The organism is Chitinophaga sp. CCNWYY40 (assembly GCF_037483205.1).
Lineage (GTDB): Bacteria > Bacteroidota > Bacteroidia > Chitinophagales > Chitinophagaceae > Chitinophaga > Chitinophaga ginsengisegetis.
Map to the genome: position 1 here is coordinate 1326443 of NZ_JBBHLF010000001.1, position 115343 is coordinate 1441785.

A 115343-nucleotide genomic window follows, 5' to 3' on the forward strand; every position below is an offset into this window, starting at 1 on the left:
TGATATGGCTAAAAAATGCTTCTTCTTCCACGGATCTCAAAACATCCGGTGAAACATGATGCAATGCCGCTATTTTACCATGCACATCAGCGGGCGGCAAAACGCCCCATTGCTCTATGGTTAGTGGATACTCGGACTCACTAAAGTATAAAATGCCGGCTGTTTTATCGGTTAGCTGTTTTAACAAAGCAATGTTTTCCATGGAATGAAATTAGAAATTATCTCTGCATATTTTTATCATGAGGGCAATGATAATAATACGTTAATAATAAAGGTATGCCGCGATGGTAAAGGGGCTCTGCAATAAAGTATACAAGTTGACAGTAATAATTATGGAAAGTAAAGATGTTTGCATCTGTTATGGTATATTGGGATCTGATTGCCTGTTTTTCCGGGAAGCCCTCCGGTGATTTCTAAATTAATACTAACGAAATGAAATACATCTTCTCATTACTTGCAAGTGGTATACTACTTATGTCCGGGAACGCCCGCGGACAGACGGCAACATTGAATGTAAACACATTGGAGGCCGTAAGTGTACAAATGTCAATTGAAAAAAACGGCGTAAAGGTTATCAAAGACTCTTCTGTAAAAGACGCTGACGAGCCTACTTTTGCAAAATTGAAAAACAGCGATTTCAGGAACGGAACGATCACAGTAAAAGTGCTCAGCAAACTTTTGAAAGACGCCTCGAAGACTTCGCGTGGCTTTATTGGCATTGCCTTTAGAATTAACCCGGAAAATAGTAAGTTTGAAGCTATCTACATACGGCCCACTAACGGACGAGCAGAGGATCAGTTAAGGAGGAATCACGCCATACAGTATTTTTCCTATCCCAATTACGCCTTTGATCGCCTTCGTGAAGAATCGCCAGGCGTTTATGAGTCATATGCCGACATGGGCCTCAATGAATGGATCACCATGAAAATAGTGGTAAAAGAAAACCAGGCGAAGCTTTTTCTGAATGGAAACAAACAACCATCTCTCATTGTCAGCGACCTGAAACATGGACCTGATGCATCGGGTGGTATTGGTTTATGGGTGGATGTGGGCACAGAGGGATACTTTAAAGACCTCAAAATTGTTAAAGAATAAAGGGCAACACAGTTGCTTTATTGATCTTGTAGTATTCACCGTTTAAAAAGGTTCTCAGTATAAACAGCTCACTCTTCCGGATTGAGTGAGCCACCTGAGAAAACCGAAAAGAAATCCTTTTTATATACCTCGCCGAGGGGGATCTCAAATTCGCTGAGGTAAATATTGCGGTGATCAAAGGAATCTATATATTTTGTATTCACTACATAGGACTTGCTGACCCGCAGGAAAAGGTGCTGGGGCAGCTTCTGGTGAATGGTTTTTAAATTCATGGCAGTAATAAGCTTCTGGTTACCAACATACATGACCACATAATCCTTCAGCCCCTCTATAAACCTGATATCGGCAAAATTGACCCTATGGAATTTCCGCTCTGACTTAATCAGTAAGAAAGCAACTGTATTGGACTCAATAATACTCTTTTCGGTATCATCTGAAAGCAATTTTCTATATACCTCCGCTTTATTGATTGCTTTCTCCAACCTCGACTTTTCTATGGGTTTAAGGAGGTAGTCGATGGCATCCAGCTCGTAACTCTTTAATGCGTATTGCGGATAAGCGGTTGTAAAAATGGTAAGCGTTTGCCTGGGCAGTTGTGCGGCAAACTGTAATCCCGTTACCATCGGCATTTCAATATCGAGAAAAATAAGATCTACATCATTTTCCTTTAAGAAGTCCAGGGCAGTGAGAGCATTGGTGAACTTTCCCAATATCTCCAGCCGGGATACTTCTTTGATCAATGTCTGCATTTGTTCTCTTGCCAGTGGCTCATCATCTACAATGATACAGTTCATAACGGTATTGTTAGTTTTACATTATACTCATTTTCTGAAGAAGTAATTTCAAGATCACAATTATCGCCATATAAAAGTTCAAGCCGTCTTTTTATGTTTGCTAAGCCTAATCCACTGTTTTTTTCATCGGAGGGTATATATCCGGGGTCTGTCGAATTAACACATTGGAAGTAAAGTTTATCATCGCTAACGGTTATGCTTATCCTGATGTAGGATTCCGCCCCGCTTATGTTTACACTGTGCTTTATAGCATTTTCAACAAAGGTAGTGAAAAGGTTAGGTGGTAAAAAGATACGATTCAGGGCTGAAGCAGCCGTATGATTTTCGATACTGACCGACAGGTTATCTCTTCTGATTTTTTCCAGATCAAGGAAATTGGACAGGAAATTGATCTCGGACCTCAGCAGTGTTTTTTCTTCATTGTTCTCATAAAGCTGGTAGCGAAGAAATTCGGATAGTTTCATAATAACAATATCGGCTTTCTCCGGATCGCTGCGCATAAGCACCCTGATTCCATTGAGCATGTTAAACAGGAAATGCGGATTGATCTGGTTCCGCAATTCGTTTAGTTCCATAGTCAGGGTGATATTCCTTAACTCCGTAATTCTTTCATTGTCCCTCATCCATCGCTGGAACAGCTTGATCATAGTAGTGACCAGGATAATCGGTGTTAAGAGGATTGTTCCTTCATAGAATCCCATTTTACCGGCAGGGACAGACAGGTTCGCCGGCAATTGCGCATACGAGGAAAACATATTTAATAATACGAACATCAGTACCATAAACACCAATACCAGTAAAACCAGGAGTGCCAGGTAGCTTATGTACCAACCCTTGAAGAAAAACCTGGGCACCAGTACATTCATGTTGATGTAGCACATTGTTATCAGCGCTCCATACACGCAGAGCAACCTGAAATACCTGTAGGTCCCGGAGTATTGTAAAACCGGGGTGGTATTGTAAATGATAGCCAGAGATCCAAGTAACAACACCGCATGACGTAAAAACTTGTACCGGTCGTCAACGATCAGCTGTATAATCTTCCTTTCCTTTAACTCCGGGTGTTCGTGTTTCATGATATTCCAGGGTTTCTTAAACCTGCACAAAGATAAAACGATATATCCGGCAGTTACCGGATATTATACAAACCACCCCTATTCTTATACCAAATTCCGGCGCGAAAGGATTTAATATAAAATGTAACCGGCTTGGTATAAAAAAGGAAAACTGCTATGGTATTAATCCTTTCTTTGTTCCACTTCGCCAACAATAATTTTTCCCCTGATCTATAATTAAAAGTATAAAATAAAGAAGATGGATGTTTTGAAAAATGCAGTACCATTAGTATTAGGTTTGCTGACTTTATCGGCAGAAAGTTTTTCACAGACGCGGGACAGTATTCCCGGCGCTGCTAAGGAAAGCGTGAATATATCCAAACGGGTAGTGGCCTATGCGGCCGATAAATTCACTGTTATACGTCCCTTCAATATAGAATTTACCCATGTTGCTCCGTATAACTTTTCTTCGGAAAGAGGAGGGAAGTCGTTGCCGGATAGTAAGGTTAACAGTTTCTCGCAGGCTAAAGTGAGCGCCAATATCAACTTTATAAAAAGAAAAAACTGGCTATTGGGTGCTACTGTGGGCTACAGGTATACCACTGCGGAAGCCGGTTTAGTACCCTCTGTTGGAGGAACAGTCAAAAATGTTGACGGCGATTTTCATTATCTTTTTTCATCTGTCAACTTTACTTTTTTTTCAACTTTGTTTAATAAACGCACCATCTATACTTCCAGTATTTTGGTAGATGGAAGTGAGAAGTATCTTGAAAGGGTGAAAGGAATGGCCACAGGTACCATGATCCTGAAAGCCAATCAACGTACAAAAATGACTGCCGGCATACTCATTAGTATTGATCCGAGTGCCCAAAGTCCCATCATACCAACTTTCTCCTATGAGCATAAATTCAGTAATGGGCTGATCGCAGATGTTGTTCTCCCAAGAAGTGTTTACCTGAGAAAACCCGTATTCACCAATGGCAGGGTATCATTGGGGGCAGAGATGGATCGAACCTCCTTTTACCTGTACAATATAGATGGCACCTCTCAAAAGTATGAATACAGGCAGTTGGATATCAACTCCGGGTTAACTTACGAACATCTCATTGTAAAATATTTTGTGTTCACGGCAAAAACAGGGATGAGGATAATCCCATCCGGCAGGATCTTCCGTAAAGAAGATTCATTCGGCTCACCGGTATTCAAAACCACCCCGGATCCAACTTTTTATTTTAACGTGGGCGTATCATTCAATCCTTTTTCCCTGATAGGGAAGAAGAAATAATATGCATTTATGGTAAATGTTTTCAAAACAGATGTTCAGTCAGCAGATGTAACCAAAGAGATCATCAATGATCTCTTGCAGATGTATCCATGCCTGAGGATAACTTTTGATCTGGAAGATGAAGACAAGATCATGAGGGTGGAAGGATCTTTCTTTAAGACAGCTGATATTATCAGCTGTCTTAAAGAAAACGGTCATTGCTGTATTTATTTACCTATGGATGTTGGTAAATAGATTCATTCGTACAAATACGTTCTCCGGTACTCACTCGGCGTTTGCTGTTTTACTTCTTTGAATTGTTTACTGAAGTGTGCCCAGCTTTTATAACCACTTTCATAACAGATATCCAGTATCGGCTGTGTAGTGGCAGTAAGCAGTTTACAGGCATGACTGATACGCAGATCTCTCAGGAAATCGAAATAGGTTTTTTTGATATTTTTTTTGAAGAACCTGCAAAAGTTGGGCACGCTCATGTTTGCAATAGCAGCCACTTCCTCAAGGGTCACTTTTTCGAGATAGTGTTTAAAAGAGAAATCAATAATTTTCTCGATGACGGGGTTGAGCACATTGCCTGTATCGGTGAAATCTTCTGCCAGTATTTTATATTGGGTTGAATGACCTATTCTATGCAGGCATTGCAGTAAAAGGATCAGTTTATCAAAGCCTTTTTCATGGTGTATCTGCTGCATGCTTTCCGACACCTCCTTTTTAAGGGCGTGTTCCAGCTGGATGCCGTTGTTCTTTTGCAACAGGGATTGTATGGTTTTCATTTCCGCCATTTGCAGCAGCCCATCTCCCCAGCAATCCCGGGTGAAGTGTATAACCAGGGCGGCTCCCTTCATTTTAGGATGACTTTTTCTGAACCAATGCGGAAGATTACCAGCCATAAAGAATACATCGTTCACCGTGTAGTCGCTTACATAATCGCCGATCATGGCCGTTCCATTACCTTTTAATATCAGGATCAATTCGTATTCAGGATGCTTATGCCAGTTGGTTTCAAATTGCGGCGTTTCATAAATACGGCAGGCGAAGCTTTGACTGGAATCATTAGTGATTTTCTGAAGAATCGTTTTCATGCAGACTTAAGATAACCCATCTTATCATATAAATGGATAAATTTATCAAATTATTGATAAGATAGCATATTTTCTTTCAAAAATAACGGTTGCCAGCCCTTTAAATTCCCGTCATATTTGCGTTATTAAAACACGGATATGAAAATAATTACAGGAAAGAAAGAATTTTTTGCAGGCATTGATGCCATTAAATTTGAAGGACCACGTACCGATAATCCTTTAGCTTACCGCTGGTATGATGAGAACAAAGTAGTGGCCGGCAAACCAATGAAAGAATGGTTGCGCTTCGCTGTTGCTTACTGGCACTCCTTTAACGGAACCGGCGCCGATCCCTTTGGCGAAGCAACACACATCTTTGAATGGGATAAGAACGCAGATCCTGTTGCCCGCGCAAAAGACAAAGCGGATGCCGCTTTTGAACTGATTACCAAACTCAATCTTCCTTATTACTGCTTCCATGATGTTGATGTGGTTGACTACACAAACGACATCGCGGAAAATGAAAAGCGCCTGCAAACGCTTACGCAGTACCTGAAACAGAAACAGGAGGAGAGTGGCGTTAAGTTATTATGGGGTACCGCCAACCTGTTCAGTCACCGCCGTTATATGAATGGCGCGGCCACCAATCCTGACTTCCACGTATTGAGCCATGCAGCAGCCCAGGTAAAAGCGGCGCTCGATGCCACGATTGCACTTGGTGGAGAGAACTATGTTTTCTGGGGCGGCCGTGAAGGATATATGAGCCTGTTAAATACAGATATGAAGCGGGAAAAGGAACACCTGGCCAGGTTCCTGCAGGCATCAAGGGATTATGCCCGCAAAAATGGCTTTACCGGTACATTCTTTATTGAACCCAAGCCCTGCGAGCCTACCAAACACCAATATGATTATGATGCAGAAACGGTGATCGGGTTCCTTCGTCAGTACGACCTGCTGAACGACTTTAAACTTAACCTCGAAGTGAACCACGCAACACTGGCTGGCCATACTTTCCAGCATGAGCTGCAGGTAGCCATAGACGCCGGTTTGCTCGGAAGCATGGACGCCAACAGGGGCGACTACCAGAATGGCTGGGATACCGACCAGTTCCCCACCAACCTCAACGAGCTTACTGAGGCCATGTTGATTATCCTCGAAGGCGGTGGCTTTAAAGGCGGCGGTATCAACTTCGATGCGAAGATCAGGAGAAACTCTACCGATCCTGCGGATATTTTCTACGCTCATATCGGTGGGGTGGACAGCTTTGCCCGCGCCCTGATCACTGCGGATGAAATCCTGGAGAAAAGCGACTACCGCAAAATCCGCCAGGAACGTTATGCCTCTTTCAGCGTTGATACAGCAAAAGCCTTTGAATCAGGAAAAGCCGGCCTGGAAGAACTGCGCGCTTTTGCTATCGCCCAGGGAGAACCGGCGGTAAGAAGCGGCAGACAGGAGTACCTGGAAAATATCATCAATAATTACCTGTAAGGCGTTTTTATAAAAAAACATTCCTGACTCCGCCGGTACTTAACCGGCGGAGTTTTTTTTGTAAGAAATGAGTGGCAGACTGCCGGATAAAACATTTTTACCCTTCATTTCAACATTTGTACCCGCCGGTTGGAGGAACGCGGAATTATCTTACCGCTACAAAAAACCACGTTTACGAAATGTTACTAAAACCGATTGTCTTTGTCATTTTATTTTTTAGCCTGACGATGCAAAACGGGCTGGCCCAGCAAAGAGGCCCTGGCAGGAAGCCGCCCGTTGAAACAGATTCCACACATTTTTATTCGGCAGTGAATACCTATATCAATCCTGTTCTGCCAGGAGATCATCCCGATCCAACCCTGCTGAAGGTGGGAAAGGACTTCTATCACTGTGGCTCTTCTTTTCATTTCAATCCCTACCTGCCCATTTATCATTCCAAAGACCTGGTACATTGGAAAGTGATCAGCCGTGTATTGCCGCCGGCAAATACAGGTATGGTGGCAGACCGCCCCGGTGCCGGCGTATGGCAGGGCGCCATCACGTATTTTTATGGCTCCTATTGGATCTATTTTTCTTCCGGCGGACAATGGTTTTCCAAAGCAGCTGCGCCACAGGGTCCGTGGACAGCCCCGGTGCGGGTAAAGGATAATCCTCAGACCGGACCACTCGGCTACGATAACTCCATTTTTGTAGATGACGACGGAAAGCCATACATGGTAATTAAAAATGGCCAGAAAGTAAACCGCTTGCAGGCGCTTGGGCAGGACGGCCAGCTCACGGATTCAGTGATCAACCTGGATTGGATGAATGCAAACCTGCAATACAGCTGGGCAGAAGGCCCCGTAATGTGTAAACGCAATGGATATTACTACTACTTCCCGGCCGGCGACGTATCCGGTGGTCAGTATGTTTTGCGGGCAACAGCCCTCACGGCCGATTCCACTAAATGGGAACGGCTGGGCAATTTTTTCAAACCAAGCCCTGACCCGCACAATACTTTTGCCCGTCCCAATCATATTTCAGCACCCGTTCAACTGGCGGATGGTACCTGGTGGACGATCGGGCAGAGCTATCAGAAAAGAGATCAGGATGATTGGTCTGGTATGGGACGACAAACTTCTTTATACCAGGTACTATGGGAGGGCGACCGTCCCTGGGGAGCGCCACCGGTTAGCGGCCCGGTAGTTAAGCCCGCACTGGATAACGACAACACTCCCTGGCGCAGTGTACGTACTGATCATTTTGATACAGACAGCCTCGGAGCCTGGTGGCATTTCCTCACAAAACCTGCAGCAGCACAGTATTCCCTGGCGCACCGGAAAGGTTGGATCCGTTTATCTCCCGACAGCGGGAGAACCCACCTCCTGCAAAAGGAAACAGATCATTTCTATTCAGCCGTTACCCGTCTCGACGCCGATGCGCCGGCAGCAAATGGCGGCATTTACCTTACCAATGGCAACCAAACTGTATATGCCCGCCTTTACTATACGCAGGGGAGAATTGTTTTTCAGTTGAACTCCGCGTTGCGGGAGCTACCTTATAATAAAGGAGGAAACGTTTGGCTTAAACTGGAAAGGTGGGAACATCAGCTGAGTGGCTTTTTCAGTACGGATGGTAAAAACTGGACGTCAGTGGGCGCGCCTCTCAGTGCCGTGGCTTTGGATAAAGCCCAGCCCAATTTTAACAGTTGGGTAGGTACCAGTATTGGTTTGTTTGCGGAACATGGCCCGGTTGATTTCGATTTTTTTGTTTGCAAAGATGGATTTTCCGCCTTGCCTGCCATTGGAAGCAGCAATCAATATGGTACACATAAAGTAAAGAGAGGGGATGATTGGGTAGTCACTAATTTTTCGACGCACGGTGGCTGGCTGATGATATCAGGAGTAGATTTCGGTACCGCCGGAGAAGCCCGGGCAATTGAGATAATGGCTGCTGCTACTAAAAGTGGTGAACTGAAAGTGTTGGTTGACGACCTGGAGAACGGTAAACAAATTGCCGGCGTTCCGGTTAAACCCGGCCAACTTTCCGGACGGACTCTTTTGCGGAATAAAGATCTTTCTGGTCAGCATGACCTCTTTATCAGGTTCCCGGCAGGCGCCTCACAGGAGATATTTATTAAGAGTATCCGCTTGTTAAGAACGGGGAAAAAATAATCCGGATTTTAAGGACCGTACTGGTTGCTAACCAGCATCTGTACGTTATTTAGACATTATTGCCATCCTTTTGGAGATTCGTACCATTCATATAAACAGGGCTATTGTAGATTCGTCTGTTGTTTTTTGTTTCAGCTCCACCTGAACGGCTACAACGATACCGTTATGAAAAATTGTCAATTTAACACTAAATGATTACTTATGAAATTTGAATGTCCCCCGGGGTACCACGTCCCGTTATAATCATTTTCAGTTCCAACACTTAATGGGTAGCATCCGATAAATCACTTTAGGGGTCCTGCTTTTTATCACATTTCATTGTTCCCGCCGGGTATGCCGGTGTGATAGTTCTGTATTGGCTGTCAGAACCCCTTATTGCCCTAACATTAAATATTTTGAATTCCATGTTTAAAATGATTCTTTCTCCAAAGTCATGGAAATGGCTTGTTGTGACAGCAGTAATGCTGTCCGCTACACTCCCCTGGTCTTCCTTACAGGCTCAGGATACACGGGTGGTACAGGGAGTGGTGCTGGATGAAAAAAAGACGCCCATCCCCGGTACAACGGTACAGATAAAAGAAACAAAAATCAGTACCAGCACAGGTAATGATGGGAAATTTCTCCTGCGCGTTCCTGCCGATAAACACGTGCTTATTTTCAGTTTTATAGGAAAAACACCGCAGGAAGTAAACATCCGTAACCAGTCAAATATTTCGGTCACCATGAAAGACAATGTTTTTGGTCTGGAAGATGTGGTGATCGTAGGTTATGGCCGGCAGAAAAAGGAGAGCGTTGTAGCCGCCGTTTCACAAACCAATGGTAAAACGTTGGAACGGGCCGGTGGCGTGTCGAATATCGGCGCTGCACTCACCGGAAATGTACCCGGTCTTATTACGGCCCAAAGCACCGGCTTACCCGGCGAAGAAGATCCTCAACTGATCATCCGCGGACTTAGCACCTGGAATAACAGTAATCCTTTAATACTGGTAGACGGTGTGGAGCGGCCAATGTCCAGTGTCGATATCGGATCTGTAGAAACCGTAACGGTTTTAAAAGATGCTTCGGCTACGGCGGTATTTGGTTCGCGGGGCGCCAACGGTGTTATCCTCATCACTACTAAAAGAGGAAAGCTGGGCAAAGCTTCTATCCGTGCTACCATAAATAATATTGTGAAAGCGCCTTCTAAATTGCCCGGAAAGGCAGATTCGTACGACGCTTTGCGTACTGTTAATGAGGCCATAGAATACGAACTCGCATTAAAGCCTGAAAGCTGGAACAACTTTTACCCACAGGCTATTTTGGATAAATACCGGAACCCGGCCAACCTGGAAGAGGCCGAGCGTTATCCTAATGTGGACTGGGCAAAAACCTTATTCAAGGATTATGCAACCTCACAAAATGCAAACCTGAACATCAGCGGAGGAACCCGTTTTGTAAAATATTTCACCAGTGCAGATTTTCTGCATGAAGCCGATCTTTTTAAAATATACGATAACAGGCGTGGGTATAAACCCGGTTTCGGTTTTACAAGATTAAATGTCCGTTCCAACCTGGATTTTCAATTGACATCCTCTACACTCTTTAAAGTAAATCTCTCCGGATCATATGGCGTGCGGAAAAGTCCGTGGGGATTTTCGGGTAATCAGTATGGCTCCTGGATCGACGCTTATACTACGGCGCCGGATGTATTCCTGCCGGTATATGCGGATGGCTCCTGGGGCTACTATGCGCCAAATGAAGGACGCGCAGAAAACTCGGCAAGGAGCCTCGCAGTGGGTGGTATTCAATACCAGACCACTACACGCATCACTACCGACTTCACGGTGGAACAGAACCTGGATAAGCTCGTGGACGGATTGAAATTCAATGCCACTGTTTCAATGGATAATACTTTCGTTGAAAGCGACAGGGGGGTGAATGACCTTTACCACGATGTACAACGCAAATGGATAGACCCCGCCACTGGAAATGTATATTACAAGAGCGCTTTCGATGGCGTAACCAATTTCGATTTCCAGGAAGGCATCAAGTGGTCGCCGGCAGCAGGCGCCGTTACGGATAATCAACGGAGGTTGTTTTATCAGCTGCAGTTAAATTATGCAAAGACGATTGCAGATGACCATAATGTAACCGCCATGGGACTGCTGAACCGCAATGTTACGGCCAGTGGCAGCATGATTCCCTCGTACCGCGAAGATTGGGTATTCCGTGCTACCTACAACTACAAGAATAAATACACGATCGAATATAACGGCGCCTATAACGGTTCGGAAAAGTTTGCACCTGATTACCGGTTTGCCTTCTTTTCTTCAGGTGGTGTGAACTGGATCTTATCCAATGAGCATTTCATGGAAAACGTAAAATTCCTGGACCTGTTGAAGTTCCGCGCCTCATACGGACAAACAGGTTTCGATAACGTGGCGGGCCGTTTCTTATACCTGACCGAGTGGGCTTATGGCGGGCAGGCGCGGCTGGGTACCACTGGCGAAGGAGCTGAGCAAAGTCCGTTCAACTGGTACCGCGAATCTACCGTAGGTAATCCAAATGTGCAATGGGAGCAGGCAGAGAAAATTAACGTGGGAGCCGATTTTGAATTATTCAAAGGTTTCATAAAAGGTAAGGTGGATTTCTTTGAAGATAAGCGCTCCAAAATATTGCTTGCCAACAGGTCGTCTGTTCCGTCTTACTACGGCACCACTCCTCCGGTGGCTAATCTTGGCCGCGTAACGTCGCGGGGATATGAGCTGGAACTGCACTTCAGCTATCCCATCAGGAAACAACTCCGGCTTTGGTCTGACCTGAACATGACCCATACCAAAAATAAAATCATCGAAGCCGACAACCCCGAACTACTGCCGGCTTATCAGAAATCAGAAGGTATGCAGATTGGCCAGGCGTATTCTTATGTCAGCCAGGGCTACTACAACACATGGGACGAGCTTTATGGCAGCACCATGCACAATACCAACGACAACCAGAAACTACCGGGCAACTATTACATCGTTGATTACAACGGCGATGGCGTGATTGACGCAAGGGACAACATCCCCTATGGGCATAGCGGATGGCCCACAAATACCTACAACGCCACCTTTGGCGTGGACTGGAAAGGGCTGAGTGCTTTTGTACAATTCTACGGCGTGAATAACGTAACCCGCCAGGTGGTATTCAACAGTTTGGGTTCCCAGGGACACACGGTTTATAACGAAGGCAGTTACTGGTCGAAGAATAATACCAACGGAGATGTACCGATGCCACGCTGGCTGTCCACGCCCGCAGGTTATTACCGCGGTACCCAATATATGTATGATGGTTCCTATCTGCGGTTAAAGAACGCTGAAATCGCCTACACAATCGATAAAGGATTTATAAAACGGGCGGGTCTTGAATCACTGAGAATATATCTTAACGGCAATAACCTGGCGGCATGGAGCAAGATGCCGGACGACCGCGAATCAAATTTCGCAGGTACCGGCTGGGCATCGCAGGGAGCTTATCCTACAGTGAAGCGTTATAATCTCGGGGCCAATTTTACTTTCTAAACATAATCTTTATGAATAAGTATACAAAGATGCTGCTTGCATTTGCCGGGATAGTGATGGTACTTGGCCTGGCATCCTGCAAGAAGTTCCTGGATAAGGAACCACAATCTATCGTGTCTGAAGAAAATGCATTTAAAACCTTTATCAGTTTTCAGGGCTTTACCGAAGAACTCTATCATTGCATACCGGATTTTACCAATGCTTACTGGACAAATTCCTGGAACTGGGGAGAAGATGAAATTCAATCTACCGCACGCGATTTTCACTTTATAGTAAAAATAGACAATGGCGATTTCTGGGGCTGGCAATCGCAGTTCGACGGCTGGCAGGCCGGTTGGATGGACCGGAATAATACCAGTACCAACGACGACCGCTTTGCAAAGTCGATGTGGAAACTGGGATGGTACGGTATCCGGAAAGCCAATATGGGCCTGGCAAATATTGATAAACTAACAGATGCCACCCAGGAAGAGAAAGACCTGATTAAAGGACAATTGCTGTTTTTCAGGGGATGGTTTCATTTTATGTTCATCCAGTATTTCGGTGGTTTACCTTACATCGACCAGGTACTTCCCGGCGATCAGAAGCTGACCTTACCACGTCTCAAATACAGCGAGTGTGCAGATAAAGCCGCGGCCGACTTCAGAGAGGCGGCAAACCTGCTGCCTGTAAACTGGGATAATACTACCGCAGGAAAAAGAACGCTGGGGAAAAATCAGCTGCGTATTAATAAGATTATGGCGCTGGGTTACCTGGGTAAAAACTATTTGTGGGCGGGTAGTCCGTTGATGAACTATGTATCCACCGGCAGCAAAACATATAACCCGGAATATTGCAAAAAAGCGGCCACCGCATTTGGTGAATTGTTGCAGCTGTGCGAGTCGGGAGATGCGCCTTATAAGCTGGTAGAATTCTCCAAGTACTATACTAATTTCTACAGCACCGGCCAGAACTGGTTAATGCCCGGCGGTACGGAAGCTATTTTCCGTAGTCCTTATTATGGCGCACATGGTTCTACCTATGGTACCGCCAAACAATACGGCCCGGCTTTGATCACAGAAGAAGCCATCACCTTCGTTCCTACGGCTAATTATGTTGATTATTACGGCATGGCTAACGGCTTGCCTATTAAAGATATTACACAGGCGGATCCGGAATCAGGGTACGACCCGGCTTACCCATGGAGAGGCAGGGACCCGCGTTTCTACAACGATATTGTTTTCGACGGGGTTAAATGTGTGCAGGGCGCCACTACCGACGAAGGAAACCGTTATGCAAATCTGCATACCGGTGGAACTTACCGCGACGTCAGCAGCGGCAGTCGTTCCGGTTACCTGCTTTATAAGTTTATTCCGATAACTGCTAACCGCTTTGATAATGGCTGGACTTACGACAAGGCGCTTAACATTCACCTGCCTTATATGCGTTTGGCAGATATATACATCATGTATGCAGAAGCAGCCGCGCAGGGCTACGGCTCCGCCACCGGCAAAGCCGGTAACTATGCTAAAACAGCAGTAGACGCCATTAATGTGATCCGCGACCGGGCCGGTGTTGGACGTGTGGCTGCCCGCTTCACTGCTTCCCTGGATGGCTTCATGAGCGAAGTACGCCGCGAACGTGCGGTGGAACTGTCTTTCGAAGGCCATCGTTTCAATGACCTGAGAAGATGGATGTTGCTGATCCAAAGTCCTTACACACTGAAAAAATCTGTGGAGTTTGACCGGTCACCATCGTTCAGTACTGCAGATCCAAAGAACAACCGGGTACTCAATTTACGTGAGGCCGTGATCCTGGAGCGCAGGTATACCGAAAAACATTACTGGCTGCCGTTAAAAAATTCGGATGCCAATATGTACCTGGAATTCCCACAGAACCCGGGTTGGTAAAACGTGCAACCCTTACATGTATCGTTTACTGTTAATTTCAAAAATTCATGAATCAGATAAAAGCATTAATAGTATCTGCGGCGCTGATAAGCGGGACACCGGTTTTACAGGCGCAGGATACCACGGCAAAAACTATCTCCAATATGCCTGACGAGCGGGTACAGGTGGCATTCCGGAAGGTGGATAGAAAAGACCTGCCAGGAGGCGTTTCCGCGGTAGATGTGGCATCACAACTGAAGTTAAACTATATGACCAGCAGCCTGGAAAATATGGACGGCTGGGTAAATGGTTTTAATGGAAATAGTATGTGGGGCATGGGGAGCTATCTGCTCGTCATTGATGGCGTACCCCGTGAAGCAGGAAATGTAATGCCCACAGAAATTGAACAGATCTCTTTTCTCAAAGGAGTGAATGCCGTAGCGCTTTATGGCAGCAGGGCTGCAAAAGGAGTGGTGTACATTACTACTAAAAGAGGGAACCCGGGCAATCAGCGGATCGACATACGGGCAAATGCCGGCGTAAATGTTCCCAAAGCCTATCCCCATTACCTGGGATCAGCAGAGTACATGACGCTTTACAATGAAGCGCGCCGCAACGACGGACTGGCCGAGCTTTATAGCCCCGAAACGATTTATAATTATGCCGCAGGTAAAAATCCATACAGGTATCCTAATGTGGATTATTACTCCGACAAATATCTTAAAAACGCTTTTGGCAGATATGATGTAACAGCAGAAATTTCCGGGGGAAATGATAAGGCGCGGTATTACACCAATATCGGTTACCAGACCAACGGTTCGTTGCTCAACTTTGGCGAAGCGGTGGACAATGGAAAATCCGATCGCCTCAATTTGCGTGGTAATGTGGATGTTAATCTCAACCAGTATATTTCCTGTAATGTGGATGCCTCCGCCATTTTCTATACCGGCAGGGGTGTAAATACCAATTACTGGGAAAGCGCGGCTACCTTGCGTCCGCATCGTTTTGCCCCGCTCATTCCTTTGGATATGATCGAAACAACGGATGAAGCTTCCAATGTATTTGTGAAGAACAGTAACCATATTATTGATGGGAAATATTTGCTGGGTGGAACGCAGCTGGATCAAACTAATCCGTTTGCCGCCATCTATGCAGGTGGAAACAACCGCTATATCAGCAGGCAATTCCAGTTCAACACAGGCGTGAACGCAGACCTGAGAAATTTACTGAAAGGGCTTTCCTTCCGGTCTACCTTTGCTGTTGACTATAACACTTCCTATAACCTGGCATTCAATAATACTTATGCCGTATATGCACCCACCTGGAACAACTATTCCGGCGTGGATCTGATCAGCAGTCTCACGCAATACGGGCAGGATGCTACTTCCGGCGTACAGAATGTAAGCAACAGCTGGTACCGCCAAACTATTGCAGCTTCCGGGCAGTTCAACTATGTGAACACTATCGGCAACAGGCATCATCTTTCCGCAGTATTATTGGTGAATGGCTTTCAGCAATCTGAATCCGCTGTGTACCACCGTGTCAGCAACGCCAATCTCGGGTTACAGCTGGGCTACAACCTGAGTCGTACTTACTATATTGATTTCAGCGGAGCCGTAGTCCATAGCGCGAAGCTGCCGGAAGGCAACCGCACCGCTTTTTCACCCACCGTGTCGCTGGGCTGGCGGTTGAGTAACGAACCGTTTATGCGTGGTGTGCGGGGAGTGGATGATCTGCGTTTGACCGCTTCCGCCGGTGTGCTGCATACTGATCTGGATATTGACAATTACTATTTATACCAGGGTGTTTATACCAACACACAGGGAAGCTGGTTTGGCTGGAAGGATGGTACCGGTGTACAAGCCACAGAATCCAGGCGGGGAGCCAATCCTGATATGCGTTTTCCGAAAAGGGAAGAGATCAGTATCGGTTTGGAGGGTTCTTTCTTTCATAACTTAATAAAACTGGATGGTAATTTCTTCCTCAACAAAATTACCGGTAATATCATCCAGCCCAATGTGTTGTTTCCTTCTTATTTCACCACCGGATGGCCGGTATCTTCTTTCATCCCCTATATAAATTATAATGATGATAAACGGATGGGGGTTGATTTCAATCTCAGTCTGAATAAGAAACTATCTGCCATCAATTATTCCATCGGGTTGGTAGGAACTTATTATAAAACAACCGCGACAAAACGCGCGGAAACTTATGAAGACAATTACCAATACAGACAAGGCAGGCCTTTGGATGCGATATGGGGGCTGCAACACCAGGGCTTCTTCCAGGATGCAGATGATATTAAAAATTCTCCCTCCCAAACTTTTGGCCAGGTAAAACCGGGTGATATCAAGTATAAAGATCAGAATGGAGATGGAGTGATTGATACACGCGATGAAGTGTACCTGGGCCGTGGGGGCTGGTTTGGCTCACCGCTTACCTTAGGCGTAAACGTGAGTGTGAAATGGAAACAGTTCTCCTTCTTTGCGCTGGGCCAGGGCCGCTTCGGTTCCTACGGCATGAAGAACAGCTCCTGGTTCTGGGTAGATGGAGAAGACAAATATTCCGAAGTGGTAAGAGACCGCTGGACGCCGGAAACAGCCGGGTCAGCGAAATACCCGCGCCTGACCACTTTCAACAGCGACAACAATTTCCGTAACTCGGATTTCTGGCTGTACAAGGCTAACCGTATCGACCTGGCTAAAGTGCAGATCTCTTATGATATGAGCGATCTGATTGGCAATAAAAAAATAGTGAAGGAAATGGGTGTGTACGTGAGTGGCTTCAATTTACTGACGCTTTCTGCCGAACGTAAATTGATGGAGATGAACATCGGCAGTGCACCTCAAACCCGCTTATATAACCTGGGAGTAAAAGCTATGTTCTAATCTAAATCAAGTTTCCACTTTATGAAAAGATATACCATCATGCTGCTGGCGTCCGTTCTTTTGCTGACCAGCTGCAAGGATCTGCTGACACCGGAAATTGAAAATAACCCGGAGCTGAATCCGGGAAATTATAATCCCAATGATGCAGGGCTTCCGTTTGGCGTGCTGCTCAACGGTTATAACCGTATCCCTACAAATTCATGGTCGTTCAATGATGTAGCTACCGACGATGCCGTAACCAATGATCAGAACAATACATTCCTGAAAATGGCAAACGGACAATGGACCGCCAATAATAATCCGCTTAACCAGTGGACCAACGCTTATGCCGCTATTCAGTATCTTAATATCACGCTGCGGGATGTTGACACCGTGAAATGGGCGGCTGATCCTGCCGTGAGCAAATTGTTTGCTATGCGGGTAAAAGGGGAAGCACATGGCTTACGTGCCCTTTTCTATTATCACCTGCTGCAGGCGCACGCCGGCATGTCTGAAAGTGGTGCTGTACTTGGCGTACCCATTAATCTTGAAGTGCAGGGGCCAAATGCTGATTTCAACAAGCCCAGAAGCAATTTTGACGCATGTATGAAGCAGATTTACAGTGACCTTGCCCAGGCCGATCAGCTGCTTCCAACAGATTACGAAAACATTGCCAGTGCTGCGCTTATTCCCGCAAAGTATGGTACTGTAACGAAGGAACAATATGACCGCGCCTTTGGTTCCGCTTTCCGTGGATTTCTCACAGGCCGTATTGCGAAGGCCATCCGGTCGAAAGCGGCATTACTGGCTGCCAGCCCGGCTTTCAGCGGTGAGGGCAACTCCACCACCTGGGCAGACGCGGCAAACTACGCCGGTGAAGTAATTGCCCTGAAAGGCGGGCTGGGGGCTTTATCTGCAAATGGTCTTAACTGGTATTCCAATGCTTCAGAAATTGCCGGATTAGCCGATGGGGCAAATCCTTCCGAAATACTCTGGAGAAATAACTACGGCGACAACCGTGATCTGGAGCAGGCTAATTTCCCACCGAGCTTATTTGGCAATGGCCGCATCAATCCAACACAAAACCTGGTAGATGCTTTCCCAATGGCGAACGGGCTTCCGATTACGGATGCCGCCAGCGGTTATGATCCTGCCAATCCCTATGTGGGCCGCGATCCCCGGCTGCGTATGTTTATCTTGGTTAACGGCGGCACCGCTGGCCCGAATAATACAGTGATCAACACTGCGGCAGATGGGCCCACCAATGATGCGCTGAATAAAGTAGAAACTTCTACCCGGACCGGCTACTACCTGCGCAAGTTGTTGCGCCAGGATGTTAACCTGAATCCTAACTCTGCGAACAATCAACGGCATTACAAACCACATATCCGGTATACCGAAATTTTTCTCAACTACGCAGAAGCTGCCAATGAAGCCTGGGGGCCAACAGGCACCGGCGCCTTCGGATTCTCCGCTTATGATGTTATCAAAGCGATCCGTAACAGGGCCGGGGTAGGAACTACTAACGGAGACGCCTATCTCGAAGAAATGAGAGGCAGCAAGGAGCAAATGAGGACGCTGATCAGGAATGAACGGCGAATAGAACTGTGCTTTGAAGGCTTTCGCTTCTGGGACCTTCGCCGTTGGAAGGCGCCTCTTGGCGAAACTGCCAAAGGTGTGAGTATACGCAATAATAATTACGCCTTTATTAACGTGGAAAACCGGCAGTTCCAGCCGTTCATGATCTATGGTCCCATCCCGTATGGGGAGATCCTCAAGTTTGGATCTTTGGAACAGAACAAAGGCTGGCGCTAACAGGATGCTCCTGATACTTAAATAATTTTTCTTTGATTTTTGAAATTAACAAAGATGAAAAAGTTCTTAATACCCATCATGCTGCTCTTTGTTTCAGCAGCATGCAACAAAGAGGTAGTATTCCCGGATTATGAATACCAGACGGTGTATTTCGCTTACCAGTACCCGGTGCGAACGATTACTTTCGGGGAAGATGTGTTCAGTACAGAACTGGACAACCAGGGCAAATGTAAGATCATGGCCACAACCGGCGGTGTTTACTACAGCAAAAAGGACCTGCATGTTGGCATTGCGGTAGATAATTCCCTGTTGGGAAACGGGTTGCTGTTTGGCGCCGGTAAAGACGAAATCTTACCCATGCCCGCCAGCTACTATTCACTGGCAGCAAACGAAATTGTTATCCCGGAAGGCGGCCTCGCAGGAGGAGTAGAGGTACAGCTGACAGATGCTTTTTTTAATGATCCCAAATCGATCAGGAATACCTATGTGATCCCGCTGCGTATCACCAACAAATCAGGTGCGGACTCCATCTTGAGCGGAAAAGACTTTATCCTTTACGCTATCAAATATGTGAACACCTGGCACGGAAACTATCTGCGCAGGGGAAAAGATGTGGTGTCCGGAAGCGTAAATCAAACGATCGTAAGGCATAAAGAATATGTTGAATCGGATGAGGTAAATATGCTGAACACCAGATCCCGGAAGGAACTGGAATTCCCGGTAGTCTATAAAGACAAAGACGGCGTTAATATTTACTGTACCCTGCTGCTTACGTTCGACGACAGTGGTAAATGTACCATCTCCGCTGCCAACGGGAGTTTCACGGCTACCGGAAGCGGCCAGTTTGTAAAAAAAGGAGAGAAGAACAGCTGGGGTAGCAAAGACCGTGATGCGCTTTATCTCAATTACCAGGTAACCTTACCGGGTATGCAGGTGGCTACCACAGATACTTTGGTATCAAGGGACCGGGCTGTAACAATGGAAACATTTACGCCGGTAAGTAAATAATTATTCTGTCCGATACAATTAAAGTAATTAATATGAATCAACTTCATAAAATAGCCGCCAGCTTTATTACGTTTGTTGTCATTACGTCCTGCAGTAAATATAAAGCGCTCGACTTCAACGTGGATAAGCCTGAAAGCATCGCTGCCCAGGAAGATATTGACGCTTACCCTGCGTTGAAAAGCTACATTAACCGCGTGGCGCAGCCTGGGTTTAAGTTAGGCGTGGCACTTGGTTTACAGGATTATCTCGATAAAGGAGTGATGTACCGTCTGGCCAACAGGAACTTCGATGAAATTGTTTTGGGTTATGAAATGAAACATGGCGCCGTAGTGCAGGCCGATGGCAGTTTAAACCTAGTGAAAGTAAAATCACTGCTTCAAACTGCCGCCGAATCAGGGATGCAGGTATACGGTCATACCCTGATGTGGCATGCCAATCAGAATGCCAGCTATCTGAAGGGATTGCTCAGTCCTTTGCTGGTAACGTCTCCGGCTTATCAGAACGACTTAAACCTTGCAGGGCTGAAAGACAAAAGCCTTGCCGGCTGGACCCTGGCAAATCCCGGAGCCGGTATTTCGGTAGCAGATGGCGAAGGTATGGGTACCGGAAACAAAGCCATTAAGCTGGTATCAAAAGGAGGCTCGTCGGCAGCTACAGACTTACAGTTAATCACTCCGCGTGTTGCAATAAACAAAACACATAAGTATGAAGTAGTGATGTATATAAAGTCAGATGTGCCCGGCGAAGGAAGGATCTCTTTTGAAGGATTGAATAATAATACGCCTTCGGTAGACTGGACCAAATCAGGTACGCCCACAGCCACCTTTACCACGGGGATTTCATGGAAAGAGATCCGCTTTACGATAGATGATTTCTCAGGTGATAATATTAAACTGCATTTCGACCTCGGATACAAAGCCGGCGTAACTTATTACATCGATGTAAACAATTTGTATGTATACGATACGCAAGGCGCACCGGTAGTGAACAACCTCGTTGCCAATGGTGATTTTGAATCCGGAAGCGGCTGGGGAGGCTGGGGTGGCAGCTCCTCCCGTGGCGTAACTACCGATGGCATGGGTGTTGGCAACAAAGGCAAAGCCTTTTATGTAACCAATCCCGCAAAAGCTGCCAATTACTGGGATGTGCAAACCAGCTATGACTTTGCAGCCCCGCTGGATAACGGGGAAACTTATGAATTGAGCTTTTGGGTAAAAGGAACCGCCGAAGGAATAATCCGCCCGGAGCTGCAGAGCGCCAACTATTCCTCCAATGGATATGGCCAGGTGACGGTTACTACCGAATGGAAGCAGGTGAGTGTTGCCACTACGGCTACTGCTGCCGACAGAACACGACTGGTTTTCAGCTATGGTGAATTTGCCGGTACTGTTTACATCGATGATGTGGTACTGAAAAACGCCAAAGCTACAGGCGGCACTACCACCATCGTGGAAAAAACCGCAGCAGAAAAAAAGTACATCCTCACAGCCGCACTTGATAAATGGATGAATGGCATGGTAGAAGCGGGAAAATCCACCGTGAAAGCATGGGATGTTGTAAATGAACCAATGGATGATAATAACCCTTATGAGTTAAAGACAGCTGCTGGCCGGCCGAATATAGCGGCGGATGAATTTTTCTGGCAGGATTACCTGGGCAAGGACTATGCCGTAACCGCGTTCAAAATGGCCAGGCAATATGGCAACGCCACGGATATCCATTTTATCAATGACTACAATCTTGAATACAGCCTCGACAAATGCCGTGGCCTGATTGCATATGTGAACTACATAGAAAGCAAAGGCGCCAAAGTAGATGGTATTGGTACACAAATGCATATCAGCACCACTACCAGTAAGGAAAATATAGCCGAAATGTTTAAGCTGCTGGCTGCTACAGGTAAACTGATAAAAGTATCTGAACTGGATCTTGGCGTAGGCGTAAAAACAACGGAGGCTACTGCTGAACATTATAAAGCACAGGCAGACATGTACAAGTACGTAATTGATAAATATTTTGAACTCATTCCTGCTAAGCAACGCTATGGCATTACCATCTGGAGCCCTTTAGACAGCCGGGCGAATTCCTCCTGGCGGCCAGGTGAGCCAATAGGGCTTTGGACAGAGGCTTTTGTACGGAAGCTCTCCTACGCCGCAGTGGCGAAGGCGCTTGAGGCAAACGCAAAATAACAGCAAAACCCTATAGTATTTTTGATAACAAGTCCCCGGCTTACATAGCCGGGGACTTGTTTTATTCACCGGTATCGCCTTTTTTAACCCGTGCTATAAATTCAGATGGGAGCATGTTGTATTTATTCTTAAACGACTTGGCGAAATAGTTAGGCGTGGAAAATCCCACCTGGTAAGCGATTTCGGCAATAGTCATGTCGCTTTTTTGCATCAGGGTCATCGCTTTTTCGAGCCGGTAGGAACGGATGTATTCAACAGGTGTTTGGCCGGTCAGTTCCAGCAATTTATTGTATAAGGAGCTCCGGCTCATTCCTACTTCTTTACTAAGGCTCTCCACGGAGAGCTGCGAGTCGGTCAGCTTCTCTTCAAGGTGGCAAACGATTTTGTTTAGTAGTTTCTCGTCTGTCGACTCTTTCTGTACTTCAGGGGCGTGTATTTTTATTTGTTTGGTATAGGTATTTTTTAAGGTATGGTTCAAATGCAGCAGGTTCCGGATCTTCGCGTGGAGTATCTCAAAATTAAACGGTTTAATGAGGTAATCGTTGGCGCCGGTTTCCAGTCCTGATATCTGTTGCGCTTCATTGGTAAGTGCGGTAAGCAATATTACCGGTATGTGGCTGGTTCTTTTGTCTGATTTCAGTTTTTGCAGCAGGCTGATACCATCCATTTGCGGCATGGTAATATCGCTGACAATCAGATGCGGATGCAGCGCCAGTGCCTTTTGCCAGCCATCTTTTCCATTGATGGCTTCTATTACCTTGTAGCTGTTGCGGAGGTTATCTTTAAGATAGAATCTGAAGTCTTCATTATCTTCCACCAGTAAAATGGTGGACATCTCTGAGAAACTTTGCACCGCTGGAGATACACCGGATAACTCCTGTTGCTCCGGTATTCCGGGCTGCGTTTCTTCCGGATGGGATGAAGGAGGAACGTGTTGTTCAGCTATTTTTAACGGAAGTTGTATAAAGAATGCCGCACCTTGCCCGGATTCGCTTTCCACTTCAATGTTGCCTCCATGCATTTTTACAAACTCCTTTGTAATGGACAATCCTATACCTGTGCCCTGGTTAAGAATGGCAGAACTGGTGTTGGTTTGGAAGAAGTGGTCGAATACCTTCTCTCTTTTATCTTTGGGGATACCGATACCGGTATCTTTCACCGTGATGAGCACCCATTGCAGACCAGGATCAGCGGGCTTTTCCAGCAGTTGTAATTCAACCGTTACCGCATCTTCTTCCAGGGTAAATTTGAATGCGTTTGAAAGTAGATTAAAGAGAATACGTTCCATTTTATCGTGGTCGAAGAAAGCATACAGGGATTTTGGACCGCTGGTGAAGGTGAAGCGGATCTTTTTCCTTTCGGCAAAATCGCTGAAGGAATCAGTCACTTCCTTTATGAATGTTACGAGTTCTCCTTTGGTCAGTTGCAGCTTTAGTTCGTGTTCTTCCATCTTCCTGAAATCCAGCAGTTGATTAACGAGGTTGAGCAGCCGCCTGGAATTCCGTTTGATCATGTTCAGTTTTTCAAGCCTGTTCCCGGTTTTTTCATCGGTAATTAGCTGTTCCACCGGTCCCAGGATCAATGAAATAGGGGTTCTGAAATCATGACTGAGATTAGTGAGGAATTTAATTTTCATCCGGTCCAGCTCACGAACACGCTTTATCTCCTGTTTCTCCTGTTCTGCCAGGAACTTCTTCCTGATCCTGGTAATGCCACGGTACCGGCTATACAACAGCAGTGCGCAGATAACGGATAAATAAAACAGGTAAGCATAAATGGTTCGCCAGAAAGGCGGCCGTACATAGATCTTTATCGTAGTATCCTTTGTATTCCATACGCCGTCGTTATTACTTGCTTTTACATGAAAGATATACTCCCCCGGATCGAGGTTCGTGTAAGAAGCAGTGTTGATGGTGCCGGTATAGTTCCAGTCTTTATCAAATCCTTCCAGTTTGTAAGCGTAGTAATTTTTCCTGGGGATGGTATAATTCAGTGCTACGAAGCTGAGCGCAAAATTCTGTTTGTATTCAAGCCTGATCTCACTGGCAACAGAAATGTGATCTTTAATAGGACTGTCTTCCCCAGGGATCACTGATTTATTGGATACTTTTAAGTCCGTGAGGAGGATAACAGGTACATTCCTGTTAACCGTTAAGCCGGAGGGGGTAAAATAATTAAAGCCCTCGAGTCCGCCGAACATAACATCTCCGTCAGACAGCCGTAACCCGGATGTATGTACGAAATTATTATTTTGCACCCCATTGTAATGGGTATAGTTCCGGAATTCTTTTGTGGCGAAATTAAAGCTGCTGATGCCGGTGTTAGTACTCAGCCAGAGGATACCGGCTTTATCTTCAATGATCTGGTAGATGGTGGTGTTCTGAAGCCCGTCTTTTTCCCCGTAGTTGATAAACCGCCCGGTGGTTTTGTCGAAAAGGCTCAGCCCTCCGCCATAGGTGCCCACCCACATATTCCCGCGGCTGTCGCGTAATATCACCTGTACTTTATCGCCCGACAGCTGGCTGTTGCCTTGGGTATAGATATTCCATTTGCCGGTAGCGGGTTGATACACGCCAACGCCGCCACCGTGTGAGCCAATCCAGATATTTCCTGCTGCATCTTCTTCAATGGTTCTGATGTATCCATTAAAGGGGAGCTTTTTTTCTTCCGGTATGCCGGGTCCCGGGTGCGGACTAAACCTGGCAACCACTTCTTCATTTCTTAATATATTCACTCCTTCGCCATTGGTGCCTACCCAAACATTACCTTTACTATCTTCCTTTATACAAAAAACATCACTGGCATTCAGGTTATCACGGCCGGTTCCTTTTACCAGGTGCTTATAATTGCGGCCGTTGGAGATAAGCAGGCCATGAGCATAAGTGCCGATGTATAGTTTTTTGTTCCGTGTATACTGAAGCGCCATGATAGACACGTTATTGTTTGCCGGCAGCGGAATATTAACCGGCTGGGCTTTCCCGGTAGCACGGTTGAATTCGAACAAACCTCCGCCGTCGGTGCCAATCAGGATTTCTTCTGCGCTCTTTTCTGCAAAAGCACTTACTATCGACGATTTGCGGTCGGATGTATGAAAGATAGTACCGGGTTTGAAATTGAAGAGGTTCAGGTTTTTATCGTATTTATCGATACCGCCGCGAAAGGTGCCAATCCAGTAAATTCCCTGCCTGTCGATATAAGTGCACCTTATAGCCTGACTGGTAAGACTGTAAATATTTCCATTATCCGGAAGATAGCGATCAACGGCTTTTGTCCGGGTATTCAGCACGATCAGTCCTTCCTGTGTGCCAATCCACAGCTGGCCATCATCGTCGGGCTCAATACAGTTCACCTGCACATTGTTGATGAAAGCATTCCCGGTTGATGGAGTGTAGGGAGTAAACCCGGAGCCATCGGGTTGCATAACGCATAGCCCAGTGGAGGTGCCTACCCAGATCTGGCCGCTTTTATCGGCTGCAATAGCATTTACGTCATTGTCCAGGGGACTGAACTTCGCAGTATTAAATATCAGCTTTAAGCTGCCTGTTGACGGGGAATACCGGTAGAGGCCAATCGTGGTACCAATCCAGATTTGTTGTTTACTATCGGCCAAAACACAGCCGAGCGTTTTGGTGGCTTCCTGGCTGTCTTTCCCCGTATTAAGTTTAACCCTGGAAATATGACGGGTGGCAGGGTCGAGCAGGAACAGGTTTTCGAACTGCGCTATCCACACCCTGCCTGACGTATCACTGCAGAGGTCTATGATAACCGCATTCGGGGGAAGTTCGGGGCTGTTGGCGTTTACAGGAAAGTGGATAAAAGCGTCCTTTTTGCGGTCGTACAGGCTAAGACCGCCATCACTGGTACCTATCCAGAGGTTACCGTTTTTGTCTTCGTGGAGCGCCAATACCTCGTTTGCCCTCAGGCTGGAAGAATCACCGGGATTGTGCCGGTAGACGGTAAAGTTGGTACCGTCAAATTTGTTCAGACCATCGTCGGTAGCAAACCACATAAGGCCGTAGTGGTCTTTGATGATGCAGTTCACCGCATTGGACACTAATCCGTCTTTTGCGGCCAGTGAGGTGAAATTTATCTCCTTTGTTTGAGCCCGACTTATCTGCACCAGGAATAGTAACAAACAGAGAAACGTGAATTTATATTTAGACATATTTGGCAGTCGTTAAAAACAAGATGTTGGTTGAACTTTTCGTACATGGAACTTTTGCCGGAACTATTTCATCTCCCAATTTAAGTATTGTAAAGCAATCTTAAAAGTGTTCCTGGTGTTATATATGCGTTGTCCTTATCCCTTAAGTGTTTCTTCCACTAAAAATGATTGTCTGTAAGACAATTGTGCTATCAATTTCAACAAATGAGCTATTGGCGGAAGGGTAGTCCGGGTATTTTTGTTTTGCTGAATGTAACGTAAGTGACGAAATGTCTAGTGTGGACAAAACGGCAGAAGATGATAGTATAATTCTTTGAAGATGCTTAAAGATCTAACCACGAACGGTTTGAAAAAATTCCTCGTTATGGCCCTCTTGTTTATTGGTACTTCTCTTCAGGCGCAGCAGTCTGATAATGGAGATGGTACCTTTACAAATCCGATCATTTGGGCTGATTTTCCGGACAATGATGTTATCCGTGTTGGAGACACTTATTACATGGTAACCACCACCATGTATTTTTTCCCGGGTGTTCCTGTTCTTAAATCAACGGATCTGGTGAACTGGGAGTATGCTTCCAATGCGGTGCAGCAGTTTAAACAACATCCTTTCTATGATTTAAATGGCGGTAACCGGTATGGGAAAGGCCAGTGGGCCAGTAGTATCCGTTATCACAATGGAAAATTCCACATCCTTTTTCTTACCCTGAATGAAGGCGGCTTTTTATGTACTGCCACAAAAGCCGAAGGCCCCTGGGAAATACGAAAGCTGGCCAGGCCGTATTATGATGCAGGGCTCTTTTTTGATGACGATGGGCGCACCTATGTGGCGCATGGCTATTCTAAGATATCGGTAACAGAAGTGGATGCCAATCTCGCTCCAATAGGCAGGGATAGCGTTGTATTTGACAAAGTGCAACGGCCCGGGCTGGAGGGAGCGCATGTTTACAAGATAAACGGGTACTACTACATTTACGCCACTTATGGCGGTGGAGATGGTTACCAGTGCTGCCTGCGGTCAAAAAACATTTATGGTCCCTATGAAGAGAAGATTGTATTGAAAGATGATATGAACCTTCATGGCAGGGGTGTTCACCAGGGGGCATTGATTGAAACGCAGCAAGGAGAATGGTGGAGCGTCATTTTCCAGGACAGGGGAGGCGTAGGAAGAGTGCCCACGCTGCAGCCGGTTCAGTGGATAGATGGCTGGCCAATGGTAGGGAAAGATGGCAGGGCAGTAGTTACCCACGCCAAACCCAATACAGGTATAGTTTCACCGGTACATGTGCTCCCCACCAGCGACGAATTTAATACGAACATGTTAGCCATTCAGTGGGCCTGGAATCATAATCCGGACGACAGTGCCTGGTCGCTCACTAAACGCAAAGGTTACCTGCGGCTCACTACCAGCGGTATTGCCGGAGATCTTCCCCAGGCAAGAAATTCTTTAACGCAACGGATGTTTGGCCCGTTTTCCGATGCCACCACGGAGTTGGATGTGAGCCACATGCAGGTGGGAGATATGGCGGGTCTCGCTGTATTGCAGATTCCTTATGCCTCAATAGGGGTTACGGCTGCGGAAGGTGCAAAGTTTATTGTAATGAAGCATGCCGGGAAAACCATTGATAGCGTTGCTTTAGGGAAAAGGAATAAGATCTTCTTTAAAGCATCAGTAAACACAATCAAGGACCAGGCTCATTTTTATTATAGTTTTGATAACCGCGCATTTATTCCGGTCGGGGACACGCTGAACATGAAATTTGACCTGAAGATGTTTACGGGAAACAGGTTTGTGCTGTTTAATTATGCCACCGTCCGGCCAGGTGGTTATGTTGATTTTAACTGGTTCCGGATGAATACCCGTCAGGGTCCGCCCAATCTCTTTAAAGCTTCTTCATTGGTTCAGGCAGAGATGTATGATGATATCCATCTTGCGCGTGTAGCTGCCAGCAAGGATTTGAGTCATCCCGGCGATCAGGATATCACCCATTTAACCGATGGCGCGTGGATCAGGTTTAACCAGGTGGATTTTGAGAATGGGTATCAATATCTCCTGTTGCGGGTGGCTCCCGGGCAGGGGCGGGTTGTGGTGTATGCTGATAAAGATACATTGAACCCCTATGCGTCTGTAACGCTGCCTGCTGCGTTGACTAAGGAATACACCACCATCAGCATCCCTGTTAAAAAACTCACGGGAAAACATCAGCTGACATTTAAGTTTACCGGTGGAGTAACAGGTGTTAACTGGTTTTCTTTTACCAATGAGATCTCCGGAAGAAAAGAGCATGCAGGTTTATAAGCTACTTATTATTCATCTAAACCAAAGAATATGTATAGAATATCGTTCAAGTACCTGTTGTCAGCGGGCGTTGTTTTTTATATGGCTGCCTGTAGCCCGCCCAATGCCGGACGCGCGGTCACTGAAGGAACTGCCGGTAAATATGCATCCCAGCCGCTGGTGTCTCATATCTATACTGCCGATCCTTCTGCCCATTATTTTAACGGCAAAATATTTATCTATCCATCTCACGATACTGCTACCAAAACCGTGGAAAATGATAATGGCGATCATTTCAGGATGGCCGACTATCATATCCTTTCTATGGATTCCATCGGGGGGAAGGTAACAGATCATGGTGTTGCCTTGCGGGTGGAAGATGTGCCCTGGGCTTCACAACAGCTGTGGGCGCCGGATGCAGCTTTTTCACAGGGTACTTACTATCTCTATTTCCCTGCAAAAGATAAACAGGGGCTTTTTAAAATAGGGGTGGCTACTTCTCCGCAACCAGAGGGGCCATTTACAGCAGAAAAAGATCCGGTTAAAGGCACCTACAGTATTGATCCGAGTGTATTCAGGGATGATGATGGCTCGTTTTATTTATACTTCGGAGGTATCTGGGGCGGGCAGTTGCAAAACTGGAACAACAACCGGTACGATTCTTCCGCGAAACTGCGCGATAAAAATGAGGTAGCCATTCTTCCGCGTGTGGCAAAGCTTTCCCCGGGAATGAAAAGCCTGGAGAGTGATCCGGTAGAAGTGAGCATAACGGATAGCAGTGGTCACCAGTTCCTGGAAAAAGACAACGACAAACGTTTTTTTGAAGCCGCCTGGATGCATAAGTACAAAGGCAAATACTATTTCTCTTACTCAACAGGCGATACCCATAATATCGTGTATGCGATCGGGGATAGTCCGTATGGGCCGTTTAAATACCAGGGGATAATACTGAAGCCTGTCGACGGCTGGACCAATCATCACTCCATTGTTCAGATCGGCGATAAATGGTATTTGTTTTACCATGATACGCAACTGTCGGGCAAAACGCATTTGAGGAATGTGAAGGTAACAGAGCTGAAGTATAACAGCGACGGTACTATTCAGCCTTTGAGTGCATTTAAGTAACCATTTAATGAAACAATTTTCATATGAAATATACCAGCTATGCCGCCATTACTCTGATCGTTATTTCGGTGAGTTTTTGCTGCTTCGCCTATCGTACACACCAGGCAGCTGTTCCTGAAACAGCGGGACTAAAAGATTACTACAAAGATTATTTTCCTATAGGCGTGGCTGTTTCGGCCCGTGCCCTGCGAACAGATGAAGCAGGTTTACTTGTCCGCCAGTTTAATAGTTTAACGGCTGAAAATGCCATGAAAATGAGCGCCATCCATCCTGAGGAGCAACGCTATAACTGGCGGGATGCCGATTCCATCGCGGCCTTTGCCCGTCGGAACGGGATGAAGTTACGCGGGCATACTTTAGTGTGGCATAAGCAGGTTGCCGATTGGATTTTTAAGGATGCCAACGGGCAACAGGTATCTAAAGACGTATTACTGCAGCGGATGAAAGATCATATCACTACGGTTGTAAAAAGATACAAAGGCACGGTGTATGCATGGGATGTTGTAAATGAGGCAATCAGTGACCATAAAGATGAGTTTTACCGGAACTCCACATGGTACCGGATCTGTGGAGAAGAGTTTATTGAGAAAGCATTTCAATGGGCGCATGAAGCCGACCCGGAGGCATTGTTGTTTTACAACGACTACAATGAAATTAACCCCGTAAAGCGGAAAAAAATAATACAGCTGCTGCAAGGTTTGATGAGCAAAGGAGTGCCGGTTCATGGTGTTGGCCTGCAAGGCCACTGGGCAATCAATGAGCCTTCAAAAGGTCAGCTGGAAAAAACATTTGAAGATTTCCTCACCCTGGGTCTGAAATTACAGATTACAGAATTCGATATCTCCGTTTATCCGAAAGAGCATGAGATGCGGGAAAGGCAACCGGAAGACAGCGCAGCCGGTTTCACTGCTGCCAAAGAACAACAGCAGATCGAGCAATTCAGGATGTGTTTTGATATTTTCCGGAAGCATAGTAATGTGTTGACCGGCGTAACATTCTGGAATATTTCTGACAGATACAGCTGGCTGGATAATTTCCCGGTACGTGGCCGGAAAGACTATCCGCTTTTATTCGACAAGGATCTGCAGCCAAAGAAAGCGTTTTGGTCTGTTGTCAGGTTTTAGCGACCGGCCTTGATTTAGTATGCGGATATTGAGCTGTGCGCATACGATACCTGCCACCCAGGCAGGGGTTTTAGCCCCTCTATTACAGGCAAACCCTGATTATACGTGGTAATAAAACGACTATGAGGCGCAGATAAGCCGTATCTGTATAGGTACGGCTTATCTACGGCTTAAATACGGCTTATATACGGGTTATCTACGGCTTATCCTATATTGGCGTATGCCTGGGCCTGGTATAGTGTATACCGTTGTTATAGGCCACATGAAAAGAAAAAGGACTGTATTCAGGAAAAAAAACGAGTACGCAGTTCAGTTGCGCAGAAGAGTATGCATATTTGCATAAACACTATTTGCCTTGACACTGGAAGCACTATACGAAACAATTCATTTACGGAAAAGGCCGGAGGATGTGGCAGCCCTGGTGCAGGATGTGCTTGGGGAACGCCTGAACGGGAAAGACGCGAAGCTACTGGGAAAGGCCGTGGCGGCGGCTTTGCGTAATACGGTATGGCAGTATACAGCTATGCTGGAGCAGTTTGCGAAAGTAGTAGGTGCGGAGAAGCAGGTGCATAAGGCTATTCAGTTATTCAAACTGGATAAACAGTTACAGGTGGGGGCTTATGATGATCCGGATGCTATAGAAGCATTTGTAGCCAATGTTAGTCCGCTGATACACAAAACACCCGGTTACAGTAATTATCAAACGGACCGGCTGAACCGGGAAGGGCGGGCGGCTGCAGGTCTTGATATTTCCAGGCGGCAGTACAATAAATTATTCCGCTCGCTACGTCATCTGGAAAAGAAACTGGGGATTCTCATCCGCGAGCGGCAGAAGAATTTCTTCCAGCGGGTAGGTAAGCATGGCTTTGCGGAGGATATTACGCGGGAAGAATTTATGGCAGATGTAAACAGCGCTTGTTTTATTGCTTATTATACGGCCCGTTGTAACCTGCGTAGCGAGTTTACCGTGAGCGGGCAGCAACGGCCTTATGATGAAATTGCCGATATGCTTTTCCAGCGTTGCCGGCAGGGGGCAAAGCATACCAACTGGTGGGCGATTGCACAGGTATATGTTAAGCCGGCGGTGTTGGAGAAACTCCGCAACGATCAGCAGGGAATCTTACTCGGCAAGTGGACCAGCCTGCTGGAGCAGGTGGCAGTTTTTTTAGGAGAACTGTGGACGCAAAATGATTTTAACCGCCAGACGATGGTGGTGCAATCGGGAAACGATTCCACCACCTGGAACAATACAGCAGGAGCCTGGAACAAGGCGAGAGACAGCTGGATCAACCTGCTTTATGGCCTGGGGATGGAGTTTGTGCTGGAGGAGATGTGCCCGGGCAAGGTGATGCGGTTAATCGCAGCCGATGTGGCGGCCTGGCATTACTTAAACGGAAACAGTGGAGATCCGGATCTGCTGGTATGGAACAAGGTTCCGCTGCCCTGGAAAGTATTGTCCGGAAAGGCAACGTGTAGGCGCAGTGAGGTGGAAGCAGCCTGCAAGGCGGCAGGACTGGATGCGGAAAAATCCGGGTGGATAGCGCCACGGCCGCATGGAGTAGTGGCTTTTAAGCCCACACCGGAGCTGGTGCATGGCGTTGCAGTTTCTAATCCCTATCTTGCAAAAATATTGAAGCAACATCAATACTTTTCGGGAAAAGATGTAAAGCCATTATTTCCCGGGCAAAATTAACGGAGTAGTTCAGTGGAAGAACTTCCGGCACGTTATCCGGATAGACGCAGGTTCGAGCCCTGCCTCCGTTACAATGGTTGTTTGGTGGAGGTTCATAAACAGGAAGAACCATGACCGGACGGCACTCATGGCTTTTCTGCTTAAGACCGTAATATTACTGCTTTCTCTCCTTCCCCGTAGCTTTCTTAATATTCAGTTCACATCATCTCTCTATGTTTGTCTACGGATATGGAAAAGCTATCAGATCACAGGTTGCTCTTATTGATTCAGAAGGGAAATCATGCTGCTTTCACTATGCTGGTCAGGCGGTACTGGGAGTGTATTTACGACTACACAAGGTCCAGGATCAAGCAGCAGGTAGATGCACAGGATATTGTACAGGATATTTTCGTCGGTTGCTGGAGTAACCGGGAAAAGTTGTATGTCGGGGAAAGTGGCCGTTTCAGCAGCTACCTTTATCAGGCAGCCAGGTATGCCATAATAGATTACTTTTCAAAACCAGGCATTACTATTTATAATGATATACTGCTGGAATCGGCCACAGACCAGCAAATGGAGAGTAATTCCGAGACGCGGCTATATATGAAGGAACTTGAACTTCACCTGCGTCAGGAAGTAGAGCAGTTACCCGATCGCCTTAAAATGCCTTACCTGCTTAGCCGGGAGGGAAATCTCAGTATGAAAGATATTGCAGGAAAATTGTCGCTTTCAGAGCAAACGGTAAAGAATAATATTACGCTTGCTCTTCGGATTCTACGCAAGCGCCTGCACGAAAATGAGCATTACCTCGGATGTATGATGATGCTGCTGGCCATGCCATCTTATACCGACTTAATAATTCCATAACATACTTTTGCGGTACCTGCATATGCTCAGGGAGATTATACTCTCTGTATGGAGCATCAACAACAGCAAAGTAATGATATAAAGGCGCTGCTGAAGCGTTACCTGGAGGGTACTGCATCTCCCGCAGAAAAAGAAAGGGTGGCTTACTGGTATAGTACGCTCAACGACCAGTCATCCGTATCCCTGTCGCCCGCGGAGCGGGATGCGCTTGGGCAAACAATCCTTCTCAACATACACCGGAAAACGATAGTCCCATCGGGACAGGTAAAAAGAAAATGGATTTCTTATGCCGCTGCGGCAGTGTTGCTGTTTGCCGGTACCGGAGGTTTTATGTATGCCAGGTACCATCGTACAGCGCCGTTGATGTTTGTTCATACGGAAGTTGGAAGTACCAGGCAGTTGGTATTACCCGATAGCAGTACCGTGGTGCTGAATGCAGGCAGTACGCTGGAGATCCCTGCCGGGTTTGGGCGTCATGAAAGAAACGTTACACTCACGGGGGAAGCCTATTTTGATATCCGGCCCGACCCGGCGCATCCTTTCAGGGTGCATCATGGAAAATTAACTACTACCGTGCTGGGAACAGCGTTTAATGTACGCGCTTACCCCGGGGATGAAAATACTAAAGTGGCCGTGGTTAGTGGCAGGGTACAGGTAGAAATAAATGGAACGGCTATACGTCGTTTTTTCCTGGAACACCACGAATCGCTTCAGTATGACATACGGGGTGGTATTGCATTGAAAGGCAGGGAAGACACCGCCCGGATAGGACAGTGGCAAAGGAAGGTCCTGGATTTTAATGGCTATACCCTGGCGGAAATGGTAGCCGAGCTGCAACGTCAATACCCTGTTGTGATACAACTAAATGCTACACCGGACGATACCACACATTACAACATCATTTTCCGTCAGGAAAAAATGGATAATATACTGAAAGTACTCACCGGTCTTACCGGTATCACTTATAAAAATGAGAAAGGGAAAATAATCATTTACAGCAAAACCTATGCAAAGTAACATGTAATCAAAAAACCGGAAGTGCTACCAACACCTCCGGTCTGCACCTGTGCCGGTTAGGGCACAGCATTTTTAACAGCTTAAGTAACATTAAAAACAGTACAAAAATGAGAAAAATTTACACTGGTTGCATCAAACCGGTCAAAACTCTTTTTTCTTTAAAAATGAGACTAGCATTTTTTTTCGCATTTCTTTCCACTTCTATGGCATCGGCCACTCACATAGAAGGGCAGACGATGGAAAAGATCCGGGTAGATATCAACGCCAGGAATCTACCGATGAAAAAGGTATTACAGATGGTAGAGCAACAATCTGCTCTCACAATCGGTTATGACCTTAGTATTATTCCTGCCGACAGTAAGATCACCTACATGGCTTCGGGCAAAACTGTAGTAACGGTATTAAAGGAGTTGTTAAGCGCTTTTCCGGTTGATATTGTAGCGGTGAATGATAAATACCTGTTGATACAATCCAATGGGCAGCAGCAGGCCGTAAGGATTACCGGCCGGATAACAGACAATACCACCGGAGAACCATTGCCGGGCGTAAGCATCAGCATTAAAGGAAGTTCTTCCGGCACACAGTCGGATGTGGATGGCCGTTTTTCACTGGGCTTTCCTGCCAATAAAGAAGAAGCAACCCTGGTAGTGTATTTCCTGGGCTTTAAAAAGAAGGAGCTGTTGCTGAAAAAAGCAAACAGCAGTGGGCTCAATATTCAGCTGGAAGAAGACAGGCTGGGGCTTGACGAAGTGGTGGTAACCGGGCAGGGTGTGGATATTGCCAAACGCCGCCTGTCGTCCAATATCGTCAGCATCGGCGCCCGCGACATTGCAGATGTACCGGTGTCACGTTTGGACCAGCTGTTGCAATCCCGCCTGCCTAATGCGCAGATAAAACTCACAGGAGGCCAGGCAGGCGCTACTTCCCTCATCCGCGCAAGAGGCGTTAATTCCGCTTTTGTAAACTCTACGCCAATAATTTATGTGGATGGGGTAAGGATGGATAACCTCAATACAGCGTCGGCGCTCGGCGGCGGAAGTACGCAGGGAGCAGCCATCAGCGCTATTGCGGATATACCTATGGATAATATTGATAAGATAGAGTACATCAATGGGGGCGCTGCAACTACGATGTACGGGTCTGACGCCGCCAATGGCGTTATCCAGATCTTTACCAAAAAAGGAGGCGCCGGCGCCGCTTCCATTAATGCGGAAACTCAAATGGGTGTGGAAACGCCAACGGCAGATTTCCTGCGTTTCAAACGCACCAAAGAATTGTTGATGCAAAATGGATTCTACCAAAAGCATCATCTTGGCATCAATGGTGGCCAGGATAAATTTGGTTACAGCTTCTCCGGTAATTATCTCAACTCCCAGGGTACAGAAATATTTAACCAGAACAGGAACCGTAAAATCGATTTCAGCACCGGGTTCCGGGCAGGATTGGGAGAGAAGGTAACGTACGAAAGTTCATTCACGTTTGTAAACAACAAGTATAAACGCAATCGCAATGGTAACCAGGGAGGCTATACAGGACTATGGTTTACAGAAAGCGGTGCTTCTGCTATTACCGGCCCTAAGTTTAATCCCGATATAGATAATCTGTCTGATGATGATTTTCAGAAGATGAAAACTTATGTACGGGAAGCAGAGCGTCTCCAGGATAATGATATTACGGTGAACAGGTTTCAAACTTCGCAGTCGTTTAAATACCGGCCGTTGAAGAACCTGGTGTTTAAGGCTACCGGTGGTATCGACTACCGGGTGCAGAAGAACCAGGTGATCACCACCAACCAGTACCTGTCATTTACTACCGGCAACCCCGTAAAAGACCAGGGAAGCATCACTAACAATGATCGTAAATACCTCGGCATAACGCTCGAACTGAACGGACAGCATGAATGGAAAACCGGGCAGTTTTCATTTGTTACAACAGCAGGAACGCAGTTCTTCCGTAACGAGGATCAGCAGATCGCTTATAATGGCGCCAACATCCGGGATGGAGCCAGGAATATTAAGGATGCTGCCTCTAAGACGAGCGACGAATTTTATCTGGAAGTAGTGAACTATGGTATTTATCTGCAGGAAAATATCGGGTTTAAAAACAAGTTGTTTATTGACCTGGGGATCCGCGGTGATGGTAATCCTGCTTTTGGCCGTAACATAGGCATACAGTATTATCCCAAAGTTGGATTTTCCTATGTACCAAGTGCGGAGCCGTGGTTTGCGGGTCTGACACAGGTGATTTCTTCTGCTAAAATTCGTGGTGGATACGGTATTGCGGGTAACCTGCCTACTGCTTTTGCCAACGAAAGAACCATTGCTTTTCAGGGTTATAACAGCGATCAGGCTGCGTTCTTTGGTCAACCAGGCAACGACAACCTGAAACCTGAAAAAACACATACGCTGGAAGCCGGAGTGGATCTGGGGTTTATAAAAGACCGTTTATTGGTTTCTGCCGGTTATTACAATGCGAAAACGCATGATGCACTCTTTTATGTGCCGCCAACGCCTTCTACCGGTCAGTCGATGTCGCAGTTATATAATGTTGGAAGGATATTGAACCGTGGATGGGAGTTGAGTATTACTGCCATCCCGGTAGAGACAAAGAATTTTTCACTGCGCCTGAATGCCTCACTGAATACGTTGTATAATAATGTTGAAAGCTCAGGCGGCGTAGCGCCCTTTAATATTAATGGTTTCAGCGCCAGAACTATACAAACGGTTGTACAGGAAGGTTTCCCGGTTGGTTTCCTGAGAGGGAACGTTGGCGTGTTCGGCCCGGATGGTGTATTGCAGTCGACTACCGCACAACAAAATCTCGGCACCACTATTCCCGACTTATTCGGAAGCCTCGGCCTGAACCTGCGGTACAAACAATTTACTTTTTTTGCTAACGGCGATTACCAGAAGGGCGCCTATGCCAATTCTTTCGACCGTCAGTTCAGGTTCAACTATGGCGCGGATAATGAAGGAATCCCTCAGGCGGAGATCGACAAGAACAAGCGTACCAACTGGCTGAATTTTACCAATATGTTTACCGAGAAAACAGACTATATCAAGATCCGGCTGATTGGCTGCACCTATACCTGGAAGCCGGCCATGTTCAACCGGGTGATTAAATCCGCAACAGTAGGTTTCTCCGCTGTAAATCCGCTGAATTTTGCCACTTCTTCATTTGATCCTGAAGCAACTATCAGCGGCAGTGCGCAGGGGCAGGGAGGCGCTACTACAGGCGGTATTTCCTATGCCACCTATTCCGCACCAAGACAATTCTTAGGCACCTTACGTTTAAACTTCTAAAAATGGCAATCATGAAAAGATATATAACCGCCATCCTGTTGTCAGGAATCGTGGCACTGGACAGCTGTTCCGTACTCAATCCGAATGTTACAGAGCCGGGTTTCCTGGCTAATCCGAACGCTGCAAGCAGCTGGGTAACCGGGTTACGCAGGCAGTTGGCATTGACGATGAACCAGGTAGTGGTGTCTTCAGAACTGGTGTCCGATAACTATTATAACAATCGCACATTAAGCAGTAAAGTATTCGATATCCCACAGATTGATTTCATTGACCTGGATGTAAACAATATGCAGGTGCATGTGCAGCGTTTGCGGGAGATGTCGGAATATGGACTGGAGAAAGTATTGCCTGCTGACCCGGCGGCTACCGCTGCTGATTCTGCAGAAGTATATTTCAGCTGTGCTTTTGCACATATACTCAGCGGGGAATTGTTTGTAGGACTTCCCGGCAGCAACACCGGTCCTGTATTATCTCCTGATGAACATTTAAGAATAGCGATCAGCCAGTTGGATAAGGCAATGGCACTCACGAAGAACATCACGGAAACCGGTGCTTATACACTGCTCAAAGCCAGGGCTTATTATGCCATGGGAGATGCGGCCAATGCTGCCAGGTTTGCCACCGCCGCTATGAGCAACAACAGCCTGCTCAGGCAGGTGAAATATGATGGGGTAAATAATGTGCCGAATGATATGCAAACGTACATTTTCTCCTCAACCAATAATGAGTTTGCGCCTTTGCCACGTTTGGATTTCCTGGACCCGAAATATTTCCATACCGGTCTTGCTGCCAATGATCAAAAGCCTGTTACCATTGTAAAAGCGGAAGAGGCATGGCTGATCCTGGCCGAAACCCTGATCGCCGCCGGGAAACTGACAGAAGGACGCAATACCCTTAAGGAATTATTAGCGCTGGTGGCCACCCGGCCGGTTGTGATGGTGGATGATAAGAAGGAAACCCGCAACGGCGGTAATCGTAAGGATTACCCGCTTACTGCCGTAAAAGTGATGTTTGACGCCAACGATTCGTTGCGCAGCAATTATGTGCTGGATCGTCAGGCTGGTAACGTGAAGGTATATACGGTTTCAGGTACGCTGGTCACCGTAAATGATCTGGATGCAGCCGTTACTGAAGATCAGTTATTGTATATACTCTACCGGTTGCGCCAGGAGATCTTTATGGCAGAGGGAAGACGTATGACAGATCTTGGAATCAGGTTCCCGGTTTCACAAACAGAGCAACTGAATAATCCCAATGTGAAATCAGAACATATAAAAGCACAGATACCCTCATTTATACCACTGAACCGGGGGATGGATGATTTTACCTACGACAAGGCAAATGGCGTGGTAACAATGAAGTATGATATGAATGCGGTGCTGGTAAAAAACAAACATGCAAAGGAAATTTTCCCTTTTATCAATTAACAAAGCAATTAAATTATATGAGAGGATTTATTTTATTCGTTAGTACGTTGCTGGTATTGGCAACGGGTGCAATGGCGCAGAAAGCGAAATATGTAGTGATGATCAGTATAGACGGGTTCCGCCCGGACTTTTATCTCGACAAATCCTGGCCGGCGCCCAATATGCAGCTGTTAAAGGAAAAAGGCGTGCATGCCACAGGCGTGAGAGGCGTTTTTCCCACTATCACCTATCCATCCCACACTACACTGATTACAGGTGTAGTTCCTGCAAAGCATGGTATTTATTACAACACGCCTTTCGAGCCGGAAGGCGCCAGCGGACGTTGGTATTCAGAATCATCCGCTATCAAAACAGAAACCCTGTGGGATGCTGTGGGGAAAGCGGGGATGATATCAGCGGCTGTTTCCTGGCCAGTATCAGTAGGGGCGCCGGTGACCTACAACATACCTGAAACATTTTCCCTGAAGAATCCTGGCGACCGCCGGGCTCCAACCAGCGAGCAATCCACGCCGAAGGGACTGTTTGAAGAGGTACAGCGATATGCCACCGGTGAGTTGCAGTCGACCGATCTGAATCTCCACTACCTGGGTATGAACGAAACACTGAGCAGGATGGCCGCTTATCTCATTGGCCGTTACAAGCCTAATCTTTTAACGGTACACCTGCCATGTACAGATGAGGTACAGCACCGGGAAGGGAGAGAAGGCATGAACGTGCCCGCGGCAGTAGCTTCGGCAGATCACGGTATCGGCACTATACTGGAAGCAATAGAGAAAGCGGGTATCGGCGATAGCACTGCTATAATTATAACAGGAGATCATGGTTTTGTGGATATCCATACTTCCCTGGCGCCGAATGTGTGGCTTGCACAGAAAGGGCTGACTGGCAGTAAAAACAATCCCGGCAGCTGGAAGGCTATGTTCCACAGTGGCGGTGGTTCAACTTTCCTTAAACTGAAAGATAAAAATGATCAGAAAACATTGCAACAGGTGAAAGACATGCTCAATGAATTACCGGCAGGTATCCGCAAACAGTTTGCAATCATTGAACAACCGGCGTTGTCAAAATCCGGTGCAGACCCGGATGCAGTTCTGGCACTTACTGCCGTGCAGGGAATTTCTTTCTCTTCCGGCATGAACGGAGAGGCGGTTAAGAAAGCCAACGGTGGCGCCCACGGCTATTTTCCTGATTTCCGGGAGATACAGACCGGCTTTATAGGGTATGGCGCAGGTCTTGAAGAAAAGGTAACTGTGCCTGTACTTGGCCTGGAAGATATAGCCCCGTTAGTAGCGAAACTATTGGGTATAACTCTTAAAGAGGCGGACGGCGTGCTTTATCCGGGTATGCTGAAGAAATAGTACAAAATATGGAGAGAAGAATTACCGGTTCTTCTCTCCGTATTTAAAGAACACAGGAAATACAACAGATAACCTCTCGATTACGCCAATGCTACCAGATAAAAAACGGTGTTAAAAGTTTATAATTATTTTATCGCCTCATAATTTTTTTTTAGATTGATTTATGAAGAAGAAACTCCTTTGCTGTTTTTTATTTCCCCTGATTATTTCCTGTAAAAAGGATAGTGCTAAAACCACATCCAATTTGCCTGAACCGGATACTGCTGTTATTGGAAATTCCTATGCGATTGTGACGGCAGCCAGTAGTATAGCGTTGGACGCTGGTTCCGTATATAGGTTGGGTTTGGCGCCTTATGCGTCTTTCTTTAAATTTGACCGGAGCGTAAAAAATGGCGACTTGTACTTCGAAGCAATTGGAGAAAGTGCAAAGCAATTCAGGCCGTTAAAGTTTTTCATTTTAAATAACGGAACGGGAAAAGTGGTTGCCATTGCCACTCCCTCCGAAGCGGAACTGGAAAAGTTTAATGAAGAATGGCAGCGGTGAGTAAATGATCTGTATGCACCGGCAGCCATCAACGGCAAAGAGCAGCAGCCTTAGATTTGTGGCGTGCCTGCCTCTTCAAAAAGGCGCATTGCAAGCAAGCCGTTTCCAACGGCACCACCCGCACGAAGCGCTGCCGCAATAAACACCGTTTCCGCGATCTCTTCGCGGGTTGCTCCCGCCTCAACAGCATTTTTGATGTGTGATTCAATGCAGTATGCGCATTGGGTTGTGAGAGCAACAGCCACGGACATCAGTTCCCGGTATTTTATGGGAATAACGCCATCCTTTCTTTCAGCAGTATGTTTAAGGTTAAAGAATGCTGCTGCTTCTTTGGAAGCTGCATTAACAAGGGTGTCAACATACGCGCGGTCTTTCGGAGATTGATATTCAGACATGTGAGCTTGATAAGGGTTTATAAAAACGGTGTACTGTGTCAACCAGGAGTTAACATAAACAAAATAGGGGAAAATGTGATAGGGTGTATGCAGCAACAATGGACTGCACAGAAAATCAATGAACATTGAAAATGGGAATAGCAAAGTGTTTCAGGGATTATGCTGTCTCCAGCTTACAAATTCTTCCAACCTTTGCCGGTTGATGACCTGGTTATTCCATAGCCAGGTATCCGGCTCGTCTATGCGGGACAAGCTTGCGTCTGACTGTACGGCCAGCCATTGCACAAATGCCGGCCGGGAATTGAAGGTGTGCACGGGTTCCAGCCAGCCGTCCCATACAGCTGCGTACACGTAATTTCCATCCGTATTCTTTTCCAGCCCCATACCACAATAATCACGATGACTGTAACAGAGCGCGCCATGCGACAGTGCTGCAGCCACCTGCTCTGCCAGTTCCAGGCCATAGGGAGTATTCCGGCTCAGTAACATTTGTTTGAGCTCCTGCAGGCGGTGGGCTTCTTCCGCTTTTTGGTCACGCGCCTCTTTATCCTTTTGCGCAGCGGCCTGCTGGTGGGAGACCGTGTTATATACAAAACTGTTACGCCCCAGGTCTATATCTATGGTGAAGGCTGCGGCATCCGTAGCCGCTGTCGACTGGTAGCTGTCCAGCAGTTTATTGATGTCGCGTTCCAGTTCCCAGAAAAAGATGTTTTTACCATCTGCTCTTTGTCCGCGCATGGTAAGGAGGAAGGAGGGGACCAGGCGACACTCCAGGCGGCCGGTGATGCATTGAGCGGCTTCCAGCTTGTTTCTCAGGGCTTCGTTGAGCTGTTCCGTGATCATAGAAAGTAGTTGTATATGGTTTACGTTGGTGTAAAAAATACGGAGAATTTTTATGGTAGCGCCTGGGCTTCTGCAATTACGATAGCGGCCAGTTCTTTTTCCAGCTTATTACGATTAGCAAGGCTGTTGGTAAGAATAACAAATCCTGAATGAAGAACAGGGAAACATTCCAGGGAACTACGTGAGCCTCCGGTGCCCCCGCCGTGTTCAAGTACCTGGTATCCTTCCGGCGTTGTATGTTTAAACCAGTTCATCCCCATACCTTCCTGGTTTGTTCCATAGGTAAGTTGATGAGAAAGGGCAATAGCAGGTGAAGCATCCGTGTTGTTGGCTTTGATAAAGCGGATAAGGTCGCGTGTCGTTGACCGCAATGCACCCATCGCAGGGAGGTAAGACATGTCCCATAATGGGACTACCTGACGGTTTTCATTATGCGGCCAGGCAATGGCGTCTGCCGGCAATGCGGCTATATCTATCCGGGTGTCCGTCATAGAATACGGTTCCAGGATATTTTTTGAAACGAGCGAAAAATAGGGCTGACCATACACGTCTTCCAGCAAGGTACCAAGCAAAGCCACCGCCATATTGGAATAGGATGATATCTTTCCGGGAAATGTGTCCATCTTCATGTTGTGCAAACCTTCATACAACAATTGCCGGGTGTAGTCATGCAGCGGATTGAGCGAGTCATACTCCGGTCGCTCCCACATATTCGGGAAGATACGGGTGATCCTTGAAGTATGGTTTGCCAGGTCTTTTACCCGGATAGGAACCCCTTTATATTCGAGATTTGGATAGGCTCCTTTCAGATACTTACGTATATCATCATCCAATCCTATTTTTTTATCCAGTACCGCCTGCCCAAGTAAAATGCCTGTAAAAGCTTTGGTGGTAGAGCCAATCTCGTAAAACGTGCTGTTGCCGGGAAGTTTGTTGTTACCTGCTTTTGTTTCACCATAGTTATAAAAACAGGTCTTGTCTTTTATAAGGATGCCCACGGAAATTCCTACCGCCCGCTTATCTTGTAAATACCGTTGCACACTTTGATCTATCAGTGAATCCAGCCTGGTGCGCAGTGGGTTATCGTTGAGGACAGATTGCGCCTGCAGGGTATTGTGCAGGAAAAGACCAGACAAAATGGCAAGTATTATTTTCATAAAAACAGGATAATATCTTGGAAAGATTAAACAGGATGTAATTGCCAGCACTAAGGAGAATGTTGTTCAGGTGTTGCAACTATTTTGAAACCAGCCTTTTCCTGATCCTGCTTAATGCTTCTGGCGTAACTCCAAGATAAGATGCCACGTAATACTGCGGTACTCTTTGAATCAGCTCTTCTCTTTCTTTTATAAGATTCAAATACCGCTCTTCGGGTTTTTCTCCCATCAACTTAGCGTTTTTTTGGGTAACACGCAAAAACTGGGCTTCTGCAATGAGCCTGCCAATGCGTTCGTACTCAGGAAACCTTTCATACAGCTTTTGCAGGCTGTTGAAATGCAGATGATACAATTCACAATCTTCCAAGGCTTCTATTCCATAATTAGCAGGATGGGACGTCAAAAAACTTTCATAATCTCCAGTAAATTGATGTTCAAAAAAGAACTCATAGACGGTCTTTTTCCCGTCAGACAAATCAAATACGATCACCGCCCCCTTCTCAATAAAGGAAACCCATTTGTTTACAGCACCCAAATCACTGATAATTTCCCCTTTCTTGTAAGACTTCACTACCAAAAGCTCAGTAAGAGACTCCCATGCCCCGGCAGAAAGGTTGGGTAAAAATTGCAAAAAATACTGATGAATATTTTCAAACATAAACTTAGCGGGCTTCAATAGACTGTTTTTTCCAGGGCACTTTCTTTATTGACCCAAATCAATGAACAGGGAGATCCTGTTGTGGAAATTTGTCCAAAATAATTTCCGCAGATAAATATAGCGAATTATGGCAGCAAAATCAATCTATTATAAGGCCACTTTATTGGCTGTGTTCCTCATTGCCTTTTTCAGCAATGTACAAGCCCAAACCCAAATTATAAACGGGAAATTAGTTGACGATGCGTCGTTCGCTCCTATCTGTGGTGCGACAATACAGATGACAAATCACCCCGGGATAAATACGTTTTCGGATTCGCTTGGACGTTTCCGGCTTATGGGAGTTCCTTTAGGCAGGCAATCTATTATCATTACGTTTGTAGGATACGACCCATTGTTTCTTTCCGATTTGTTGATCACCGCAGGGAAAGAACTTCAACTTAATAATGTGGCAATGCGTGAAAAAATTAAGATGTTGGATGAAGTGGTCATTAGTGCTCCTGACAGGAAGTCACCCAACAATGAAATGGCTGCTGTAAGCGCCCGGACGTTCAATATGGAAGAAACCAAAAGATATGCCGGCTCTTTTGGCGACCCTGCGCGGATGGCTATCAACTTTGCCGGAGTGGTATCCACCAATGACACAAGAAATGACATCATTATACGAGGTAATTCCCCAAATGCTATGCTATGGCAGTTTGAAGGTCTTAACATCCCCAATCCTAACCACTTCGGTGCGCTGAACAGTATGGGAGGTTCTGTTAGCATGCTGAACAACAACCTGATAGCCAGGTCTGATTTTATATCAGGTGCTTTCCCCGCCCAATATGGTAATGCTGTTGCGGGCGTCTTTGATTTACGGTTGCGAAATGGAAATAAAGACAAGCACGAATTTGTAGGACAGGTAGGTTTCAACGGATTTGAAGCCGGAGCAGAGGGGCCGATCGGGAAAGGTGAAAAAGCATCCTACCTCGTAAATGCCAGATATTCCACCCTTTCTGTATTCCGGCAGTTAGGGCTCAACTTTGGTACTGGCGGAGGGCAACCCGACTACTACGATGTAAATTATAAAGTAAACTCATCAGTCGGGGCAAAAGGAAACCTGAGTTTGTTCGGTATATGGGGAAGAAGTTCATTTGTGAGCCTGGGCAAAGATTATGATCCCGACGGACAGGCCTATGGAAATAGCTACTCCAATCGTTTTGCCGATTACGAAACCAACATTACAGGACTTAGTTACGAGCATCTGCTAAGCAATAAGACTACTGCGAAAATAACAGTCGGTTATAGCAGTACGAACGAATGGTTTGACAGGGATTCTATCAGTACGGTAAAACCCGATATCGCTACTCCTGACTGGCACTGGAAATTCTCCACCCAAAAATACTCTGCTGTCTTTCAGTTGAATCATAAGTTAAATGCAAGGCATAGCCTTATTGCAGGGGTTTCCAATGACTATACCGACTTTTCCATACTCAACAAACGGATCTATGCCGGCGTACACGACCTGGTAATTGCTGACCGTCAACGCGGTTTGAACCTGTTGCAGAGCTACGCTCAATGGAAATACAGGATGAACGATGTGTGGACATTTATTGCAGGGATGCACTACCAATACCTGGATATTTCCCAGAGCCAAAGCATAGAGCCAAGAATCGGGCTAAATGCTAAAATAAACAACAGACACACTTTAGGCTTAGGTTTCGGAATGCACAGCCAAATGGAAAACCTGCTAAATTACACGGTTGTAACCTCCACTCCGTCCGGCCACTTGTATACAAATGAATCTTTAGGGTTTATTAGAAGCAACCATGCTGTGTTGTCACACAACTGGAAATTAAACAATAATACAAGCCTGAAGACCGAACTTTATTACCAGTCGTTGTATGACCTCCCTGTGGAAAGTCATCCGTCTTCTTTTTCGACCATCAATCTTGGAGCAGATGCCACTCCTACATTGCGGGACAGTCTTATCAACCAGGGCAAGGGAAGAAATTTCGGTGTAGAGCTTACGCTTGAAAGGAATTTTTCAAAAGGGCTTTATTACCTGCTTACCACGTCCCTGTTTGATTTCAAATACCAGGGAAGCGATAAGGTATTGCGAAATACAGCGTTTAATATGGGGTATGTAATCAATGCCCTTGCAGGCAAGGAATGGAAGTTCAACAGGGAAAGGTATTTCAGCATTTCAATGAAGATCTCTGCCGTCGGAGGTCGCTATCTTTCACCTGTGGACATTACAGCATCTATTGCAGACGGCGAAATACAGTTTATCGAAGAAGAGGCTTTTTCATTAAGGCAATCGGCTTATTTCCGCTCGGATGTAAAGCTATCCTACCGGAAGGAATACAGAAAATCATCTTTAGAAATTTCGCTGGACCTGCAAAACGTTACCAATAACAATAATATTTTCCGACAGGATTGGAACGCCCGTACCGGACAAGTCGTAAACAATTACCAGCAGGGATTTTTCCCTGTGCCGTTTGTAAGGTTTACTTTTTAATGAAATAGAGCAGGATTCGGTTTCGTTCAAAAATCCAAAAAGCCGTCTCCATGTTTTTGCAAACATAGGAGACGGCCCCTTTTCAAATCTCCATTTGTTTTGCCGGCGCTTCAAAGAATTGAGGTATGCCCGGTACATTGACATGATATATTACATGTAGTGGGTACTTGTTCTCAGCAACCGGCAGTTGACAATTATATTTGTGAGTTTTTGTTGAGAACTCAATCCATACAGATCATGCTGGCTGCCCTTACCTTTTGTATATAATCAGATATACCATAGAAACAGCCGCTGCTGACCCTCCCTGATTACGCACTCTGATACCGAGATTGATTTTCTCCGAAGGTATCTTGTCCGATAAGTTTTCTGTTCTTTTTATAACGCTGTTAGCGAATGATTCAGTCGCTTCAATCAAGCTATTATCGATTACAGATTTATTAGTGATATTATGCCGGCACGGCTGAATGACACCTCTCATCATTTTCAGGTTTTTAATGTCATTCCATGCGGCAGCAATGGCAGCGTATACAGTTTTACACCGGTAACATCCGCAATCGCGTTACGGATGGCAGGTGCAACGCCAACAATCGGCGCTTCACCCGCTCCGGCAGAAGGAATATCCTTCCTGTTGAGGAGTACGATGTCCAGTCCGGGAATATCCCCGAACCTGGGCACCCGGTAGCTGGAAAGAGATGGATTTAAAATGCGCCCATCCTTAAAATCGACGGCTTCAAACAAAGCGCCGCCGAGTCCCTGCAGTACGCAGCCCATCACCTGGTTTTCCAGGTGCAGCGGATTCACAATGGCGCCGCATTCAAAAGCCACCACGAGCCGGAGCACCCGCAGCTGCCCGTTGGATTTATTGTAGATCACTTCCGCACAGGTTCCCACATAGGCGTTTTTTATAAATGCCCCCGCAATGCCATAACCATGGCCGGCTTCCTTTTGCCGCGTCCAGCCAAACTTAGATGCGGCTGCCTGTAACACCTGCTTTAATCGTTCATCTTTTAAATTATTAAGCCGGAATTGCAACGGATCCTGTTTTAATTGCCGGGCCAGATCGTCCATCACACTTTCTATGGAAAAGACATTGGCCGTGGCTGCAAGGCCCCGGTAAGAGCCCTGTTTCAAGGGGGTATCAGATGGATGGTATTGGATATGCCGGTGTGCTACTTCATAAGGGACTTCAATGCCCGCGCCGCCGGAGTTGTAATTATGAAACTCCCAGGAAGTCAGAAGTCCTTCGTTGCTGGCGCCTGCGGCTACTTCTATGAGTCCTCCCGGTCTGAAGTAAGCCCATTTGAATTCTTCTTCGCGGGTCCACATCACTTTTACCGGTTTACCAACAGCCCTGGAAAGGCGCGCGGCTTCAACCGCAGCTTCGCCGCTGTGTTTTCCGCCATAAGCGGAGCCGGTGTCCGGCATCATTACACGGATATTATTTTTCGGGATGGACAATATCTCCGCCAATTCTTCCTGTACACCAAAAGGCCGCTGTGTACCGGTCCATACCGTTAGCTTCTCATTTTCCCATACTGCCAGCGCTGCCCGGGGTTCCAATGGCACATGGGCAATATATTGCACTTCAAAATGTTGTTGTACCTGCACCGGGGCAGCCTGGAAGGCTTTGTCAACAGCTTCTCCGGCTTTTTCTTCCTTGTCTTGTGAATGCGTTTTCAGATAAGTGAAAATTTCCGCCCTGGAAGGCTGCGCAGTAGTTTTCCAACGGGCTTCTATCCTGGCCAGTGCATTGGCGGCTGTTTGAGGATCAGGAGCGGTTACGCCGATGAAGTTATCTTCTTTGACAACATGTACATCCGGAGAGATCTTCGCATTTTTAATATCCGCTGCGATCAGGGATGCGCCATAAGACGGCGCACGGAGTATTTTCCCGTACACCATGCCTGGCATCGTCATATCCGATACGTATTTGTGTTTTCCTGAAACAAAGCTTTTCGCATTCACCTTTGCCACCGGAGTACCGGCCACGCTCCACTTTTCGGCAGGAGTGAGCTGCACCTGGTTATTTACGGCCAGGAGGATCTTTTTCCCTTTGGTGAGGTCGCCAAAGCTTATCGTTTTGCCGGAGGCGGCGTGGATAACCTGGCCGTTTTTAGCTTCCACTGTTTGTTTGGCTACGTTCCATTGTTTAGCGGCCATGTCGGTCAATACCTCTTTTAATGAAGCGGCGGCTTTCCGCAACTGCGGCGCCATAACAGGTGTAGTGAGGCTTCCGTATGTGCCACGGTCGTAAGGGGTAAGAAGGGTATCGCCCATAATCATTTCAATGCTGTTTACGGGGACAGACAGTTCTTCCGCTACCGCCTGCGATAAAGAAGTACGGATGTTTTGTCCTACTTCTACCTTGCCGGTGTAAACAGTTACTGTTCCGTTTTCCAGGATGTGTATCCAGGCGGCGATAGCGTCGTCACCGGCGAAAGTGGTGTGCTTTGATAATGCGTTCAGATCAGAATAGGTGAGGGCTACTGCAATGCCGCCGCCCAGCAGTTTCAGAAAATTCCGCCTGTTGAGCCCTTCTACGGGAGTTTGCGCTGTGCCTGGATTTTTCATGACCTTGGGTTTTGAACGTTAAGCTTTGCTGATGGCATTTATAATTCGCGGATAAACGCAGCAGCGGCAAATATTTCCCTGCATTGCTTCTATGATCTCCTGTCTGCCGGGGTTGGGATTTTTTGCTTTTAAAGCCACTGCCGAAATGATCATGCCGGAACTGCAATAGGCGCATTGGAAAGCATCTTCATCAAGGAACGCCTGTTGTACAGGATGCAGCTGGCCATCTTTTTCCAATCCTTCTATAGTGATAACAATTTTGTTCTCTACGCTTGCTACCGGAGTAATACAGGAAGGGGTAGCGTGACCGTCTATCAGCACCTTGCATGCACCGCAGGCGCCTTCTCCACAGCCGTATTTACTACCGGTGAGGTTTAAATTTACTCTTAAGGCATCAAGAAGGCTGGTGTTAGCCGGCACGTTCAGGGTATAATCTGTGCCATTTACATTGATTTTCATAAGAGATGATTTAGTATGATGGGAAAACCATTTTTATTCTGTCACTAAACTTAATCAAAATAGAGTACTTCTGCAAGCCAATTCAATTTGTTAGCGGAAAGGATCTTACAAACTGCTGCAGGATAAGATGGTGATTGATAAATCAGGATTTCTGTAGGTATATACCAGCAAATACATAATATTTCCGGTATTTTTCATGGCTCCAGTTGCGCTTGATTGCCTGCCTGGGTTATCGCTTCAGTGGGGAAGAATAATGATGTAAAGAAGATTTTTTAACTACCAGTTCAGGAGAGAGATTGACCTGGGACACCGCCTTATTGTGGGAAATATTATCAAGTAGTATCCTGGTTGCCGTTTGTCCCATTTCCTGCAGCGGTTGTCTGATAAAAGTAAGTGGCGCATAAAAGAACTCAAAGGCTTCGGTTTCGTCAATAACAATAATAGCAATGTCTTTTGGCACTTTCAGGCGTTTTTCAATGATATAGCGCAGAGCATGTATTGCAATCATATTGGAGGCCAATAGTAAGGTGTCTACCGGCTCCTGTTGGGAGAGAAGACTGTTTACTGTTTTTTGAACTTCGGATTCCAGGTGATGTTCTCTAACAAGTCTAAGCTGTTTTTTGCCACCGGGGATTTTATGTTCCCTTAGCGCGGACAACCAACCACGGGTTCTTTCTTCAAGATGAAAATGAGTGCTTCGAAAATTGATCATGCCGATTCGTTTTCCGCCGGACTCGATAGCATGTTCTGTTGCCATGTAACCCGCCTGAAAATTATCGAGCGCAACATAACTTGATCGGAATTGAGGAAAATACCTGTCAAGTAAAACAAAGGGTACCTCTGTTTCCTTCAATTCCAACAACAGTTCTATTGCGTTCTCAGTAGGAGCCAATATCAATCCGTCCACGCCACGGTTAATCATCTCATGGACCAGTTTCCTCAACTTTATATCATTTTCATCAGAACTGCCAAACAATACCGTATAGCCATTTTTATCAGCTTCGTCTTCAATAATCCTGGCAAGAGAGGCGGAAAAGGAATTGGAAATATCGGCCACAATTAGGCCAATGGTAAAGGTTTTGCTCGTCTTTAAGCCTTTGGCGATTTGGTTAGTCCTGTAATTAAGTTCTTTAGCCACGGCTTTGATTCTTGCCGCTACCTCCTTACTGATTCTGTCTTCTTTCTGATTATTGAGCACATAAGATACCAGGGCAGTGGAAACACCCACGCGTGTGGCAATATCTTTAAGTGAGGTTCTTTTTTTCATAAAACAGTAAAGTTCAGAAAGGTAAAATACCAAAGATAAAATCTTTTCATCTTTATTTAAACGTTTAAACGATTCGCGTCATTTTTATAACGATCTGTTTAGCGGTGAACCAACAGATGTTGTGGAATTTTTCTTTGATGATTATGGAATCTGATGCCGTGCTATCTTGTTTAACGATGGATTTTATTAAAAACAAAACGGTCCTGATTGCAGGACCGTTCGTTTAACAGGCGGATAAAAAACTTAAAAATAGTCAACAGCGCTTTTCTCCATTGGTTCCTGACTCAATGCTGAACGTCATCTGATGTACCAGATATCTTAGCCTGCAAACTCATAATTTTTTCCTCTACTTTAGCTATTTTCTCGGTCAGATGTGTAAGCTTTTGCCGTTCTTTTTGAAGCTTCCCCTCATATTCTTCTGCCTCTACGGTTGCCTGCTTGGCCGAACGGGCATCTTTTTCCGATCTTTTGTTTTCGCTTATGGTGCCGCCGACAGCCTTTCTGGCAGAATTTCGACTTTTTATTTGCCAATCATGGGAGGCCTCTATTGCCTTCTCCAACCCGATGGAATCCCTGGGAATTTGCAGCAGCAATTTTTCACGCTGTTGTTTAAGGTCAGCTAAATCTTCATGTAAATCGCGTACTTGCTTTTGAATTCTGATCGAGTCTGTTTGATCCATTTTGTTCTGTGCAACGCACATTGTTGCAGGAAATACAATGGACAATACTAGCGAAGTAGTTAGTTTTTTCATTGGTTTAATTGTGGTATACATACTATATATATTGAATTTGGTCTGAAGGTCCCTACTCCGGGAAAGCCTGGAAACCTGTCTCTACATAATGCCTGGGCAATGGAGTTTCAGGTTTGTTTAATCGTTTAAACAAAATATGGGCCATTTTTGCTATATTGCATAATCAACATAAAAATGGTGCAATAAAATGCCGCGCACATGAGCTGATCGTGCTATCAGGATCTTTTTTTAATATTATCATATATATAATGGAGGGAGGGCTGATTCTTCCCTATGTGATATTTTTAAACTGGAAATACTTTTCCGCTTTTTTGTATCTTTAATGCGGGAGTAAATCGACTAAACGTATTGTTGGAACTATTACCTAATACCGAAAAGGAACTGCTGCAACAGGTGGCATCCGGGAGCGAACAGGCATTTGGAACCCTGTTCAATGCGTACCGGAAAAAACTCTACACTAATATTTACCGGCTTACCGAATCCCGGGAGACAGCTGAAGATACTGTACATGAGGTGTTTCTTAAGGTATGGCTCAACAGGGCTACCCTTGGCACTATTGACAATTTTGGCGCCTACCTGCAACGGATGGCCCGGAATTATGCAGTCAGTGGATTTCGTCGCATGGCCAAAGAAGCGCTCATTTTGTCTGAACTGAAAAAGGAGGAAGCCAACCAATCCTTCAGCGAACAGCCCGCACAACCTGAGCATCAGCTCATGAGTAAAGAGGTGCGCGATTTCATCCGGCAGGCGGTTGATAATCTCACTCCTCAGCAAAAGACAGTGTATCTGCTCAATCGTGAAGGAGGCTTGAAGACTGATGAAATTGCCCAACAGCTGGGGATATCAGTAAACACTGCCAAAAAACATTTGGCCGATGCCTTGCTTAATTTGCGCCGGTCTGTCAACGACGCTTATGGTCCTTATGCCATTGCGCTATTTGTGTTTTTCGATATTTACCGGCCCTGATGTGGCCTTATCGTGCAATGCCTTTATTCTTCCCGTATTTCTTTTAATGTTTTTGATTAATAAGTCTCTGACCAGGTAATTCCTGTTTCACATAGCAATACTTTCATCGTTGGATAGAGTCGGGACAACTCAATGATATATGTTAATTAAAAAAATATAAATCCTGTCTAATCCGAATTGCTTTTCCGTGCGTCAATAATACAGAACGGCATATCTGTGACTTATTAAATAAAACCTGTGTTATGGCAGCAGATCGATTGAGCGAATTGTTTGAACGTTATCTTGCCAGAACCGCCAACCCCGCAGAGAAAGAAGCGCTGGCGGCGCTGGCACTCGAGGCAGAAAATGAAGAAAAATTAAAAGAACTGATAAGCCGGTCATGGGAACTGACCGGTGTAGAGGAGGATATGCCCGAAGCAATGGCAGAACAGGTATTGTCGCGTATCCTGCATTATGAGGATACGCAGGTTCCTGCACGGCACGAAGTCGCGTCAGGCAGATCTGCAGGCCGTCGAATCTTCCTGCGTCGCTGGGAGCGTGCAGGAGTAGCGGCTACTATTTTCTTAATCGCAGGCATTGCCCTGTGGATGCTGGCAGTACGGCCATCCGGTTCACACCGTCATCAAAATGCTCAGCTGTCTGATCTGGCGGCGCCCAATACGGTGAAGGCGATGATCACCCTGGCAGATGGGAAGCAGATCGCGCTCGACAGTGCCGCTAAGGGGCTGTTGGCCATGCAGGGAGATGTTGAAGTGGTACGGGAAGCCAATGGAGACATCCGCTATGCGGATAGCCAGCCTGCCGGAGGGGAGGTCACCTACAATACACTTTTCAATCCAAGAGGCAGCAAGGTGGCAGTCATTACCCTGGCGGACGGTACGCGGGTGTGGTTAAACAGTGAGTCGAGCCTCCGTTTCTACAGTGCAGTAGGGAAGGACGCGCGAAGAGTTGAGTTGAGCGGTGAGGCATACTTTGAAGTTGCCAAAGATCCAGGGCATGGCTTCATTGTATCTGCTGATGGAGTGAGTACGGAAGTACTGGGTACGCATTTCAACGTGAACCGCTACAGCGATGAGTCAACCGCCCGTATTACCCTGCTGGAAGGAGCTATCAAAGTGAAGCAGGGAATTGCCACTGCAGTATTGAAACCAGGGCAGCAGGCGAATGTGACCAGTAAGATTGAAGTGTTACCGCAAGTAGATACCGATGCCGCTGTTGCCTGGAAGAATGGGTTATTTAATTTCCAGGATCAGCCCCTGTCAACCGTATTGAAGCAGGTGGCCCGCTGGTATGACATCAACATTATCTATGAAAAGCAGGTGCCTGATATCATGTTCTTTGGAGAGATAGAAAGTAATGTGAGCCTGGCGCAGATGCTCCACTTCCTCGAACGTTCGGGAGTAAGGTTTACGATGGATAGTGAAAAGAAACAACTCATCATACACTAGACAGAGAATGCCTGCCATGACCAATAAAAAAAGCCGGAAGTGGGTCGAAACACTGCCGGCGGGAACCTGGTCATGACATAATACGTAAGTCCGCGAAGACTACTTATTTATCAACCAAATCATTGCAAAAGTATGGAAAGAAACGCTTTTTCTGAAGGCTATATTTTTTATGGCCTTAACCAACCAAAACGAATGGGAGACTGGCCACACCTGGCCGCAATCCGTATTACAACCAAAGTGATGAAACGCGCTGCTTACCTTTTATTGGTGTTGGGCCTGTTGGCCGCTGCAAGAGCAAAGGGTCAAACTGTTACACTTAAGGGCAGTGATCTCTCACTCCAAAAGGTGCTGAGTGCGGTCAAATCGCAAACCGGCTTCCGTGCATCCGGTAACAAGGAAGTATTTGCTATTGCGAAACCTGTCACCATTGACGTGAAAAAAATGGCGCTGGCAGATTTTCTAGAACTCATATTCAAAAACCAACCGTTAACGTATGAGATGCTGGGTCGCAGCATTATTGTTTCCAGGAAGAATGTCGGCGTAACACCGGTTGGGCCACCGGCAATATACAAGGCTTCTGTAGAAATTCGGGGGCGGGTAATCAACGAAAGGAATGAACCTGTCCCCGGGGCTACCGTAGGAATTAAGGATGGCCCCTTTACGGTTGCTACTGACGACATCGGCGCCTTTAGCATCTTTACCGACAGGCCTGATGCCATGTTGGTCATTTCAGCCATTGGCTATCAACGCCGGGAAGTAAAGAGTAATCCTTCTCAGCCGCTGAATACAATTGTATTAAAAGTGCAGATTACTCAACTCAAAGGGGTAGTTGTTGAGCAGGTTAATACCGGTTACCAGCTGCTTTCCAAAGAAAGAGCGACAGGTGCATTCAGTAAGCCCGATATGGAAGTGGTGAAGAACCGTACCAGCACGATGGATATCATTTCGCGCCTCGACGGCCTGGTGCCTGGGTTGGTATTATCTCCCAACGGACAGTCCAACACCAGCCGCTATAATCATAGCACCACCCGCAAAAGCACGATCCGCGGTGAGTCGTCGGTTACGCTCCCCGGAGATCCGCTCTATGTGGTAAACGGGGTGATTGTGACCGATTTCAGTGCTTTGAATCCGGATGATATTGAAGATATTACCATCCTCAAGGATGCCGCTGCAGCGGCCATCTGGGGCGCGAGAGCATCTAACGGGGTAATCGTCGTAACCACTAAATCGGGAAATAAAAACAAGCGGCTGGCTGTAACCTACAGTGGCTTTATTAATTATTCCGGCAGACCCAACTACGGGAAGATCCCGATGATGAACAGCCGCCAATACATCCAGGCAGCCCGGGAAACATTCGACCCGGTAGAATATCCCTGGGCCAGCCTTACCTATGAGGTCATTGCCCCGCATGAACAGATTTTATACAATCAATATAACGGGCTTATTTCTGCAGATCAGGCCAATAAAAGTCTCGACAGCCTCGCATCTCTTAACAATACCAGTCAAATCGAAGACCTCTGGCAAAGACCGGCCTTTACAACCAACCATACCGTATCAATTGGTGGCGGCAATAATACTTACAGCTTTTACGCCTCCCTCGGTTATACGGGTGTCAATAACAACAGCCCAGGTGACCAGGACCATTCTTATAAATTAAACTTTTCCCAGCAGCTCCATGTTGGCAAGCGGATAGATATCAGCCTGACTACCTCACTGGTCAACAAGGTTAGCAGCAATAAAAACAACATTACCATTGGCAATGACTTTTTGCCCTATCAGTTGTTTAAAGATGCAGCGGGTAATCCACTTCCCATGAATTTCCTCAGCGGGTATTCAGATTCCCTGCGACGGGATTACCAGGACAGGAGCCAGATCAACCTCGATTACTATCCGCTTAGCGAAGTCGACAAAGGTAACGCAAAGCGAAACACCCTTTTTGCGAACGTAACAGCTAATATTGCCGTATCGATCTGGAAGGGACTGCGCTTCAGTGGCTCCTATGGCTATCAGACATCGCCTGGTACAAACACCAGCTATTGGGACAACAGCACGTATTCCCTCCGTCAAACTGCCCTGAGCCTAACCGAAGATGCAGGCCCCGGTGGGACGCCCATCTACCATTTTCCAAAGAATGGCGGGGTTTACATGACCGGAGAGAACAATAATCGTAACTGGACGGTGCGCAATCAACTTATCTATGAAGCAAAACCGCGTAATAACCAGGATAACCTGTTAGTGCACCTCGGCCAGGAAACACAGGAAATGAGTGCCCATTCAAATACTTCAACGTTACTCGGATATGACGAAGCTCTGGGCACTTATGCTTCCATTGATTGGGCGAGAATGCAAAACGGAATTCCGGGGACCATCACCGGTTATGGCTTTATACCTTATCAACCTTTCTTTCTATTGAAAGAAAAGTCCCGCTTTATCTCTTACTTTGGCCTTGCCAGTTATACCTTCAATCAGAAATACAGCGTGGATGCCAGTTGGCGGCAGGACTACAGCAGCCAGTTCGGTAGTGATCTGGCCAGCCAGGACAAGCCCGTTTGGAGCATCGGTGGTAAATGGCAGATCGGCAAAGAAGGTTTTATGCAGCCACTGACCTGGCTCAATGAACTCGGTTTGCGCGGCACCTATGGGATCACGGGGAACTCGCCCTACATCGGTTCCGCTTCGACTTATGATGTGCTCAGGGTAATATCAGCCGCATCCCAAACAGGGCTGATTGCAGGGGACGCTCTTACGTTGGGGCAACCCGCCAACCGCGGTCTTGCCTGGGAAAGCACCCGTACTATCAATCTGGGCATTGACTTTAGTGTGCTTAACCGCCGGCTTGGTGGTAGCATCAATGTCTATCACCGCAAAACAAGCGACATGCTCGGATCTACATCCGTTAATCCCTTTAGTGGTCAACCCTCGATCATGGGCAACCTGGGTGAGATGACCAACAGGGGCATTGAAGTATCCCTCACATCGAGCAATATTGCCACCAGGGATTTCCGGTGGACCAGCAGTCTCCAGTTTGGCTATAACCGTAACAAGCTAAACTCTTATACCAAGTTGCTTCCATTTATGAACACGGCATCTTTCAGGATGGGAGCGAGTTACCTGGTAGGGTATCCCATGAACCCGTTGTTTGCGTACCGTTTCGCTGGCCTTGATAATATGGGCGATCCGCAGATTTATACTGCTAAAAACGGTGTTACCAAGCAGCCTGGCATCGCAGAGGCTGATGATTTGGTATACATGGGAACACGTCAGGCGCCCATAAATGGAAGTATCAGTAACGTTATCGGATATAAAAACTTCAGCTTAACTGGCAATATCGTTTACAGCTTTGGCGCCAAAATGCGCGGCCCGGTCAATAGCCTGTACAGTGGCAGACTCGCCACCCGCAACAACTTTGGCGCCGCCAACTATTCAGTGCTCTTTATGGACCGCTGGAAGAAACCAGGTGATGAAGCCTTTACCAATGTACCGTCTTACGTAGCCAGTGCATCAACCAACTGGGGACGGCGTGATATTCAATATTATACAAATGGTGATATCAATGTAGTGAGCGCGTCCTATATCAAACTCCGTGACATAACGCTGAACTACAGCCTTTCTGCTGAAGTGCTTGAGATATTGAAAATACAGGCCCTTAACGTCTATCTCCAAACCAGCAATTTCCTGATTTGGACAGCCAATAAAGATGGAATAGATCCCAGCTGGCAAACCAGCACACCGTTGCACAGCTATTCGCTGGGAGTAAACCTTTCTTTCTAACAGTTAAACACAATACGATGAAAAAATCGATTCTATATATAATCATTCTCATCACATTCACCTCCTGCAAAAAGAGCTGGCTGGAAATAGTGCCTATGGGGCAGCGGGTGGCATCCAACATGAACGATTATGAGCTGCTGATGAATGATCCCGGTCTCTATTTATATGCCTCGTCCGGCGGCTGGCAGGAACCCATGTTTATGGGAGACGAAATCGCTGCTGAAGGCACCTTCTTTTTGAACCGTAGCTTCATTAAGGAAAGATTATTCCAGTGGGCCGATACCATTTATCTTACTACCAATGAGACCGGACCTGCTATCACCGTTCATAACAGTCAGATGTATAACCTCAATAAGGTTATCCTTGAAGTTATGGAGGCTGATGGAGGAACAGTGCAACAGAAAAGTATCATCCGGGCCGAAGCACTGGCAACACGTGCCTGGAGTCACTTCAACATGGTAAATTATTATTGCAGGCCATATATAGCCTCAACGGCTGGAACTGATCCCGGCTTTCCGATGATCGATAAGGCTGATATCAATACGCCGGCTTATCCCCGGGGCACCCTGCAACAATCGTATGATTTTATTATCAATGACCTGAAGGAAGCGATTAAGACCCTGCCTATCAAACGTGCCATCGCTACACGTATGAGTAAACCTGCTGCCGAAGGACTACTGGGGAAAGTATATCTTTTTATGGGCAAGCCGGCAGAGGCCCTGCCTTACCTGCAAAGTGCTCTTAACCAGGTAGCTGCAAGTGGCAGCCCGTTGCTCTACAACTTCAATGAGACACTGGCGCCTGGAGGGGCATTTCTGCCAATAGATCCGATGAATGGGCCGCGCTCTCCCGGGCAGAATCCGAGTGACATTCAGGAGGCGTTGCTATCTAAAGTCTGGAATTGCGGGCCCTACACCCAGCTGAGCAACAGTGGCTTAGTGCTGGCGCCACAAGCGGTTGCACTGTACGGTGCAAATGACCTGCGTCTGAAACTCTACACCAGCCGCAATCCTGACAATACGCCCAATGCAGCCGGCAGGCTGCGTAAGTACGGTGTACAATATGCGCGATTTGGCTTGCAGTTGCCAGAACTTTATTTACTCAGCGCTGAGTGCAAAGCACGGAACGGTGACCTGACCGGTGCTGTAGCCGATGTTGAAACCCTGCGCAAAAACAGGATGCCTGTGGCCGATGCAACAGTGCCTGCAGCTACTGCCACTAACCAGACAGCACTGGTAAAATTCATCATCGACGAACGTATCCGTGAATTTGCTATGGAAGGCTATCGCTGGTTTGATATGCGCCGCCTGTCGGTAGACCCTTTATTTACCGGCATCAGCTTTAAGCATAGCCTTTACAATGCCAATGGATCAACCACTGAATACACACTTTCATTACCTAACCGCCTTGTGTTAAAGTTTCCAAGGAACATCATGGATGCAAATCCGGATATGGCAAACAATCCTTAAAAAAAAACTAAAATAGAATAAATCATGATGACACTCAGACACGTGTTAGCAGGCAGCGCCATGCTTACACTGACCGTTGTATCCTGCACTTTGTATGCACAGCAACTTCCGTTCAAAATTGAAGGACAAATGGGCAAAGACCAGCAAGGGATGCTCTCCATCCGTTATGAGAGCATGCATACGCTTGTCCAGGACTCTGTAAAAGTTAGCAATGGCGCTTTCCAGTTCAGTGGACAACTCCAGGAACCTGCAGCCGCCTCACTCACTTTCATCCCGGAGAATAAGTCGGTCAGGGGGCAGTTCAAGGAGATTTTCCTAGATCCGGCTACCACCATTTCCATGAAAGGAGACTCTAACCTGCTGAGCACGCAGGTGAAAGGCGGTCCATCGCAAACAGATCTCGATGCGCTTTTCCTTCAATACAAGCCTTTGCAGGAAAAAGGACCTGTTTTGGAAAAGCAGTTTAAAGAATATCAGGAAGCAGGGGATGAGGAAAATATGAAGCGCGTGGGCCAGGAATTACAGGCCTTGCGGGTAAGGCGCCGCGAGATCCAGATAGCATTTGCAAAAAGTCATCTTAACAGCTTTGTAGGTTTCAGCCTCTGGGCGAGGCAGGTAGATGGCTTTATCAAAGACCCCGTTAAGCTGGAAGCAGAATTTAACACCTATTCTCCAGCCGTCCGCAATACGCCCAGTGGCAAGCGGGTGGCCGCCAGCCTTGCTATCGCGGGGAAGTTGCTTCCAGGAATACAGGCGCCGGACTTTACACTGAACGATATCAGTGGAAAGCCCGTTACACTTTCTTCCCTGAAGGGAAAAAATGTTCTGCTTTGGTTTTGGAGCCGCAATTTTATTCCTTTCGAGCCTTTTAGCTTCGCCATCAATAAAATAAGCCGGCAGTGCAAAGATGATAACCTGGTGATCGTGTCTGTGTACTGTGATAGCGACCAACAGCGGTGGTTAACCGAGGTGGAGGAAGCCAGCTTCCAAACACCCAATATCATTAACCTCATCCACCCGGTAAGATTGACAGCGGAAGCTGATACCACCACTGTGGGAAAGGCATATGACCTTTCGATGGGCATGATTCCTCACAGCTTTCTTATCGGCACCGATGGAAAGATCCTGGTGCGGGATGTCAATTTTCTTTCCGAACCAGAACTCGAGATAAAAAAAATCATAAATAAATAATCATGAAAAAAATCCTATTGACCGGTGTGGTGACCATAGCGCTTGCTCAAATCCTCAGTGCGCAGAAGCTGTATTCCTTCCTCGACAACGGTGAACCAGTTAATAAGTATCCGGCGGTAACCTGGCTTAAAGAAAGTGGCATTACCAAATTTGAGCAGGATAAGATCTATGTGATTGAGCTATGGGCAACGTGGTGCAAGCCCTGCATCAAATCCATGCCGCACATGAGTGAACTGGCCACTAAGTTTAAAGGTAAGATCACCTTTATCTCCCAGGGAGTTTGGGAAAGTGATACAGCCAAAGTGCGGCAGTTTATCACGGACCACGCTGCCTTTTTCACTAACAGCATGGTTGCCTTCGATGGAGGAAAAGATAAAGCAGACTTTGATAGAAACTGGCTGAAACCTTCCGGCACCATCGGTATACCACGCACATTCCTGATCCGCAATAATAAAATTGCATGGATCACCGATCCTTTCGTGTTGACGGACGAGCATCTGCAAATGCTCGTGGAGGGTAAACTGACAGCTGAAACAGCCAAGGCGATCGTTCAAAAAAACAAGCAATGAAAAAAATCATACTGACACTGTTGCCGGGCTTTTGCCTGGCAACAGCTTCCGCTCAGCAAGGCTGGCAGCATAAAGACCTATCGGCAGACAGCCTTTTTGGCGTCAGCACTGCCAAAACTTATGAGCTGTTGAAAGGAAAGAAAAGTAAGACTGTGCTGGTGGCAGTTATAGACTCCGGTATTGATTCCACCCATACCGACCTGAAGGCCGTTTTGTGGCAAAATCCCCGGGAGAAAAGGAACGGAAGGGATGATGATAAAAATGGGTATGCCGATGACACCTATGGATGGAGCTTCCTGGGTTCCGCCAAAGGCAATGTGCAATATGACAATTCAGAGCTGACCCGCCTGGTCCGCGAAGGCCAGCAGCAGTTTCCTGACCTGAACAACCTGCCAGCCGACACCAACGGCCTGGCCTTGTATAAAACACGGCGCCAGCTATGGCAAACACGAATGGTAAAGGCTAAACAGCAGTTAAGAGGCATTACCTATGCAAGGCAGGTGATCGACAGCATCCTGCACACCATCGGTAAACCAGAGCCCACCAGGGAAGATATCCTGGCCATACAAACCAATACGATGGAGCAATCCTCCTTAAAGTCGATGCTGCTGGCCAGAAGCAGGGAATACCCCAGCATTTCTGCCTTCCTGAGCAAAGAGATCTATGGCGCATTGGAGCACAGTAAAGCTGAAGTAAACTATACATTGAACCCGGACTACGACCCGCGCGGGATAGTGGGCGACAACATTACCGACCTTACCGAAACGCGGTACGGTACTGCTGACGCTATGGGACCCGGTGCCAGTCATGGTACACACGTAGCCGGCATCATTGGCGCGGTGCGTAATAACGGCGTTGGACTGGACGGGGTAGCCGATAATGTCCGGATCATGAGTATCAGGGCAGTACCAGACGGAGATGAGCGCGATAAGGACGTAGCGAATGCTATTCGATACGCTGTGGACAATGGCGCCCGTGTTATCAACATGAGCTTTGGAAAACATTTTTCACCGCACAAGCCCCTGGTAGACGAAGCCGTTAAATATGCCATGAAAAAAGATGTGCTCCTCGTTCATGCTGCCGGCAATGATGCCCTGGACCTTGACATTGAGGAGAACTATCCCAATCGTGTGTATGCCGACGGTAGCGGACAGGCTGCAGCGTGGCTGGAAGTGGGCGCTTCGGGTCCCAGATTAGGAGAGAGCCTGCCCGCCAGATTCTCTAATTACGGACATCACACCGTGGATGTATTCGCACCAGGCGTAGGCATTTGGTCATCTGTTCCCGGCAGTAAATATGATAATATGGACGGGACCAGTATGGCGGCGCCGGTAGTAGCTGGCATTGCCGCCCTTATCCGATCCTATTATCCTGCGTTCTCAGCTTTGGAAGTAAAGGAAATCATCATGGAATCGGTAGTAAAATACAACGGGCCCGTACTTTCCCGCAAGAATGGACTTCAAAAAATCGCTTTCAGCGAATTGTCTATTAGTGGTGGTATTGTCAATGCCGCCAGGGCAATTGAACTGGCCGCTGCCCGGGCAGCAAAGCAGTAATGGACTAATCCGGAATATTTTGTCATCAGGCGGCCCTGCACAGTACTCAGCGGGCTGCCTCAAATTCTGGTTGAAGTAGCCGGACATATTTCCAATGCCCGGATAAAAAAAGCAGCCCATCAGGAGCTGCTTTTTTTATCCGGGTTCTTCAGCGCTTATAGCGCTTTAAACAGCAACTTTGTCAAGGGTGATGCCGAAGACTGATGCTGATTTTTTGTTATTATTTTCATACTTTATTTTCTTTGTGTAAAGTTCATTTCGGGTGGCCAATGGTGTAATAAGCCCGATCACAGTTATCCTGTGAGACACATCACATTCAAATAACGTCTTTATGGAATATACCTTTCGCAAGCAGATAGAAAGAATTGTATCGCTTACTGACACAGAGTTTGAGTATGTACTTTCATTTTTTGTCAGAAAAAAATATAAAAGACATCAATTTGTAATACAAGAGGGAGACCCGGCGAATTATGAATATTTTGTGCTTTCAGGATTATTAAAATCCTATATCCTGGATGAAGGCGGAAAAATGCATATTCTGCAATTTGCGATGGAAGACTGGTGGTTATCTGATTACACAGCGTATCTGACTGGTATGCCTGCTACTACTTTTGCAGACTGTCTGGAAAACAGTGAGCTGCTGGGTATCACCAAGGAGAATAAGGATAAACTATGCAGTGAAATGCATAAGATGGAACATTTTTTCAGGGTGAAGTCCAACTACGGCTATGTTGCTTTGCAGCGCCGTATATTATCGCTGCTCTGCAATGATGCGCAGGCAAAATACAGGCAGTTGTTTGAGTTATACCCTTCCCTTTTTCAGCGTGTACCCAAAGCATTGCTGGCATCTTATATCGGCGTGTCCAGGGAAACCCTAAGCAGGCTAACAATATCTCCCGATCAGGATTGAGACGGAAGTCCGCCGTACCGCCACATCCCGCCCGGATGTGCGCTATGTCACATTTAATTAGTGAGCTGAAACATTTTATAAAGATTAGCAGCGGTCTACTTTTGTGGACTTAAGATAAAACACATATCGCTGCTAAATCATTATATCATGTTAAACTTTGAATATTTCAATCCTACCAAATTGATTTTTGGTAAAGGGCAGATAGTAAGGCTGGTAGAATTGGTTCCCGCGAAAGCCCGTGTACTACTGCTTTACGGCGGTGGCAGCATTTTCAGGAATGGTGTGTATGAGCAGGTGAAAGAAGCTCTGAAGCACCATGAGATAATTGAATTCGGCGGGGTGGAGCCCAATCCGCATTTTGAAACACTCATGAAAGCCGTGATGGTGGCGCGGGAACAACAACTGGATTTTATCCTGGCTGTAGGAGGAGGGTCCGTTATCGATGGCGCCAAGTTTGTTTCAGCCGCCATAAAATTTGAAGATGATCCGGTAAACCTGTTGCGTGGACAAATACAGATAACGGATAACGTGGTGCCGCTGGGAACCGTGCTCACTTTGCCCGCAACCGGTAGTGAGATGAATGCCGGTTCTGTGGTGACAATTGCTGCTACACAGGAAAAACTTTTTTTCGCAGGACCTGCTCTTTTCCCTCAATTTTCTATCTGTGATCCTGGCGTGGTAGCATCCCTTCCTCCAGCACAAATACAGAACGGTGTGGTGGATGCCTTTACACATGTCATGGAACAATATCTTACGTATCCCACTTCTGCTTTTTTACAGGACAGGATTTCTGAAGGCATTTTACAGACCCTGATCGAAACCGGACCTGAAGTTGTGAAATATCCCGGTGACTATGAACTGGCTGCTAACCTGATGTGGTGTTGTACAATGGCCTTAAATGGCCTTATCCAGAATGGAGTTCCCACCGATTGGGTAACTCATCTTATCGGTCACGAACTTACGGCGCTCTATGGCATTGATCATGCACGTACGCTGGCAGTGATTGGTCCCAATCTTTACCGGGTGATGTTTACAGATAAGAAAGAAAAACTGGCCCAGTATGGCCGGCGTGTTTGGGGACTTAAAGGGGATGATATCAATACCCTGGCCCAACTGGCCATCATAAAAACGATAGATTTTTTCCATGAAATGGGTGTGGATACGCAGCTTTCGGGTTATACCAGCGACTATGCAAAATCTGCGGATATCATCGTTGAACGTTTTGAACAGCGCGGGTGGATAGCCATTGGTGAAAGGCAGCATGTTACGCCTGATAAAGTGAGAGAGATTGTGGAGGCAAGTTATTAAAAACAGTTTTCTTCTATAACCAACCATTAAGAATTAAGAGAGAGATGAATATCTTTTTAACGGGTGCTAATGGTTACATCGGCAGCTCCGTAGGCAAATTATTGACAGATAAAGGACATACTATTTATGGTCTTGTCCGTGATAAGGCAAAAGCAACAGACATCAGACAACTGGGATTTATACCTGTAGTAGGCACGCTGGAAGACGATGAGCTGCTGACCAGGTATGCGGCATTAGCAGATGGGGTGATCCATGCAGCCGACTCCGAGCATTTTATGGCGGTACAAACCCTGCTGGATGCCCTGGCTGGCACGGGAAAATTGTTTATTCATACTTCCGGCTCCAGCATAGTTGCTGATGATGTACTGGGTGATGTGGAAAATCCACAGGTGTTTGAAGAAATCACATCTTACACTCCGCTGGAAGCCAGGCAGGCAGGTGTAACCATCAATGAATTGGTGCTTGAAGCAGGTGCCGGCCGGAATATCCGCAGCGTGGTAATTGTCCCTTCCATGATATATGGCGACAGCCTGGGGCTTGATGTAGAGAGTGTGCAATTGCCCTGCATCTATCGTAAATCAATTAAAACCGGCAAAGGTGTATTTATCGGGAGAGGTATCAACAGGTGGTCTAATGTGCATATTGCCGATGTAGCGGATCTGTACCTGATGGCACTGGAACGGGCACCCGCAGGTACCTGTCTGTTTGCAGAAAACGGAGAAGAATCCTACAAAGACCTGGCTGTCTATATCAGTAACGCACTTGGATTTGGCGGCGCAACCGAAAGCTGGAATGCAGCAGATGCGCTGGCGGAAGTCGGCGGACTTGCGCGTTATGGCCTGGGGTCCAATAGTCGTATCAAAGCGGTGAATGCCCGCAGGCTGGGCTGGGAACCCAAAGGAATCTCTGTGAAAGATTGGATTGCTTCCAACAAATATGCTAAGAAAACCTACAATAAGAACGCTTAATGATAAAACAATTCGTATATGGGTTGCTGTTAGCAGCCCTATTGCAATCCGGTATACAGCCCGCAGCTGCACAGTCAACCGGTAAACTGGAAGTAGCCGCCTCCTTTGACCGGGAACGTCCGGGCAATGTGGCTGTATCACCTTCGGGAAGGGTCTTTATTACAATAAGTGATGCCACAGTATCTCCCTATAAAGTGAAAGAGGTTTTGCCGGACGGCAGTGTAGCAGACTTCCCGGATACCACCTGGACCAGAAATCCGCAAGGGTATTCCTATAAGGGCATTAACGCCACTATCGGTATCCAGGTAACTGCAGACAATGTGTTATGGGTGTTGGACCTGGGGAACCGTAAAGCCATACCTGCCCAGGCGCCCAAGCTGGTTGCCTGGGATATTGAGACCAGGAAGTTGTTGCATGTATATCCAATACCCGATGCCGTGCTCAAACCCTCTTCATTTCTGCAGGATTTTGTTATTGATGAAAAGCGTCATACAGCAGTGATTGCGGATATGTCGATGGGAGGACTGATATTGCCGGCAGCACCTGCCTTTGTGGTGGTGGACCTGCAAACAGGTTACGCAAGGCGTATATTGGAAAATCATCCCAGTTTTCAGCCGGTAGATGAAGATGTGGTGATTAACGGCCATGCTGTTAGCCATATTTTTCCGGACGGCAGCGTGCTTAATCCCAGGTATCCTCTTAACCCCATCTCCATCGACCCGAAAATGGAATGGATATATTTTGGAGCGCTTGGAGGACGCAGCATTTACCGGATTGCGGCAGCAGCACTATCGAACCAGGCATTGAGTGATAGCGCGTTGTCTGGTAAGATCACCTATTATGCCCCCAAGCCAAAATCGGATGGCTTCAAGGTGGGAGATGGCGGCGTTTTATTTGTGACTGATGTCGAAAACAGTGCTGTAGTAATGGCAACGCCGGCGGGTTATTCTACTTTGGTAAAGGACACCGTACTGATCTCCTGGCCCGATGGGCTGGCCATTGCGCCAAACGGTTACCTGTACCTTGTCTCCGATCAACTTCATAAAAGACCTTTCTGGAACCAGGGAAAAGAGGAGAGTAAGCCTCCTTTCTACCTGTTGCGCATTAAGATAGATAAACCCTGATGAATACACAGGGATGTGTTATGTGAAAAATATTCTTAAAATAGAAACTCCCTGGAAAAGAGCATATTATTATCCTACCTATTGGTTTCTTTTTTTGCTACATTTATCCCGGGGAATGCAATGCAGCCATTAAACAGGGGAATCAATAATAGCTTGTCCGCTTACAACCAACCAACCAGCCCGACGACTAAACCGTTACCGCCTGTATCCTGCGCTGACTGCCGGCAACTTGTTATATTTCGGACATTTGCATAACCTTTCATTTATCCTTGTAATGCATTGAAATTTTCATATTGTCTACCACCCGGTCATACGATGAAAAGGAACTTCTACTGCTTGTAGCAGAAGGAAACGAGAAGGCTTTTGGAGAATTGATCGCCCGGCATGCCGGGCTTCTTCATGTATTTCTTCTTAAAATTACCCGCGATCCTGCCTCGGTAGAGGAGCTGATTCAGGATACTTTTCTGAGGATCTGGATGGCCCGGGAGTGGCTTGGACAGGTGAATAATTTTAAGCCCTATATGTTCACGATCAGCAGGAATCTGGCTGTAAATCTGCTACGGAAATCAGTCCGGGTCAGGTTGCAACATTCACAGTGGGCTGCAGAGACGACGTCTGAAGCAGATGAGAACCCCGACGAATGGAAATGGAAACTGTTTGATGAGGCTATAGAGCGTCTGCCTCCTCAGCAAAAGAAAGTATGGATCATGGCCCGCCGGGATGGAAAAAAATACCAGCAGATAGCCGACGAATTGGGGCTGAGCCGCGAATCGGTTAAGAAATATCTGCAGTTTGCTTCGGCGGCTATAAACCGTTACATCAGTGAACATCCTGAAATGTATGCCCTGTTCATTATCGGCCTGGCTGAATTATAAGATCCCTGCCTTTTTTTCGTGCTGTCTGAAAAAATCTGATTTTTTCTGCTCCTGCCATATCCCCTTTTTTCATTTTTTATTGTTCTACTAAGCACGAAGCCAGATGAATACCGACGATAAACAATATACGGAACTGATCAGACGATGGTTTAACGGGGAGGAATCTGAAGAAGATGCCTACACGTTGCATACCCTTCTGAAAGATAACAACCGCCTCCCGGAGCTTATTGCGGCGCTGGAAGAGGAGTATAACAACCTGTCTGCCACCGGTTATCCGGAAGAGCAGGCAAGGGGCCTGGCTGAAAAGATTGCAGGCATTAAACTTCCTGACCACGGAAGTGTGGTTAAAGGTAAGCTCCGGTTCCTGGGCAGATGGCGCGTAGCTGCGGCTTCTGTGCTCCTGGTACTGAGTGTTACGGTTTATTTCCTGGCCACACACAAAAGGAATACAGGTACGCCGGCTACTGCCGGTAATGGAACTGAGATAAAGCCCGGCATGCAGGGTGCGGTGCTGACACTTGCCGATGGCTCGCAGGTATTGCTGGATACCATTCAGAATTCTGCAATTGCCATGCAGGGCGGTGTTTCAGCGAGGGTGACTAACGGTGTGCTGGTATATGAAGGAACCGGAAACGAAATCGTTTATAATACCATTTCAACGCCTAAAGGCAGGCAATACCATCTGACCTTACCCGACGGTTCCGGTATCTGGCTGAATGCAGCCAGTTCCATCCGGTTTCCGACAAGCTTTTCCGGACCGGAACGGCAGACGGAAATTACGGGTGAGGTATATTTTGAAATAGCGGCAAGTAGTGGAAAGCCTTTTAGCGTAAATGTAAGCAATAAGGCATTGGTGCAGGTTTTAGGTACCCATTTCAATATTAACTCCTATGAAAACGAGGAGAACATTGCAGCAACGCTGCTGGAAGGAAGTATCCTTGCTTCCCCTGGCCGGAATAAATCAGCTGCGGATGTGGTGCTCCGGGCCGGTCAGCAGGCGTTGATCGCAAGGATGCCGGCAGGGAATGGGCAGACCGGAATAAAGGTGGTGAACGATGCAGATATTGAAAAGGTTATGGCCTGGAAAAATGGGCTGTTCAATTTCAACGGTGCCTCGCTTGCCGAAGTAATGAAGGAGCTGGAACGTTGGTACGACATAGAAGTGGTGTATGAACAGGGGATTCCGGAGAAAAGAATGACCGGCAAGATGACAAAGGATATTTCGCTTGATGGTTTGCTGGTTGGGCTGAAGGAGCTGGGAATCAATTGCCGCCTGGAAGGACGAAAACTGATCGTATTGCCATAATCTGAAACAATAATATAAAAAGAAAGAAGATGATGAATTAAAAGAAAGGGATCTGCTGTAAATAAAAAGCCGGAAGTGGTTCGAAGCTCTTCCGGCAAAATGTCCGGCTGATTCAAATCGAGGTCTGAACTCCATTTTCAACAACCAAACTGTGCTAATTTATGCAAAAAATTGCATTTGGTTCCAGGTTTCCTATGCCCGGACGTTTCGTTGCTACCCTGTACGGAGAGCCGCGGATGTTGGGTAACGGTCTTCCCGGGATCGCAACCAAAATCCTGTTAGTCATGAAATTGACTATTTTTCTGCTAATCGTTTCTTTTTTTGCTGTGTATGGGAAGAGTAAGGCCCAGCAGGTAACGCTTTCAGGGAAAGATATTTCTCTGCAGCATATTTTTTCCGCTGTTGAAAAGCAAACGGGCTACGTAACTATGGCCAATGAGGGAATTTTCTCAGGCAGCCGTTCCATTTCGCTGAATGTATCCGCGATGCCCCTGCGTTCACTGTTGGACCTGGTGTTGAAAGGCCAGCATATAAAATATGTTATCCAGGGCAAAACCATTTTTCTTTCCCAAAAATCTGTTCCTGATCCGGTTTCCTCTCCCGTTACTCCCACGGAGCCTGAAGCCGTACCTGTTCATGTTTACGGACGGGTATTGGATTCTATCGGTTATCCGATGGAAGGGGCTACTGTACAGATAAAAGGAAAATCTGGCGGAGTTACTACTAATAAAACAGGCTGGTTCTCACTGGAAGCACAGGAAGGCGATAAAATAATTGTTTCATTCGTGGGATATAAAAAAGTAGAGTTTGTTGCAGATGGAAAGCCGGAAGAAAAATTAATTGTATTACGGGTGATGCAGACAGGCATAAGCGAAGTGGCGATCGTTTCAACCGGATACCAACAGTTGCCGAAAGAAAGGGCTACAGGGTCTTTTACGCAAATAACCAGGGAAATGATAAACCGGAGCCCGGGGCCGGATATCCTGACCAGGCTCGAAGGTATAACCAACGGGCTCCTGTTCAACCGCACAAATGCAGAAGGTGAAAATGTAGGGGAGTTTCAGTTGGAGAGCAGGGGAAGGGCCACGATCATGTCGGAATCTTCGCCCCTGATCGTTGTCGATAATTTCCCTTTCGAAGGAAATATCCGCGACATAAACCCCAATGATGTGGAAAGCGTAACGATTCTAAAGGATGCCGCAGCGGCATCGATATGGGGAGCCCGCGCCGGAAACGGAGTGATCGTAATTACAACCAGGCAGGGAAGTTATAACCGGAAAGCCCAGGTGTCGTTTTCTGCAAATACAGCTGTTTCAGGAAAGCCGGATCTTTTTTATGACAAACGTTTTATGCCTTCGTCAATGGTTATGCAGATACAGAAAGAGAAATTTCTCCGCGGCGACTGGCAGACAGATGAAAATGGTATGATCGCTTTTTCTCCTTATGCGGAGCTACTCATTAAACAGCGTGATCACCTGATCAGTGAAGAAGCATTTCTGAAAGAGGAACAGCGGATGAAAAATACGGATATCCGCAATGATGCGCTGAAATACCTGTATCAGCAGTCGATTCAACAGCAATACGCATTAAACATTAATGGCGGAAGCAACGTTAACAAGTATTTCTTTTCTGTGGGATATGACAAGATGCGTTCCGCGATGGTGGGTGCCGATAACCAGCGGCTGACACTGAATGTGCAGAATGCGTTCAAACCAGTAAAAACACTTGAAATAAACACCCGGATAAGCTACAGCAGAACAAACGCAAATAACAACGCTTTCACAATGACAGACCTGGCGGGCAGTACTTCAGGTTTACAGCCGTATACTGCGCTTGTAGATGAGTATGGAAATCCGGCTAAAATCGAGTATCGGATCCGCACCGCTATTGCAGACAGCGCAGAAAAAAGAGGCCTGCTGCCGTGGTATTATAACCCCCTGGAAGAAATCAGGCGTGCCGACAATACCTCATCATCTTCATTCCTGAATCTGTTGGGCAACCTCCGGTACCAGGTGGTTAAAGGCGTGGATATTGATGCAACCTATCAGTATACCGAAGACAAATCATCGACCCGGTATATGTACGATAAGGAAACATACTACGTAAGAAATCTTGTCAACAACTATACCCAGCCAAACGGTGAAAGGCCGATTCCTTATGGAGGGATACTCAAACTGGGAAGCCCTGTACAACGTGTGCAGCATTCCGGAAGAATTCAGCTCAACGCGCGCAAAAGCATGGCTGAACATGAACTGGCCTTCCTGGGTGGGGCGGAAGCGAGGCAGACGATAGAAGAGAGTTTCCCGGAAACCATCCTGTATAATTATGACCCGGACCGGGGTATCGGAACATCAAGGATGGACTTTGTCAAAAATTATAAATTGTATACTTCATGGGCCAGTGCGCCAATACCCGGCGCCACAGAAAATACTTTTTATAGAATTGACCGGTACTTATCTTACTTCGCAAACTCCTCGTATACTTTCAGATCGAAGTATATTCTGAGTGGAAGTGCGAGATGGGATGGTTCCAACTTATTTGGGGTGAAAACCAACCAGAAAGGTACGCTGCTATGGTCGGCCGGAGCCAGTTGGAATCTTTCTTCGGAACCATTCTTTAAAGCCGATTGGGTGGACCAGCTCAGATTCCGCGCAACATACGGCAGCAGCGGAAACGTAAACAAGTCGGTTTCCACTTTCCCGGTGATCGATTATGCATCTGCCATAGCGCTGAATCCGGATCTGGAGCCGTATGCCGGCATTACTTCGCCGGGTAATCCATCGCTTAGATGGGAGCAGGTGAATACACTTAATCTCGGGGTTGACTGGTCGGTATTTAATGAAAGGATAAGCGGAAGCCTGGAATTCTTTACAAAAAAATCGAATGATCTTATCGGGGATGCTTTTCTTCCGCCATCCACAGGTATAAATACCGCGAACTATCAGGTATCGCAATACCGGTATAACTATGCATCGCTGCAAACAAAAGGGGTGGATCTTCAAATAACTACAAAGAACCTGGAAGGGGCTGTAAACTGGCAGACAACGTGGTTATTTAATTTCGCCGCAGATAAGGTGAAGAATTATTACAATTCCGGTACATTGAATGGTAACGCCTATGTTGGTACGCTGGGGTATCAGATTCCACTGGAAATTGGAAGATCGATATCCGGGATCTATGCTTATCCCTGGAGCGGATTGGATCCTTCAAACGGAAAGATGATTATTTATCAGGATGGTCAGAAGTCGACCGACTATGCCGGTTATATGGCCTCGCTGCGGCCGGAAGATATGGTGTATGCAGGTGTTACCAATCCGCCATACTATGGTTCCATATTAAATAATATTGAATGGAAACGGCTGCAATTGAGTGTGCTGCTTAGTTGGAAAGCAGGATATGTTTACCGCAGATCATCTTTATTTCCCGGTATGGAGTATACGGGATCGGGCTTATTTCATACCGATCTGCTTCATAAATGGAAGAAGCCCGGTGATGAGCTGGTTACCAATGTTCCCGCCGGCGGCGGTCTGAATGGATTTGATCAGAACGAATCTACCATTTATCTTTTTTCAGAGACGCTGATTTCAAAGGGGGATCATATTGCCATACAGGATATCAGTTTGAATTACTCGATTCCAACAGGGAAAAAAGCGCCTGCAGTTTTCAAGGCGGTAAGAATTTATCTGTATGTACGTAACCTGGGATTTTTGTGGAAGGCAGATCGCAATAATATCGATCCTGCTACGCCGAATGCGAGGTATCCGCAACCAATACAGTTTAATACAGGCATCCAGTTATCCATTTAACGCACAATTCAATTCCTGTTAAGCATGAAACTTTTATTAAAATATTATATAGGGTTTGTCTTTCTTCTGATGTTGGGAGGATGCAGCAACGATTTTCTTGAAGTAAAACAACTAAAAAGCCTTCAGGTTCCGCATACCATTGCCGATTTTCAGGCAATACTCGATTACAATTTTGCTCCGGGGAATACCGCCCATACTTTTGGTGCAAACGGGAGCGACGAGTTTATCATTACGGAGAAGCGGTGGAATCAACTGGCAACGGAAAGCAATGCCTACCTGCGGGATGTGTATGTGTGGTCGCAGAAAATCAACATGCTTCAGTATGAGCAAAATATGGACTGGAGCCGTTCTTATCTCTACATTTTTTATGCAAACCATGCCCTCTACGGGATTGAATCCATTCAGCCAGCACCCGATGAACAGATTGCATGGAACAATGTAAAAGGTAGCGCGCTTTTTTTCAGAGCCTTTCATTATTATAATCTTGCACAGCAATTTTCTTTTCCCTATGAAAGAAGTGACAATCCCAATGGGCTTCCACTCAGGCTGGAACCCGATGTTACGGTAAAAGTAAAGCGATCGTCTGTCCACGAAACTTACAAACAGATATTGGATGATGCACTGAAAAGTGCGGAGCTGCTTCCGGCGGAAACAAAAAGAACCAATTATATCAGGCCGGGAAAGGCTGCGGCTTATGCTCTTATTGCAAAAACGTATCTTTTGATGGAGGAATATGAAAAAGCGGCGCAATATGCAGAACGCTGTCTTTCGCTCCGCGGACAACTGATAGACTTCAATACATTAGGCGCCGATGATCCTGCCAATTTTTATGAATACGCTTTTGCCGCAGATTACGGCGCCAGCAATCCGGAAATGATCTATTATTCCGTGTCAGACAATGGTTATACTACTGCACTCAATTCCGTATTCAAAGACAGAGCTGAATTTCATCCTTCATTGCTGGCGCTGTACGAACCGGGAGATATCCGGTATAAAGTTTATTTCAGACCCTATATTGATGTTGATGGATACAGATTCCTGGTCTTTAAAGGATCATATGCTGCCTACTCTTATTTTTCCGGCCTGGCGGCCGACGAAATTTATCTGCTGAACGCCGAATGTAATGCCCGGACCAATAAGATAGACAAGGCGCTTGATGATTTGAACCTGCTGCTGAAAAACAGGATCGATCGTTCCTGGTTTTCTCCGGTAACGGAAAAAGATTCTGAAAAGCTGCTGAAGATAATCCTCCTGGAAAGACGGAAAGAAATGGTCTTTCGCGGCACAAGGTGGCAGGATCTCAGAAGACTGAATAAGGAGCCCCGGTTCGCGCAAACACTTGTGCGGGAGATTGGGGGAAATCGCTATGAATTACCGCCCAACGATCCGCGATATACATGGCCTATACCACAGTCGGAAATTGACGCCGGCGGGTTGCCGCAGAATCCCAGGTAAGGTTTTAACTGAAGAAGTGACAAGGTCCCGTTTCCGGCCCTTCCCGACTGCTGACCACGGAACGGAACGAGGCCGGTCATACCCTTATTTTGTAAGCGACCCGCGGGAATAAATAATTATCAGATCTGAAAATAGAAGAAAATGAAAAAAAAGTTAACCGGCGGATTGCTTGCTGCACTCGCACTTTCCCTGACAGCGGTCTGTCTTTTCGCGGCCCCTGTAAACAGAAACTACACCATCGAAGGCACTTTGCATCAGGTAAGGGAAAGTAAAGTGTTTCTTTTGAAACAATACCGCAGCGGGCAGGAGGCTGATAGTGCGGTACTTGTGAATGGCAGGTTCCGGTTTGAAGGAATACTGAAGGATGATATTGTTGCTGCGATGTTTACGATGCATGTCCCGGTAACGGAAGCACAGCTTGCTGAAAATCCCTTTGCTGGCATGAGCAGCCGTCATTTTTACCTGTCTCCCGGAAAGCTTGTCGTTTCCGGCAACCGTCTGGAAGACATCATGTTCGCGGGCACTGCAGAGGCTGACGATTTTATGCGCCTGGAAGGAATACTCGGGCCGATAAATGCAACCTTGTCCCGCATCGGATCGCAATATCGCCTCATCAGTGCGATGAATGGGTTTCCCGGCAAACAGGACTCGCTTGCAGCCTATTCGGTAGCATCAGAAAAACTTGCGGATAAATACCGTGAAGCCGAAAAGCTATTTATTAAAGATCATCCTGCATCATTGCTGAGTATGGCTATGTTCAGATCGATGACTGAGGTGGTGGACACCAAAGATGCTGAAGAGATGGAAGTGCTTTTGACCGGTTTGTCGCCGTTGTTGAGAAACAGGGAAGATATGCGCGCAATCAGAAAAAGATTATTGGTGCTTTCCCGGCTGGTACCGGGAAAGCCGGCATTGGAATTTAGTATGCCGGATTCAGCGGGCAATAGTGTGACGTTGTCTTCTTATCGGGGAAAATATGTACTCGTTGAGTTCTGGGCGAGTTGGTGTGGTCCCTGCAGGTCACAAACACCGTATCTGATGAAAAGTTATGAAACCTTCAAAGGCAGGAATTTCGATATTCTGGGTATTTCCCTGGATGACAACCGGCAGAAATGGCTGAAGGCCATTCATGAGGACAAGCTTCCCTGGACGCAGGTGTCGGAGCTGAAAGGGCATAGCAGCAAGATTGTATCAAAATATGCTGTTACTGGAATTCCGTTGAATTTCCTGATCGATCCAAATGGGATTATTGTAGCGACCAATCTTAGGAACGACGGGTTGTATGCAAAGTTGGCGGAACTGCTGAAGTGATATTATTACCTAATTAAATTTTGATGTGATGAAAACTATATGGTTGTACATGGTTATGATAAAATTGGCATTCCTTTTTTCCACCCTTCATGTTTTTGCGGGTGAGGGAGAGAAGTCATTTTTTATCAGTGGTAACTTTAAAAAGGTGAAACAAGGGAAGATATTTCTGCTTCAGCAAGTTTCGCTGGTGGAGCGATCCAGGAATCCGGGAGCTTATCTGCGCGACAGCGCGGTGATTGTGAATGGGGAATTCAGTTTTAAAGGCACTATAAAAAGCGATATAGTTCCCGTGTACTTCACCATGCAGACAGCGGTGAGTGAGGCGGAGCGGGCGGCGGACCCACTTGCGGGAAATCAGACGCGCTACTTCTATCTCATGGAAGGGAAACTTCATATGTCCGGCAACGATTTGGAGGATATGGTGATCTCGGGAAATGCTGAAATGGCTGCATTTATGAAGCTGGATAATAGCCTGAGACAGCAACGTACTGCATTTGGCAATGCATTCAGAAAGCAGTTGAAAGTTTCGCCGGCCGGGGAGTTTCCCGGAAAAGCTGATTCTATCGCTTTCTATGCTGCGCAGATGGATAGTCTGAAAAAGCTGCAGATAAGTATCGAGTCAGATTTTATCGTTCAGCATCCTTCGGCATTGATCAATGTCGCAATATTAAAAGGCCGGGCTGCTTTGGCAGAAACATCCGGTGCACGTGAAATCGGAAACCTGGTTGCCGCGTTGGCGCCGGAACTGAGAAACAGGGCGGATATGGTGGCAGTCAGCAACAGGATGAAAGGCCTTGCTTCACTGGTGGCTGGCAATCCTGCACTGGCTTTCAGTTTGCCTGATACGGCCGGCAATGCAGTGGCATTATCGTCGTTTCGCGGGAAATATGTGTTGATTGAATTCTGGGCAAGCTGGTGTGGACCCTGCCGTATGCAGATCCCATATCTGAAAAAGAGTTACGCAGCTTTTCAGAACAAGGGCTTTGAAATTCTCGGCGTTTCCCTGGATGAAAACAGGGAGAAATGGATGAAAGCCATCTATGATGAGCAGCTTCCCTGGACGCAGGTTTCTGATGTGAAAGGGCTGGAAAGCCCGGTTGTAGCAATGTATGGTATTACCGGCATCCCACTGAACTTCCTCCTGGATACAAACGGCGTGATCATCGCCAGGGATCTCCGTGATAATGAACTTTCGGTCAGGTTGTCGGAATTGCTTTCTTCAAAAACAGCAACGGAAGGACCGGGTGTACATTTCGATCACGCACTGTCGTGGGAACAGGTAAAGGCAAAAGCAAAAGCTGAAAACAAGTATATTTTTATGGACTGTTATGCCACCTGGTGTGCACCCTGTGTTAAAATGATCAAAGAGCTGTTTCCGAGGAAAGAAATGGGAGATTTTTTCAACGACAAATTCATTTGCGTAAAGTTGCAGCTGGACAAGACTGATAAAGATGATGATTATGTAAAAATGTGGTATAAGGACGCTCAAATGATTCATAACACATATAAACTCCCGTCAATGCCGACATTCCTTTATTTTTCGCCGGATGGGGAGCTGGTACACCGGGTTCCGGGAAGTGAAGATGCTGACCGTCTTATTGCTAAATCTACTGATGCCTTAGATCCGGAAAAACAATATTATACCCTTGTGAAAAAGTTCGGGCAGTCGGACAAAAAGAATACGGACATGATGAAGAAACTGGCTATTATGTCTCAGCAGGTTATGGAAAAAGACAATGCACTCAGGTATGCTGATATGTATGTAAATTCCCAGGACGACCTGCTTACAAAAGAAAACATACTGTTTCTGAATCGCTTTTCTTCTTCGGGTAAGCTGAAGGGTTTTGAAGTTTTTATGAATTATGGAAACAGGGTAGACGAAGTGCTGGGTGCCGGGGTTGCGAATAACAGGGTGCAGGAGGTTATTTTTAATGAAGAGGTAATGCCGTTGTTGACGAATTCCGCGGGTTCAGTTCCCGATTGGAAAGCGATTCAAACATCCGTGGCAGCGAAGTATCCTGCCCATGCTGAACCTGTAGTCGGAAAATTCAAGGCCCAATATTATATGAGCAGAAATGACTGGCCGAATTTTCAGAAAAGCGTTATGGCATACATGAAAAAGTACGGGCCCGCTTTTACGGATAAAGAAACATTTAATGTGTTTGCCCGGACTATTTTTGAGAACAGCCCTGACAGGGATTGTATTACCGCGGCACTGGGTTGGAGCAAACGTGCATTGGCTGAAGATAGCGCCAACCGGGAGTTTATGAGTATCTACGCTGGCCTCCTTCACAAGTCAGGAAAGACTAAGGAAGCGGTTGCGGTAATGGAAAAGGCGGTGGAACTGGCATCCGGCAGTGAAAAAGAAAACTATATGGTTACGCTGGGAAAGATGAAGAAGGGAGAGAAAACCTGGAAGAATTAATTTTCGTGCGGCTGTTTCGGAAGCTATATAATTATAAAAATGAAGGGTGGCCAGGATGAGCCACCCTTCTGGTTTTATGGATGTTCGACATTCATTTCTCCTGGTGTTCAAATCTTTTCTGGCAATAACACGAATCGGATCATGTTTTTGCCACTCAGATAGTGGGCCGCCGCTTTTTTCAATGAGGCCGACGTCAGTTTATCAAGATATTCACGGTAATGATTGATTTCAGCTACATCTTCACCGTTTTCATATTGTGTACTCAAATAGCTTAACCAAAAATCATTGGTGTTCAGGGCGGCTTCTGTTTGTTTGATAAAGGCCGTCTTGAACTTTTGCAGATCTTCAGCACTGGTTCCGTCTTCTACAAGTTTTTTCATAGCTTTCTCTACCAATGATACCAGGTGATCGACATTGACAGGGGCGCAACCGAAAGAAATGGTGATACCAAATCGTGAAACGGGATATTTCACCGTTGAAGTACGCACAGAGGGGCTGTACACTTCTCCGGCTTCTTCGCGGAGACTTTCCAGTAAGCGATATTGCAAAACTTCGCCCATAGCATTTAACAACAACCTGTTCATCGGCGTGAGGTTGTCCTGGCCCCCCAACATTATCCTGACAGTTGCTTTTTCTTCACTGCCTTTAAATACCTGTTTCGTGATGCGGCCGGCAGGTACCGTTGCTTTGTAATCTATTGCCTTTTGTTTACGTTGCAGGGATGGCAGCGAACCCAGGTATTTTTCCAGTAATGGCCGGATCGTTATGCTATCGATATTGCCTGTAAATATGAAGGTGAAGCCATCAGCGTCCGCGAATCGGTCGCGGTAAATTGACACTATATCAGACAGCTTTACACGATTCACCTGTGTAATCGACGGAGTGGCGCTACGCGGACTATAACCACTCATGAAATTATTGATAGTATCGCTAAACACATTGGAGGGATCGGCATAGCGGTTTATCAGTGAGGCTTTCATACTGTTGATGGCATTGGTGAACAGCTGGCTGTCGGCCCGCGGACTGGTAAATTGCAGATAGGTTAACTGCAGTGCAGTTTCCAGGTCTTTGGTGGAAGCGCTGCCAAAGATGCCCTGGGAGCGGGGACCAATGTATATGCCTGCATTGACGATTTTATCGTTGAGGATGCGTGCCAGATCAGCCGGACTAAATTTGCCGATGCCAAAACCGCTTAGCAGGCGGGCCGACAAGGTTGCAGCCAGGTAGATGGAATCAGGGTAGCGGGAGGTACCACCGGGCGCAAATGCGTTGTAGCTGATCTCATCGTTTTTAAACCGGGTAGGCTTTAGTACAACTTTGATCCCGTTACTTAAAGTAAGTTCCTCGGTTCCCATTTGTTTGTTGCGGCGGGACGAAACGATTTTTCCCGGCGTTGGGTCGTGGTCCAGTAATGATTTTACCGGAGATCCTGCCTCCTTGACTGGTTCCAGATTTTCTTCTGCCACTTCGTTCAGCCACCGGCGTACTGCTACTTCATCCGGCAGCAGGTCTTTTTGTTTGTCCGGTGCCTGAATCAGGATATCCTGATTAGTGGACCCAATATAATAGGGAATGAGCGCATTGATATCGGCAACAGTAAGAGCGCCGATATTGGCTTTTGCAAACTGGTACTCCCAATCGAGGCCCGGGCTGGCTGTACCATGTAAGAAATGAGCCTGGTATTCGGATACATAACTACGGGATGGTGTTTTGCTTGCTTCCATCCTGGCATTTTCCAGGGAGCGGAGATAGGACAGGCGAGCCAGGTCCAGTTCTGCAGGCGTAAAGCCATATTTGGTCACGCGGGTCAGTGAACGCCAGCCCTGTTGCACCGCCTGTTTTAACATTCCATCTTTGGCAGTCACATCATAGGAAAAAGCATCGAGCCCACCCATCAGCGGTTGAACGCTTGCTCTAATTGACGTGAATCCCGGATCTGGCAGGGGATTGAGTTCGTCCTGCATTCTTCTGCCAAGCATACTGTTAAACAGGGTCCGCTTCATGGAAGCAATAAAATCAGCTTCGGAGCTTATCTGCTGGCCCTTCTGTTTCACCAGGATTTGTAATTGTGTATTGGTGAGGTCCGGATCCGTTTGAGCCAAAAATTGATTTTTACCTGTCAGTGGTACCTCATAATGAGTTCGCGGAGGAGCGCCGGGAGGGGAAAGCAAATCGGCAAACATGCCCCGCACGGTCTTTTCCATTTGATCAACATCGATATCACCCACCACGATCAGCGCCTGCAAGTCCGGACGGTACCAATTGCGATGAAATTGTACCAGGTCTTTGCGGGTGAAATTCTTCAGCACCATATCAGTACCAATGGGCAACCGCTCCGCATACCGGGACTGATTAGTCACTATCGGCAAAAAGTTATTTCTCAGCCGTTCTGTCGCCCCTTTTCCAAGGCGCTTTTCTTCGACTACTACCCCGCGTTCCTTTTCAATCTCCAACGAATCCAGTGTGGCGGCATTAGCCCAATCCCGCATGACATATAAACCTGAATCAACCAGGCTGGGATCAGTGGTGGAAAGTGGCAACTCGTATACCGTTTCATCGAAGCTTGTATAGGCATTAAGGTCTGCGCCAAAACGAACGCCTGCCTTTTGCAGGTAGGTCACCAGCCGGTTACCCGGAAAGTGGCGCGTACCATTGAAGTTCATATGCTCCATAAAGTGAGCCAGCCCGCGTTCATGCTCCTGCTCAAGAATGGACCCTACCTTATTGACCAGGTACATCAGTACCTGGTTTTTCGGTTGATCATTGCGGCGAATATAGTAGGTGAAACCGTTAGGCAGCTTCCCGGTTCTAACGGCGGAGTCCAGCGGTACAGCTCCCGGCAATACGGGGTGGTCTTTGCGGTAGCGCAGGTATTTTTCATATTGAGGTTTATTGAACAGGTAACGCAGGTAACGGAGCTGTTTTGCTTCCAACTGGCCATATTCCCTGGATTTATCCGCTACCGGTGACCGGTACAGTTTCATAAGTTCCCTATAGTAACCCGGTAACGAGTAGAATAGTTTACCAGCCTGGAAGCCCTTGAGATCAGCAGTTGCTTTGAGCTGGTCCGTGTATGCTTTCACAAAGGACTCCTGTGTACTTCCCTTGAGCGCGGTCTCGTATTCAGGCTGCAGATTGCGGGAAAGCACGTCTGTAATCATCTTTTTTTCAACATCATCAGCCTCCAGTGAGCTGTATTCGGTTTGTGTGGCTGCTACCGGATCGGGAGGTCCCATCAATTCCAGGAATTTCTTTTCCAGTGCTTCGTGGCTAACATTGACGGTCACTATTTTGCCTTGCTGGTCAAAGAGCGCCAGGTAAGGGATGCCGCTGAAACGGTAGGTCTCCATCAGGTATACACCTTTGTCCAGTACCCGTCCCTGGCGCCACGTCATTTCCTCCTCCGCCAACGCTTTTTTCCATTCTTCCTCTTTGGCATCCAGTGAAATAGCCAGCACGTCGAGCCCTTTGTTTTTATATTCGTCGTAGAGCTTTTTGATCCCGGGGATGCCGGAGCGACAGGGGCCGCACCAGGAAGCCCAGAAATCTACCAGCACGTATTTGGATCCGGTCAGCGCTGCGGAGAGTTTCTTTTTCTCGCCCGTTGGGGTCACGAAATCAAAGTCCGGCGCCGGCGAACCTTGCTGTAATCTCACGGCTGCAGCAGCATAAGCTTTCACTGCGGCGTTAGATGGATTTTTTCTTAACAGGGTTGGGAGGATCTCGCCAATAAGAGCGGAATCCGTTTCAAAACTGAAGAAACTTAGCGGATAGAGTACACCGGGGTGGGTAGCGTTGGCACGGATCAGCACCGTCAGTTTTTCACTGAAAGATTGCAAGGCCTGTCGTGGATTGGTACCGTAGTCTTTTGTTCGTTGTGCGATGGCCAGATTCACCTGGTGCACAACCTGGTTATCGGTATCATTCGCAACAATGGGCATTTCCTGCTCATCAATATCCATCACCAGGTCTTTTCCCGTAGCCCAGAAAGCATATTGTCCGCCCATTCTGTCGCCCACCAGGTAAGCTCCTTCCCGTTTCAGGTGCAGGTTGGCTATGTATTGTCCGTCACTACTGATATTGGCTGAATCTATCAAAACGGGAATCTGGTTCCGTCTTTCAAAAAAATACAATTGCCGGGTGCCCGCCGGGTGTCTGACTTGTCCATGTACACTCATCTTTACCTGGGCATGTGCTAAAGGCGGGCATAGCAATGCTGTGATCCACAAAAGCTTTTTCATTTATCTGTCTGTTTTTGTTTTATCAAGTACTGAATGGTGGCTGCGAGATGTTCGTCAAAAGCTAGTCCGCCGGCCAGGATTTTGCCTTCTGGTCCAATCAGGTAACCTTGCGGCAGCCGCATAATGCCCAGGTCAAACGCTTTGGCGGTTTCACTTTTCGCACCGGTGCCGGTAATCCCATCCAGATCAATGACATTGATCCAGGAAGATTTGTGGCGAGACAAGGTTTGCGTCCAGAAATTCCAGTCCGGCGAAATGCCAACAGCATAGATTTGAAGAGTGGAAGGATTTACCTGTAGCCGGATCTGCTCTAAAGATTGCATAAACGCAGGCGTCCCGCCGGAAAGCGTTGTCCAGAAACCGAGCAGAACATATTTGCCGCGCAAAGAGGACAGGGATACCTGCTGCCCGGTGGTATCGAGCAGGTTTATATCAGGAACCATTGTTCCCGGGGCAAGGTGCCGGGCTTTTGCGATCCTGGCTGCGAACAGCTTTCCCTGGTAAGACTCACGAATGGGAGCGGTAAACCGCTCGAACGCAGTTTGTGCTTCGGGCAGTTTCAGCGCCTGGGTTTCATACCTCAAAGCAAAAAGATCGAACGCCACAAAACAATCCGGATAGCTGAGGATAAAGTTGCTGTCAGCCAGAGCGCTTTGTGTGCGCACCACCGTCATGGAATCCCTGACCAGTTGGACACCCATAGAGTCTTTGGCTTCATAATGTGCCTGGCCGGAGCGCATCAGCGCCTCGGTCAGGGATTCAAAATGCCGGTGCAGGCTGTCGAGAATCCTGAAAGATGCCTGCTCTTTGCCATTGGTAATCTTTGCTGTTTTGAGTCCTGCTTTGCCTTCGATGGTATTGACGCCCGGCGAGAGGTAAAACTCCTGTTGATCCAGTGCCATGTATTGGTCGTAGGTTATTCGTCCGTAAAGCGGATTAATAACGATAACAGCCTGAGTGGGAGAGGTGATCTTGCCGCTCAGGGTGAACCTGCCATCTTTAAAATTAACCGAGTCTTTCACCATTTCACCCCGGTTGGAATAAGTGATTCTTATCATTCCCTGTTGATCTTTTCCCAGCTCACCGCGCACTGTAAATTCGTGTTGGGCAAACAAATGATTGCTGGTACAGAGCAATACAATAGCAGCCCGGCATGCGGGCATTAGCCACTTTTTCATTATAAATCGATTTTAGATGGTTCTATGGATTATTCTCCAGCCCCGGGTTTACGACCATGATATTGGATGGAATGCGAAGCGTCAGCCTGTCGGGTTGACGCAGGGTATATGTTTGCGTGCTCCCGTTCTGCAGGTAGACGCTATGGGTAAATGTCTGATTGGGAAACAGCGGATCCACGCTGAGTCTGCGCATATCGAACCAGCGATAGCCTTCTGCCGCAAATTCACGGATGCGCTCATCGAAGATGAATTTTATCAACGCAAATTTATCTGTCGCTGTAGCAGAAGGGACGGGAGCATCTGCTTCGGGCATCCGGTGTTTCCGCAGCATTTCCATATCGCCGCAGGCGCCAGTCAGATCATCCATCCGGGCCTTGCATTCTGCACGGAGCAGGTAAAGCTCGGCAAGGGTGACACCAAACCTGGAATACATGACGCCATAGCGGCGCAGGCGGCCGGACGGGTTAGGCGACCAGTCAGGATAATCGGCTGAATAGAATAATAACCGAAGGTCTGTTGGGCCAAACAGGGCTGCTGTTTCCGGCTTGATGATAATACCCATGCCACCGGATGCGAATTGATTGCTGAAGGTTTTTGCCAGTACAGATTCCGTATAATCGTTCAGATTTACATAGGCAGAATTAGGACCATTCATGCCAATAGGAAGAAAGGATCCACCTGGCGCCAGCTCTTTGTTGTAATCGTAAAGCCTGGTTTGAATGGGAGAGGTGTTGGCGTCATCGATAGCTGTATTAAACAGCGGCAAGGCATCAACGCTTTTCCCCATGAAAAGGTATATTTTCCCCAGGATGGCTGCTGCAGCAGCGCCAGACATCCGGCTTTTGACTTTGAAACGCAGCGGCAGCACTGCGATGGCGGCGTTGAGATCAGCAATCATAAAGTCGTACACCGCCTGGACCGTGCTGCGGGAAAAAGAGTTCTGCATTACGTCCGCGGTAGTAATGATGGGAAATCCCGGATCGGTGGTTGCTGTAGAAGCCTGGTAGGGCTTTGCATAAAAATTGATGAGCTGGAAATAGATCCAGGCGCGGGTAGCTTTGGCCTCGGCCTGGATATATTGTTTTTCAAGGCTGGTTCCGCCATCCGCGTTCATCACTTCATTGATGACTTTATTACAGGTATAGAGATTGGAAAGAAAACTTCTGAGATCACTTGCTACATCTGATTCCTCATAAATCACATCATCCCATCTGAATAACCGCTGTACATAAGGGTAAGCATTGGCGTAATAATTCTCTTCCGCGGCTATTTCATCGCCCATCAGCAGTGGTACCTGCCATCCGCCTCCCTGCAAATAGTTGTAGAAATCGGGAGAATTCATCAAAAGTTCGTAGTCTGTTATTGTTGAAGCCACCTGCTTTCCTTTAGGTATCACATCCAGGAACTTGTTGCAGGAAACGGTCAATACAGCAACTGTGTAAATAAGAAGACTATATAAGAAGAATTGCTTTTTCATTTTTTTCATTTTAATCTTATCAGAATGAAATATTGGCGCCCAAATTATATGCATGGCTAAAACCGGGCAGCAGGCGGATGCCTTCGGCCAGCATATGATACTCCGGGTCAATGTTGTCTTTGTTGGCCTTCCAGAGCATATAATTGGTTGTTTGCACAAAGACCCGGGCGCTGCCGAGACGCATCGCCTGAGCAATGCGGGCTGGCATGTTCCAGGCCAGCGTGATATCCCGGAGCTTGATATAAGAGGCGCTGACCACATTCACATCTCCAAGCGCGTAATATTGGATATCGCGGCGGAAGAAACTTTCATTTTCATTGGAGACGTAGGAGGGAATTGAAGTAAACTGTTCGTCACCCGGTTTTTTCCACCTGTTTTCAAAATCAGTACGGATGTTGCCGTTGAATAATCCTTGTGCGCCCGTAAGTCTGCCGGTATAAAACGTATTGACATCCCGCCGCATCACATGACCCAGATTGAAGACAATGTTGGCGTCCAGGGAAAAAGCTCCATAGGTAAACATGTTGCTGATGCTGCCGTTGAAGGGTGGGATGACAGTGCCCATGTATTGTACATCTTCTACTGTGGCCACATTCCTGGATTTGGTTTTCGTTTTGTCGGAAAGCCAGATCATCGGGTCGCCCATATTATCAAGGCCGGCAAACCGGTAAGCCCAGAGGGACTGCATGCTATAGCCGATGATGTAGTTGGCCCTTACACGTGAAGAGGCAGAGTTGGCAAAAACCGAGGGCGGGGTATAGTCCACCAGTTTGTTCTTATTATAGCTGAAAATCAGGTTGGATTGCCATCTGAATTTTGCTGCGTTGATATTAACTGTTTTCAGGCTGAGTTCTACCCCTTTGTTTTCCATTTCTCCGATATTACCACTGATACTGATAAACCCGGTTAAAGGATTGGTGCTATAGCCGCCAAGTAAGTCGGTTGTTTTCTTTTGGTAAAGATCCACTCCAACATTGATACGTTGTTTGAGCAGGCTAAAGTCCAGGCCAATATTGGTAGTGCGGCTCATCTCCCAGGCCAGCCTGCGGTTGGCAGGCGTGATGATATTGAGAGAGGGCCCTCCGTAGCTTGGCCAGGAATCGCCCATCAGGATATCATAAGAAGAGGCGCCTCCGCTATAGGGAGAGTTACCTGTGATGCCATACGTTGCGCGTAGTGCCAGATCGCTTACCCAGGCTACATTCTCCATGAATGGCTCCCTGCCAACCCGCCATTTGCTGCCTACGCTCCATACCGGCCTGTTTTGTGTAGCCCGGTCGGTTCCAAACAGGTTGCTGTGATCCATGCGCCAGCTCATATCCAGGTTGTACTTATGGTCAAATTCATAGTTCACCAGTGTGAAATAGGAAACAATGCGCCTTACATCTTCTGTTTTATTGAAAGGCAGCTCCTGGAGCCGGCTGGCCCAGGGAATCATTGTACCCATTACTCCATTGCTAAGCATTTTATAATCCAGGGCAGAATAGGTTTGCAGTGCATTGTTGTAGCCACGTACTTTCGTACCGGTCATAATCATAGCCTGTTCCTGGATATCCTGTCCTGCCTGTACGCCCAATTGGTGATTGCCAGTTTGGTCTTTGAAACTATACACCAGCTGATTTCTTACCGTCCAGTTACGAAGTTGTTGGTTAGCGGTGCTATAGGAGCCTCCTGTGGTAGGCAGATAATACACGGGTGTTGATGCAGCTGTAGGGGCTACTGTAAACCCTAACAACTCTTTACGGAGTGCAAAACCTGCGATGTCATCATAGCTGCTGCTGCTCACCTGGTTGCGGATGTAGCCGTAATTTCCCTGGAAGCTGAGACCTTTTACAGGCAATGCAATCTCCAGGGTACCGGATACATTGATATTAACGGCTGTTGAATTGGAATTGCCCTGACTCATTTCTCCCAGTGGGTTATAGTCTAAATTAAGCCTGCTACGGGTAGCATAGTCGTTGCGCAATGAATCAGACCAGCCTTGTACATAGGGCATCGACAGGGGCTGTCCTTTGGAATCACGGAACAGCTGGTAGGGAATAAAAGAATGATCTACCTGGATGGGTCGCTTGCTGCTCACCTCATTTTGGCTTAGTGCGGTAATCAGCGTAGCCTTGATGATTTTATTGGGAGTAAATTGCTGGTTAAAGTTGATCCGGTAGGTATTGTTGCGCTCACCCGGGCGATTGCTGGTTACATTGGTATAGGCCAAAGATCCATAGAATGAATAGTTGCTGGTACCGGCAGAAAGGGAGAGGGTATGGTTGGTGGTGCTGGCATTGCGGTACCAGATGTCGCTGATCTGGCTGGCATTATTAAGTGCAGCAAGGCTATCAAGTGAGGCATTTTCCTGGGCGCTGCTGATATGTCCACGGTAACGGTCGTACATGATCTTTTCATGCGGGGTAATGACGCCATTTGACAAGGTGTTCCAGGGATAATTCACCGGGTCGAACAGTTGCCGGGCCACTCCGATATACTGGCTGCTGTTCATCATCGGCATATAATTAAAATCAGGCCGCCCCTGGATGTTAACCATCCCGCTGTAATTGAATTTTAGCCTGTTGTTTTTTGTACCCGTTTTGGTGGTGATGACAACCACGCCATTTGCAGCACGCGCCCCCCAGATGGCAGCCGCGGCTGCATCTTTGAGTACGGTTATATCGGCAATGTCATCGGGGTTTATGCTTTCGATATCGGGCACCTGTATACCGTTGACCACATACAACGGATCGGGATTGAGCTCAATGCTGGCCCTGCCGCGTATCAGGCTTTGCTGGCCGCTGGTGCCGCCGTCCCGGGTAGTATTGATTACCCGCGCTCCGGGAATCACTGTCATACCCGGTACCAGACCTTCAAGCCGGGCGATAACATTCATTGTGCCTGCCCGTTGGGAGAAAATATTCATGTCGGGTTTGGCAAAAGAGCCGGTTGCCCGTTCCCTGGACAGGGTTTGGTAGCCGGTATTTACTGTTACGGTCACTCCCTGCAGGGCAAATTCTTTTTTGCGTGCAATAATGGTGACGGATAACCTGCCGTCCAGGGCAAATTCCATCGGCTCCATATTTACTGCGGTAATGACCAGTATTGCATTGACAAACGCGCCAGGCAGGGTAAAATCACCGGACCTATCGGTTATCGTTCCATAATTGACATTTTTGATCTTGATGCTGACGCCGGGCATTGGCTCACCTGCCTCATTAATAATATTGCCATGAACGTTCTGTTGAACTTCTACAGTTTGATTGGTGGTATACTGCACTTTTTCGCGCACGAATATGGTTCGTGCGCTGGTAATTTCCCAGGCCAGATCCTGGTTGTGAAAAATTGCCTGCATGGCTTGCTGAACAGACACATTTTTCAAATCTACAGCTACCGGTTTACCTTTCTGACGTACCATTTTTACATCATACACCAGGTTATATCCGCTTTGTTTACGAACCTGTTGCAGTACATTATCCAGCTGTTCATTTTTTACCTTCATCGAAATCTGTGCCCGTGCGGACATACAGAAGAGAAGCATAGTGAATGTAAGCAGGACGGCCATGTGAATAGGCGTTCGCAATAAACTCTTTACGATAGGTAACGGATGCTCGTCACAAAATTTCCTCATAATTTTGGTTGTTGGGCATTTGAATAAATGATTCTTCCCTGTATTATCCGCATAACTTCTCAGATGCGCCCGGGACAAGCCCGGAGCGATACGCATATGGTTGGTTAACTGGATAGTCAGGGAGTGATTGTTAGTCTCCGGTTCTTCGCGTCCAGCGAATAGTTGATTTTATAAACCTCCAGGAAGTGTAATACTTCCGATAGAGGAGCGTTTCTATTGACAGAGAAATAAAATGTCTGGTCCTGCAGGGAACCTCTTATATCTACAGTAATATTATACCATCTTTCCAGCGCGCGCATGATCGTTGCTACATCTGCATCATGAAAGGCTATGTTGCCGTGGATCCAGGCAAATGTCTCTTCCATATCAGCATTTTTAACCAACCGGATTTGTGACTGCCCCTTTAGTAATAATGCCTGCTGGCCGGGCGTAAGGCGTTGTGTTTGTCCGGTGCTGATCAAATGTACTTTTACAGCGCCTTCCTCAAGGGTAGTGGCTACAGCAGGTTCGTTATCATAGGCGCTGATGTTGAAATGAGTGCCTAATACTTCCACCTCAGTATTGGCTGCTTTCACTTTAAAAGGTCTTCCGGCATCTTTGGCAACCTGGAAATACGCTTCTCCGGTTACGGTTACCATGCGGGCGCCCTGGGCAAAGGATGTCGGATAGGTGATAGACGAGGCGGCATTGAGCCACACTTTGGTGCCATCCGGCAGCGAAAGTTGATACTGACCTCCTTTGGGAGTAGTCAGCGTGTTGAGTGAAGCCTGACCAGCGCCTTCAGAAGATCCGTTTTCATAACGGATCTGTCCTCCTGCTGACTTTATCACCTTTACATTGCCTTGCTGTGTTAACTTGCCAATTGCCACGCTATCCAGCAGAATCGTAGAGCCATCGGCAAGGGTGAGCCTGGCCGTATTGCCGCCCGGAGCCACATCGCTGATAGCCATTTGATCCGTTATACGCTGGTGGCTATTCCGCCATAGGAGGAGCGAGGCCGATCCTATCAGAAGTAAGGATGCAGCGGCTGCATACATCCATTTGCGGTAGTTATTCCTGTTGAATTTAACAACGGGTGGCTGGTCTGCTATTTTTTGCTGTACCCGTTCCCATAACGGATCTGCGGAAACCTGTTCCCATATGGCCATATTATCTGTGAACCAACCGTCATCCATTATCTCTGTCATCGCCTCGCGGTTCCACGACGATGCGGCCAGCCAGTCTTCTAACCGGCGTTCGTCTTCCGTCGTCAGTTCCTGACCTGCGCATTTTTTATATAGTATGCGTAAAATTGCTCTATCGACCTGTATTGCTGGCTGCATATAATACTAAAACAACCATGTTGGCAAAACGCAACAAAAATTTATTTTTTTTTAGTAAAGACCTCAGAAATTATGTTTCCCGGATTGAATTAAAGGGAAGAGGGCCATAAACAGACCCAGTAGTTTGCGTTCGCGGAGCATATGGCGAAGCTGGGACATGGCCCTGGATTTTTCCATGCGGACATGCGCAGGGCTCATCTGAAGCTGTTGCGCGATCTCCGCAGCCGGTAGTCCATCCCTGTAAGTCCATTCCAGTATTAGTCTTTGCCGCTCAGGAAGTTTGCTCATCTCAGCAAAAATTATTTGCAGCAACTCTGCCTGCAACACCTGGGTTTCGATATAGTTATCCATTTCCTGTGGCTCGGATTGGAGAATTTTAGCCGCATTGGAAACTACTTCCTGGTGCTTGAGGATATTAAGGCATTGATTTCTGACGGTAGTATATAAGAAAGATTGTATAGCGGGGAACGCCACGAAATGGGAATGACGGTCCCAAAGCCTGGCAAAGGCGGTACTGACAACATCCTCCGCTTCTTCTGCGCTTCCGGTAATCTTCCGGGCAAAAAAGCAAAGGGGTTGATACAATAAATCGAATAATTTCCTGAATGCCTGTTGGTCGCCGGCCTGTAAAAGCCGCACCAGTTCCTCCTGTTGTAAATCTCCCCCGAACAATATTACAGATTTTAGATCTCCGCTAAAATTAATCAAAAAATGCGGCTGCATACTAACTTTTTGTGCAGGCGATGTTAATGACCATTAACATCGCCAAGGTATATGATGCTTTGTGGCTTTGATAACAGTTAGTTGAATGACAGCCTATCGAAGTTTTATTGATCAGGCATTATGTTCAATCTTTTGACGAATCGTACCAAATATCCGGTATACACTGCAACAAGTGATACGATTTTATTTTAAAACCCATAGTATCTTGATATCATTATTTATATTTGAATTCAGTATTATGAAATTGTCCGGTTATATTGCTTTGCTGAATTTACTATTCCACGTTACCATTTCTTCCTGTTATGGGCAATATTATTTTAGGCACTACCAGGTGGATGATGGGTTAGTGCATAATGCGGTAACCGCTGTAATACAGGATAGTAAAGGTTTTATATGGGTGGGAACACGTGGGGGAGTGAACCGTTTTGACGGGTACTCTTTTAAGGCCTACAAAAACAACAATGATAAATTCGGTAGCCTGGGAAATGATGTTATTAATTGTATTGCCGAGGATAAAAACAGGATGATTTGGATAGCTACCGGCAAAGGCATTTTTAAATATGACCCGTACAAAGAAGTGCTCACCGAACTGGAAACCGTCCCGAAAGAATATACCAACAACCTTGTAATAGACAATAATAATAACCTGTGGTTCCTCATTCAGTTTTCCCTATATAAATACATACAGGCAGAGAATAGGGTGGTGGACTTAAAAACAAAAGCATCCTGTATTGCACTGGATTCAAATATGAATTTATGGATGGGTGATAATGATGGTAATATCCGTATTTACAACCCCAAAACAAAGCCTGGTTCCCGGATAAGGATTGTTAATAAAAGTTTGCCTGCAAATGCCAGGTCTATCAGCAAAATATACCCTATCCGTAATAACGAACTATTAATAGGTTGTTTTAAGCAGGGTTTAAAAAGCTATCATACCAAAACCGGCATTGTCAAATCCCTATCACTGGATGCTGATAAAAATACGGACATATTTGTCCGCGATATTGCAGCAGGTAATGATGGGCAATACTGGATCGCTACCGAATCGGGAATTTACATTTACGACTTAGCCGCCAACAACAGCATAAGCCTGAGAAAACGGCCAGGCGACCCTTATGCCCTGGCAGATAATGCTGTGTATGCAGTATGCAGGGATAACCAGGGTGGTATGTGGGCCGGTACTTTTTTTGGCGGGTTAAATTATTATTCAAAAGTCAATGCGAGATTTGAAAAATATTATCCGCTGCCGGGTGCTAATGCTATTTCAGGAAATGCGGTAAGAGAGATATGCGCTGACAGCAGTGGCCACCTATGGATCGGCACGGAAGATGCCGGGATTAACAAATTGGATTTAAAAACAGGGTTATTTACAAACTATACAGCTACAGGTCAAAAGGGAAGCCTCTCTTACGCTAACATACATGGCCTGCTTTCCTGGGGGAACGGATTATTTATCGGCCCCTTTTTACAGGGCATGGAAATAATGGATATGCGTACAGGGTTGATTACAGACCGGTTTAAACTTATTGGTGATAAGAACGGACCAGTGAGTGATTTTGTAATTTCCATCTACCGGACAAAAAACAATAAACTGCTGGTGGGTACTGCATACCGTAACGCCGGACTATTTGAGTACGATACACAACACAAAACATTTAAGCGTATCAGCGAGATACCATACAACACTTATGTGTACGATATATTTGAAGACTCAGAAGGAAATATCTGGACAGGCAGCGTAAAGGAAGGCGCATTTTATTATAATCCTGCAACCGGCCTGCGCGGGAACTTACGTTTTGGTGATACCACCAGGGGAAAGACTATTAACGAATTTCCCGTGTATAATATTTTTGAAGACAGCAACCATGCTTTATGGTTTGCCACAACCGGCAGCGGGCTTATAAAACTAAGCCATGACCGGAAAACCATCAAGAGATATACAACCGCAAACGGCCTGCCGGGCAATGTATTGTACAGCATCCTGGAAGACAATTCAAAACATTTGTGGATCAGCTCGTCCAAAGGTCTTATTTGTTTTGACCTGCGTACAGAACAGGTAAAAGTGTACACACAGGCCAACGGGCTGATTACAGACCAATTCAATTACAACTCGGCTTATAAATATACCGATGGTAAAATGTACTTTGGCTCCGTTAAAGGTATGATTGGTTTTGACCCGGCTTTATTTAATCAAAAAGAGCCCAGTCCACCTACCTATATTACAGGTTTCCAGATTAATAATACAGAAGCAGCACCAGGTGGGCATAGCAGCCCCCTTTCCCAATCTATTTTATACACAGACACGGTTATATTGAAATATGACCAGAACAATTTCAGTATTGAATTTGCAGCGCTAAACTTTTCGTCCCCCGAAGCAACGCGGTATAAATACCTGATGAAAGGTATTGACCAACCCTGGACCTACCTCAATACAAATCGTAAAGCCTATTTTACCGATCTTACCCACGGCACCTATGAATTTATTGTTCAGGCTGAAAGCAACACCGGAAGCTGGACCGGCAGGGAACAGCGGCTGTTCATCAAAATTCTCCCGCCTTTTTGGAAAAGCAACCTCGCTTATATTTTATACCTGCTGCTCTTAGGTACTGTTATATTCATCACAGACCGTTTGTATCGTCAATACCTTGAACGTAAAAATCTGCGCAAGCAACAGCTGTTTGAACACGAAAAGGAAAAAGAAATTTACCAGGCCAAAATCGAATTTTTCACCAATATTACACATGAAATACAAACGCCGCTTACGCTTATAGCGGGGCCTATAGAATGGTTGAGCAAAAAATTTGATAAAGATCCGGATGTTAAGAAAAGTCTCTCGATAGCTGAAAGAAACACCCGGCGCCTGATAGAGCTGGCCAGCCAGCTACTCGACTTTAGAAAAACGGAAGCGGACCAGTTCAGCCTGAATTTTGTAAAAACAGATATCGTTGGACTCATAACCGATCTGGTAACCGGCTTTAAAGGACAGGCTGCCGGTAACAATATTGCCCTGGATATAGTATTACCGGAAAAACACTTTACGGCTTTTGTAGACAGGGAGGCGCTCATTAAAATATCTACCAACCTCATGTCAAATGCCGTTAAATACGCGGCTACCAGGGCCACTGTTAATATACATACTGTAAACGATTCCGATGAATATTTTAAGATTAGCTTTCACAACGATGGCAAAGGCATACCAGGAGAGTTTAAAGACCAGATATTTGAACCCTTTGTAAGGGGACGTGGAAATGATAAACCGGGAACCGGTATCGGGCTGGCGCTTGCCAGATCGCTCACAGAGCTGCACAACGGATCGTTGCGATTGATTTCCGGCGAAACTGATTTAGTTATATTTGAACTGCAGCTGCCCATACATCAAAAATTTGAGTTTCAATTAAGCAGTTGGAAAAAGATAAAATAGTATGACCGAAAGTATTCTTATTATTGACGATAATGAAGATATCCTGGATTTTTTATCTGTTGTTTTGGGAGATGCCTACCGGCTGCATCTTGCCACCAATGGAGAAATTGCACAAACCATTTTAGATAAAGAAATTATTCATCTCATCATATCAGATATTATGATGCCGGGAATTGACGGATTTGAGCTGTGCCGGCTAATTAAATCCAATGTTGAATACTGCCATATCCCCATCATTTTATTAACGTCTAAAAACACGTACAAGGCTCACATCGAAGGACTGGAGGTAGGAGCAGACGCCTACATACAAAAGCCATTCTCATCAGAATTGCTGCAGGTACAGATTGCCAACCTGCTTAAAAACCGCCGTAAAATAAAGGACCACTTTGCCAGTTCGCCTTTTGAGGATGTAAGGGTAATGGCGCATTCAAAAACTGATGAAGCCTTTCTAAAAAAACTGGATGAATATATCAGGGCAAATATTAAAGACTCCAATATTGATATTGATATGCTTGCCGGACACATGTTCATGAGCCGCACTACACTATATCGCAAAATCAAATCCTTATCCTCGCTATCCCCAAAAGAGCTAATTGATATCACGCGCCTTAAAACAGCCGCTAATTTAATTGCCAGGAATGAATTTTCATTTTACGAAATTTCAAAGATGATAGGTTATAGCTCGCAAAGCCTTTTCAGCCGCAACTTTCAGAAGTATTTTAAAATGTCGCCCAACGAATACTTTGATTCATTGCCAAGAGAGTAAGCAAAGCTTACTCTCTCTTTTTAATTTTTGGTTTCGTCATTAACCGCATCTTCCCATTTCGTCCACATCTCCACATTCTGGCCATAACCGTTATAACCAGGGTTTTGGCGCAGTTTTCCGTACAGGTTTGCATCGATCGCTGATTGAGGAATTGGCCAATAGATATTATGTGGTGCTATGGTATAAGATCTGCCCTTTACAGTTACTTTGTTTTTGTTGTAGTAATTGCTGTAATGCTGTATGCGTTGGTACCAATAATTGTTGTCTGAAAGGGTATTCACGTTATAGGTATTTCCCCATTCATCTGGTTTACCACTTAAAGCCAGGCTATACGACATACGGCTTAGCTCCATGTGCCGCCATTCTTCCATCCATAATTCACGGGCACGTTCGTTGGCAATGTCACCAATAGTAATGGTAGTGTATAGCTGCTGGCATTTAGCCCGTTGTCTTACAATATTAACGTCTGCCACCGCTGCGCCTATATTCCCTTTGTAGAATTCGGCTTCGGCACGAAGCAGATAGGTTTCTGCAAGACGGTAGCAGTACCAGTCGGCAGCGCCTCCTCTGTTGTTATTACTTGCAGCGTTGCCAATATGATCCGGATCATTTACAAAAACTTTGTAATGCGGCCAATCGAACCAGTTGCGTATCGTATCGCTGCACAAAAGTTTGGTACCATTATAAAGTCGAAGGTTTTTACCGAAATACAACGCATCTGAAGGATCATTATATTTCATGGAATCCATTCTTGCCCAATTGCCTACGCTACTGTTGTGTCGCAGATCCCCGGCATCATTAATCCCGTTTACATTCCAAAGGTCATGCTGCGCAAAATAGGTAGGGCTGATCATGGCAATACCGCGACCCAAAGCCGAGTTATAATCGAGGTTAGCCCGGTAAGAATTGCTTGATGAAGCGTAGCATTGCATAAATTTTCCGCCAGGAGAAACTAATGTAGAAATATTCCACATCGGCCCCCAATTCCGCATTGTACGCATTTTTATTGCGGCATCCGTATTATCGCGGTTGGGCATTGCGAGAATGGCTTCTTTATTTGTCATGATACATTTATTCACCGGGCGGTGCAGGTCCCATATCACGTTACGCGTAATATGCCAGGTGCCTTCCAGCGGGCTTTCAAACGTGCCAAATGTAGATGTCATTAATGAATAACCTGAATTATTGATTAAAGAATCGGCTTGCGCAATGGCCTTGTCCCATTGACCGGTGGCCAGGTAGCATTTGATCAGCAACTGCCGGCAGGCGCCTTTATTAATCATTCCTATGTAAGACATGCTTGACTGATCAGGCACCCATTGCACCGCATCTTCCATATTTTTGGTGATCATTGCTAAAATAGCTTCACGACTGGTGCTCTTATAGTTTTGCTTTGGAGTAGAAGGGATTTGGGTGATCAAAGGAACATTGTTAAACTGAAAGCACAGGGCGAGGTAACGAAATGATCTGTGAAAGTAGGCCCTGCCGATATATTCACGTTTTGTGGCTTCATCCAGGCCGGGAACTTTATCAATAAACGAAGTAATTGTATTGGCATATTTGATGCCATTATAAGTTTCTCCCCAGAAGAAGCTCAGCATGTTTACATCATTTGTGTACATGCCGTCTGTTGGAGTGAGGCGTGAAGCCACATCTGCGAAGATGTTTCCATCGTCTGTTTTACCGGATACCGCCATGTCTGACAACATATACTCGGTGTTAATGGGTACCGAAATATCCCTTGTTGTAATGTAACTCCAGTAGCTTCGCAGATGTTTGTCACACATTCCTATTGCAGCATCGAGCCCCGACCTGGTGGAGAATGTAGTTTCGGGCTCATAAAAAGATAAAGGATCCGGCTTAAGATATTTCTTGCTACAAGCGGCCATCGTGGCTGATACAATTACCACTAAGGAAATTTTTATTATATAGTTATTTTTCATTTGTAAATTTTTTATCTGATCTTAACCACCTGTAAGTTTATAATGTCACGTTTAATCCAAGTGTATAAATTCTCGGCGCCATGTCACCCGTTTCTATGTCCCAGTAGTTCCAGTTTTTATCCTTTTTCCATACAGCCACATTGCGAACGGTAACATATAGTTTCAGGTTTTCAATCCCTGCCCGTGAAATAAGTTTGCGCGGCATTGTATAACCAATTGTTGCATTGTCAAGCCTGATAAAAGAACGGTCGAATACCCTGTTCGGGGCTGCAACTCCGGAAGGACCTCTCGCATCCAGCCGCCCAAAGAAATCACTCGGGTTATCAGGCGTCCAGTATTTTTTTTCATATGTATTGGCATTGTACGTAACCGACGAAACACTGTTATCCTGGTTCAGGTAGGAGGTGCTTAAGCTTTTATTGCCCCAATAAGAATAGATATTAAAGGAGAAATTGAAGTTTTTATAGGTGAAATCATTTCGCAATGACCACATAGTTGGTGGGGTAGTCTGGCCGAGGAATTCTTTATCGTTGTTATTATAAACTGCCGTTGTACTTCCATCTGCGTTTTTAATATCGTCTGCCGTGTAATTATTGGCTACTTTAGGGTCCCCGGGCCGTTGGCCGTATTTGGCAGCTTCTGTGGCCTCGTTCACCTGCCATATTCCCGTTACGCGGTAGTTCCAGATGGCGCTGGCTGGTTGCCCGATAAACCATCCGTTGGATATATCATCAGATTCTTTTGAGGTCACCACATTGCCATTGGCATCTAACACATCTTCGTACCGGTAATAAAGATGTTTAATCGTGTTTTTATATTTCGAGAAACCTACTGTGGTATTCCAGCTAAAGTTGGGTGTTCTTATATTTTGTGTGTTGACTGAAATTTCAAAACCCTTGTTCAATACTTCCCCTAAATTGGTAGTGATACTGGTAAATCCTGAAAAATCGGGCAACGATTGGCTCATGATCATATTAGTTGTGGGCATGTAATAATAATCGAGCGTACCGGAGATCCGGTTATTTAAGAAGGCGAGATCCAGTCCAATATTATATGCGGTAGTTTTTTCCCATTGCAGATTGGGATTTGCCATACGGTCAATTCTTAAATAGTAATACTGGATATAATTACCGCTGGCATCTACGTATCCCTGCGTGGTGGCGCCATTAGCCAGATTGGCCAATGCTATATAAGGATTGGCAAGCGACCTGTTTCCGTTTTGTCCATAAGACAAACGCAATTTACCATTGCTCAATACATCCCATTTAAAGAATTTTTCATTACTAAAGGTCCAGGCCAAAGCTGTAGAGAAGAAGGTAGCCCGCGGATTCGAAGTGCCGAAGGCAGAATAGCCGTCACGGCGCACAGAGGCTGTTAACATATAACGGTCATCATACGAATAGAACACACGCGCAAGTATACCATCAGCAGTTTCATGAGAATCGTCCGTGTTAAAACTGCTGTTAAGCGGATCGCCGGTAGAAGTTTCATGAAATCCCAAGGCATCACTTGGCAATATATTACGTGCATTAATAGCATCACTCCAATAGCGCCTTTCTTCTGCTTCCTGAACCAGGGTTACATTTACCTTATGCTTTTGAGCAAAAGTTTTTTCCCAGCTGAGTGTATTATTCAAAGACCAGTCAAAACGTTTTGCCCAGTTCCGGTCAACACCATGATTAATGGGCAACCAGTCCGGATGCTCCGAGGATTCAAAATAACGGTTATAATACCACTGATACCTGGGAGAAACATTAAAAGAGTACTTGATATTAAAAGGCAATGTTACTTTGGCAGAAAGAATGGTATTCAGAACAGTATAGCCTCTTTCAAGTTTCATATACTGTTTATTGAAATCAAAATTATATCCTTTGCTGGCGGTCATTTCATCGCCCATAGGATGCACTTCCAGGTTTCCATCCTCGTCTCTGTAGGATGCGAAAGGACTGTTGTTAATAATCTGTGATCCCCAGTTAACCGCAATATTTCCGTCGGACCGGTCCTGGAAATTGACATTGGCGCTGATATCCAGCCAGTCGGTGACTTTGCCTTCCACTTTTAAGTTGGAGCGCACTGCCCTGTAATTATCACCCATAACCACTCCCTGGTTCGACAAATAACCTGCAGACAAATAATAGTTTATTTTATCACTGGCGCCGGATACGCTGAGGTTATAATCCTGGTTAAAACCGGTACGGAAACTATGGTCATACCAATCAAAGGTTTTACCTTTCAGATAGTTATCCAACGTTGTAAATTGAAGACCTAACCGTTTAGCCCGGATTTCGTTATCAGTTGCGTTACTTGTATTCGTTGAGTAAGCCCGCCATTCGTCAATGGTGATACCATATTTTTTCAGTGTTGCATCGGTTGGCATTTCATAGTATCCCAGTTTACCCGCTGTTGCCGTTTCTGCTATATAAGGTTCATAAGCTCCTGTTGCTGAATTGATGCCATAGGTAGCAGCCATATACCAGTCCTGGCGGTATTGCATATAACCTTCGGGGCCAAAAACCTTCCTGTTTGCCGCCATATCTGAAAGCCCGAAGTTGGTTGTCAGATTAACAGTCGGCTTCCCTTTTTTCCCTTTTTTTGTGGTGATGATAAGAACCCCGTTAGCTGATTTTGCGCCATAAATGGCAGCGGCTGATGCGTCTTTAAGGACATCAATCTGCTCAATATCATCGGGATTAATTTCAGACAATTCTCCATAGAAAATCATACCGTCCAGTATCAGCAAAGGATCATTATGCCCTCCATCCGTATAAACCGAACGCTGGCCGCGGATGCGTATGGTGCCTCCTCCTTTTGCAGAAGGGTCAAAACCTACACTCACACCGGGTGTTCCACGTATGATGTCCTGAACTGTTTTAGGATTTTCATCTGCAATCTTATTCGGACGGATAGAAGTTATTGCTCCGGTAAGATCTTTTTTCTTCATGGTACCATAACCAATAACAACTACATTGTTCAGGTCGTTGGTTGCTTGTTGCAGTATAATAGTCAGCGGTTTTCCATCCGGTATCACCTCTCTGCTGATATAACTTACGTGTGACGCTCTCAGAGGAACTCCTCTGGCAGCCTGAATGCTAAAATGACCCGATGCATCTGTTTTGGCAATCACTGTTGTTCCCTTTGCAGCAACGGTAACATCAGCGATTCCATGACCCAGGGAGTCAGTAACGCTGCCTGTTACAGTTTGATTTTGCGCATGGGTACAAACGGGAAGCAGCAAAAACAATAAGGCCCCGAATAATCCAGGCAATAGGAACATCTTACACAAAGAAGAGGCGGCCTGGCTTTTCTTTGGTTTTGTATAATTTTTCTCCATAATGATCAGTTAGTCGTTATCGCGGTGAAATTTATAATAGCTGTATTAGGTTAATATGCTTACGCCGTTAAGGCATGTAGTTCTTTGAAAGTTTTCATCCCTGGAGATACATGGAATATTCATCGGCGCGACTTTTGGAAGTCTTACCTACAGTATTTTCCAGGAAGGGGCAGATCTTTTTCTTCTTGTAGTTGTGAATTGATTGATCTACGGCTTCCTGGCCAATTCATAAGTGGACACGCCTTTTCCCTTTAGCGGAAAACTGCATAAAAAACCTTTGCCAGGCTGAATTTCAGCTTATATCGTATGCGAAGTAAAAATTCTTTTTTGATACGTTTTATTCAACTTTTTGTCGAATCATTCCAAAGTAAAGGAGATATGTAAATCAGAGGTAAACGAAAACAGATCTTCGGGTTAAGCCATTGGTGCTGGTAACCAGCACCAATGGCGGTATAAGACTCCCCGGTTATTTACCTAAAAGTGCAGTTGCGCACCACAGATAGGGGGCTTGCCCGTGAAGGTCGCCCGCATTACGTGGGCGGTCATGATAATATTGTTTATCATTCTTTTTGCCTGTACCAACACAAACTTCGGTTACATTATTACGTTCATCGATATACGAAACCATTGCCGTCCATGCTTTCCGTGCTGCCGGAGCATACTCAGCCGCATCTAGCCACCCTTGCTGAATGCCTGTAATAAATGCGTAGGTGAACATAGCTGTGCCGGATGTTTCCGGCCAGAAATCTGCTTCATCAATAAGCTGGTTCCACATTCCGCTGGGCCTTTGGTGTGCTTTCAGACTTTTCATCATGGTAAGATAACCTTCCATAATACGCGGGCGGTCTTTGTGATCTTTAGGCAGCTCACGAAGCAGATCGGGCATACCTACTGCCATCCAGCCAGCGCCTCTTGCCCAATAGTATGGAACATCCGGAGCGTGGTAGAAAAGACCGTTCGGGCGTTGCAGTTCATCCAGGTAGCGTACCATTTCTTTTGCTGCCCTATCGATGTATTTGCGGTCGCCGGTTACTTTGTAGGCTTCGTTTTGCACCACAGTAATCATATACATATCGTCGATCCACAAACGGGTTTGCCATGAATAGCCTTTCTCCGCCCAGGCTTTTTCATCCGGATTCGCGTTCTTGGGCACTTCCCACTGCGTATCGGCATAGGCTAGTCCAATTTTCTTATAACGTTCGTCTTTTGTTACCTGGTAGAGTTTCAGCGCAATGCTACCAAACATGTTGTAGTCCACATGATTCATGGGAGGCAGTAATACTTTTTCCCGGGAGAAGAAGGGTTCAAATTTATCCTGTAAAAGTTTGATAAGCTTTTGGTCTTTTGTTTTTACAGCATAGTCCAACGCGCCATTCCAGGTACAAACTTCCGCATAGTGAATGTACTTTCCTGCATAGAGTTCATGTCTGCCGTCCACGAAGTGGTAGGCCAGTCGTTTGCCCACCTCTTCGGGCGTAGATCCCTTTGGAAATTTGGTCAGAAGGTTCTGCTGGGCAAACAAAAATTGAAAAGATATAATTGCCAGCAACGATAAAAATAATTTACTCATAACGTTTTTTTTGTAGAACTTATTTATGTTTTAGTGGTTATTTCCAACACTTTGAACGATGGTCTCCATACACTGAGACCGTGCGAAGAAATAAAATATCCCTTTTAAATTTTGTTCAGTTTTTTGTCGATTTGATCCTAAAAGCAAGCGCGAGGAGGAATGGCATTGTCAGGTTGATATTTGCGGTTTGCATAGCCATAAAAAGGAGGGATCATACAGGTATCATGATATAGGCCCGCTGATAGAAGATCAGCGGTTCTTTATCATAACATAAATAGCCTGAAATTTACCTAGTGTGCTTAATGTCTGCAAGGTTCAGCCGTATCTCATTCTTTTCCGGTTGCAGGCGGAGCACCGCGCCGGTGGAAGGTTTTGAGAAGCTGCCTTTACTCGCGGATACATGGTAACTAAATGCATCAAAGCTGCCGTCTATCTGTTGCGGTGCAATGTTTGTGAATGGCAGCTTTGCGCCTGGTGCTGTTTCCAGGTCGAGGTACCAGCTGAGTGATTGATTACCTGTTAGTTTTATGGAAACGGTTTTCTCTTTAAGTATCACCTGTAAAGTTCCGCCCTGGCTGAGCGGCCACGATACCTGCACCGTTTCTTTATCCAGGTTTTTGAATAAGGGATCTCCGCCTTTTAATATTACTTCCTGTCCGTTAACCAATGCCTTTAACCGTAAGCCGGCCAGCTGTCCGGGTTTACTCCATAAATACCCGTCTACAACGGGTAATGTAAAGAACGTGCATTCATTGGAGGTAGCTACCTGTGTGGTGTAGATATCGGGAATATTTTCATTAAAGAGATGTATATCCCGGATACGGAAACTGCCGTCTTCCCATAATATATTCATCCTGTAGAAGCGGCTGTTGTACCACAATGTTTTACGGTTGCTTCCTTCCAGGTCTTTCGTAACGGAGAAGGAGGTAGGGGGTGTTACCTTGTAGTTTGCTTTGAACCATTGGCCGGATTGTTCCATAGTTTCCAGCCTGATCCTGCCTTTGTCTCTAAGGCCGGCGATCAGTGGCATCTGTATCTCAAAGCCTTTGGCCATGGCATCCCAGGTGAAAGAGTTTTCCTGTCCTGCCTGGGTGTAGTTAAAGTTCAGCGCGGGATCGTTGGTAAAAGTGTTGAAAAACCAGTTGACCCAACTTTCGCTGCCGCCTGCCTCCGGATACACTGGCTCCAGGGTGATCACGCCTTGTCTTTGTGTATTGATACCCTGGTCATACTGACGGATAGGGTCACTTCCCAGCATTCTGAAAACCGGCACGGGGATCTGGCTGGCGGCATTCTGGGCCGGCATATAGGAATTGATCTTACTTGGATAATAGGCCTGGTTCCAGTAGCCACCCCATAATGTATAGCCGTCGGTGCCATACTGGTCTTTACAATTTGCAGAAGCAACGATCCTGTATTTATCATACAGGTATTGTAAAGTATGTGCATCAATAAACCAGGAGGCAACGGACCGGGGATAATAACCAAATATGCTTTTAAAACTTTGCATATACGCATCTGCTATCTTTTCCCGTTCAGCAGGTGTATAGCCGGTGCTAAAGCCCACATCTGCGTGCCAGTCCCAGGGATAACGGCCTCTCCATTTCAGCCCGGCCTTTTCTATTAACGGTTGGGGAAGCTCCCACCAGGCGCCTATCTCAAATGAATCCCTGGGCAAGCTCCTGAGTAGTTCCTGGTAACGACGGTCCATCAGGGCATCGTACTGCAACAGGAATGTTCCTGTGAGATGATATTGCCGCATGATGTTCACCTGTTTTACCACGGTCTGGTAAAGTACATCTTCCGTGATACGTGGATCCCGTGGCTCCAGCAGGCGGATGAAATTAACGATGTTGACAATCTTCGGTTCCTGGGCGGCGGCTGTTTCAGACAGGCTGGTGAAACCTATACCTGCCAGCAGCAGCACCGCTATTGTTTTTATCCTGATCATATGTGCTATAAAGTAGTTACGCATGTTTATGGGGCTACCAACCCGGATTTTGTTCAAGTGTTTTTCCATTAGTGGTATAGAAGGCTACTTCTTTTGTTGGCAGTGGCTGTAAGTAATCTTTGGCCGGGTCGAATTTCCGGTCTTTTTCTGCAATCAGGAAACCATTTGCATCTACTTTGGATAAGTAGGAAGCATCGCTGTAAGGCGCCCGGGTGGCCCAACCGGTGCCGGTGATTTTGATACCTTTTATATCCTGGCGTAATTCGGTTTCCGCTGTTTTCCATCGACGGATATCATCATACCGGAATCCTTCCAGGGCCAGTTCTATGGTGCGTTCCCGTCTGAGTTCCATACGCATGTCCAGCTGATGAGCAGCAACAAAAGCGTTGCTCAGATGGGGCATATTCACCCTGTCCCGCAACTTGTTTACAGACAGGTTGAGATCATTATCACTGATAACGCCGTTCTTTTCAAATACCGCCTCTGCGTAGATCAGCAGTACTTCCGCATAGCGGATCAGGTGACGGTCAAAATCAAACAGGCTGGCATCCCCAAGACGACCGGAGTTATTGGCTACCGGGTCTTCGGACATATACTTGTACAGTATATATCCCGTATTAAAGTTACGCTGGGGCTTATCCGGCCAGTTGGCTACCTTGGTTACAGGGTAGAATACCCGGTTGGTTAATGTGCCGGGGATGATCATCGTCATGGTCATTCTTGGGTCCCTGTCCTGGTATTCGGAAGTGAATGTGCTGTAGCCATGAAAGACGGTGCCGGCCGCTGTGATGGGCAGCCCGTTCCTGTCGAGGTACATGTCCACCAGCTTACGCGATGGATTATAACCGTCCTGGTCATACATATAAGGTGCATCCTGCCCCAGTATGTTGCGGGCAAAGCGTCTGTCCAGTATTGACTCTTTTGAATCATCGCCAGGTTCCAGGAAAAGATAACGATAGCTTTGTGCGCCGCTGCCGGTGTACAGCGTGTAGGCGCCGCCGTTAATCACTTCACCGGAGCTGGCTATGGCTTTATCCAGGTATTTGGTAGCGCCTGCATCGCCGCGGAACTTTTCCCAGGTTCCTTCAAAAAGAGCTACCCTGGCAGATAAGGCGAGCGCAGCACCTTTGCTTATTCTGCCGATATCGGGAGCGGAGAGGTCCGGTTGCAAAGGCAAATCGTCTTTGGCTTCGTCCAGGTCTTTTAAGATCATGTCGGCTGTTTCCATACGGGTAGCACGCGGTGTAAATAATTCAGGATCGCCGGTGGACAGTACCCTGGTAATAAGCGGAATGCCACCATAGATTCTTAACAATTTCCAATAGTACCAGGCCCTGAAAAATTTTGCTTCTGCCACATACCTTTTTATTTCCGCGTCTGTAGTTCCTGCGCCTTTTTCAATAATATTATTGGCGGACCTGATATAGCCGTAGCTGTTGTTCCATTGGTCCGATGTTTCCGATGGTTGCAGGTTACCGTTGCTAACGGAATTAGGTACATTGAACGCAATATCGGACTCGGTATCTTCTTCACCGAACCTGTCCAGGCCATTATACAGATTGTTGGCGGCCAGTTTGAAGTCATTGCCCGTTTTCCAGAAAGTGGCGTCGGTAATACTGTCCTGTGATACCAGGTTAAGATTCTTGTTGCAGCTGCAGCAAATAACAGCGAACAGCAACAGGTATGTTCTATAATGAGAGAGTTCAAATTTCATGATGCGCTTCAATTAAAATTTTACATTTAAGCCCAGTGAATACACCTTGTTGAATGGATAGGTTCCTTCATTACGATATCCGTCTTCCGGGTCAAAATTCCCGCCCAAAGTGCCTTTTGAGAAGGTAAAGAGATCCTGCCCGCTGAAGTAAACGCGGGCCGATTTTATCCTGGCCCTTTTTGTAATGTTCTCAGGAATGGTGTAACCGAGTGTGATTACCTTAAACCGGAGGTAGGCTACATTCTGGAGCGTGAGGGCAGAGGCGCGGTAGTTATAGTTCTTCACATCGTCGTATCCTAAATTGCCAGGCAGGTACCTGGGGTATTTTGCATCCGGTCTTTCCGGCGACCAGGTTTTGCCATAATAATATTCCAGCGTGGGCCAGAAGAAAGTATTAGGCTGGTTAATGGCGCCTTCATAGATCACATCCCGTTTGCCAACGCCCTGGAGGAAAACCTGCACATCAAAATTTTTGTAGCCTGCACTCAGGTTCGCGGAATAGGTATACCTGGGAGTAAGATTGCCCAGATATATCATATCGCCGGCCAGGCCCTTGGTTTTGTCTCCGAAGGCGGTCAGCTTTCCATCACCATCCACATCTTTATACATTACATCGCCAAGTGAGATCCGGGAAGGAACGCCTTCCAGTTTTTTGTAATCATCCAGCTGTTTCTGGGTTTTAATAATACCATCATACACATAGCCAAAATAGGAGTAAATGGGATAGCCTTGCCTGTACTGGTTCAGCCCTTCGCCGTAATTATCTGTATTCTTCAGCTCCACCAGTTTATTCTTACTATCGCTCAGCTGCAGTGACACGCTGTACCTGAAATCATTTACCTGGTCTTTCCAGGTGATCATCATTTCAAAGCCTTTGGTATCCAGTTTACCCTGGTTGGTAGAAGGAGGCGTGGCGCCAAATGATGCAGGCACTGCTACCTTTACGAGCATGTCGTTGTTGATCTTGTTATAGTAGTCGAAGGAGAAAGAGAGCCTTGATTGCAAGATGGCTGCGTCAATACCGATGTTGCGGGTTTCTATTGTTTCCCATGTCCTGGTAGATGATGCAGGGTTGGCATTAGCACCCGGCAGGCCCGCATTGGGAGAACCTATGGGATAGTTGCCGCCAACGGAGATAAGCGGGATATAATCATATAGTCCCAGTTCTCCTATATCCTGGTTACCCATTTTACCATAGGATAATCTCAGTTTCAACAGGTCGAATACATTGATTTTTTTGATGAACTTTTCTTCAGACAGGTTGTAGGCTATTGCTGCGGAAGGAAATACGGCGCTCCACCGTTTATCCGGTGAGAATTTAGAACTTCCGTCTGCCCGCGCTGTAAAATCTACGATCAGTTTTTCCCTGAAGGTATAGCTTAACCTGCCGAAGTAGGAGGCCAGCGCCTCGTTGTTCAGGTACCCGGTAAAATTTGCATAGGCTGCCTTGGTTTTATCTGCCAGGTTCAACGTAAAGATGTCGTTACTGATAAAGTTATAACCGTTGGTAGATTGGCCTTCCCGCCTGGTTTGCTCCAGGGAGGCGCCGCCTGTAAAGTTAATGCTATGGTCCCGCGAGAGCTTCTTATTATAATCCAGGTATGCCTGGTAAAGCTTATTCAATACTTTATCATTGTTGTAATTGGCGGAGTTAGGAGTATTACGCACATCCTGCACTTCTCCTTCCCAGTTATGACGGGTAATGGTACGGTTGGTAGCACTGCCATTCTCATAATCGAGCCTTACTGCACTTTGCCCGGTGAGCTTAAGACCTGGAATGATGGTATAGTCTATTTTAATATTTGCACCAAACCTGGACATGTTGCTTAATTGGGTACCGCCTTCTTCCAGGTATTGTGCGGGGCCTTCATAACCCTGGTAGCCGTAGAACTGTCCTACTTTGTTATAAACAGGTTGGTAAGGGAACTGCCTTGTTACATTTGTCAGTGCGCTTCCCAGTAAAGTAGGTGTTACTACTGCCCGGTTATCGAAATAGGAACGGGTTTCCACAGTAAAATGATTATTGAGGCGGAAGTCATAATTGAGGCGGAGATTATAACCGTTCGATTTATTTTCTCCAAATCGTACGATGCCATTATCCCGGTTGTAACCGGCCGACAAGAGGTAGCTGTTATTTTCCCCGCCGCCGGAAACATTGATATTGTGCAGTTGTTGGGTAGCATTTTTGTAGATGACTTTATTCCAGTCTGTATACCCGTAAAAGCCGGGATAGCTGGTAACACCATAGTTCCAGCCGGTGGGGTCCGGCGGTGCATTGGCCGCAATTTTGTCAAACACTTCCTGCGGAAAGCCGTTGATACCCACATTGCGCAGGCCTTCATCCATGAACTTTGCAAACTCCATGGTATTTTGCATCTTCCTCAGATAGGTAGGCGTTTTGTAACCGATATTGGCGGTGTAAGTAATAGCAGGAGGGCCTTTTTTGCCACGTTTGGTGCTTACGATGATCACCCCGTTGGCAGCCCTTGCCCCATAAATGGCGGCCGCCGCATCTTTTAAAACAGTTACTTCTGCAATATCATTGGTATTGATCGTATTGATGTCTCCGGGGATGCCATCGATAAGCACCAGTGGGGCATTGCCGTTTACAGATGAATAGCCTCTTACCTGGAAACCGTAAGTGGTGCTGCCAGGCTGACCGCTTGCCTTCGTGATGGTGAGTCCTGGTATCGTGCCCTGTAATGCATCATAGCTGTTGTTTAGCGGCCTGCTTTCAAATACATCAGATTTTACAGTGGTGATAGCGCCTGTGATAGCTCCTTTTGTCCTGGTTCCATAACCAACCACCACTAATTCATCCAGTTTGGCATTTGAGCGGGCCAGCTTTACCTGCAATGTTGTTCGCCCGCCTGCAGGTATCTTTTGTGTCTGGAAACCTACATAAGAAATAACCAGTACGGCATCGGGGCCAGGCGCGTCCAGGGAAAAGAAACCTTTTTCGTCTGTACTGGCGCCTATGGTAGTTCCCTCCACCGCTACAGATGCGCCTATTAGCGGCTCACCGTTGGTTTCATCTGTAACGGTGCCGGTTATTCTTTGCTTTTGTTCTTTGTAATCACTGTTATTATTCCCTGGCAGATGAACAGGCCGGGCCATGATCAATACTGTTTTATTTGAAATGGAATAGCTGACCGGCTGATCGTGGAAACACTTGTCCAGCACTTCTTTCAGGTCTGCATTCTTTATGTTCAGGGTAACAGGTTTTACATTTTTTATCACCTCGTTGTTATAAAGAAAATCATAGTCCGTTTGCTTTTTGAGTTGGGCAATTACTTCTGTGAGACTGGCATTGCTGACCTTAACAGAGATTTTCTGTGCAAAGGTTTCCGCCTTTAACTGGATGACGGCTACAACTATTAAAATGGCGGTGAGCTTCATTTTTAAGTGGAAATTGAACTGGACATAAGAATGCCTCCTGAATAATAATTCAGTAAATTTTTTATACATTTGGTTGTCAGGTTTACGTTAATGTTATGATACAGCGTTAATCAGGATACCTGGCAAAATAGCCAGGGACGCTTCCGACGTTCCTGGTTTTTCCGGTGATCCAACGTGGAAATGTGTTAGTTCTGTTTTTTCAATAGCGGTTCTTTTTATTGGTTTGTAAATATTCCAGGTTTACTGGACCTGTGTTGTTACGGTCACTTTCCCGGGAAAGAGTTTAAAATGTACGTGGCCGATCCGCTCCAGGTTAGTAAGTATTTCCTGCATATTGGATGAACGTGAAAAAGTACCCCCAAATCTTTCATTGCCCGGTGGTCCACTGTATTCGATATCTACGTCATACCACCTGCTTATTATCTTCATAATGCTTTTTATATCCTGGTTATCAAACAGGAAATAACCATTCTTCCATGAAATGGCGTTCTCTGCATGTACGGACTGAATATCCAGCAGCCCGCTGGTATTTATGATCCTGGCCTGCTGGCCGGGCTTCAGCACACCGGCAGCGCCGGATGTGGTATTGGTCACCTTCACACTGCCGGTCAGCAGGGTAGTGCTGATATCAGGATCATCGGCGTAAGCTTTCACATTGAAATGAGTGCCCAATACGATAATCGTTTGTTTGCCGGTACGTACTTTAAACGGCAGATCATCCCGCCTGGCCACTTCAAAATAGGCTTCACCGTTTACCGTTACGGTCCGTTCCTTTCCATTGAAGGAAACGGGGTAAGAGATGGAGGACGCGGCATTGAGCCATACCTGTGTTCCGTCAGATAACGTAAGATGGTATTGCCCGCCCCTGGGCGTGGATAAGATATTCAGCACCGGCGCCACAGCCGGCAGCTGTTTTGGATGGTCATATACCAGCTCCCCATCTGCTGTTTTGTTAATAGCCACTGAGGCGTCTTCCGCCAGTTTCCCGTTTTGCGCTTCCTTCAATACGATTTGCTGTCCGTTGGACAACGTCAGCGTAGCCCGGTTACCGCCAGGCTTAAATTCATCAACCAGGCTCCCGGAGGCGGGCATTTCTGTGACACGGGGCTTTTTACCCGGTGCAATGCCCAGGAAATACAGGGCGCTCCCCACGAGCAGGAGCAACGAAGCAGCTGCGGCGAGTAATTTCCACCGGCGCCCGTGAGCAGGTGTTGCATCCTGCAGGTGCAAAGATTGCCATACTTCGTTTTTAAGCCTTCCCAGTTCTTCAGCAGAAACATCCAGGGGCTCCGGAAGTCTTTGGAGATACCAGGTTTCCAGTAAGGCCAGTTCTTCCTCCGTAATGGCGCCTTTTTTATATTTCTCCAGTAATTCCTTGATTTCCGGTGCTTGCATATATTTTCCGTATCGTTCTATATATAGACAGGAAACAATAGAGGGAGGGGGGTAAAAAAAATAAAATTATTTTAGCGGGGTAAGTATTATAATTACAATGGTATTACGTTAACAAACCGGGCGCCGGTTTGACACTTATGATGTAGTCTTAAAATAGCTAAACCTTTTATTTCCCGCGGGATGAGTTTAATCATGGCAGAATACGATTGCATGAACGATCTCGAGCTGGTTAGTTTGATCAAGTCCGGCAACAAACATGCTTTCGCCGAAATATACGAACGTTATTTTGGCGTGCTTTATTTACATGCCTATCGGCAGTTAAGAGATAAGGATGAAGCTAAAGATCTTTTGCAAGAGCTGTTCTCATATCTCTGGATACACCGGGAAAGTCTCACACCTGCTTCCAATTTCTCCAACTACCTCTATACATCTGTAAGGAACAGGGTATTGAATATTCTTGCTCATAAATATGTGGAAGATAAGTTCCTGTTATCCTTACGGCATACCGGCAGCAAAACAGAAGCCGCTACTGATCACCTGGCCCGGGAACGCCAGCTGGCTATGATCATAGAAAAAGAAATACAGTTATTACCGCCCAAAATGCGGCAGGTATTTGAATTGAGCCGGAAGGCAAACCTGTCGCATAAGGAGATAGCGGAAAGACTGGAACTGAGTGAGCAGTCGGTAAGGAGCCATGTGAAAGGAGCGTTAAGATTGTTGCGGACGAGGCTGGGACTGTGGGTGTATCTGTATATGATTGCCTGTGCAATCTATAAGCTCTGGATTGGATGTACATACTTCATTCTTTTCAAAGCGATTTAACATGATGGCATTCACCGGCAGGGATGACATCTGTTCTGATTATATTTTCCTAATTCGCCAGCGCATGTTTAGAGTGGCAGACATCATTAAAAATGTAAAATATACCGTGCTTCATAAAGATGAGCTGATCATCTGTTACAAGGATCAGCAGGGGATCGCTTTCTATAAAGGAGATGCGCCGGTAAAAGTATCCGGTACCGCCGAGCTCACGGAGCAAGGTTTCCGGACGGCTGATTATTATTTCCTGGCCAAACAGGACAATCACCTGTATATCGCTTCAGGCTACGGGAAAAGCCTCTATGCCTTTAACATCGATACTGCCAAAATAGAATGGAAACAACCAGTAGTTACTGAAGCTGGATGGATAAGTGACCTGAAACTTTATAATGATCGGCTGTTTGTTACGGATGAATCAGACAATTTGCATGTATTCAAACGAACCTGAGAAGCCCGTTTATGAAAGATCTGACGGCTATGGAGAAGTTTTAATTATAAACGAAAATAGCCGTACTTCGTTGTCAAATGATTTTATATGATAGATTCATCTCCTGCCGAGAAACACATTCACCGCGTCTCGAATTTTCAAGACCTTGTTTCTACGCCATTTAATGGAGAAATTAATGCGATTTGCTGGACTCGTCAACTAACAGGTGATTTTTCTGAGATTGTTAAGAAGGTAGCGTTAAGCGGAAATATAACGGAAATTGAGCAAGAGGAACTTTGTGCACTTCAGTTGAGTGAACAGGGGCAACTTGCCCGTGAAATTCTTTTAAATGATCTGGAGATATTGAAAACTCATGGCGCATCGCCAATCCTTAATGTGATCAACCATTATGACCGGGATGATACCTACCCGTTTTTTCCAACCGATGTTTATTCTTTTCATGCGGATCGCTCTCCTATACCAACTGATACCTTTTTATGCACCTACTATGGTGAGTCCAGTGAAATATTGCCAAATTCACAAGGCCAAAAGAAAGTACTTATTCCGGAAATACGTGATGAGCTAAGAAAACTATATCATGGAGCAGATGAAGGTTTTGAATCATTCTTAAGTGACCATTTCTTTGACCTGCACTATCAGGCTAAACCTAATGCGCGTTCAATAAGTTTAGGTATTGGTCATCTATGGAGGTTGGCGGTTGATCATCCTCAAAGTCAGGTTCTTCCTTGTATTCACCGTGCACCAAAGGAAAAGTCAGGACAGAACAGGTTGTTGATGATCTGTTGAACAGAAACCTGGCATTGGAAGTACATCAGGCAAAAATTTGTTTCTTTTGAGTGTTATCTCTGCCAGACCCAAAGGTTAGGAGTGAAAGCCGCCCGCCAAAAAATGGCACTAAAATGGAGGAGCTTCGGCTATGAAAAATAAATTTCTCGTCGTTCAAATAATTATTTCCTTTGAAATATTGCTGACCGTTGCCATGTTTTACAATTGATTTACCCGGTTGTAGATAGCAGGATCGTGTTTTCTAATTTGAATCTTTACATATTTCGAGGCCGGCATATTGCTTTCCTTAACGACGTTATTTATCGATACCAGGACATTTGTTTCCGGAAAATAGGTAACCGTATTACGTTTAGGGATTTGGTAGGAAACGATGATGAATAATGGTGCGATACGCTCGATGCCATCGTCATAGTTGAAGAGGTCTACTTTATCGCCTGCTTTAAAACCGGCTTTTTCAATATCGTCCGCGTTCATAAAGATCACCCGGCGTTCATTTTTAATGCCCCGGTAGCGGTCATCCAGGCCATAGATGGTTGTATTAAACTGGTCATGGGTGCGCGTAGTTGCCATCAGGTACTCATCCGGTCCAAGGGTATTATCAGGGACAGTGGTTAGCGTAAATGGGGCGCGGTCGCCAAACTCTTCGGTTTTAAATATACCATCACGTGCCGCATTGGGCAGGTAAAAACCACCTTTCTGTTGCACTCTTTCGTTGTATTTGTCAAAACCGGGAATACATTTTTCAATATCATCCCTTACGGCGTCGTAGCTGTCGTGATAGCGTTGCCAGTTAATGACGGACTTAGGCCCGAAGGTGGCCATCGCCATCCGGCAAACGATCTGCATTTCGTTAATCAGGTGCTCCGACACCGGTTTTAAGATGCCTTTTGACTTTTCAACCACCCCCATGGAGTTCTCTGTACTGACGAACTGGTGTACCCCATTAATCATGTCTATATCGCTGCGCGAAAGCGTTGGTAATATAATTGACTCCTGACCATGTACCAGGTGGCTGCGGTTTAGTTTCGTGGATACATAAACTGTGAGGGCCAATTTGCGCATGGCTTCCGCCGTATAGGTCGTATCGGGCGTGGCGGATAGAAAATTACCGCCCATACAGAACAGTACTTTCAGGCGCTGTTCCTGCATCGCTTTGATGGCACGGACAACATCATAGCCGTGTTTGCGGGGTGGGTTAAAACCAAAGAATTGCTGCAGGCGGTCCAGCTGCTCATCGGTTGGTTTCTCATCAATCAGCATTGTCCGGTTACCTTGTACATTGCTGTGCCCGCGGACCGGGCAAACGCCGGCGCCTGGACTACCGATACTACCTTTGAGCAGGAGCAGGTTGAGGATCTCTTTGATCATATCCACTCCATTGTGCTGTTGGGTAAGTCCCATGCCCCAGCAGACGATAATACGTTGTTTTGAAGCCATCATTTGGGCCGCTTCGTAGATATCTGCTTTGGCAACCCCGGCCTGCCGGGCGAGTTCATCCAGGTCATATTGTTCGAACTGTTTGATGAAGGCATCATATCCTGTTGTTTTTTCGGCAATGAAAGGCCAGTTGAACACCTGGCCCCGGGACGTTTTTTCAAACTCAAACAGCAGGAGCTCAATCGCTTTTAACAGGGCCATATCGCCGTTTATCTTTACCGGCAGGTAAAGGTCTGCCAGCTTAACGCCATTGCCGATAATGCCGCTGATTTCCTGGGGATTATGAAAGCCCATCAGGCCAGCTTCGGGCAAAGGGTTAATGGCAATAATTTTGGCGCCGTTCTTTTTGGCTTTTTCGAGTGCACTCATCATCCTCGGTGCATTAGTACCAGGGTTCTGCCCGATAATAATGATGATCTCTGAGAGATAAAAATCTTCCAGTTTGACGGTGCCCTTGCCGATGCCTATCGTAGGGCGAAGGGCAGAACCGGACGTTTCATGGCACATGTTGGAGCAGTCAGGCATATTATTCGTCCCATATACCTTGGCGAAAAGCTGGTAGACGAAAGATGCTTCATTGCTCGTTCTGCCGGATGTATAAAATGCCGCTTCATCAGGAGAAGCAAGCTGGTTCAGGTGCGCTGCAATCTTTCTAAACGCATTATCCCAACTGATAGGCTGGTAATGCGTGCCACCTTTGGGAAGGTACATAGGCTCCGTGAGCCTGCCCATTTTGCCGATCTTATAATCATCCAGCTTAGCGAGGTCGTAAACTGCATTGGCCTTGAAAAAAGCTGCTGTGACCTTTTTGGTAGTGGCCTCCTCTGCGAGCGCTTTAGCGCCGTTTTCACAATATTCTCCAATCGGTGAACGCTCGTCATCCGGGTCAGGCCAGGCGCAGCTGGAACAGTCAAACCCCTCAAACTGATTCATATGCAATAGTGCCTTGTTGCCCCGGAAAAACGTTTTTTCTTCCAGCAAGTCCTTCATGGCAGCCATCACTGCCGGCACACCCGCTGCCCATTTTTCCACTTTAGTGAGTTTGAGGCCCAACAACTGGTAGGGGTTTTCCGCAGAAGGTTTCTTGTTCGCGGGCTGGTCGGCAGGTATATTATCAGGTTTATCTTTTTCCATCTTGCTCTTTTTTTACGTTAGCAATTAAAGCCGGGGTTCGGGTAACTGTGTCATCGACATCGTCAGGTGATCCTTATCTCCAGGGGGCCTCCACCGCCACCGCATGGGCACAGGTGAAACGGTCATAAACCCCATTCACTCTTGTAATCCGTCTATGTTTAACGGAAGCTGTATTCAGTTCATTCCCGTTCATATGGTGTTGCATTTGCAGGTGAACAACATCTTAATTGCATTGTAACGAAAATACGTTATAAATTTTTATTTTTTCCGCTGTAAGTGTGTGTAAATTGATGTCGTAAACCGTGAATAGTGTATGGAATATTATTCATGAATAGCAGGGAGAAAATACGCCCGCGTTTCAATCATTTTTCTACGCTTAATTTAACAGACTGTTCAAATAGTTTCCTGTATGCTACTGGCGTAAGGCTCGTTTTTGACTTAAAAAAATAGGAAAAATAGGTCAGCTTGGGAAAGCCTATATCAAAGGCGATTTCCTTGATCGATTTCCTTGTGCTGTGC

Annotated in this window: 72 protein-coding genes and 1 tRNA gene (2 of these 73 running past the window's edge); 45 read left to right on the forward strand and 28 right to left on the reverse strand. The window is 46.4% G+C overall.

Annotated elements, in window-relative coordinates:
• Positions 1-202 carry the 5' portion of a nuclease A inhibitor family protein gene (locus V7S65_RS05370; RefSeq protein ID WP_336385954.1) on the reverse strand. The gene continues 200 nt to the left of window position 1, outside the view, so 202 of the gene's 402 nt are visible here — the first part of the coding sequence; the start codon lies at positions 200-202; its stop codon lies beyond the left edge, outside the window.
• 230 nt (positions 203-432) lie between these two features.
• Here V7S65_RS05370 and V7S65_RS05375 point away from each other — a divergent pair, with 230 nt between their 5' ends.
• Positions 433-1095, forward strand: coding sequence for a family 16 glycoside hydrolase (locus V7S65_RS05375; RefSeq protein ID WP_111578580.1), 663 nt, complete (start codon positions 433-435; stop codon positions 1093-1095).
• A 68-nt stretch (positions 1096-1163) separates the two neighbouring features.
• Here the strand turns inward: V7S65_RS05375 and V7S65_RS05380 are convergent, their stop codons facing one another.
• A complete protein-coding gene (locus V7S65_RS05380) occupies positions 1164-1889 on the reverse strand; it encodes a LytR/AlgR family response regulator transcription factor (RefSeq protein ID WP_336385953.1) in 726 nt (241 codons plus the stop codon).
• A complete protein-coding gene (locus V7S65_RS05385) occupies positions 1886-2965 on the reverse strand; it encodes a sensor histidine kinase (protein ID WP_336385952.1) in 1080 nt (359 codons plus the stop codon). The genes V7S65_RS05380 and V7S65_RS05385 overlap by 4 nt, the downstream gene beginning before the upstream one ends.
• Positions 2966-3203: 238 nt before the next feature.
• Between V7S65_RS05385 and V7S65_RS05390 the strand changes: the two genes are divergently transcribed.
• Together V7S65_RS05390 and V7S65_RS05395 are read left to right on the forward strand one after the other, a co-directional pair.
• A complete protein-coding gene (locus V7S65_RS05390) occupies positions 3204-4229 on the forward strand; it encodes a hypothetical protein (protein ID WP_336385951.1) in 1026 nt (341 codons plus the stop codon).
• A gap of 9 nt (positions 4230-4238) precedes the next feature.
• Complete coding sequence (locus V7S65_RS05395) at positions 4239-4463, forward strand: hypothetical protein (protein ID WP_336385950.1); 225 nt, start codon at positions 4239-4241, stop codon at positions 4461-4463.
• Positions 4464-4465: 2 nt separating this feature from the next.
• On the opposite strand, the gene V7S65_RS05400 is transcribed toward V7S65_RS05395, so the two are convergent.
• Positions 4466-5308 carry an AraC family transcriptional regulator gene (locus tag V7S65_RS05400; protein WP_079467845.1) on the reverse strand — a complete coding sequence of 281 codons (843 nt, stop codon included), beginning with the start codon at positions 5306-5308 and terminating at the stop codon, positions 4466-4468.
• 138 nt (positions 5309-5446) lie between these two features.
• Between V7S65_RS05400 and xylA the strand changes: the two genes are divergently transcribed.
• From xylA to V7S65_RS05440, 8 genes are all read left to right on the forward strand, one after another.
• Entirely contained in the window at positions 5447-6775 is a 1329-nt protein-coding gene (gene xylA, locus V7S65_RS05405) for a xylose isomerase (protein WP_079467844.1), read from the forward strand.
• 227 nt (positions 6776-7002) lie between these two features.
• Positions 7003-8928, forward strand: a complete 1926-nt coding sequence (locus V7S65_RS05410; RefSeq protein WP_336385949.1) for a family 43 glycosylhydrolase — start codon at positions 7003-7005, stop codon at positions 8926-8928.
• 404 nt (positions 8929-9332) lie between these two features.
• A complete protein-coding gene (locus V7S65_RS05415) occupies positions 9333-12470 on the forward strand; it encodes a SusC/RagA family TonB-linked outer membrane protein (protein WP_336385948.1) in 3138 nt (1045 codons plus the stop codon).
• An 11-nt stretch (positions 12471-12481) separates the two neighbouring features.
• Positions 12482-14359, forward strand: a complete 1878-nt coding sequence (locus V7S65_RS05420; protein ID WP_336385947.1) for a RagB/SusD family nutrient uptake outer membrane protein — start codon at positions 12482-12484, stop codon at positions 14357-14359.
• A 47-nt stretch (positions 14360-14406) separates the two neighbouring features.
• Positions 14407-17226 carry a SusC/RagA family TonB-linked outer membrane protein gene (locus tag V7S65_RS05425; protein ID WP_336385946.1) on the forward strand — a complete coding sequence of 940 codons (2820 nt, stop codon included), beginning with the start codon at positions 14407-14409 and terminating at the stop codon, positions 17224-17226.
• 21 nt (positions 17227-17247) lie between these two features.
• A complete protein-coding gene (locus V7S65_RS05430) occupies positions 17248-19020 on the forward strand; it encodes a RagB/SusD family nutrient uptake outer membrane protein (protein ID WP_336385945.1) in 1773 nt (590 codons plus the stop codon).
• 54 nt (positions 19021-19074) lie between these two features.
• Complete coding sequence (locus V7S65_RS05435; protein WP_336385944.1) at positions 19075-20028, forward strand: DUF5627 domain-containing protein; 954 nt, start codon at positions 19075-19077, stop codon at positions 20026-20028.
• Positions 20029-20060: 32 nt separating this feature from the next.
• Entirely contained in the window at positions 20061-22217 is a 2157-nt protein-coding gene (locus tag V7S65_RS05440) for an endo-1,4-beta-xylanase (protein ID WP_336385943.1), read from the forward strand.
• A gap of 61 nt (positions 22218-22278) precedes the next feature.
• Here V7S65_RS05440 and V7S65_RS05445 read toward each other — a convergent pair whose 3' ends face one another.
• Complete coding sequence (locus V7S65_RS05445; protein WP_336385942.1) at positions 22279-26382, reverse strand: hybrid sensor histidine kinase/response regulator transcription factor; 4104 nt, start codon at positions 26380-26382, stop codon at positions 22279-22281.
• A gap of 319 nt (positions 26383-26701) precedes the next feature.
• Between V7S65_RS05445 and V7S65_RS05450 the strand changes: the two genes are divergently transcribed.
• The 11 genes from V7S65_RS05450 (at position 26702) to V7S65_RS05500 (ending at position 41093) form a co-directional block, all read left to right on the forward strand.
• Complete coding sequence (locus V7S65_RS05450) at positions 26702-28678, forward strand: family 43 glycosylhydrolase (protein WP_336385941.1); 1977 nt, start codon at positions 26702-26704, stop codon at positions 28676-28678.
• 30 nt (positions 28679-28708) lie between these two features.
• Positions 28709-29782 (forward strand): glycoside hydrolase family 43 protein, encoded by a 1074-nt coding sequence (locus tag V7S65_RS05455; RefSeq protein WP_336385940.1) that lies wholly within the window; start codon positions 28709-28711, stop codon positions 29780-29782.
• A gap of 23 nt (positions 29783-29805) precedes the next feature.
• Positions 29806-30906 carry an endo-1,4-beta-xylanase gene (locus V7S65_RS05460; RefSeq protein ID WP_336385939.1) on the forward strand — a complete coding sequence of 367 codons (1101 nt, stop codon included), beginning with the start codon at positions 29806-29808 and terminating at the stop codon, positions 30904-30906.
• Positions 30907-31261: 355 nt separating this feature from the next.
• Positions 31262-32599 (forward strand): hypothetical protein, encoded by a 1338-nt coding sequence (locus tag V7S65_RS05465; protein ID WP_336385938.1) that lies wholly within the window; start codon positions 31262-31264, stop codon positions 32597-32599.
• Positions 32598-32670: transfer RNA gene (locus V7S65_RS05470), tRNA-Thr, on the forward strand. Before V7S65_RS05465 ends, V7S65_RS05470 begins: the two co-directional genes overlap by 2 nt.
• Positions 32671-32827: 157 nt before the next feature.
• Entirely contained in the window at positions 32828-33445 is a 618-nt protein-coding gene (locus V7S65_RS05475) for an RNA polymerase sigma factor (protein WP_143313471.1), read from the forward strand.
• Positions 33446-33493: 48 nt separating this feature from the next.
• Positions 33494-34462 carry a FecR family protein gene (locus V7S65_RS05480; RefSeq protein ID WP_336385937.1) on the forward strand — a complete coding sequence of 323 codons (969 nt, stop codon included), beginning with the start codon at positions 33494-33496 and terminating at the stop codon, positions 34460-34462.
• Between the two features lie 164 nt (positions 34463-34626).
• Complete coding sequence (locus V7S65_RS05485) at positions 34627-37764, forward strand: TonB-dependent receptor domain-containing protein (RefSeq protein ID WP_336385936.1); 3138 nt, start codon at positions 34627-34629, stop codon at positions 37762-37764.
• Positions 37765-37775: 11 nt separating this feature from the next.
• Positions 37776-39191: a hypothetical protein gene (locus tag V7S65_RS05490; RefSeq protein ID WP_336385935.1), complete on the forward strand. Its 1416-nt coding sequence runs from the start codon at positions 37776-37778 to the stop codon at positions 39189-39191.
• A gap of 17 nt (positions 39192-39208) precedes the next feature.
• Positions 39209-40549, forward strand: a complete 1341-nt coding sequence (locus V7S65_RS05495) for an alkaline phosphatase family protein (RefSeq protein WP_336385934.1) — start codon at positions 39209-39211, stop codon at positions 40547-40549.
• 163 nt (positions 40550-40712) lie between these two features.
• The gene (locus V7S65_RS05500) at positions 40713-41093 is read left to right on the forward strand and encodes a hypothetical protein (RefSeq protein WP_336385933.1); all 381 of its coding nucleotides are present in this window, start codon (positions 40713-40715) and stop codon (positions 41091-41093) included.
• Between the two features lie 50 nt (positions 41094-41143).
• On the opposite strand, the gene V7S65_RS05505 is transcribed toward V7S65_RS05500, so the two are convergent.
• From V7S65_RS05505 to V7S65_RS05520, 4 genes are all read right to left on the reverse strand, one after another.
• A complete protein-coding gene (locus V7S65_RS05505) occupies positions 41144-41488 on the reverse strand; it encodes a carboxymuconolactone decarboxylase family protein (RefSeq protein WP_079467828.1) in 345 nt (114 codons plus the stop codon).
• A gap of 150 nt (positions 41489-41638) precedes the next feature.
• A complete protein-coding gene (locus tag V7S65_RS05510) occupies positions 41639-42331 on the reverse strand; it encodes a hypothetical protein (RefSeq protein WP_336385932.1) in 693 nt (230 codons plus the stop codon).
• A 50-nt stretch (positions 42332-42381) separates the two neighbouring features.
• A complete protein-coding gene (locus V7S65_RS05515) occupies positions 42382-43488 on the reverse strand; it encodes a serine hydrolase domain-containing protein (protein WP_336385931.1) in 1107 nt (368 codons plus the stop codon).
• A gap of 79 nt (positions 43489-43567) precedes the next feature.
• A complete protein-coding gene (locus tag V7S65_RS05520; RefSeq protein ID WP_336385930.1) occupies positions 43568-44164 on the reverse strand; it encodes a Crp/Fnr family transcriptional regulator in 597 nt (198 codons plus the stop codon).
• Between the two features lie 109 nt (positions 44165-44273).
• On the opposite strand from V7S65_RS05520, the gene V7S65_RS05525 reads away from it, so the two are divergent.
• Complete coding sequence (locus tag V7S65_RS05525; protein ID WP_336385929.1) at positions 44274-46646, forward strand: TonB-dependent receptor; 2373 nt, start codon at positions 44274-44276, stop codon at positions 46644-46646.
• Positions 46647-47129: 483 nt separating this feature from the next.
• On the opposite strand, the gene V7S65_RS05530 is transcribed toward V7S65_RS05525, so the two are convergent.
• From V7S65_RS05530 to V7S65_RS05545, 4 genes are all read right to left on the reverse strand, one after another.
• Positions 47130-49217 (reverse strand): xanthine dehydrogenase family protein molybdopterin-binding subunit, encoded by a 2088-nt coding sequence (locus tag V7S65_RS05530; RefSeq protein ID WP_336385928.1) that lies wholly within the window; start codon positions 49215-49217, stop codon positions 47130-47132.
• An 18-nt stretch (positions 49218-49235) separates the two neighbouring features.
• Positions 49236-49676, reverse strand: coding sequence for a (2Fe-2S)-binding protein (locus V7S65_RS05535; protein WP_336385927.1), 441 nt, complete (start codon positions 49674-49676; stop codon positions 49236-49238).
• A gap of 229 nt (positions 49677-49905) precedes the next feature.
• Positions 49906-50943 carry a LacI family DNA-binding transcriptional regulator gene (locus V7S65_RS05540; RefSeq protein WP_336385926.1) on the reverse strand — a complete coding sequence of 346 codons (1038 nt, stop codon included), beginning with the start codon at positions 50941-50943 and terminating at the stop codon, positions 49906-49908.
• A 284-nt stretch (positions 50944-51227) separates the two neighbouring features.
• Complete coding sequence (locus V7S65_RS05545) at positions 51228-51695, reverse strand: hypothetical protein (protein WP_336385925.1); 468 nt, start codon at positions 51693-51695, stop codon at positions 51228-51230.
• 351 nt (positions 51696-52046) lie between these two features.
• Here V7S65_RS05545 and V7S65_RS05550 point away from each other — a divergent pair, with 351 nt between their 5' ends.
• The 17 genes from V7S65_RS05550 (at position 52047) to V7S65_RS05630 (ending at position 78153) form a co-directional block, all read left to right on the forward strand.
• Positions 52047-52661, forward strand: a complete 615-nt coding sequence (locus V7S65_RS05550; protein WP_336385924.1) for an RNA polymerase sigma factor — start codon at positions 52047-52049, stop codon at positions 52659-52661.
• Between the two features lie 242 nt (positions 52662-52903).
• Entirely contained in the window at positions 52904-54109 is a 1206-nt protein-coding gene (locus tag V7S65_RS05555; protein ID WP_336385923.1) for a FecR family protein, read from the forward strand.
• Positions 54110-54241: 132 nt separating this feature from the next.
• Entirely contained in the window at positions 54242-57880 is a 3639-nt protein-coding gene (locus V7S65_RS05560) for a SusC/RagA family TonB-linked outer membrane protein (RefSeq protein WP_336385922.1), read from the forward strand.
• A 17-nt stretch (positions 57881-57897) separates the two neighbouring features.
• Complete coding sequence (locus V7S65_RS05565) at positions 57898-59349, forward strand: RagB/SusD family nutrient uptake outer membrane protein (RefSeq protein ID WP_336385921.1); 1452 nt, start codon at positions 57898-57900, stop codon at positions 59347-59349.
• Positions 59350-59373: 24 nt separating this feature from the next.
• Entirely contained in the window at positions 59374-60540 is a 1167-nt protein-coding gene (locus V7S65_RS05570) for a redoxin domain-containing protein (protein WP_336385920.1), read from the forward strand.
• Positions 60541-60542: 2 nt separating this feature from the next.
• Positions 60543-61109: a TlpA disulfide reductase family protein gene (locus V7S65_RS05575; protein WP_336385919.1), complete on the forward strand. Its 567-nt coding sequence runs from the start codon at positions 60543-60545 to the stop codon at positions 61107-61109.
• Positions 61106-62665 carry a S8 family peptidase gene (locus V7S65_RS05580; protein ID WP_336385918.1) on the forward strand — a complete coding sequence of 520 codons (1560 nt, stop codon included), beginning with the start codon at positions 61106-61108 and terminating at the stop codon, positions 62663-62665. The genes V7S65_RS05575 and V7S65_RS05580 overlap by 4 nt, the downstream gene beginning before the upstream one ends.
• A gap of 331 nt (positions 62666-62996) precedes the next feature.
• Positions 62997-63575, forward strand: a complete 579-nt coding sequence (locus tag V7S65_RS05585; protein ID WP_079467811.1) for a Crp/Fnr family transcriptional regulator — start codon at positions 62997-62999, stop codon at positions 63573-63575.
• 147 nt (positions 63576-63722) lie between these two features.
• Complete coding sequence (locus V7S65_RS05590; protein WP_336385917.1) at positions 63723-64883, forward strand: iron-containing alcohol dehydrogenase; 1161 nt, start codon at positions 63723-63725, stop codon at positions 64881-64883.
• Positions 64884-64927: 44 nt separating this feature from the next.
• Entirely contained in the window at positions 64928-65851 is a 924-nt protein-coding gene (locus V7S65_RS05595; protein WP_336385916.1) for an NAD-dependent epimerase/dehydratase family protein, read from the forward strand.
• Positions 65851-66975 (forward strand): L-dopachrome tautomerase-related protein, encoded by a 1125-nt coding sequence (locus V7S65_RS05600; RefSeq protein WP_336385915.1) that lies wholly within the window; start codon positions 65851-65853, stop codon positions 66973-66975. Before V7S65_RS05595 ends, V7S65_RS05600 begins: the two co-directional genes overlap by 1 nt.
• Positions 66976-67268: 293 nt before the next feature.
• Positions 67269-67850 carry an RNA polymerase sigma factor gene (locus tag V7S65_RS05605; protein ID WP_159454161.1) on the forward strand — a complete coding sequence of 194 codons (582 nt, stop codon included), beginning with the start codon at positions 67269-67271 and terminating at the stop codon, positions 67848-67850.
• A gap of 103 nt (positions 67851-67953) precedes the next feature.
• Entirely contained in the window at positions 67954-69156 is a 1203-nt protein-coding gene (locus V7S65_RS05610) for a FecR family protein (RefSeq protein ID WP_336385914.1), read from the forward strand.
• Between the two features lie 161 nt (positions 69157-69317).
• Positions 69318-72962: a SusC/RagA family TonB-linked outer membrane protein gene (locus V7S65_RS05615; RefSeq protein ID WP_336385913.1), complete on the forward strand. Its 3645-nt coding sequence runs from the start codon at positions 69318-69320 to the stop codon at positions 72960-72962.
• Between the two features lie 24 nt (positions 72963-72986).
• A complete protein-coding gene (locus V7S65_RS05620; RefSeq protein ID WP_336385912.1) occupies positions 72987-74417 on the forward strand; it encodes a RagB/SusD family nutrient uptake outer membrane protein in 1431 nt (476 codons plus the stop codon).
• Between the two features lie 141 nt (positions 74418-74558).
• Entirely contained in the window at positions 74559-75728 is a 1170-nt protein-coding gene (locus V7S65_RS05625; RefSeq protein WP_336385911.1) for a TlpA disulfide reductase family protein, read from the forward strand.
• Positions 75729-75777: 49 nt separating this feature from the next.
• The gene (locus V7S65_RS05630; RefSeq protein WP_336385910.1) at positions 75778-78153 is read left to right on the forward strand and encodes a redoxin domain-containing protein; all 2376 of its coding nucleotides are present in this window, start codon (positions 75778-75780) and stop codon (positions 78151-78153) included.
• Positions 78154-78260: 107 nt separating this feature from the next.
• On the opposite strand, the gene V7S65_RS05635 is transcribed toward V7S65_RS05630, so the two are convergent.
• The 6 genes from V7S65_RS05635 to V7S65_RS05660 all read right to left on the reverse strand — a co-directional run bounded on the left by V7S65_RS05635 (position 78261) and on the right by V7S65_RS05660 (position 90656).
• The gene (locus V7S65_RS05635; protein ID WP_336385909.1) at positions 78261-82394 is read right to left on the reverse strand and encodes an insulinase family protein; all 4134 of its coding nucleotides are present in this window, start codon (positions 82392-82394) and stop codon (positions 78261-78263) included.
• Positions 82391-83572: a TlpA disulfide reductase family protein gene (locus tag V7S65_RS05640; protein WP_336385908.1), complete on the reverse strand. Its 1182-nt coding sequence runs from the start codon at positions 83570-83572 to the stop codon at positions 82391-82393. The genes V7S65_RS05635 and V7S65_RS05640 overlap by 4 nt, the downstream gene beginning before the upstream one ends.
• Positions 83573-83594: 22 nt before the next feature.
• Positions 83595-85049, reverse strand: a complete 1455-nt coding sequence (locus V7S65_RS05645; RefSeq protein WP_336385907.1) for a RagB/SusD family nutrient uptake outer membrane protein — start codon at positions 85047-85049, stop codon at positions 83595-83597.
• A 19-nt stretch (positions 85050-85068) separates the two neighbouring features.
• Positions 85069-88662 (reverse strand): SusC/RagA family TonB-linked outer membrane protein, encoded by a 3594-nt coding sequence (locus V7S65_RS05650; protein ID WP_336385906.1) that lies wholly within the window; start codon positions 88660-88662, stop codon positions 85069-85071.
• A gap of 116 nt (positions 88663-88778) precedes the next feature.
• Positions 88779-89984: a FecR family protein gene (locus V7S65_RS05655; protein WP_079467797.1), complete on the reverse strand. Its 1206-nt coding sequence runs from the start codon at positions 89982-89984 to the stop codon at positions 88779-88781.
• A 63-nt stretch (positions 89985-90047) separates the two neighbouring features.
• The gene (locus tag V7S65_RS05660; protein WP_159454158.1) at positions 90048-90656 is read right to left on the reverse strand and encodes an RNA polymerase sigma factor; all 609 of its coding nucleotides are present in this window, start codon (positions 90654-90656) and stop codon (positions 90048-90050) included.
• Between the two features lie 289 nt (positions 90657-90945).
• Between V7S65_RS05660 and V7S65_RS05665 the strand changes: the two genes are divergently transcribed.
• A complete protein-coding gene (locus tag V7S65_RS05665; protein WP_336385905.1) occupies positions 90946-94131 on the forward strand; it encodes a ligand-binding sensor domain-containing protein in 3186 nt (1061 codons plus the stop codon).
• 1 nt (position 94132) lies between these two features.
• Entirely contained in the window at positions 94133-94897 is a 765-nt protein-coding gene (locus V7S65_RS05670) for a response regulator transcription factor (protein WP_336385904.1), read from the forward strand.
• Positions 94898-94917: 20 nt separating this feature from the next.
• On the opposite strand, the gene V7S65_RS05675 is transcribed toward V7S65_RS05670, so the two are convergent.
• The 7 genes from V7S65_RS05675 to V7S65_RS05705 form a co-directional block, all read right to left on the reverse strand.
• Positions 94918-96840 (reverse strand): RagB/SusD family nutrient uptake outer membrane protein, encoded by a 1923-nt coding sequence (locus V7S65_RS05675; RefSeq protein WP_336385903.1) that lies wholly within the window; start codon positions 96838-96840, stop codon positions 94918-94920.
• 37 nt (positions 96841-96877) lie between these two features.
• The gene (locus tag V7S65_RS05680) at positions 96878-100171 is read right to left on the reverse strand and encodes a SusC/RagA family TonB-linked outer membrane protein (RefSeq protein WP_336385902.1); all 3294 of its coding nucleotides are present in this window, start codon (positions 100169-100171) and stop codon (positions 96878-96880) included.
• Between the two features lie 466 nt (positions 100172-100637).
• Positions 100638-101741 carry a glycoside hydrolase family 88/105 protein gene (locus V7S65_RS05685; protein ID WP_336385901.1) on the reverse strand — a complete coding sequence of 368 codons (1104 nt, stop codon included), beginning with the start codon at positions 101739-101741 and terminating at the stop codon, positions 100638-100640.
• A gap of 286 nt (positions 101742-102027) precedes the next feature.
• On the reverse strand, positions 102028-103716 hold the full coding sequence (locus tag V7S65_RS05690) for a hypothetical protein (RefSeq protein ID WP_336385900.1): 1689 nt from the start codon (positions 103714-103716) through the stop codon (positions 102028-102030).
• A 10-nt stretch (positions 103717-103726) separates the two neighbouring features.
• Positions 103727-105406: a RagB/SusD family nutrient uptake outer membrane protein gene (locus V7S65_RS05695; protein ID WP_336385899.1), complete on the reverse strand. Its 1680-nt coding sequence runs from the start codon at positions 105404-105406 to the stop codon at positions 103727-103729.
• A gap of 12 nt (positions 105407-105418) precedes the next feature.
• Entirely contained in the window at positions 105419-108805 is a 3387-nt protein-coding gene (locus tag V7S65_RS05700; protein WP_336385898.1) for a TonB-dependent receptor, read from the reverse strand.
• Positions 108806-109045: 240 nt separating this feature from the next.
• Positions 109046-110200, reverse strand: a complete 1155-nt coding sequence (locus V7S65_RS05705; protein ID WP_336385897.1) for a FecR family protein — start codon at positions 110198-110200, stop codon at positions 109046-109048.
• 180 nt (positions 110201-110380) lie between these two features.
• On the opposite strand from V7S65_RS05705, the gene V7S65_RS05710 reads away from it, so the two are divergent.
• The 3 genes from V7S65_RS05710 to V7S65_RS05720 all read left to right on the forward strand — a co-directional run bounded on the left by V7S65_RS05710 (position 110381) and on the right by V7S65_RS05720 (position 112253).
• Positions 110381-111022 carry an RNA polymerase sigma factor gene (locus tag V7S65_RS05710; protein WP_336385896.1) on the forward strand — a complete coding sequence of 214 codons (642 nt, stop codon included), beginning with the start codon at positions 110381-110383 and terminating at the stop codon, positions 111020-111022.
• 64 nt (positions 111023-111086) lie between these two features.
• Positions 111087-111467: a hypothetical protein gene (locus V7S65_RS05715; protein WP_336385895.1), complete on the forward strand. Its 381-nt coding sequence runs from the start codon at positions 111087-111089 to the stop codon at positions 111465-111467.
• A gap of 87 nt (positions 111468-111554) precedes the next feature.
• Positions 111555-112253, forward strand: coding sequence for a hypothetical protein (locus V7S65_RS05720; RefSeq protein WP_336385894.1), 699 nt, complete (start codon positions 111555-111557; stop codon positions 112251-112253).
• Between the two features lie 198 nt (positions 112254-112451).
• On the opposite strand, the gene V7S65_RS05725 is transcribed toward V7S65_RS05720, so the two are convergent.
• Both V7S65_RS05725 and V7S65_RS05730 read right to left on the reverse strand, forming a co-directional pair.
• The gene (locus V7S65_RS05725) at positions 112452-114824 is read right to left on the reverse strand and encodes an FdhF/YdeP family oxidoreductase (protein ID WP_336385893.1); all 2373 of its coding nucleotides are present in this window, start codon (positions 114822-114824) and stop codon (positions 112452-112454) included.
• A gap of 362 nt (positions 114825-115186) precedes the next feature.
• Positions 115187-115343: the 3' end of a helix-turn-helix domain-containing protein gene (locus V7S65_RS05730; protein WP_336385892.1), read on the reverse strand. Its footprint extends 695 nt past the window's final position; the window shows 157 of its 852 coding nt (coding positions 696-852); the start codon falls outside the window, past its right edge; it ends in the stop codon at positions 115187-115189.

Excerpts from the sequence above, each read along its gene's own strand:
- V7S65_RS05415 (WP_336385948.1), top strand. The coding sequence starts at position 9,333 with ATGTTTAAAATGATTCTTTCTCCAAAGTCATGGAAATGGCTTGTTGTG.
- V7S65_RS05625 (WP_336385911.1), top strand. The coding sequence starts at position 74,559 with ATGAAAAAAAAGTTAACCGGCGGATTGCTTGCTGCACTCGCACTTTCC.
- V7S65_RS05560 (WP_336385922.1), top strand. The coding sequence starts at position 54,242 with ATGGAAAGAAACGCTTTTTCTGAAGGCTATATTTTTTATGGCCTTAAC.
- V7S65_RS05435 (WP_336385944.1), top strand. The coding sequence starts at position 19,075 with ATGAAAAAGTTCTTAATACCCATCATGCTGCTCTTTGTTTCAGCAGCA.
- V7S65_RS05495 (WP_336385934.1), top strand. The coding sequence starts at position 39,209 with ATGAGAGGATTTATTTTATTCGTTAGTACGTTGCTGGTATTGGCAACG.
- V7S65_RS05425 (WP_336385946.1), top strand. The coding sequence starts at position 14,407 with ATGAATCAGATAAAAGCATTAATAGTATCTGCGGCGCTGATAAGCGGG.
- V7S65_RS05420 (WP_336385947.1), top strand. The coding sequence starts at position 12,482 with ATGAATAAGTATACAAAGATGCTGCTTGCATTTGCCGGGATAGTGATG.
- V7S65_RS05585 (WP_079467811.1), top strand. The coding sequence starts at position 62,997 with ATGGAATATACCTTTCGCAAGCAGATAGAAAGAATTGTATCGCTTACT.
- V7S65_RS05555 (WP_336385923.1), top strand. The coding sequence starts at position 52,904 with ATGGCAGCAGATCGATTGAGCGAATTGTTTGAACGTTATCTTGCCAGA.
- V7S65_RS05490 (WP_336385935.1), top strand. The coding sequence starts at position 37,776 with ATGAAAAGATATATAACCGCCATCCTGTTGTCAGGAATCGTGGCACTG.
- V7S65_RS05460 (WP_336385939.1), top strand. The coding sequence starts at position 29,806 with ATGAAATATACCAGCTATGCCGCCATTACTCTGATCGTTATTTCGGTG.
- V7S65_RS05640 (WP_336385908.1), bottom strand. The coding sequence starts at position 83,572 with ATGAAAAAGTGGCTAATGCCCGCATGCCGGGCTGCTATTGTATTGCTC.
- V7S65_RS05400 (WP_079467845.1), bottom strand. The coding sequence starts at position 5,308 with ATGAAAACGATTCTTCAGAAAATCACTAATGATTCCAGTCAAAGCTTC.
- V7S65_RS05670 (WP_336385904.1), top strand. The coding sequence starts at position 94,133 with ATGACCGAAAGTATTCTTATTATTGACGATAATGAAGATATCCTGGAT.
- V7S65_RS05720 (WP_336385894.1), top strand. The coding sequence starts at position 111,555 with ATGATAGATTCATCTCCTGCCGAGAAACACATTCACCGCGTCTCGAAT.
- V7S65_RS05700 (WP_336385898.1), bottom strand. The coding sequence starts at position 108,805 with ATGAAGCTCACCGCCATTTTAATAGTTGTAGCCGTCATCCAGTTAAAG.
- V7S65_RS05595 (WP_336385916.1), top strand. The coding sequence starts at position 64,928 with ATGAATATCTTTTTAACGGGTGCTAATGGTTACATCGGCAGCTCCGTA.
- V7S65_RS05540 (WP_336385926.1), bottom strand. The coding sequence starts at position 50,943 with ATGAAAAAAAGAACCTCACTTAAAGATATTGCCACACGCGTGGGTGTT.
- V7S65_RS05375 (WP_111578580.1), top strand. The coding sequence starts at position 433 with ATGAAATACATCTTCTCATTACTTGCAAGTGGTATACTACTTATGTCC.
- V7S65_RS05610 (WP_336385914.1), top strand. The coding sequence starts at position 67,954 with ATGAATACCGACGATAAACAATATACGGAACTGATCAGACGATGGTTT.
- V7S65_RS05710 (WP_336385896.1), top strand. The coding sequence starts at position 110,381 with ATGAGTTTAATCATGGCAGAATACGATTGCATGAACGATCTCGAGCTG.
- V7S65_RS05385 (WP_336385952.1), bottom strand. The coding sequence starts at position 2,965 with ATGAAACACGAACACCCGGAGTTAAAGGAAAGGAAGATTATACAGCTG.
- V7S65_RS05690 (WP_336385900.1), bottom strand. The coding sequence starts at position 103,716 with ATGCGTAACTACTTTATAGCACATATGATCAGGATAAAAACAATAGCG.
- V7S65_RS05440 (WP_336385943.1), top strand. The coding sequence starts at position 20,061 with ATGAATCAACTTCATAAAATAGCCGCCAGCTTTATTACGTTTGTTGTC.
- V7S65_RS05380 (WP_336385953.1), bottom strand. The coding sequence starts at position 1,889 with ATGAACTGTATCATTGTAGATGATGAGCCACTGGCAAGAGAACAAATG.
- V7S65_RS05525 (WP_336385929.1), top strand. The coding sequence starts at position 44,274 with ATGGCAGCAAAATCAATCTATTATAAGGCCACTTTATTGGCTGTGTTC.
- V7S65_RS05510 (WP_336385932.1), bottom strand. The coding sequence starts at position 42,331 with ATGATCACGGAACAGCTCAACGAAGCCCTGAGAAACAAGCTGGAAGCC.
- V7S65_RS05600 (WP_336385915.1), top strand. The coding sequence starts at position 65,851 with ATGATAAAACAATTCGTATATGGGTTGCTGTTAGCAGCCCTATTGCAA.
- V7S65_RS05505 (WP_079467828.1), bottom strand. The coding sequence starts at position 41,488 with ATGTCTGAATATCAATCTCCGAAAGACCGCGCGTATGTTGACACCCTT.
- V7S65_RS05645 (WP_336385907.1), bottom strand. The coding sequence starts at position 85,049 with ATGAAAAAGCAATTCTTCTTATATAGTCTTCTTATTTACACAGTTGCT.
- V7S65_RS05590 (WP_336385917.1), top strand. The coding sequence starts at position 63,723 with ATGTTAAACTTTGAATATTTCAATCCTACCAAATTGATTTTTGGTAAA.
- V7S65_RS05445 (WP_336385942.1), bottom strand. The coding sequence starts at position 26,382 with ATGTCTAAATATAAATTCACGTTTCTCTGTTTGTTACTATTCCTGGTG.
- V7S65_RS05390 (WP_336385951.1), top strand. The coding sequence starts at position 3,204 with ATGGATGTTTTGAAAAATGCAGTACCATTAGTATTAGGTTTGCTGACT.
- V7S65_RS05515 (WP_336385931.1), bottom strand. The coding sequence starts at position 43,488 with ATGAAAATAATACTTGCCATTTTGTCTGGTCTTTTCCTGCACAATACC.
- V7S65_RS05685 (WP_336385901.1), bottom strand. The coding sequence starts at position 101,741 with ATGAGTAAATTATTTTTATCGTTGCTGGCAATTATATCTTTTCAATTT.
- V7S65_RS05475 (WP_143313471.1), top strand. The coding sequence starts at position 32,828 with ATGGAAAAGCTATCAGATCACAGGTTGCTCTTATTGATTCAGAAGGGA.
- V7S65_RS05535 (WP_336385927.1), bottom strand. The coding sequence starts at position 49,676 with ATGAAAATCAATGTAAATGGCACAGATTATACCCTGAACGTGCCGGCT.
- V7S65_RS05695 (WP_336385899.1), bottom strand. The coding sequence starts at position 105,406 with ATGAAATTTGAACTCTCTCATTATAGAACATACCTGTTGCTGTTCGCT.
- V7S65_RS05705 (WP_336385897.1), bottom strand. The coding sequence starts at position 110,200 with ATGCAAGCACCGGAAATCAAGGAATTACTGGAGAAATATAAAAAAGGC.
- V7S65_RS05580 (WP_336385918.1), top strand. The coding sequence starts at position 61,106 with ATGAAAAAAATCATACTGACACTGTTGCCGGGCTTTTGCCTGGCAACA.
- V7S65_RS05575 (WP_336385919.1), top strand. The coding sequence starts at position 60,543 with ATGAAAAAAATCCTATTGACCGGTGTGGTGACCATAGCGCTTGCTCAA.
- V7S65_RS05395 (WP_336385950.1), top strand. The coding sequence starts at position 4,239 with ATGGTAAATGTTTTCAAAACAGATGTTCAGTCAGCAGATGTAACCAAA.
- V7S65_RS05665 (WP_336385905.1), top strand. The coding sequence starts at position 90,946 with ATGAAATTGTCCGGTTATATTGCTTTGCTGAATTTACTATTCCACGTT.
- xylA (WP_079467844.1), top strand. The coding sequence starts at position 5,447 with ATGAAAATAATTACAGGAAAGAAAGAATTTTTTGCAGGCATTGATGCC.
- V7S65_RS05630 (WP_336385910.1), top strand. The coding sequence starts at position 75,778 with ATGGTTATGATAAAATTGGCATTCCTTTTTTCCACCCTTCATGTTTTT.
- V7S65_RS05570 (WP_336385920.1), top strand. The coding sequence starts at position 59,374 with ATGATGACACTCAGACACGTGTTAGCAGGCAGCGCCATGCTTACACTG.
- V7S65_RS05545 (WP_336385925.1), bottom strand. The coding sequence starts at position 51,695 with ATGAAAAAACTAACTACTTCGCTAGTATTGTCCATTGTATTTCCTGCA.
- V7S65_RS05635 (WP_336385909.1), bottom strand. The coding sequence starts at position 82,394 with ATGAAAAAGCTTTTGTGGATCACAGCATTGCTATGCCCGCCTTTAGCA.
- V7S65_RS05655 (WP_079467797.1), bottom strand. The coding sequence starts at position 89,984 with ATGCAGCCAGCAATACAGGTCGATAGAGCAATTTTACGCATACTATAT.
- V7S65_RS05430 (WP_336385945.1), top strand. The coding sequence starts at position 17,248 with ATGAAAAGATATACCATCATGCTGCTGGCGTCCGTTCTTTTGCTGACC.
- V7S65_RS05455 (WP_336385940.1), top strand. The coding sequence starts at position 28,709 with ATGTATAGAATATCGTTCAAGTACCTGTTGTCAGCGGGCGTTGTTTTT.
- V7S65_RS05450 (WP_336385941.1), top strand. The coding sequence starts at position 26,702 with ATGCTTAAAGATCTAACCACGAACGGTTTGAAAAAATTCCTCGTTATG.
- V7S65_RS05565 (WP_336385921.1), top strand. The coding sequence starts at position 57,898 with ATGAAAAAATCGATTCTATATATAATCATTCTCATCACATTCACCTCC.
- V7S65_RS05410 (WP_336385949.1), top strand. The coding sequence starts at position 7,003 with ATGCAAAACGGGCTGGCCCAGCAAAGAGGCCCTGGCAGGAAGCCGCCC.
- V7S65_RS05530 (WP_336385928.1), bottom strand. The coding sequence starts at position 49,217 with ATGAAAAATCCAGGCACAGCGCAAACTCCCGTAGAAGGGCTCAACAGG.
- V7S65_RS05615 (WP_336385913.1), top strand. The coding sequence starts at position 69,318 with ATGCAAAAAATTGCATTTGGTTCCAGGTTTCCTATGCCCGGACGTTTC.
- V7S65_RS05725 (WP_336385893.1), bottom strand. The coding sequence starts at position 114,824 with ATGGAAAAAGATAAACCTGATAATATACCTGCCGACCAGCCCGCGAAC.
- V7S65_RS05680 (WP_336385902.1), bottom strand. The coding sequence starts at position 100,171 with ATGGAGAAAAATTATACAAAACCAAAGAAAAGCCAGGCCGCCTCTTCT.
- V7S65_RS05715 (WP_336385895.1), top strand. The coding sequence starts at position 111,087 with ATGTTTAGAGTGGCAGACATCATTAAAAATGTAAAATATACCGTGCTT.
- V7S65_RS05650 (WP_336385906.1), bottom strand. The coding sequence starts at position 88,662 with ATGAGGAAATTTTGTGACGAGCATCCGTTACCTATCGTAAAGAGTTTA.
- V7S65_RS05500 (WP_336385933.1), top strand. The coding sequence starts at position 40,713 with ATGAAGAAGAAACTCCTTTGCTGTTTTTTATTTCCCCTGATTATTTCC.
- V7S65_RS05620 (WP_336385912.1), top strand. The coding sequence starts at position 72,987 with ATGAAACTTTTATTAAAATATTATATAGGGTTTGTCTTTCTTCTGATG.
- V7S65_RS05675 (WP_336385903.1), bottom strand. The coding sequence starts at position 96,840 with ATGAAAAATAACTATATAATAAAAATTTCCTTAGTGGTAATTGTATCA.
- V7S65_RS05480 (WP_336385937.1), top strand. The coding sequence starts at position 33,494 with ATGGAGCATCAACAACAGCAAAGTAATGATATAAAGGCGCTGCTGAAG.
- V7S65_RS05485 (WP_336385936.1), top strand. The coding sequence starts at position 34,627 with ATGAGACTAGCATTTTTTTTCGCATTTCTTTCCACTTCTATGGCATCG.